The sequence below is a fragment of the Corynebacterium sp. CCUG 71335 genome, assembly GCF_024454075.1.
GTDB classification, from domain to species: Bacteria; Actinomycetota; Actinomycetes; order Mycobacteriales; family Mycobacteriaceae; genus Corynebacterium; species Corynebacterium genitalium.
On record NZ_JAGPYY010000004.1, the window covers coordinates 57,672 to 172,139 of the forward strand.

Genomic DNA, 114,468 nt, shown 5'->3' on the forward strand with positions numbered 1-114,468 from the left:
CCGGCGAAGTTTCCACCGACGAGACCTATGTCATCCCAGCGGAGGGGGAGAAGCGCTTCACAGTTGTCGCCTATGACATGGGAATTAAGACCGCCACGCCGCGGCATTTCGCGCAGCGCGGGATCGAGACTGTCGTCGTGCCGGCCAACACGCCGGTCGACGAGGTACTTGGCCACAACCCCGACGGCGTGTTCATCTCCAACGGCCCGGGCGACCCGGCAACTGCCGACACGATGGTCGACGTCACGCGCGGCGTCATCGAGAAAGGCATTCCACTGTTCGGCATCTGCTTCGGCAACCAGATCCTCGGCCGCGCGCTGGGACTGGAGACCTACAAGCTCAAATTCGGCCACCGGGGTGTGAACATCCCGGTGAAAAACCACGTCACCGGCAAGATCGACATCACCTCGCAGAACCACGGCTTTGCCTTGCAGATGCCGGACGGATTCACAGCAGACGATGTCAAGGACGGCCGCACCTTCGACACTGACTTCGGCCCTGCCGTGGTCACCCACACCTGCTTGAACGACGACGTCGTCGAAGGCGTCGCCCTGGAAACCGGCATGGCCTACTCCGTGCAGTACCACCCCGAGTCCGCAGCCGGGCCGCACGACGCAAACCCGCTTTTTGACCAGTTCATCGGCCTGATGGAGAACCACTCGGCCAATGGGAAGGATGCTTAAATGAAACGCGAAGACATCAACCACGTCCTGGTCATCGGCTCCGGTCCGATCGTCATCGGCCAGGCCTGCGAATTCGATTACTCCGGCACCCAGGCTTGCCGCGTGCTCAAAGAAGAAGGCCTGCGCGTCACCCTGATCAACTCCAACCCGGCGACGATCATGACCGACCCGGAGTTCGCCGACCACACCTACGTCGAGCCGATCACGCCGGAGTACATCGACATGATCCTCGCCCGTGAGGCGGAGCAGGGCAACCCCGTCGACGCGATTCTCGCGACTCTCGGTGGACAAACGGCGCTCAACGCCGCGATTCAACTGGACCGCCAGGGCATCCTGGACAAGCACGGCGTGGAGCTCATCGGTGCCAACATCGATGCGATCGAACGCGGCGAAGACCGCCAGATGTTCAAGGACATCGTGGAGAAGATCGGCGGCGAGTCCGCCCGCTCCCGTGTCTGCTTCAACATGGACGAGGTCCGCGACACTGTCGCTGAGCTGGGTCTACCCGTCGTCGTCCGCCCGTCGTTCACCATGGGCGGCCTCGGCTCTGGCCTGGCGTTCACCATGGAGGACCTCGAGCGCATCGCCGGCGACGGGTTGGAAGCATCCCCGGAAGCGAACGTCTTGATCGAGGAGTCCATCCTTGGCTGGAAAGAATTCGAGCTGGAGCTCATGCGCGACGGCGATGACAACGTTGTGGTCATCGCGTCGATCGAGAACGTCGACGCGCTCGGCGTGCACACGGGCGACTCTGTCACCGTCGCTCCAGCGCTGACGTTGACGGACCGCGAGTACCAGACGATGCGCGACCAAGGCATCGCGATCATCCGCGAAGTCGGCGTGGATACCGGCGGCTGCAACATCCAGTTCGCGGTCAACCCGGTCGACGGGCGCATCATCACCATCGAGATGAACCCGCGTGTGTCCCGTTCTTCGGCATTGGCGTCAAAGGCGACCGGTTTCCCGATTGCGAAGATCGCCTCCAAGCTCGCCATCGGCTACACGCTCGACGAGATCACCAATGACATCACCGGCGTCACCCCGGCCGCGTTCGAGCCCGCGCTCGACTACGTGATCGTGAAGATGCCGCGTTTCGCCTTCGAGAAATTCCCCGGCGCCGATGACACGCTGGGCACCTCCATGAAGGCGGTCGGCGAGGCCATGGGCATCGGCCGCAACTACATCCAGGGCCTGAACAAAGTCATGCGCTCCATGGAGGACAAGCCGAACGGTTTCTGGACGCGCCCGGATGCTTACTTCGCCGAAGGCCGCGAAAACGACCTCGCTGCGGTGCTCGATGACCTGCGCGTGCCCACCGATAAGCGCCTTTATGACGCAGAACTCGCGCTGCGGCTTGGCGCCTCCATCGACCAGGTCTACGAAGCATCCAGCATCGACCCGTGGTTCCTCGCCGAGCTCAAGGCGCTCGTCGACTTCCGGCAGACGCTTATCGACGCCCCCGTGCTCGACGCTGAGCTGCTGCGCGAGGCCAAGGTCTACGGGCTGTCCGACGCTCAGATCGCAGCCCTGCGCCCGGAGCTCGCCGGCGAAGACGGCGTGCGCTCCCTGCGCTGGTCCCTGGGCGTCCACCCCGTGTACAAGACCGTGGACACCTGCGCCGGCGAGTTCGAGGCGCAGACGCCGTACCTCTACTCCGCGTACGAGTACGACCCGAACGCCGAGTCCGAAGTCTCGTCTTCTGGCGCGGGCGCTGGCGACAATTCCCGCGAGAAGGTCATCATCTTGGGCTCCGGCCCGAACCGCATTGGCCAGGGCATCGAGTTCGACTATTCCTGCGTTCACGCAGCACTAGAGCTCTCGCGCGTCGGCTACGAAACGGTCATGGTCAACTGCAACCCGGAGACCGTGTCCACGGACTATGACACCGCCGACCGCCTCTACTTCGAACCGTTGACGTTCGAGGACGTCATGGAGATCTACCGCGCGGAGCGGGAAAGCGGCACTGTCGCCGGCGTGATTGTTCAGCTCGGTGGCCAGACCCCGCTCGGCCTTGCGCAGAAGCTTGCCGCCGCCGGCGTCCCGGTCGTGGGCACTACCCCCGAAGCCATCAACCTGGCCGAAGACCGTGGCGAATTCGGCAAGGTGCTCGAGGCCGGCAAGCTGCCCGCCCCGGCGTTCGGCACCGCGACCTCCTTCGAGGAGGCGCGTACGGTGGCTGGGTCGATCGGTTACCCGGTGCTGGTCCGCCCGTCCTACGTGCTCGGCGGCCGCGGCATGGAAATCGTGTACGACGAGGCCAGCCTGGAGGACTACATCAACCGTGCCACTGAGCTGACCCCGGATCACCCGGTGCTGGTGGACCGCTTCCTGGAGGGCGCGATCGAGATCGACGTCGACGTACTGTCCGACGGCACCGACATTTACCTCGGCGGCGTCATGGAGCACATTGAGGAAGCCGGCATTCACTCCGGCGACTCCGCCTGCGCGCTGCCGCCGATGACGATCGGCCCGGAGGACATTGAGAAGGTCCGCCGCTCCGCCGTCGCACTCGCCGAAGGCATCGGTGTCAAGGGTCTGATGAATGTGCAGTTCGCTCTGAAGGACGACATTCTCTACGTGATTGAGGCCAACCCGCGTGCGTCGCGCACGGTCCCGTTCGTCTCCAAGGCGACCGGCGTGCACATGGCGAAGGCTGCCTCGCGCATCATGATGGGCTCCACCATCGCTGAGCTTATCGACGAAGGTCTGCTTCCCCGCACCTACGACGGCGGGTCCTTGCCACTCGAGCACCCGATCGCAGTCAAGGAAGCAGTCTTGCCGTTCACCCGATTCCGCAGCCCAGAGGGCAAGGTCATGGACACCACTCTTGGCCCGGAGATGAAGTCCACCGGTGAGGTCATGGGCCTGGCACCCAGCTTCGGTGTGGCCTACGCCAAGGCCGAGGCGGCTGCTTTCGGCGCGCTGCCGAAGGAGGGCACGGTGTTTGTGTCGGTGGCCAACCGCGACAAGCGTGCGGTGATCTTCCCCATCCAGCGCCTGTTCACGATGGGCTTCCGGATCGTGGCCACCGGCGGTACCGCCCAGATGCTGCGCCGCAACGGGATTGACTGCGAGACCGCGCTGAAGGCCTCCGAGGTGCGTGACGGTGCCGACGGCAAGTCGATCGTCGACCGGATTTACGACGGTGAGATCGACATGATCCTCAACACCCCTGCCGGCTCCGGCAGCGCCCGCCAGGACGGCTACGAGATCCGCGCAGCCGCCGTGACCAGCAACGTGCCGCTGATGACAAACGTGCAGGGCATCGTCGCTGCGGTCCAGGGCATCGAAGCTCTGCGCGCCAACGAGATTACCGTGACCAGCCTGCAAGAACTCGAGCACACCCCCGCAACTACGGAGGCGAAGTAGTGGCGCGCGCACCTTTTGGTGAGCGGCTCGCCGCGGCAGGCGACGACTTCGGTCGGCTCTGCGTCGGCATCGACCCGCACGAGTCGCTCCTGCGTGACTGGGGCTTGAGCTGCGACGTCGACGGCCTGCGAGAGTTCTCGCGCCGGTGCGTGGACGCCTTCGTCGGCCACGTCGCGTTGATCAAGCCGCAAGTCGCCTTTTTCGAGCGCTTCGGCGCCGCGGGGTTCGCGGTGCTCGAGGAGACGTTGGAGCAGATCCGCGAAAGCGAGAGCTTGAGCTGCGCCGACGCGAAACGCGGCGACATTGGCTCGACGATGGAGGGCTACGCCTACGCCTGGCTCGACGACCGCTCGCCGCTGCGGGCCGACGCGGTGACACTCACCCCGTACCTCGGCGCCGGATCGCTCACACCAGCGATTGAGATGGCGGGGCGTGAGGGCCGGGGCGTGTTCATCATGGCGGCGAACTCGAATCCGGAAGCTGAAGCTCTGCAATCGCAAACGCTGTCCGGCACCGGCACGACGCTCGCGCAGACCATGGTCGATGAGTGCGCCGACTACAACCGCGGTATGCGCATCGGGCACGTCGGGGTGGTGGTCGGTGCGACCGTCGCAAAGCCTCCCGTGCTTGACGGACTCAATGCTCCCGTGCTCATGCCCGGCGTCGGCGCGCAGGGCGCAACGCTTGACGACGTCACCCGCATCGCCGGCGATAACCTGGCCTTTCCCAACGTTTCCCGCTCGGTTCTCAGCGCCGGACCCGACACCTCTGAACTGCGGAAACGTGCGAAAGCGCTGGTGGGGCGCGCGTAGTGGCGACCCTAGTTAACAGCTCAACTAAAACTGCTGGTAGGTTATAGGCGTTGACGCGGCCACATGCGCTGACATGGCAAAATGCAGTCGTGTCGATCGCGTCAGAAAATTCCCAGTGATACACTTGCCCGAAGTCGGCAGATTGCAGCGATGTAATTCGCGGCGTCGGCGCCGGACAGGTTCATCCCTGGTCCGTTTTCACCAGACCCAACAGACCCCAATAGACATGGAGGAACCCAGTGGCCCTTCCCGAACTGACCCCGGAACAGCGCCAGGAAGCACTCGCTAAGGCTGCCGAGGCACGCAAGCAGCGCGCCGAGCTCAAGGCATCCCTCAAGCGTGGAGACACCGACCTCAAGCAAGTCCTGGACAAGGCTGAGTCCGACGAGATCATCGGCAAGACCAAGGTCTCCGCACTCCTCGAGGCAATGCCGAAGGTGGGCAAGGTCAAGGCTCGCGAGATCATGGAGGAACTCGAGATCGCCCAGACCCGCCGTCTGCGCGGCCTCGGCGACCGTCAGCGCCGCGCTCTGCTCAAGCGCTTCGGCTTCGACGCTTAAGGCACAATCCGTGACAAACGTGAACGGGAAGGGCCGGCTGGTAGTTTTGGCTGGCCCTTCCGCCGTTGGTAAGTCAACCATCGTGCGGCGGCTGCGCGAGGCGGTCGAGGACCTATATTTCTCCGTTTCTATGACCACCCGCGACCCGCGCCCTGGGGAAGTGGACGGCAAGGACTACTTCTTTGTCACTCGGGAGGCATTCCAGAACCGCATCGACTCCGGCGAGATGCTCGAGTGGGCTGAGATTCACGGCGGCCTGCAACGTTCCGGCACTCCGGCGCAGCCCGTGCGCGAGGCGCTGGCGGCTGGCCGGCCGGTTCTCGTCGAAGTCGACCTGGAAGGTGCCCGCAACATCAAGGCGATCATGCCTGAGGCAGTGACCGTCTTCCTGGCGCCCCCGTCCTGGGAGGTGCTCGTCGAGCGTCTTACCGGCCGCGCCACCGAGTCCGATGACGTTATTGCGCGCCGACTTGAAACGGCTCGCGCTGAGCTCGCCGCCCAAGACGAATTCGACGACGTCATTATCAACAATGACCTGGATGACGCGGTCCAAGAGATCAATGATATTCTCTTGAGCGTCCGCCGTCCGAACAACGAATAGGTGTGAGCATGACCAACGACCTAGCTAATGCAGAAGCCAACGAGCACGTGTACGACGCGCCCGAAGGCATTACCGCCCCGCCTATCGACGAACTGCTGACCAAAGTCTCCTCCAAGTACGCCCTGGTGATCTTCGCCGCTAAGCGCGCCCGCCAGATCAACAGCTACTACCAGGAGCAGGACGAGGGCGTGTTCGAGTTCATCGGCCCCCTGGTCACCCCGCAGCAGGGCGAGAAGCCGCTGTCCATCGCTCTCCGCGAGATCGAAGCAGGCTTGCTGGAGCACGAAGAGGGCCAGTAAGCACCCACGCTTCAAGGCGCGAGCTTATCGACGTTTATGTCGGAGCTCGCGCCTTTTAATATTCGTCCGATTCCGGGCGCGCCAAACTGCCCGGCGACCGCCCTGCGGACCGGGTCATGTTGAGTGGCGCTTATCTGGCCATTGCGTGGCTGGATCGTTGCTTCGGTGTGGGGATCTCACCGAAAAGGGTTGTCATTGCGCCGTACGGGTGGCGTGTATTCGCCCGCGGGTGGCCAGTCGGGGAGACCCAGGTGGGGCGCCCGTTATTGATGGCGATGCGGCCGCGTTTGTGGATGTGGTCGTCATCGTCGTTCATGCGATTGTGGTAGCTGCACAAAACGGTGAGGTTGTTCATGTTAGTGGGCCCGCCGTTCTTCCACGGGTCGACATGGTGGATCTCGCAGTGCTCGGCCGGCATGCGGCAGTCCGGGCTCGCGCAGATCGGTTGCGTCGCCTTGGCCAACGTGCGTTGCTTCGGGCTGGCGAAACGACGGCTGCGGTAGAGGTTGACTGGACCCTCCGTAGGGTGGAACAACGCGACTTCGAGGCCGTGCACGCCGTTGGCGAAGTAGGAGGCCAGGAAATCGGCGCCGGTGATCGTGGTGCCGTCGGTCAGCCCAAGCACGACCTCATCCCCTTCACCTGCGATGATGCGTGACAGCTCAGGGGCTGGCACGAGAATCAACGGTCGGGGCGCTGCGTGAGGAACACCCGCACCGCTGCGCATGAGCTCCTCGAAGGCGGCGGCCATCTGGGGCCCGGCGGGGTGATCGGCGTCGATATCTGCTCTCAGCGCGGCTTCGAGGTCGGCCATGACGTGCTCGCATGCGGTGATGACCGCGGTGCGTAGTCCGTTGCACGACGTGCTGACGCGGACGGACTTGTTCGGGCTCGGCTTTCTGGCTGGGACGATGCTTTTGGCGAGGCTGCGCAGCGCTTGGCACGTCGTCACGCTTGTCGACGCTTTAAGCAACCGCCCCCTGAACTCCCCGCGCTGCGCGTCCGACTCCAGATGGCTGATGCTGCGTTCAATCACGGCGAGCATGTCAAGGCTAATCGCAGCCTCGCGGGCCGCCGAAGCGGCGTCACGTTGATCCCGGGCCGCTTGAGTCGAGCGCGTGGGCCCGAAGTACGCACTGTGGACGAGTTGCCATTCGCCAACGCGCGCGGGGGACAAGCCCGCAGCGAGCGCGGCAGACCGGTCGAAGCCCGACAAGGCGTCTAACGGTGCCTCTGCCACAGCTTGTATTAGCGAAGTGAAGTTCATGTTTCTCAGGCTAACGACGCCTCAAGACCCGGTAAAGCGTGCGTTGCGCACTACAGTGTGCAACGCAAACGGTGTTAGGGATCGCAGGTTGCAGCTTCCTTCCACGCCCGGAAAGTGCATCTAGCCAGCGTAAATGTCGAATCAAGACGCTGGTTACCCTAATTTGGGGGTGCCGCCGATTTTGTTTGTTTTGATGAGTTTTCCGTTATGCGACACGCGTTCCCACCTGCCATTAGCTGATGGTTGCCTGAGCAATCAAATTCGTATGCAGAGCGCTTCCGGTCGCGCATCCTGCGGCACCGGATAAGATCATTTTCACCACCAAGGTTAGGTCTAGGGGTCTGAACACCGAGGTGGTAGCTAGCCAGAGTCAGCACTAACCGACGATGATCCGCCGCGCTGGGAAAGGACGGGGGAAATGAGAGATCGGGGGTTCTCCATCGTCATTGGGGTTATGTTGGCGCTAACTCTAGCTGGCTGCGGTTTGGAAGTTCAGAACTTGGGCATACCAGCCCAGGGAGACAACCAGACCGAGGGCGGTTTACCGGCCACAGGGGAACCGGAAGTGGAACGCCCAGCGTTCCACTTCCGGAGCGGAACTCTTGAGCTAGGGGACTTCGTTTACGAAGACATCAAAGATAACCTCTTTGACCCCTGCCAAGAGATTTCCGCTGAAGAGTTTGCAAAAATCGGATTCAAATCAACGGGGCAAACTCAGAATCTGCGTGACGTTGAAGGCCTAAGTTGCCCAATGACAAGCTCGGATTCAATGAACGGTTATGCACTGGGAACAATTCCAGTTTCTTTGAAGGAGTTGGAAGCAAGCGGGGTGGATTCCGCAGTTGGTGTCTCGGATGTCGTACCTGGTCTATTCACCTACCGGGGCCGGGAACGCGCAGGTCTGAGTTGCGTGGCCGCGGTGGACACTGAGCGCGGGCAACTTGGAGCAATCGTCGGGGTAGGTCTCGAGGAAACGGATTACGATGCTCTGTGTGCGAAAGCCGTAGACATCATGGAAAGCCTTTACAAGATCGTTTGACAGCTTTTGGGGGAGCTTTATGGGTTTGAACTGGGATGCGGGGTCCATAGACCAGGCGTCTGGCGTACTGCGGGATGCTAGTAGCGGTTTAGTTAGTAGCAAAATCGGGTTCGGCTTCGGCGGTGCGGGGGCTTACTCGCAGGTCTCAGGGCTTGACAGTGCGGGCTCTATGCACATGGATATCAGTTCCGTCAGTGAACCGGAGGCTACTAAGGCTTTGGCTGAGCTCCTTAAAAACGCTGCGGACATATTGCGGTTCAACTCGGCTGCGTTTCGAAACATGGACTTAATGAACGCCACTGCGTTCGACCAGGTCGATGGCGGTGCAGCGCGTGCGCGCACGGAGGAGAAGATCGATTCGCTCACCGTTGCTAAGCCGACTACGAGCCTGTTCGCGGCTTTGAACCCTTTTGCTGGACGTCCCTTCAGTCTGGAGACCCTATTTGGCCAGCTCATCGCGACGGATGTTGGTTCGATGACGGGTATCTCGGAGAACTGGCTCGGTACAGCCACATCCGTCGGGGACGCTGTGAGCGCTATTCCGCAGGCGCTCAGTCTGCTGGCATCGTCGTCGGAGACTCCCGCAATCCAGCGCGCCATGTCTCATCTCAGTTCTGTGGAAATCGCCGGCACCGCGTATTCGGCCAAGGCGGGGATATTGGCTGCGCATACTGCAGACCTTGTTCTTGTGACGGAATCCAATTCACTTCAAACGGCGTCGGCGTTAGCGGTGATGAGGGCGTCAGGGAGTCCAGGCCTGGCAAAGGCGTTCGAAGAGACGTTTCTTGAAACATTCTCCCCGAAACTGACGGCCGAATTGGTGCCGGTAACCCCCAGCTTTACGCAACTGCTCTTGCCTTTGGATTCTCCAAGCGGTGGCGGTTCCGGGGTGACGGCGCCGGACGTTCAGGCCGGTCGTGCTTTCGAGTCGATTCCGCTGCCCAAGGTGATGCAGGACGCGTTTGCGGACGCCGGCTACGGTGAACTTGCCCGTGCTACAACGCCAGCCGAGGTCATCTCTCAAGTCGGCCGCCCCAACCCCGACATGTTGCAATCTATCGCTGCCGGTGCGACTCCGACCCAGGCGGCGAGTGCGGCAGCGCCTTCACTTCCGCCTCTGCCGGCGGGCGCTGGGGCTTCTTTGCCGGGTAGCTTGTCGGCACCAGTCGGTGGCGCAATGACTGGTGGCGGGCCTGGCTTGGCAGTGGCACCGATGGGGAATCCGGGCCGTGCCGGCGGCGGGTCGGCAGCTGCTGCGTCAGGCTTTGGTGGCGCGCCGTTCGCTGGCGCGGGGGCCGGCACAGGAGCAGGCACTGGCGGAGCCCGGGGGACAGGTGGACTCGGCCGCATGGGTGCTGGCGGCTTCGGCACTGGCGGCTTTGGAGCCGGAGCAGGCGCAGGCGGGCTTGGTGCCGGATCGGGCTCCGGTGCGGGAGGCCTGGGAGCAGGTGCGGGTGCCGGAGCGGGAGGTCTTGGCCCCGGTGTGGGCGCTGGACCGGGCGCAGGAGCAGGTGCGGGTGCTGGCGGCGCGGGGTCGAACACCTTCATTGGCGGTCAGGGCAACCAAGCAGCACGTGGTGGTGCTGCGGGTGTGCCGGGGGCCTACGGCGGTGGAGCCAACCGCGGCCGGAAGGGCAAGAAGGGCCGGGTGCAGGCGGTCACGTCTGCTGTCGAGCGCGAAGGCAACCTTAAGGCGCTGCTCGGCGAGGCACCCGAAGTGGTGCCGGGTGTGATCGGCGCGTGGGTGCGCGAACCGCGCAGATAGCCGCGACCGGGCTGTGGCCAGGCGGATAGTTGCGGCCGGGCAGTGCGGGAGGAGCGACCAGATTATGGCCGCTACTGCAGGTAAGCTCGGACCACATGAGCGACCAGTCTGCAGATATGACCTTTGAGCACACGCCCCTCAATGTCGTCGTTGGTGTTGCCGGAGGCATTGCGGCCTATAAGGCGTGCCACCTCGTCCGCGAGTTCACCGAAGCGGGGCATAGCGTGCGCGTCGTGCCTACCCCGGCCGCACTGAACTTCGTCGGCGCCGCTACGTTCGAGGCTCTTTCGGGCAACCCGGTGGATACGGGCGTGTTCGCGAAGGTGGATGAGGTCCAGCACGTCCGCGTGGGCAAGGAGGCCGACCTCATTGTCATCGCCCCGGCGACAGCGGACACCATCGCGCGCATCGCGGCAGGCAGGGCGGATGATCTGTTGACGGCAACTGTGCTCGTCGCCACGTGTCCGGTGGTGCTCGCCCCGGCAATGCACACGGAGATGTGGGAGAACCCGGCTACGCGCGACAACGTTGCAACGCTGCGCCGCCGCGGCGTGATCGTGCTCGAACCTGCCCACGGCCGGCTGACGGGCACGGACACTGGTGCGGGTCGCATGTTGGAGGCGGAGCAGATTGCGGAGATGGCGCGCACCGTCGTCAAGCGGGGGCGGTTTGAGCGCTCGCTGGAGGGCAAGAAGGTCGTCATCAGCGCCGGCGGAACGCAGGAGAATATTGATCCCGTGCGCTTCATCGGTAACCGGTCCTCGGGGCGCCAGGGGTTTGCGCTCGCGGACATCGCTGTACACCGTGGGGCGGACGTCACGATCGTCGCCGGTGCCACGGATGAGCTGTTCACCCCACCGGGCGCGAACATCGTCAGGGTGCGCTCCACCCGTGACATGGAACAGGCGGTCAATGACGCGGCGGAAGGCGCAGACATCGTCATCATGGCCGCCGCCGTTGCCGATTACCGCCCAGAGGAAGAGGCGACCAGCAAGCTGAAGAAGGGCCAGGCGGACGACTCGCTCAGCACCGTGAAGTTGGTGGAGAACCCGGACATTTTGAAGGGGCTCGTCGACAAGCACGTGCCTGCGACGATCGTGGGATTCGCGGCGGAGACAGACACCCCGCTCGAGCACGGCAAGGCGAAACTCGCGCGCAAGGGCGCGGACATGCTCATGGTCAATGACGTCAGTGGCGGCAAAGTGTTCGGTGAGAAGCGCAACAGCGGCTGGCTGCTGTCGAAGGACGGCGGCGTTGAGGAGGTCGCCGACGGCACAAAGCACGAGGTGGCGGCCGGTATTTGGGACGCGATAGAGAAGCTGTTGCCCAATTAGACCGCTTGGTCTATTCTTGGGCACCATGACCTTCCACCGCCTTTTCACCAGCGAGTCCGTGACCGAGGGCCACCCGGACAAGATTTGTGACGCCATTTCTGACACCATTCTCGACGACATGCTCGCCCAGGACCCGCATTCGCGTGTGGCGGTGGAAACGCTCGTGACCACCGGCCAGGTGCACGTGGTGGGCGAGGTGACCACCCAGGCCTACTCGAACATTGCGAAGCTGGTGCGCGACAAACTCGTCGAGATCGGATTCACCTCTTCGGAGGTCGGATTCGACGGTCGCACCTGCGGCGTGAACATCGCGATCGGTGACCAATCCGCGGAGATTTCCGACGGCGTGACGGATTCACTCGAGGTTCGCTCCAACGAGTCGACCGAAGCGGAGGACAAGGCCGGTGCCGGCGACCAGGGCCTCATGTTCGGCTACGCCACCGACGAGACGCCCGAGTTCATGCCGCTGCCGATCTCCACGGCCCACCGCCTGTCGCGCCGCCTGACGCAGGTGCGCAAGGACGGCATTGTGCGCGGCTTGCGCCCGGACGGCAAGACGCAGGCCACCTACGCCTACGACGGTGACACACCCGTCTACCTGGACACTGTGGTCATCTCTACGCAACACGATCCGGACTTCACGGGCCAGGAGCTTGTCGACGCACTGCGCACCCACGTCCTCGAGCACGTCCTCCGGGAAGCGGGCCTGGAAGACTTCTTAACCGACGAGACGAAGCTGCTGGTCAACCCGTCGGGATCCTTCGTGCTCGGCGGACCGATGGGGGATGCGGGGCTGACCGGCCGAAAGATCATCGTGGACACCTACGGTGGCATGGCCCGCCACGGCGGCGGCGCGTTCTCCGGCAAAGATCCGTCGAAGGTGGATCGTTCTGCGGCGTACGCGATGCGTTGGGTGGCCAAGAACATTGTCGCCGCAGGCCTGGCCAAACGCGTCGAGGTCCAGGTCGCCTACGCGATTGGCCGGGCGACGCCGGTGGGTCTCTACGTGGAGACCTTCGGCACCGCAGCTGAAGGACAGACCAGTGAGTCTATTCAGCAGGCTGTGGAAAAGGTCTTCGACCTGCGCCCCGCGGCGATCATCCGCGAGCTCGACCTGCTGCGCCCGATCTACGCGCCGACGGCGGCGTATGGCCACTTCGGCCGCACCGACGTGGACTTCCCGTGGGAGGCGCTGGACAAGGTCGACGACCTGAAGGCCGCCGCCGGAATCTAGTCGCGCGGTTCGCGCTCGTCGCGGGTTTCGCCCCATTGCCGCTTCTGCGCCTCCGATTTCCGGTGGTTGCGCAACGCGACAATGCCCACCACGATGCCGACGACGATCGGCAGCCAAATATTGCTGTGCTCGATGACCACTTTCACCCATTCGGGCAGCTCCGGCAGGTCCGGGATATCCAGCGAGAGGTCGAAGGTCGGCAGGTTCATCTGCGGCAGGTTCGGCACCGGTAGATCCATATGCGGCGGCGAAGGCAGGGTGATGTCTGGTATCTCCCAGTCCGGAAGCAGCCGCGCCAGCAGGGGCCCGAGCAGCAGGATCAGCAGAGCCCAGCCACCTTTGCCCAGCCCCTCGAGGATAGGGATTGCGGTGCGCTTCAGGTCGCTCGACTCCATCGCTTGACGACGTTTCTCACCCCGGCTCCCCGGTGGCGGATCGAACTCCACAACTGTGTCGCCCTCGCGGAAGTCGATTTGCAGGATCTCCCTGAAGGGGCTCACAACGACCTTCAGGTTGGGTTTGCTGCGGTCGACACCGAGGGTCGCCATGGGGCGCAGTTCGTCTGGCGCGCCTTGGGAGGGAGCGCGGACGAATAGGTGAAAGCGGTCGGATTCGAGTTGCTCGAAGCGGTGTTGGGGGCGGCCGTCGACAAGCACTTCGACGCGGGTGCGCGGATTGCGGAACCTCGATTGGGCGCGCTCAACGAGCGACGAGTCTGCGGTGAGCTGCGTGCCGCCGCTCTTTTCGTCGTCACTGCTGCTGGGCCAATCGGAGTGGATGTCCCGGAACTCCTGGTCGAAACCGGCGCGGACCTCAATGAGGCCGTATTCGGGGTGGCGCAAACTCCACGTTTCCATGGGTTAAGCCTCCTCGGGGCGCGCAGGCGCCTTTGGTGACAGCGTCGCGCCAATCGCCGCAGCCGCCGCGGTGAGGAGGAAACACCCGAACGCGTATATGAAGGTCCCGTCGTTGAAGTAGAGGATCTTGGCGATGGCGAAGCCCGCGCCGGTGAAGAAGGGCAGCGACCACGTGAACCGGTGGGTGTAGCCGTCGATAAGCCCGGCGATGGCGGCGGTGGCGAAGATGAACGCAATGACGAGCGCGACGCTGCCGAGGGGAATGAGCACGAGCGGCCCCACCACGTAGGCGGCCATCACGATGTAGGGGGTCGCTTTAGTCCAGCCAGTTCTCTCTTCGTCCATGGCCTCACACTCTAGGCGCTGCCGGGGGCCGGGCGTGAAGGTGCCTAAGACGCGGGGGTGAATTTGTTGGTGTAGGTCCTGCCGGCTTCCGGCTCGGGAATCATCTCGTCGAGGCTGACAGGGCGCAGGCCTTTCGCGCGCAGCCCGTCAATGATGCACGGGACGGCGTCGACGCTTTCTGTGTGGATGTCGTGCAGCAGAATGATCGAGCCAGGCTGGGATTGACCGACGGCGATATCGCACGACGTTGCTGCGTTGTGGTGCTGCCAGTCGTTGGTGTCCACATCCCACATTGCCAGCGAGAGACCGCGGCTGCCGGCGATGGAGGCCACACGGGCGTCCATGTCGCCATAGGGCGGGCGCAGCCAGCGCGGACCCCAGAACACGGCATCCTTGATGTCGGCGTTGGTCACGTCGAGCTCGTTCATAATGCCAGCGTCGGCGAGCGTGGACAGCGGCGGGTGGTTGCGCGAGTGGTTGGCGATGGTGTGCTTGTCGTTGAGCATGCGGCGCAATATGCCGGGTCGTAGTTCGGCACCCGTCCCGATGACAAAGAAGCTGGCCTTGGCGTCCATGTCGCGCAGAATGTTGAGCAGGCGGACGGTCTCGTCGGAAGGGCCGTCATCAAACGTGACCGCCACGCAGTCGGAGCAGTCCTCCGACGGGACATCGAGCTTCGGCATGGCCTCGCCGGATGGCTCTGGCACGACGCTCATCGACGGTGTTTGCAGCGTCTCGGTGTCGAGCGTGAGCGCGGGGTCAGCAGAGCTCGGGTCAGCCGCTGCGGGGGCGGCAGGCGCCGCTAGGGGAACTACACAGACGGCAGCCGCAAGCACGGAGAATAGAGAGCGTTTCATCATGTTCCGGGGCACAACAGGGTAGAGACAGTCAGCGCGCAACTGAATGCGCACTGCACACAGCTGCATTGAGTATGCGTCGGTGGTGTCCAGGGGTCAAGCTACGATGTGGGGCATGCCTAAGACGCTCGCCACGGACAACCCTGTTGCGCGTGTCTTGCCGCTTCTGGGTTTGCCGCATTTGGACCGGCCGTTTGATTACCTGGTGGCCGAATCAGACTCGGAAGCCGCGCAGCCGGGCGTGCGTGTGCGCATTCGTTTTGCGGGGCGGCTCGTGGATGCGCTGGTGCTCGAGCGCGCCGCCACCAGCGATCACGAGGGGAAACTGCGGTTCATTGGGCGTGTCGTCTCCCCGGAGGTGGTTTATCCAGAGCGCATGCGCTTGCTTATCGACGCATTAGCCGACCGATACGCCGCCACCCGGTCCGACCTCATCCGCACCGCTATCCCGCCGCGCCACACCAAAGCCGAGGAAACGGACACCACCACAGCGTGGGAAGAGCTGGGCGAGGCAGCCGAGCCGGACTTGAGCGCCTGGAGCGCCTACGAGCACGGGGAATCCTTTGTTGATGCCGTCATCGGCGGAACACTCGCGCGGGCGGCCTGGCAGATTGCGCCTGGCGACGATTGGGCTGCCGCGCTGGCGGCGCTGGCCACGAAGGTGGCGAAGGACGGCGGGGGAGTCCTCATTGTCGTGCCCGACCAGACGGACGTGGACACGGTCGATGCAGCCCTGCGCGAGCTGGTGGGGCCGCGGCAGATCACCACGCTCACGGCTTCGCTCGGCCCCCAGGCCCGGTACAGCCGGTTCCTGTCGGTGCTGCATGGGCAGGGCCGGATTGTGGTGGGGACGCGGTCGGCGGGGTTCGCGCCCGTCGAAAAGCTGCAACTAGCCGTCGTGATGTTCGACGGCGACGATTCTCTCGTCGACCCGCGCGCCCCGTACACCCACGCGCGAGAGGTGCTGACTACGCGCTCAGCGATCGAGAAGGCCTCGCTCATCATCGGTGGCCACGCACGCACGGCGGAGACGCAGTTGCTTGTGGAATCCGGGTGGGCGCACGACTTGGTGGCGCCGCGTGCGACGGTGCGGGCTCGGTCGCCGTTCATTCACGCTGCTGGCGACAGCGACTTCGCGTTGGAGAAAGACCCGCGCGCGGCCGCTGCCCGCATCCCGTCTGTCGCGTTCGAGGCCGCACGCAAGGCGCTGGCCGCCGACAAGCCGGTGTTGTTCCAAGTACCGCGCACCGGGTATGTGCAGTCCTTGGCGTGCGGAAATTGCCGCGAACCAGCTCGCTGCCGCGCGTGCAACGGACCGCTGGGCCTGCCCAGTGGCGGGGAAGCCGCCGCACCGACATGCCGCTGGTGTGGGCGGATGGACTCGTCGTACGTGTGCCCCGTGTGCGGCTCGCACCGCCTGAGGGCCGTCGTGCTGGGAACGCAGCGCACCGCGGAAGAACTCGGCCGCGCCTTCGCACCGGCCAAGGTGATCATGTCCTGGGGAGAGAAGATTCTCAAGGAGGTGCCGGGCGGGCCCGCCATCGTCGTCGCCACGCCGGGGGCAGAACCACGCGCCAGCGGAGGTTATGGTGCCGCTGTCCTGTTAGATACGTGGGCGTTGCTCGGCCGCCCGGACATGCGGGCGAGTGAGGAGGCGTTGGCGAAGTGGATGGGGGCGGCGGGGCTCGTCGATAAGCAAGGCGACGTTGTCGTTGTCGCAGACCCCGCGCTGCCCGTCGTCCAGCACCTCATCCGCTGGGATGCGCCCGGATATGCGGCCCACGAGCTGGAAGCGCGGCGTGAGGTGCGGTTCCCGCCCGCGGTGCACATGGCGGCGGTGGATTCGCCTAGGGAGTCGCTGACGGATTTCCTGGCGCACATCGATTTGCCGCCGCACGCGGAGGTGCTCGGCCCGGTTGACCTTGGTGACGAGACCTATCAACAGCGCGTGCTCATCCGCGCCCCGCTGTCGACGCGCACTGCGCTGGGCAAGGCGCTGCGGGCGGCGAACGTGAACCGCGCCACCCGCAAACAGGAGGCGCCGCTGCGCATCACCATCAATCCGATGGACATTGGTTAGACTCGCGCCCATGACAGTTCGCCCCATCAGGATCTTCGGGGATCCGGTGCTCAATTCCGAAGCCACCCGCATCGACACGTTCGACGAAGCGCTACGCACGCTGGTCAGTGACATGCTGGAGACGATGGATGCCGCCGGCGGCGTGGGCTTGGCTGCCAACCAGATCGGGCTGACCAAGCGCATTTTTGTCTACGACTGCAACGGCATGCGCGGCGCCCTGATCAATCCGGTGTGGGAGCCGATCGACGACTACGTGCAGATCGGCCCAGAGGGCTGTTTGTCCATCCCGGGCATTCAGGCTGAGGTGGAGCGGCACGAGAACGTCATCGCTCGCGGCCAAGATGAGTTCGGCCGTCCGGTGGCAATCCGCGGCAACGGCTTGCTGGCGCGCTGCATCCAGCACGAAACAGACCACCTGGACGGGGTGCTGTTCCTGCGGCGTTTGGAGCCGGAGGTGCGCAAGGAAGCCATGGCGGTTATCCGCGGTGCGGATTGGTACCAGGCACAGGGGGAGCTGGTTGAGGAAGGAGACAGGGCATGAGATTGATTTTCGCAGGCACACCCGAACCGGCCGTCGTCGCACTGCAGAAGCTCATCGCCTCCGATCACGAGGTCGTCGCAGTGCTCACCCGCCCGGACGCGAAGAAGGGCCGCGGCCGCACCCTGCATCCGTCGCCGGTCAAGGCGCTGGCTATGGAGCACGGCATCGAGGTGCTCACCCCAGAGACGCTTCGCGATAACGAGGAGGCGCATGCCCGACTGACGGAGCTGGCCCCTGACGCTATCCCCGTTGTCGCCTACGGCAATCTCATCCCAGAGGACTTTCTGACCATTCCCCGCCACGGCTGGATCAACCTGCACTTTTCGCTGCTGCCGCAGTGGCGCGGGGCCGCCCCCGTGCAGGCGGGGATTCTCCACGGCGACGAATTCAGCGGCGCCACGACGTTCCGGATCGACCAGGGCTTGGACACCGGCGACATCATCGGTCAACAGCGAGAAGAAATCCGCGCCACCGACACGGCGGATGACCTGCTGACGCGCCTGGCCTATGACGGTGCTGACCTGCTTGTCCGCACCATGGATGACCTGGAATCCGGCACCGCGATATTCACCCCGCAGGAGGGGGAGGCGACCTACGCGCCGAAGATCACGAAAGATGATGCCCGCATTGACTGGCAGTCCTCCGCGGCGGAGATTGACCGCGCCGTTCGCGCCCACACACCGGGCCCCGGAGCGTGGACAACGCTTGGCGACGCCCGCTACAAAGTCGGCCCCATCACCCCCTCCCACGAGCAACTCGCGCCGGGGCATGTGGCCATTTCCAAGGACGAAGTGCGTGTTGGCACCGGCGACGGGTCCGTTGTGCTGGGCATGATCCAGCCCCCGGGAAAGAAGATGATGCGGGCCACCGACTGGGCCCGCGGCCTCCACACCTCCGGCTCTGAAGACAGGTCTGGAGCTGGTGCGGAGGTGGTCTTCGAGTGAGCGGCGGATTCCGGTCGCGCACGAAGAGCGCGCAGCAGGGCAAGCCAGGGCAGTCCCAGTCCAGGCAGGGAAAGCCGAAGCAAAGGCACAACACGCAGAAGCGGCCGCAGGCGCACTCGCGCATTGGCGACGCTGCACGCGAGGCCGCGTTCGACGCGGTGCTGCGCGTGGAGACGGAGGACGCGTTCGGCAACCTGGTCCTGCCGCAAATCCTCCGTGAACGCAAAGTCAAAGGCCGCGATGCTGCTTTTGCCACCGAGCTGGCCTACGGCACGTTGCGGACGCTGGGGGTCCTCGACGCGGTCATCGCGGAATGCTCGTCGCGTCCCCTGACTGAGCTCGACCCAGCCGTGTTGACGGCGTTGCGATTGGGCACCTACCAGCTGCTGATGACGCGGGTGGATGACCACGCTGCCGTCGACACCTCAGTGCGCCTCGCGGAGGCCGCAGGCCAAGGCAAGGCGAAGGGCTTTGTCAACGGCATCTTGCGCACTGTCGCGCGCACGTCGGCGCATGAATGGATGGATAAGCTCGCGCCGTCCGACGAGCCGGCGGCGACCGCGTTTCGCACCGCGCACCCGGAATGGATCGCGCGCTCGTTCGCGCGGGTGTTACCCGCAGAAGAATTGGAAGCGGTGCTCAAAGCTGATTCGGAGCGGCCGAAAGTGCATCTCGTTGCGCGGCCGGGGGAGATGAGCGCGGAGGAGCTCGCACTGGTCACCGGTGGCGAGGAGGGGCGCTACAGCCCCTACGCTGTCTACCTCGACGGCGGTGACCCAGGATCACTCGAACCGGTGCGCGACCGCATGGCGGCGGTGCAAGACGAGGGTTCGCAGCTCATCGCCCGCGCGGTGACCGAAGTGCCCGTCGAGGCTGACGGCGGCGACCACGGCCGTTGGCTGGATCTGTGCGCAGGCCCAGGCGGCAAGGCCGCGCTCATGGGCTCCATCGCCGCGATCGACGGCGCAACGGTCGATGCGGTGGAGATCGGGGAGACCCGCGCTGAGTTGATCCGCAAGAGCACCGAAGGCTTGCCGGTGACGGTCCACGTCGCCGACGGGCGCAATCCCGGTCTCGAGGCGGGCTTTGACCGCGTGCTTGTGGACGCCCCGTGCTCCGGCCTAGGTGCCCTGCGCCGCCGCCCTGAAGCCCGGTGGCGCAAGAGCGAAGACGACATTGCTGAGTTGAACACGCTGCAGGAAGAGCTGCTCGCCTCCGCCGTGAATCTGGCCAAGCCCGGTGGTGTGGTGGTGTATTCCACGTGTTCGCCGGATGCGCGGGAGACGCGGGGGATCGTCGAGAAGCAACTGGCGAAGGGGGACGTTGAAGAGCTGGACGCACGCGAGTTCCTTCCGGAGATGGGCGAGCTTGGTGAGCACCTCAGCGCACAAATGTGGCCGCACCGGCACGGCACGGACGCTATGTTTCTGTCCGTTCTCCGTAAGATGAAGTCATGATCTACATCGCCCCGTCGATCCTGGCCGCCGATTACGCCGCGCTCGGCGCGGACGTGGAAAAGGTACCCACCGCCGACTTGATCCACGTGGACATCATGGACGGCCACTTCGTGCCTAACCTGTCATTCGGGCCGGACGTGACCAAGGCCGTCAACCGCGTCACCGACCAGTTCCTGGACATCCACATGATGATCGAGGAGCCGGAGCGCTGGTTCGAGACCTACATCGATGCTGGCGGCGACCGTCTCGTCTTCCACATCGAGGCAACGAACGACCACATCAACGCAGCAAAGAAGCTGCATGACTTGGGCGTCGAGGCTGGATTCGCGATCAAGCCCGGCACGCCGATCGAGCCGTATCTCGGCGACCTCGAGCACTTCGAGGAAGTCATGATTATGAGCGTCGAGCCCGGTTTCGGCGGCCAAAAATTCATGCCGGAGGTCTTAAACAAGGTGGTCACGTTACGCGAGCACATCGCAAACGCTGGCTTATCGACGATCATTGGCATCGACGGCGGCATCGGCGAATCCACCATCAAGCAAGCCGCTGAGGCTGGCGTGGAGTCTTTCGTCGCGGGATCGGCGGTGTTCGGCGCGCACGACCCGGCAGAGGCAGTGGAGAAGCTGCGCGGGTTGGCGACCGAGGCCCGCCCGGCGGATGCTGTATGAGGCACTACACCCACACATTCACCGAACAGGAAGAAACAGCGCTGTGGGAAGCGCTCGACGCCGGTGCTGAAGTGCGGGGCACGACGAGCCCCAACCCGCCTGTCGGGTGCGTCATCTACCGCGAGGTTGAGCCGGTGATCGTGGACGACTGGGACCAGGCCGAGCCGGAGATCATCGCCACCGGGGGAACCGAACCTGTCGGCGGACGGCACGCGGAGATCGTCGCCCTCGACGCGGCGCGTGAAAAGGTCGGGGATGACGGGCTGAGGGGCGCGTGCATGCTGGTCACCCTTGAACCGTGCAACCACACCGGGCGGACAGGGCCGTGTGCGGAAGCGATCGTGGCGGCCGGTATCGCCAAAGTCGTCTACATCGAGCCGGATCCGCATTCGGAGGCATCCGGCGGTGCCGAGTACCTGCGCCGGCACGGGGTGGAAGTGCACCACAAGACCTACGACGTGACCGGACTTGCGCCATGGTTGACGGCGGTGCGCCACGGCCGGGTGTCGGTCACCGCCAAGTTCGCCGCTACCCTTGACGGGTTCGTGGCTGCGCCGGATGGGTCGAGCCAGTGGATCACCGGTCCGATCACCCGCGAGTGGGTCCATGAGGATCGCTCGCGGGTGGACGCGATCATCATCGGCACCGGAACGGCCCTGGCTGATAACCCGTCGTTGACTGCCCGGAAAGCTGACGGAACGTTAGCGGAGAGGCAGCCGCGCAGGGTGGTCGTCGGCACGCGTGAGGTACCGGAGGGCAACCTGACCCGGCTTGGGTTCGAGCAGTACGCCACCCCGCAGGAGGCGCTCGACGCGTTGTGGGAGACCGGGGCGCGGCACGTCATCGTAGAAGGCGGGCCGACGCTTATGCGCAGCGTGTTCGAGCTCGGCGTCGTCGACGCGATTCACGCATACGTCGCCCCGATGCTTTTCGGGGCTGGACGCAGCATGATCGATGGACCATTGGTGGGCACGCTTGCGCAGGCGCAACGCTATGAGATCGACTACGTCGACTACACCAGCAACGACGACGTGCTCATTGCGCTTCGCCGTTGCGAAGAGTGCGAGGAAGAGGAGACTTGATGTTCACGGGCCTGGTGGAGGAAGTGGGAAGCGTCGAGAAGCTGGAGCGGCTCGATGAGGCCGTGCGACTCACGGTGCGCGGACCGAAAGTCACTGCTGATGCCCAGCCGGGCGACTCGATCGCCGTCGACGGCGTGTGTCTAACGGTCGTGGAGGCTGCAGGTGGCGTGTTCACCGCCGACGTCATGCAGGAAACGCTGAACCGCTCCCGCTTGGGCAGCTACGAGGTCGGCTCGAACGTCAACCTCGAGCGAGCCCTGGCGGCGGGGGCGCGAATGGGTGGCCACATCGTGCAGGGGCATGTCGACGGTGTCGGCGAGCTCATCTCCCGTGAAAGTTCAGAGCACTGGGACGTGCTGCGTTTCTCGCTGCCGGAGCAGCTCGCGCGCTACGTCGTGGAGAAGGGCTCGATCGCGCTCAACGGCACCTCGCTGACAGTCTCTGCGGTAAGCGCGGACTACGTGGAGGTCTCGCTCATCCCGACGACGTTGGCTGAAACGACATTCGGTGAGTTGGCCGTCGGCGAGCCGGTGAATATGGAAGTTGACGTGGTGGCCAAATACGTCGAAAAAATGGTGGCGGGCTACCATTAGTCCCCATGAGCGACACCCTGCGACTGGATTCTATTGATCACGCCGTGGCAGCCATCGCCCGCGGTGGGGCGGTCGTGGTTGTCGACGATGAAGACCGTGAGAACGAGGGTGACCTCATCTTCGCAGCAGATCACGCGACGCCTGAGCTCGTTGCGTTCATGGTGCGCTATTCCTCCGGCTACATCTGCGTGTCCATGGAGGACTCCCGCGCCAGTGAACTGAACCTGCCGCCGATGGTGGCGCAGAACGAAGACGCACGCGGCACGGCCTATGCCGTGACCGTGGATGCGGCGACGGGAACGACGGGGATTTCAGCCCGCTCGCGTGCGGAGACGATCCGCCGGCTCGCCGACCCGAGCTTTGGCCCGGAGGCGTTCACCCGACCCGGTCACATTGTTCCGTTGCGTGCCCGCGCTGGCGGGGTGCTCGCCCGCGACGGGCACACCGAGGCCGCTGTCGATCTTTCCCGCATGGCCGGCTGTGCGCCGGTGGGCGTGCTGTGCGAGATCGTGTCCGAAGACGACCCGACCGACATGGCGCGCGGGCCTGAACTCCGCCGCTTCGCCGACGAGCACGGCCTACCAATGATCTCGATCGCGCAGCTCATCCAGCACCGTCGCCGCACCGAGCCAATGGTCGAGCGAGCAGCTACGACAACATTGCCCACCGATTACGGCGTGTTCACGGCGTACGGTTACCGCGCGCTTGTCGACGGCACCGAGCACGTCGCCCTCGTCGTCGGCGACGTCACCGAGGCGGGCGGGGACGACGATGTGTTGGTCCGTGTCCACTCGGAGTGCCTGACGGGGGATGTGTTCTCCTCGACACGTTGCGACTGCGGCCCGCAGCTGCACGAGTCCATGCGCCGGATCCAAGCCGCCGGGCGCGGTGTGATCGTGTACGTGCGCGGGCATGAGGGCCGCGGCATCGGACTGGTGGCTAAACTGCAGGCCTACCGTCTGCAGGACGACGGGCTCGATACCGTCGATGCGAACTTGGAGCAGGGTTTGCCGATCGACGCGCGGGAATACTCCGTTGCCGGCCACATCCTCGCCGATCTCGGCGTAGCCTCGGCGGAGGTGCTGTCCAACAACCCGGACAAGGTGGAGGCCTTGAGCGGTTTTGGACCTGTCATTGCCGGGCGCACCCGCATTGAAATCGCCCCCTCCCACGACAACATCTATTACCTGCGCACAAAGCGCGACCGGATGGGCCATGACCTGCCGCTGGTCACCGAATGGGAACGCACGCACGGTGTGTGAAGCTCTGCTTCACACGGGTAAAAGAAGGGAAAGAAACCGTATGGCTACGACCGGAGCGCCCCAGCTCGCACAGTTGAATGCCGAGGGAATGTCGGTGGCGGTGGTGGTGACGAAGTGGAACGCAGGCATCGTCGATAAGCTGCGTGACCGCGCCGTGACCGCCGCACGCGACGCTGGTGCGAAGGTCGAAGTCTTTTCTGTCGCTGGCGCGCTGGAGCTGCCGGTTGTCGTGCAGGCGTGCGCGAAGCGTTTCGACGCCGTCGTCGCCCTCGGCTGCGTCATCCGCGGTGAAACGGCCCACTTCGATTATGTCTGCGATTCCGTGACGGAGGGCCTCACCCGGGTGGCGCTCGATGAGGAAGTGCCTGTGGGCAGCGGCGTGCTCACCGTCGACAATGAGCAGCAAGCACTTGACCGCGCCGGCGGCAAAGGCGCGAAGGAAGACAAGGGCGCAGAAGCTGTTGCTGCGGCGCTCGGTGCAGCTAAGACGCTGGCGCAGGTGCGCACATTCCCGCTTTTGGCCCGCGACTAGCGCGAACACTAGGATGGCCAGTGAGATGAGCCCTGACACCAGTTCCGACAGCCCCGAGATGACCAGCCCTGACAAGCGGGCGCCGTTGAGCGATGAGGAACTCGCATACTTCAACGCCCTCGACCCCCATGCCGTGACCTCGACGAAGCCGTGGAAGTTCGAGGCAACGTCTCCGGCACTCAAGCGCATTGCGGTGATCGCCATCGTGGTGATCATGGCTGTGCACATCTTCATGGGGGCAGTCGTCGACATCGAGTTCACAGGCGCCGCTATCACGACACTGGACAAGCTCGCTTTCCCGGGCATCGGCCTGATTCTGTCCGCATTCACCTGGTGGGGCTTGTCGCGGCCACGTGTGCGGGCGAACGAGGACGGCGTGGAGGTGCGCAACATCATCGGCACACGCTTCTACCCGTGGGTGGTCATCTACGGTTTGGCATTCCCGCGCGGGTCGCGCATGGCGCGGTTGGAGTTGCCGGAGTTCGAATACGTGCCGCTGTGGGCGATCCAGTCCGCCGACAAAGAACGCGCTGTGGCTGCGGTGAAGGACTTCCGCGAGCTCGAAGCCCAGTACATGCCCGAGGACTAGATGGCTAACCCAGAGTCCTACCGCCCGGCACCGGGAACAATCCCCACTGATCCGGGCGTCTACAAATTCCGTGACGGCGCCGGCCGCGTCGTCTACGTGGGCAAGGCGAAGAACCTGCGCTCCCGGCTGAACAACTACTTCCAGCCGCCGCAAACGCTCCACCCGCGCACGCGTCAGATGGTCTTCACGGCTGCCAAGGTCGAGTGGACGGTCGTAGCCAGCGAGGTCGAGGCGCTGCAGCTCGAATACACGTGGATCAAACGGTACGACCCGTGGTTCAACGTCATGTACCGCGACGACAAGACCTACCCAATGCTCGCGGTGAGCGTAGGGGAGAAGTACCCGCGGGCGTTCTTCTACCGCGGTCCGCGGCGCAAAGGCGTGCGTTACTTCGGCCCCTTCTCGCATGCGTGGGCGGTGCGCGAAACCTTGGACCTGCTCACGCGCGTGTTCCCGATTCGCACGTGCTCCAACGGCGTGTTCAACCGGCACGAACAGCTAAGGCGGCCGTGCCTACTGGGGTACATCGACAAGTGCTCGGCGCCGTGCGTGTCGCGCGTGAGCGAGCCGGAGTACGACGACATTGTGAACGGCTTCATGGGCTTCATGTCCGGCCGCACCGATGCCGTAGTGAAGGGTCTCACCTCCCAGATGATGGAGGCGAGCGAGAACCTCGAGTTCGAAAAAGCCGCCCGGCTGCGCGACGATCTGGGCGCCGTGAACAAGGTGATGGAGAAGCAGACGGTCGTGCTGTCCATCGACACTGATGCGGATGTCATCGCCTTCGACACCGACGAGCTCGAGGCCGCCGTGCAGATCTTCACTGTCCGCGACGGCCGCATCCGTTCCCAACGGGGGTGGGTCGTGGAGAAGACCGGTGATGAGCCGGGCTCCATGGAGCGTCTCGACGAAGGCCAGGACGACCCCGCCCTGCCCGTCCTCATGCAGAACTTCCTCGTGCAGTACTACTCCGATGCCGTTGAGCGGATGGAGCAGGAGCAAGCTGAAGACGAGCGTTTGGCTGCGAAGAAGGTCCGCCGCCGCGGCGTGGACCAAGAGTCGCGCGCACAGGTGAAGCAGCCGATGCCGGTGCCGCGCGAGATCCTCGTGGAGGTCATGCCGGCGGAGGCGGAGGAGACCCAGGCTCTGCTGGAGAAGTTGCGCGGCGGGCCAGTGTCATTCCGCGTGCCGCAGCGCGGCGACAAGAAGTCTCTCATGGAGACCGTGCACCGCAACGCGAAGGAGTCACTGCGCCAGCACAAGCTCAAGCGCGTCGGCGACCTCACTGCGCGCTCCCAGGCGTTGCAGGACATTCAAGACGCGTTGATGATGGACGAGGCCCCGTTGCGCATTGAGTGCACCGATATCTCCCACATCCAGGGCACTGATGTCGTGGCGTCTCTCGTCGTCTTCGAAGACGGACTGCCCAAAAAGGCGGACTACCGCCGCTACCGCATCAAGGAAGCCGCGGGCGACGGGCGTTCGGATGACGTCGGCTCCATTGCGGAAGTCACCCGCCGCCGCTTCAAGCGCCACAACGAAGATAAGCTGGCCAACCCGGAAGAAAGCGACCAGGTCTTCGACGACGAAGAAGACTCAGCAGTGGAATCCACAGGCAACAAGCGCTTCGCCTACCCGCCGCAGCTGTTCATCGTCGACGGCGGCAAGCCGCAGGTCAACGCCGCCCAAGCGGTGTTCGATGAGTTGGGCATTGTAGACGTCACTCTCATCGGCCTGGCCAAGCGCCTCGAGGAAGTGTGGGTGCCCGACGACGACGAACCGCTCATCCTCCCGCGCAACTCCGAGGGCATGTACCTGCTGCAGCAGATCCGCGACGAAGCCCACCGCTTCGCCATTACCTACCACCGGCAGCAGCGGTCGAAGCGAATGCGGGCGTCTGCCCTCGACGGCATCCCCGGCCTCGGCCCAGCCCGCCGCAGCGACTTGGTGAAGCACTTCGGCAGTGTGAAGAACCTCAAAGCAGCCAGCGCCGAAGAGATTGAGGAAGTGCCGGGAATCGGCCCGAAACTGGCGGAGACGGTGTGGCAGCATTTGCGCAAGGATCCGTCGTCAAGCGAATAGCTTAAAATGGTGTCCATGGCATCTGAACTGCGACCAGTGATCATCACCGGCATGTCCGGCGGAGGGCTGTCCTCGGCGGCGCGCGTCTTCGAGGACAAGGGGTACTTCGTCTCCCAGAACCTGCCGCCGCAGCTGATCATCGAGCTGATGGACCTCGCGGCGGAGAAAAGCTCGCCCGTGGACAGGCTCGCCGTGGTGACAGATGTGCGCGCCCGCATCTTCAAGGGTTCGCTCATGGACGTCATCGACAAGGCGCACGAGCGCGGTTACAACCCCTTCGTGCTCTTCCTCGAGGCCCGCGATGATGTGCTGATCAGGCGGTTCGACAGTGTGCGCCGCACCCACCCGCTGCAGGACGACAATCCGCTGCATGTCGGGATCACCCGCGAGCGGGCAGAGTTGGCGCGCGTGCGTCAGGCAGCAGACGTGATCATTGACTCGTCCAACCTGTCCATCCACGATCTGCGGCGCGCCATCGAAGCGTCTGTCGGTGACCTGGATTCAACGAAGCAGCACGTGACCATTGAATCCTTCGGTTTCAAGCATGGCTCGCCGCGCGACGCGGACCTTGTGCTCGATGTGCGCTTTCTGCCGAACCCGTACTGGATCGAGGAGCTGCGTGATTTCCGCGGCATTGATGCCCCTGTCAGCGATTATGTGCTGTCGCGGCCAGGCGCTGATGAGTTCGTCGACGGTGTGGTGAACCTGCTCAGCTCCATGATGGCTGGTTACAAGCACGAGGGCAAAGACTTCGTCACCGTCGGTATTGGTTGCACCGGTGGGCATCACCGATCTGTCGCGGTGTCGGAAGAGATCGGTCGGCGGTTGAATGAGCGTGGCGATGTCGGTGTGTCCGTCATGCACCGCGACCTCAACCGGAACTAAACGCCACGCTAGGAAAGAGGAGATCACTCCCATGACCGAACATCGCGATGTTCTCAGCGTGGCCAGCCTAGGCGGCGGTCACGGCCTGCACCAGACTTTGCTCGCCGCGCGCGAGATTGCGGGGGCACAGCTTGGCGACGGCTGCAGCCCCGAGACCTGCCGCGTCAACGCGATCGTCACCGTCGCCGACGACGGCGGCTCCTCGGGTCGCCTGCGCCGCGAATTGTCCATTGTGCCGCCGGGCGACCTGCGCATGGCGATGGCCGCGCTGACACCGCCCACCGAAGAAGGCGCAGTGTGGAAGAAGGTGCTGCAGCATCGTTTCGGCGGAAACGGCGCCATGGCGGGGCACGCCGTGGGCAACCTGATGATCGCCGGCATGACCGAAGCCTCCGACGACATTCAGCTCGCCTTGGACACCGTGGGGTCATGGACAGACAGCACTGGGCGCGTTCTGCCGGTTGCGCTGCAGCCGCTCGACATCGAGGCTGAGGTCGCCGGGCTTGACGACGACTTCCGTGTCCTCCGCGCCGTGCGCGGGCAGGTGGCTGTGGCGACGACACCGGGCTCCGTCAGGCGTGTGCGCTTGATCCCAGAGGAGCCTGCGGCGAACCCTGCCGCGATCGACGCCATCATGAGCGCCGACGTGGTCACCATTGGTCCAGGCTCGTGGTTCTCGTCGGTGATCCCGCACCTGCTGGTTCCGGAGATCGTCGAGGCGCTACGCAATACTCCAGCCAAGGTCGTCGTCATCCTCAACCTGTCGCCGGAGCAGGGGGAGACCCCTGGCTTCACCACCGAACGCCACATCCATGTGTTCAACCAGCACGCCCCGGAGTTAAAGGTGGACTACTTCCTCGCCGACTCCAATATTCAGCTCTCGCCAGGAGAGCGTTCCTACCTTGAACGGGCGGCAGAAGGCGCCGGTGCTGCGATCACTTTCGCCGACATGTGTGAGCGCGACGAGGATAACCAGTGCACGAACAGGCACGATCCGGAGAAACTTGCAGCTGCCATCACTTCGCTGCTGCGCGGAAACTAAGCTTTTGGGGAGATTGTCCCCATCCGACACGAAGAGAGGCGACACGGTGGCATTGACAGCACAGGTCAAAGATGAGCTGTTGGGTGTGAACCCCTCCAGCACTGACGCGCGCATTGCCGAAGCAACCGCGATGCTGCGCGTCGCCGGAGAATTCGACCAGGGGCTGCGCGGCATTGAGTTGCGCGCCGATTTCGCGGAACGCTCCGTCGCCGACCACTTGGCCGCCACCATCCGCGACGTGTGTGACGTGAAAGTCGACGTGACGTCCTCTTCGCCGGGGAGCCAATCCCGCGACGTGCGCTACGAGGTCAAGGTCACCGACGGTGCCCGCGATGTCATCCGCCGCTTCCGATTGGTCACCGCATCCGGACACCCCGTGGTGGGCTTACCGCGCCACATCATCTCCGGCACCATCGCAGAGGTGGAAGCAGCGTGGCGCGGGGCCTTCCTGGCGCGCGGCTCGCTCACCGAACCCGGCCGCACCTCAGCGCTGGAGGTCGTCTGCCCGCGCCAGGAGACAGCACTGGCGCTGGTGGGGCTCGCCCGCCGCCTGTCCGTCGCTGCGAAGACGAAGGAGACGCGCGGCACCGAGCGCGTCTATCTGCGCGACGGCGACGCGATCGGGATTCTGCTCTCCCGCATGGGCGCACCCCGCGTGCGCCTCGAGTGGGACGAGAAGCGCAAGAAGCGCCAAGCGAAGCAGTCCGCTAGCCACCACGCCAATTTCGACGACGCGAACCAGCGCCGTTCGGCCCAAGCTGCTGCAGCCGCGGCTGCCCGCGTCGACCGAGCGATGTCGATCCTCGGCGACGACGTGCCGGAACACCTTGCCGACGCTGGCTACCTCCGCGTCAAACACCGTCACGCGTCGCTGGAGGAACTCGGCCGTCTCGCTGATCCGCAAATGACCAAAGATGCTGTCGCTGGCCGCATCCGCCGCCTGCTGTCGTTGGCCGACAAGCGGGCGAAAGAGCTGGGGATTCCCGACACAAATGCCGCCGTCGCTGAGGACAGTTAGAGCCGCGGAAAAGCACCTGCAGGGGTGCCTGCAATTCTCTACACTTGGGTGGTGAGGGCACGACGTGCCACGACACCAATCCGATAAAAGGAGAAATTCAGTGACCACCCGCATCGGCATTAACGGTTTCGGCCGCATCGGCCGCTCCGCATTCCGCATCATCCTGGAAAACTACGCGGACGAGCTCGAGGTTGTGAAGATCAACGATCTGACCGACAACGAGACCCTGGCTCACCTGATCAAGTACGACACCGCTTACGGCCAGCTGGGCCACGAGGTCGAGTACGACGACAACTCCCTGACCATCGACGGCAAGCGCATTGAGGTCACCGCTGAGAAGGACCCGGCGAACCTGGCATGGGGCGACGCTAACGTCGACATCGTCCTGGAATCCACCGGTATCTTCACCGACGGCGAGAAGGCGCAGGCACACATCGATGCTGGCGCCAAGAAGGTCATCATCTCCGCACCGGGCAAGAACGTCGACGGCACCTACGTGTGGGGTGTGAACCACACCGACTACAACGCTGACTCCAAGATCATCTCCGCCGCATCCTGCACCACCAACTCCCTGGCTCCGGTTGCCAAAGTGCTCAACGATGCATTCGGCATCCAGAACGGCCTGATGACCACCATCCACGCCTACACCGGCGACCAGCGCCTGCAGGACGCTCCGCACAAGGACCTGCGCCGCGCCCGCGCTGCTGCCCAGAACATCGTTCCGACCACCACCGGCGCTGCTAAGGCTGTCGCCCTGGTTCTGCCGGAGCTGGAAGGCAAGCTTGACGGCTTCGCGATGCGTGTGCCGACCATCACTGGTTCCGCCACGGACCTGACCGTCAACGTTGGCCGCGACGTCACGGTCGACGAGGTCAATGAGGCTGTCAAGAACGCTGTCCAGGACCCGGAGTTCGGCCGTGCGCTGGAGTACACCGAGGACCCGATCGTCTCCTCCGACATCATCGGCAACTCCCACGGCGCCATCTTCGACGCTGGCATGACCCGCGTGATCGACGGCAACCTGGTGAAGATCATCTCGTGGTACGACAACGAGTACTCCTACACCTCCCAGTACATCCGCATGACCAAGCACGTCGCTGACAACCTCTAAGCAGGGGCGCGCACCCCGTGCGTCCCTAGCTTGAAGCCCGGGGGAGTGCTCACTCCTTCCCGGGCTTTCACTTACGCTGACACACTTCAAGGAGATAGACAATCATGGCTGTACGTTCCATCGACGAGCTGCTCAAGGAGGGCGTCGACGGCCGCCACGTGCTCGTGCGCTCCGATTTCAACGTCCCGCTCGACGACGACGGCAACATCACCGACGCAGGGCGTATCGACGCATCTCTGCCCACCATCCAGGCGCTTATCGACGGTGGCGCCAAGGTCATCCTCACCGCCCACCTGGGCCGCCCGAAGGGTGAGGTGAACCCGAAGTACTCCCTCAAGCCGGTTGCTGAGGCTTTGTCCGAGCGCCTGGGCCAGTACGTCGCACTCGCATCTGATGTGACGGGCGAGGACGCGCATGAGCGTGCCAACGGCCTGTCCGAGGGCTATATGCTGCTCGTCGAGAACGTGCGCTTCGATGCCCGCGAAACCTCCAAGGATGAGTCTGAGCGTGAGAGCTTCGCCGACGAGCTCGCAGCTCTCGCAGCTGATGACGGTGCGTTTGTTTCCGACGGTTTCGGTGTGGTGCACCGCGCGCAGGCCTCGGTGTACGACGTGGCCAAGCGTTTGCCTGCATACGCCGGCTACCTCGTCCAGGACGAAGTGGACAAGCTCGCCGCGATCAAGGACAATCCGACCGCCCCGTACATCGTCGTGCTCGGCGGCTCGAAGGTCTCTGACAAGCTCGGTGTGATCGAGGCACTCGCGGAGAAGGCCGATCACGTCATCATCGGTGGCGGCATGTGCTACACCTTCCTCACTGCTCAGGGGCACAACACCCAGGAGTCTCTGCTCCAGGAGGAGATGGTGGACACTTGCAAGGAGCTCATTGAGAAGTACGGCGACAAGATCGTCCTCCCGGTCGACCTGGTGGCCGCTTCCGAGTTCGACAACGACGCTGAGCGCAAGACCGTCGACCTCGACGGCATCCCGGAGGGCTGGCTCTCCCTCGACATCGGCCCCGAGACCGCTAAGAAGTACGCGGAGATCATCGCCGACTCTAAGACCGTGTTTTGGAACGGCCCGATGGGTGTCTTCGAGAAGCCGAACTTCGCCGACGGCACCCGCGCTGTCGCACAGGCGATGATTGACGCTACCGCCAACAACGGCTCTTTCACGGTCGTCGGCGGCGGCGACTCCGCAGCGTCGGTACGCGTGCTCGGGCTCGACGAGGACGGCTTCTCTCACATTTCCACCGGCGGCGGCGCTTCTCTCGAGCTCGTCGAGGGCAAGGAACTGCCCGGCGTCTCCGTCCTCGAGCAAAACTAAGCGGACCAACGGATAAGCCGAAAGGAAGATTTTCATGGCACGTAAGCCCCTTATCGCTGGCAACTGGAAAATGAACCACGACCACCTCGAGGCGATCTCCCAGGCGCAGCGTCTCGCCTTCGCACTGCCGAAGGACTACTACGAGGACGTTGATGTCGCACTGACCGTCCCGTTCACCGACCTGCGTTCCCTGCAGACGCTCGTCCAGGGCGACAACCTGCAGATCACTTACGGTGCGCAGGATGTATCCGCACACGAGTCCGGCGCCTACACCGGTGAGATCTCCGCGCCGATGCTGGCCAAGCTGGACTGCACGTGGGTTGTCGTCGGTCACTCCGAGCGCCGCGAATACCACGCCGAGTCCAATGAGCTCGTCTCCCAGAAGGCGAAGGCCGCACTGTCCCAGGGCGTCACGCCGATCATTTGCGTCGGTGAGCAGCTCGATGTGCGCGAGGCAGGGGACCACGTGAACTTCGTGGTCGAGCAGACCCGCGAGTCCCTGGCCGAGCTGGAGACCTCCCAGCTGTCTGAGATCGTCATTGCGTACGAGCCGGTCTGGGCTATCGGAACCGGGAAGAGCGCATCCGCTGAAGATGCTCAGGAGATCTGCAAAGCTATCCGCGGTCTGATCGCCGAACTCGCAGGGGATGAGGTCGCAGCCGGCATCCGTATCCTGTACGGCGGCTCGGTCAAGACCGACACGATTGCCGACATCATCGGCCAGCCGGATGTTGACGGCGGTCTGGTCGGCGGCGCATCGCTCGACGGCGAGGACTTTGCCAAGCTCGTTGCAGCCGCTGGCGACGCAGTCCGCGCCCAGGCATAAACGGGTACCGAACACCAGCACCGTGCGCGCCGATTCAGAGCGTGGCACCGTGCTGGTGTAACATGTGAACGGTTAACCGCACCCAACTTCGGAGGCACACACCCCATGACGCTGGCTCTTCAGATCATCCTGGTCATCACCTCGCTTTTGATGACTATTTTGGTCCTGCTCCACAGGGGCAAAGGCGGCGGCTTGTCCTCCCTGTTCGGTGGCGGCGTTCAGGCGAACTTGTCCGGTTCGACTGTGGTGGAGAAGAACCTCAACCGCTACACCGTGGCAGTCGCGATCATCTGGATCGTCTGCATCATTGCGCTCCTTCTGATTCAGGCGTACGGGCTGTAAGCAGTCAGACAAGCACACGAACAAAGGCCGGGAATGATCCCGGCCTTTTCTGCTGTCTGCGCCTAGTTCGTGGATTCGCCGTAGGCGTCGTCGGTGACGAAGAGCGTGGTGTTGGCCAGCTCCGGGACGCGGCTGACGGGCCACTGCGGAGTCGGGGAGTCCTTCAGCAGGGCAGCGGTGGCCTCGGCTTTCTCGGAGCCAGAAACGAGGAGCCAGACCTCCTCGGCGCGTGAAATGCCCGGGTAAGTGAGGGTCAGGCGCTCGGCCGGCGGCTTCGGGGACTCGGTGACGGCGACGACGAGTTTTTCGGTCTCATCCAGCTGCTCCGAGTTGGGGAACAGCGAGTTGACGTGTCCGTCGGGTCCCATGCCCATCAGGTGCAGGTCGAAGCCGTCGGGGGCGTGCCTGCGGATGGCATCCTCGTAGTTCGAGGCCGCTTCATCGAGCTGCCCGCTGCCCGGGCGGTACCCGTGAATGTGCGCCTCCGGAATATTGACGTGGTTGAGCAGCGCGTACCGCGCCTGGCCCTCGTTAGAGTCCGGATCGTACACGGGCACGTTGCGCTCATCGCCGAAGAACACGTGGACGCGGGTCCAATCGATCTTCGCACGGACGAGGCGGGACAGGAGCTTGATGCCGGCGCCACCGCCGGTGAACACTACGCGCGCGATCCCGTCCCCGTGCACCCCACCGGTGGGGGTAGACACGATGGTTTCGATGGTCTCGACGAACTGGGTGGATGCTTCGTCGATAAGCACATCGAGGTTGGGGACGTTCCTGACGGTAGTCATTGTGATCGCTCCTTGAAAGCCTTGAAAAACAGCTCGTCTTCGACTCTAGACAACTTTAACGTTGGGCAGAGACTTGAGTGCTTGAGAGTACGCCCAGTCGGGGTCAAGGTGGCGCAGTTCCTCCGCGAGACAGTCGGCGTCGCTGCGCACGCTCATGGCCACGAAGGCTTCTGCAACGCCCGGGATCTTCACGCTCAGCGTCTTGTCGTCCTTGATTTCGACTTTCACAGGCCCGGAGTCACGGTGCAGGGTCAGACGGCGGATAGGGAACAAGCGTGACGGCTCTGACGCCGACTGCTCGCTCGCGATACGCCGCACCTCAACGCCGAGAGAGGCGGAGAGCCAGCCGGCGGCGATATCGACACTCGGGTTGTCGTCCGGGCCATCAATGTCGACGGAGGTGACCGGGTCACGCGGGTACGCGTCGAAAGCGGAGGCCACCACACCGCGCCAGTGGGTGATGCGCGACCACAGCATGTCCGAATCCCCGGGCGCGTAGCCGTTCTTCAGACGCAGCAGGGCGTTGCCGCTGACGTTCTCACGGGCGTTGGTAATGCGGCGGTGCGCGATGCGGCCGAGCGGGTGCTCACTCGGGCGCGCCGGCGCCGTCGACGGCCACCACGCGACAATCGGGGTGTCCGGCAAGAGCAAAGGCGTGACGACGGAATCGAGGTTCCGCGCGAGCTCGCCGTGCAGGTCCATCACGACGATCTCGGAGGCCCCGGCGTCCGCAGCCAGGATGGCCTGCGCATCGAGCGAGGATGGGCCGTCAACATTGCCGGTGATGAGCATGAGCACACGCGAGGGGTGCTCATGGGAAGCCACGCGCACCTGGTCGAGGATGGACTCGACATCATCGTTGATGTCGGCAACGACGATGAGGGTGAGCACGCGGCCAGTAGCCAACGAGTGGTTCTCTTGCGTGTCCAGGAGAAGCTTGGCGATGTCCCGGGTGGACGTATCGGAGAGGGTGACGTACATGGTGTTCCTTCTCTGGTTCTTTCCTGCTAGGGGCGGCGCCAGGTGCGGCCGGCAGCGTGCATCATCTCATCGGCGGATGACGGACCCCACGTGCCGGCGGGGTACTCGTCCGGGCGGCCGTTTTCAGCCCAGTAGTCCAGGATCGGGTCGAGGATCTCCCAGGAGCGCTCGACCTCGGCGGAGGTGGGGAAGAGGCCGGTTTCGTCGAGAAGCGCGTCGAGAATGAGGCGTTCGTAGGCTTCCGGCGACTCCTCGGTGAACGCTTCGGCGTAGGAGAAGTCCATGTTGACGTCGCGGACCTCCATCGTGGAGCCGGGCACTTTGGAGCCGAAGCGCAGCAGAATGCCCTCGTCCGGTTGGACACGGATGACTAGGGTGTTGGCACCGAGCTGGCTGGTCAGCCCAGGATCGAACGGCTGGTGCGGGGCTTTCTTGAACACGAGGGCGATCTCCGTGACGCGGCGGCCCAAGCGCTTGCCTGTCCGGAGGTAGAACGGCACGCCCGCCCAGCGCCGCGAATTGATGCCCAGGGTGCAGGCAGCATATGTCTCGGTGGTGGATTCCGGGTCGAAGCCCTCTTCCTCGCGCAAGCCGACGACCTGCTCCGAGCCCTGCCAGCCGGCGGTGTACTGGCCGCGGGCCGTCGTCTCTTCAAACGGGCCAATGGGCTTGGTGGCACGCAGGATCTTCAGCTTCTCGTAGCGCAGCTGGCGCGGCGAGAAACTGACCGGCTCGTCCATAGCCACAAGCGCCAAAAGCTGCAGCAGGTGATTCTGGATCACGTCGCGGGCAGCGCCAATGCCGTCGTAGTAGCCGGCACGGCCGCCCAAACCGATGTCCTCGGCCATGGTGATCTGCACGTGGTCGACGTAGCGCGAGGACCAGATCGGCTCGAACAGCTGGTTGGCGAAGCGGAAGGCGAGGATGTTCTGAACGGTTTCCTTGCCCAGGTAGTGATCGATGCGGAACACCGCGCGTTCCGGGAAGACAGAGTTGATCGTCTCGTTGAGCTCCTTGGCCGATTCCAGGTTATGGCCGAACGGTTTCTCAATGATGACGCGGCGCCACTGCTGGTCCGTTCCGTGGGCCATGCCGGTGCGGTCAAGCTGACTAACCACGTTGGCGAAGTACTCGGGCGGCACAGAGAGGTAGAACGCCCAGTTGCCGGCGGTGCCACGCGTGGCGTCCATCTCTTTGAGGAGCTCGGCCATGTTGTCGAAGGCCTGATCGTCATCGAACGCGCCCTGGACAAAGTGCATGCCCTCAGCGAGCCGGTCCCAGACGTGCTCGTCGAAATCGGTGCGGGCACCTTCTTCGACCTGCTCGCGCACGTAAGACTCGAACTCTTCGTTCGACCACGGCCTGCGGCCAAAACCGACGAGAGTGAAGCCGGCGGGCAGAAGACCGCGGTAGGCCAGGTCGTAGATGGCGGGCAGAAGTTTGCGCTTAGCTAGGTCGCCGGTCACGCCGAAGATGACCATGCCGGACGGTCCCGCGATGCGGGGCAGGCGCCGGTCGGCGCGGTTACGAAGAGGATTGGACCATTCGGGTGCCGGTTCCGTCATGGCTGGCGGACCTTTCGTGAGATAAGCGGAAAGGTTGCTCACCAGTAGAAGGGGAGCAACCGTTGAGCCGTGGTGCCGGCCCAGGCAATGTTCATTCATTAAACCTTAGTCGCCAGGGCCGGATGAAGGTTCTGATTATTTTAGATTCTCCAACATGGAGTCGAGGAGCTCCTGCCAGGCATCGACGAACTTGTCCACGCCTTCCTTCTCCAGCACGCGGACCACATCAGCGATATCGATGCCGACGGCTTCGAGCCGGTCGAAGACCTTCTGCGCGTCCTCAGCTGTGCCGGTAAGCGTGTCGCCGGAGACGTTGTCGCCCTCAATCGCAGCGTCGATGGTCGGCTCTGGCATGGTGTTGACGGTGTCGGGGCCGGCAAGCTGCGTGACGTACCTGTCTGCCGGGTAGGCAGGGTTCTTCACGCCTGTCGACGCCCACAGCGGGCGCTGCTTGTTCGCACCGTCCGGCAATTCAGCCATGGCGGCGTCATCGAAGGAGTCGAGGAATAGCTGGTAGGCCAAGCGAGCGTTAGCGACGCCGGCTTTGCCCTTGAGCTCCTGCGCTGCGTCGGCGTGCTCGTCGCTGATGGCGTCGAGGCGGTTGTCCACCTCGGTGTCCATGCGGGAGACGAAGAAGGACGCTACGGAGTGGATCGTGGACACGTCGTGGCCGTTCGCCGCAGCCTGCTTGATGCCCTCCTTGTAGGCGTCGATGACCTGCTTGTAGCGCTCGACAGAGAAGATGAGCGTGACGTTGACGGAGATGCCCGCCGCCAGGGAAGCGGTGATGGCCGGCAGGGATGCGTCCGTTGCGGGAATCTTGATCATCACGTTCGGGCGGGCCACCATCTCCCACAGCTCGGCAGCATGGGAGACAGTTCGCGCCTCATCGTCGGCGTGGCGCGGGTCCACCTCGATGGACACGCGGCCGTCACGCCCGCCGGTGGACTCGTAGATGTCAAGGAAGAGGTCGCAGGCGTCCTGCACATCCTTGATGGACATGGCGTAGACGGCCTCATCTACGCCGGCTTTGCCTTCCTTGAGCTGCTGGATGTGCTCGTCGTAAGCGTTGCCCTTGGACATCGCGTTGGCGAAGATCGCAGGGTTGGTGGTCACGCCGACGATGGACTTCTCAGCCTTGATCTGCTCCAGGTTGCCGGAGGTGATGCGGTCGCGGGACAGGTCGTCCAACCACGTGGAGGTGCCCAGCTCGAAGAGACGGTCGATTGCGGTCATGGTTGTTCTCCTTAGTGGTGGTGGCTTAGATGTTGTCGCCGCGGACGCGGGTGCGCTGCGGGTCAGCGGCAGAGTCTGCGGGGCCTGCGGATTCGGAGCTGGCGGATGCAATGGATTCACGCGCTGCTTCGAAGACGGCGTCAGCGGTGATGCCGAAGCGTTTGAACAGCTCGTCACCGGGGGCGGACGCGCCGAAGTGCTCGAGCGAGACGTTGCGTCCGTGGTCACCGGTGAAGCGGAACCACGGCATGGACACACCAGCTTCGACGGAGACGCGGGCGCGCACCTGAGGCGGGATCACGGAGTCGATGTACTCGCGGTCCTGCTGCAGGAACCACTCCATCGACGGCATGGACACGACACGGGTGGCGACACCGTCCTGTTCAAGCTTGCTGGCAGCTTGAACAGCGAGTTGGACCTCGGAACCTGTCGCGATGAGCAGGACGTCCGGGGTCTCGTTGGAGCCTTCAACGAGCACATAAGCGCCGCGGGCCACGCCCTCGAAAGCCTTCTCCTTGGTGCCCTCCAGAACGGGGAGGTTCTGACGGGACAGGGCGAATGCCTTCGGCTGCTCGTCAGCCTCGATGGCGGCCTTCCACGCAGCGGACGTCTCGTTCGCGTCGGCCGGGCGGATGACTGCCAGGTCCGGGATGGCGCGCAGGGCGGTCAGTGTTTCCACGGGCTGGTGGGTCGGTCCGTCCTCGCCAAGGCCGATGGAGTCGTGGGTGAACACGTAGTAGCCGTCGATGCCTGACAGAGCCGCGACGCGGATGGAGGGGTAGAGGTACTCGGAGAAGATCAGGAAGGTGCCGCCGTAGACGCGGGTGCCACCGTGCAGGGCAATACCGTTCATGATCGCGCCCATGGCGTGCTCACGGATACCGAAGTGCAGGTTACGGCCGTAGGGCTCGGCGGTGAACATGTCGGTGGAGATGGATTCCGGGCCGAAGGACGGCTCTCCCTTGATCAGGGTGTTGTTGGAGCCAGCCAGGTCGGCCGAACCGCCCCACAGTTCCGGAAGCGTCGCGGCGACAGCCTGGATGGAGGCCTCGGATGCCTTGCGGGTAGCCAGGCCCTTCGCGTCGGGTTCCCAGGTAGGCATGTCGTCGGCCCAGCCCTCAGGCAGGCGGCGTTCGGTCACGCGGTCGTAGAGGGCCTTGTTGTCAGGGTTGGCGGAGGCCCATTCGTCGAAACGCTTTTGCCACTGCGCGTGCGCCTGTGCACCGCGCTGGGCCAGGCCGCGGGTGTGGTTGATCACCTTCTCCTCGACGCCGAACATGACCTCCGGGTCGAAGCCGAGCACCTTCTTGGTGGCCGCGACTTCCTCAGCACCGAGGGCGGCACCGTGCGCGGCACCAGTGTTCATCATGGTCGGGGCGGGGTAGCCAATGACCGTCTTGACGCGGATCATCGTCGGGCGAGAGGTGTCGGCCTTCGCCTCCTCGACGGCGGACAAGATGGCAGCGACGTCCTCGCCGGACTCAACGGTCAGGGTCTGCCAGCCGTAAGCCTCGTAGCGGGCCATGACATCCTCAGTGAAGGCGATCTGGGTGTCGTCCTCGATGGAGATGCGGTTGTCGTCCCAGAAGGCAATGAGGTTACCCAGCTTTTGCGTGCCCGCCAGAGAGGAAGCCTCAGAGGTCACGCCCTCCTGCAGGTCACCGTCGCCGGCGATGACGTAGATGAAGTGGTCAAAGGGGGACTCGCCCGGCGCGGCGGACGGGTCGAAGAGACCGCGCTCGCGGCGCGAGGCCATCGCCATACCCACTGCGGAGGCCAAACCCTGGCCCAGCGGGCCGGTGGTGATCTCCACACCGGCGGTGTGGTTGTACTCGGGGTGGCCCGGGGTCTTGGAACCCCAAGTACGCAGGGAAACCAAGTCCTCGATCTCAAGGCCGAAGCCGCCCAGGTACAGCTGGATGTACTGGGTCAGGGAAGAGTGACCGTTGGACAGCACGAAGCGGTCGCGGCCGACCCAGTGCGGGTCAGCTGGGTCGTGCACCATGACGCGCTGGTAGAGAGTGTATGCCAACGGCGCCAGCGACATGGCCGTTCCCGGGTGGCCGGAGCCGCAGTTCTCCACTGCGTCTGCGGCCAGCACGCGCACCGTGTCCACGGCGCGGGTGTCGGTGTCGGTCCAGTCCTCCGGGTAGCGGGCCACAGTCATGGCCTGCAGCTCCTCGGGCAGGTGTGCGGCGTTGTCAGAGTTCTCGGAAGTCACTATGTCCTCGCTTACCGGGGGTTCGGGGTGATTACTCCACACCACACTAGTGGCAATCATTGCGCCGGTCGCAGGTGGGACCGGGGTTCGCGCGCGGTTAGTCCAAGTAGCCGACCACCTCGACGTCGGTGTAGTGGTTCATCATCCGCTCGATCACGGCTTTGGAGGCGGCGGGGTCGACGTGGGGCAGCGAGTCAGCGTCGGCAAGCGGAATCACTTTGAACTCAGGCGTGTGCGGCATACCCATGTTGTATGTCGGCATGAACCGGATTGAATCCAGCGTCAAGGTGCCATCTTTGCGGCGGGTGATGGTGTATTCACCGATGCCGCCATACTTCGTCTCCTCCGCGAATTGTCCGTGCAGGATGTTTCCGTGACCCCACCAGACACCTAGGCCCGGCTCGTTGTCGGGGTAGCGCTGGAACGGTTCAATCACATGCGGGTGCCCGCCGAGCACAAAATCCGCTCCAGCATGGCGCGCGGTGTCGGCGGTGTCGATTTGGTACTGCACGGGGAAGGACTCGTATCCCTCGCCGGCGTGCATGATCACGATGAGCACGTCGACGTCTGGCCGCAACGCAGCAATGTCCGCACGCATGAGTTCGGGGCCAATGAGATTGACCGACCACTCAGCCCCTTCCGGCACCGGGATGCCGTTTGTACCGTAGGTGTAGGACAAGAACCCCACCTTCAAACCGTTGCGGTCGATCACGCGCGGCGTGGCACGGTCCTCAGGTGAGCTGTAACTGCCCACATACAGCATTCAGCGTTCACGGAGATTGCTTGTCGACGTTTGCAGCCCCTCCAACCCACGATCCAGCGAGTGGTTCGAAGCGTTGTTGACTATGTCCACGCCTGCCCCTGAGAGTGCGTCGACGACTTCCGGGGGTGAGTTGAAGGCTGGGTACCCGGAAAGCAAGAGTTCTTCTCCGGCGACGGGGACCTCCATGTTCGCCGTGGTGATGTCGGCGTTTTGCAGGTACGGGCGCACGGGGTCGAGCATTGGCGCAAAGTTGTAGCCGGTCCCGCCCGCACGGTTCGCCGCGTCGGCGTAAACCTCTTCATGGGGGAGGATGTCGCCAATGGAGCGGATCGTGATCGACGCCTCGATGTCGTCTTGCTCTGGAAGCGCCGCAGCGGTGTCCTCACCAGAGTCTGCCGGTATAGAAGGGGAGGACTGCACGGCTTGATCAACGAGGCTGCAGGAGCTCATTGTTGCGGCGGAAACCATGGTGATAGCGGAAACCACGGTGAATGTGACGCGGCGGGACATGCATTTCAATTTATCAGTATGTGATTTCCGCCCGCATGCTTTCCAGCGGTACGATATCCGGGTGTTTGCGGGGATCCCGGGAACTTCTGCGCTGACATTGCCGACTAGTTCTCTACTGGTTCGGCCCCGGGAGGAACCATCCCAGAGCGAATCCCCGCTGTGTGAAACGTGTGTTGTTGAGGAGTATTTGTTGGAGACCATCAAGGCGTATTTCGCGTTGACGAAGCCGAGGGTCATTGAGCTCTTGCTGGTCGCCGCCATCCCGGCAATGCTGCAGGCGGACCGTGGTGAAGTCCACGTTCTGCTCATCCTGGCCACCCTCTTCGGTGGCTGGATGGGGGCCGGTGCGGCAAACACGTTCAACATGGTCGCCGACTACGACATTGACCAGAAGATGGGGCGCACCCGTGCCCGCCCGCTGGTCCGCCACACGGTGACGAAGGAACGCGCCCGAGTTTTCGCATGGGCGCTGCTGATCCTGTCGGTTCTGTGGCTGGGGCTGGTGTGCAAGTCCTGGTTGGCCGCGTTCTTCATCATCCTGACCAACTGGTTCTACATCTTCGTCTACACCAAGTGGCTCAAGCGCAAGACCTGGCAGAACGTCATCTGGGGCGGCGCGGCCGGCTGCATGCCGGTCATGGTCGGCTGGGCTGTCATCCGCAGTAATGTTTCCGACGGTAGCCCGGACCGATGGTGGCAGGCGGTCGTGCTGTTTCTCATCATCTTCTTCTGGACACCGCCGCACACGTGGGCCCTGGCCATGAAGTACAAGGACGACTACGCCCGTGCGAACGTACCGATGCTACCTGTCGTCGCCAGCCCGGAAGAAACCACGAAACAGATCCTCATCTACTCGTGGCTGACCGTGCTCATCTCGCTGGCACTCGTCCCGGCGACATCCTGGATTTACCTCGCAGTCGCTGCACTGTCCGGGGCGGCCTTCCTGCTCATGGCCACGCGCCTGCACAACGCCATCAAGCGTGGCGAAGACGTCAAGCCGCTCAAGCTGTTCATTTTGTCGAACAACTACTTGGCAGTGCTCTTCCTCGGACTGTCCGTCGACGCCATCCTCGGTTTACCGACGATCGCGGAACTCTTCCCCGCCTAAGCGCCGCTAATCGGCCACTTTCAACACGACGGAGCCGGTCGTGCTGCGGGATTGAAGGTCGTGGTGGGCGCGGGAAGCGTCGTCAAGCGCGTAGGGCTCGTGGACGCGGATGTTGAGCGCTCCCTCCTCAACCGCGCGCACGACGGCTTGCGCGCGCATCCGGAACTCGTCGTCGGTCGCGGTGTACGCGCCAAGCGACGGACGGGTGAGGAAGATCGAGCCGTGCTTGTTCAATAGCTGCGGGTCAAACGGCTCCACCGGGCCTGACGCGGCGCCGAAAAGGCAGACCAAGCCGCGTGGGCGGACCGCCTCGAGCGATTCCTGGAAGGTGTCTTTGCCCACGCCGTCATACACCACGTCGACCCCACGGCCAGCGTTTCGCCGCCGCACGGTTTCCGCCAAGCCCTCGCTGTAACGGAACACCTCGGTCGCCCCGGCGGCGTAGGCGAGTTCTTCTTTCTCATCGGTAGACACCACGGAATAGACCGTCGCGCCCTGGGCGTGGGCGAGCTGGGTGAGCAACAGACCCACGCCGCCCGCCCCAGCAGTGACCAGCATGGAATCGCCTTGCTGAGTGTCCCGCACCCCGTAGAGCAGGTAGTGGGCGGTCATGCCCTGCAGCAGCATCGAAGCGGCAACCTCGGGTGAAATCGAGTCCGGTACGGCGACGAGGCGGGCGCGGTCCACGCAGACCTTTTCCGCGTAGGACCCTTCGGCGGAGGCCCAGGCGACAACAGTGCCGTCGGCGATCTCACCGCGCGGGTCGTGGATGACGCGGCCGCAGCCTTCCTTGCCCGGAATGAAGGGCAGCTCGCTGTGGTAGATGCCCTCGCGGAAATAGGTGTCAATGTAGTTGACACCCGCGTAGAGCACCTCCACGAGAACCTGATGGTCCTGTGGTGTGGGGTCCGCTGTCTCGACGACGGTGAGGACGTCGGGGCCGCCGTGCTGGGTGATCTGGATAGCCTTCATGGCTCCAGGCTACGTGCCGCCCGGCGCTGCGGGGCCGGTTCACCCCGTTTTAGACGGCGGCAGCGGTGCTTGGGTCGCTGGGGTCGCTAGGGTCGCTGGGGTTGCTGCTGGAGTCGAGGGCATCCCGGTTCGCGAGCGTGTTGTGCTGGTGCGGCTCAAGGAGGGGAAGCCGGCGGCTGCCGTGGCTGTACAGGAACGCGCTGTAGGCCACCACCACAGAGGACATGATGATGTGCATGGGCACCGTCCAGCGCGGCACACCCAGGTAGAACTGGCCCACACCGATGGCCCACTGCACGACGATCATGGCCACGAGCACCAACGCGGTGTTGAACGCGTCCTTCGGGGCGTTCTGACGGCGCAGCATGTAGACAGCGATGAGGGTGAACACAAGGTAGATGTACATGCACGCCGCGTGCGCGTACGCGAGCAGCTGCGTGTCGATAGCCAGGCGACCTTCCATTCCCACACCGGAATCGCCGGAGTGCGGGCCGGAACCGGTGACCATCGTGCCGGTCACCAAAACGAGGCACAGCGCGACCGCTGCGACGACGACCAGAGAACGGGTAGCGGGGGAGAAGCGCTCGGTGGGTGCGACATCGTCAGGCTCTTTAATGCGCATGTAGAGAACAGCAGCGATCCAGACGAGCAGCATCGACGGCAGGAAGTGAATGGCTACAGACCACCACTGCAGGTCCAGCAATACCGAGATGCCGCCGATGACGGCCTGCAGGACAACGCCAAGACCGGAAAGCACTGACAGCACAATGATCGAGTTGCGTCGACCAGCCTTCATGACAGCCCAGAACACGAGGATCGTCGTCGCGACCACCACGAATGTCAGGGTGCGGTTGCCGAACTCGATGACCTGCTGCACCCACGGCGCCGCGCCCGGCACCGGGAACAGTGATCCCTCGTGGCACAGCGGCCATGTGTTGCAGCCCAGCCCGGAACCGGTGACGCGCACGAGTGAGCCGGTGAAGGTGATCCCGCCCTGCGCGATGAGCATGATGAGCGCGAAGATGCGCTGAGTCTTGACCGACGGCACGTCGCGGATCTTCTCACGGAATGTCCGATTGTCGTCCTGGGTTGTCGTGCTCACGTCGGGCCCTTCTCCTTTGCGGTACCAGTGCTGCTTTGATCATCTACTTTTCGCGGCGCCAATGTCTAATCTGGCCCGCTCTTTATCCGTCGAAACGGAACCACCGGATAGTTCCCAAAACCGCCAAAATTGTCCAAGCGGACAGCGACATCCACGCGGTGAGGTAGATAGTGCCGTTCAACGCGCCGGTCATCGCGCTCGCGAGCGCCACGGTGGGCACCACGTCCCACACCCCAGGCGAGCCGAGGAGACCGGCGTAGACGACCCACCCCAGTACGGCGAGCAGTAGCAACCAGATCAGGTTCGCGCTGGCAAGCACGCTTTCCGACGACTGCGTGCCCCCCAACAGCAACCCCAACGCCGTGAACGCAGTGACACCGATGAGCAGAGTAAGCAACCCCAGCAACGCTCCGCCGACGGAAACCCGCCATCCTAAGAACAGCGCGATTGCGCCGAGCACGAGAATCTGCACCACCACGGTAGACAGCACGCCGATGACCTTCCCGGCGATGATTGTCCACGCTGGCACGCCTGATGCGCCTGTGCGTTTGAGTGCCCCGTAGCGGCGGTCAAACGCCAACGCGATGGCTTGTCCGGTGAACCCGGCACCGGCCGCGGCGATGGAGAAGACCATGGGGACAAGCTCATTGAGGGTGACATTGTCGCCTAAGACGGGCACGAACACGGCACCGATGAGGATGGCTGCCGGCACGATGAGGTTGAGCAGCAGTTGCTCTCCGTGGCGGAGCATGAGCTTCGACTCGATGCGGCCTTGCGCTGCCGCCATCGCCGCGGCGCTCGCCCGCTGCGGAGCCGGGGTGAAGGTGCCGGGTGGGAAATCGGTAGTGGTCATGGTGTCAGGCCCTCAACTCTCTTCCCGTGAGATCCAGGAAGACGTCCTCCAAACTGCGGCGGCGTGTGCCCATGGAGCTGATCAGTACTCCCTGCCGTGCGGCTTCACTCGCTACGGCGGCGATGATCTTTGGCGTGGGTGCGGCAATGAGCTGGTACAACCCTGGCTCCACCTCTTGCAGGTCGGGGAGAGCAGCCACGTCGAGGCTGCCAACAGTGCGCACTTCGAGCGTTTCAGAAGCGCCTTCGGCAATGAGTTCGGTAGGGCTGCCTTCTGCGATGACCGCGCCTTGGTCGACGATCACCACGTTGTCGGCCAACTCTTCTGCCTCGTCCATGAGGTGTGTGGTGAGGATGATGGTCACGCCGTCGCGGCGCAAAGCGCTGATGAGCTGCCACACGGTGCGCCGTGACTGGGCATCCATGCCGGCGGTCGGCTCGTCGAGAAAAACGAGCTCAGGGCGCCCGATGAGCGCCAGCGCAAGCGATAGGCGTTGCTGCTGGCCGCCCGAGAGCCGCCGGTACGTCGTCGATGCCACTGACCGCAGGCCGAGGACGTCCATGAGCCATTCGGGATCGAGTGGATCTGCGTTGTAGGAGGCGGTGAGATTGAGCATCTCCTTGACGCGAATGCCGGAGTAGGAACCGCCGCCTTGGAGCATGATGCCGATGCGCTCGCGCACCTTTTCTGGCTCTGTTTGCGGGTCCATCCCCAATACGTCGATCGAGCCGGAAGTAGGGGTGGTGAATCCTTCACACATCTCAATCGTGGTGGTCTTGCCAGCGCCGTTCGGGCCGAGCAAGGCGAGCACTTCGCCGCGGCGAGCAGCAAAGGACATTCCATTGACAGCAGTGGTGCTGCCGAAAGTCTTCACCACGTTGCTCACACGCAGGGCAACCTCATCTGTACTCATTGCCGTCAGTGTAAGACTTTGCTGCCCCGGGCCTTTAACCACCCACACGCCATCAGCGCGAGAATCAGCGCCGAAACGATGAGCAATGAGTAGATAGTCACTACGGTCCCCGCTGGGAGGGCGAGCCCCCGCGGCAGTACGAGGAAACTGAAAACCGCCGAATACCCAGCTACAGCCACCCGGAAGAACCTGCGGTTGGCCCAGGCGGCAAGCGGCATGATGCCCCACAGCGGGTACCAGGGATGAACAACAGGGAAAAGAAGCACGAGGACGAGCGTGGCCACGCCTAACCCCCCAACGGGGTGAATCGTGCCCTTGAACGTCGCCCACAGCATGCGCACGCAGAACGCGACTGCGACCACCAACCCCACGGTGCGAGCAATGGCGAGTGTCGCTTCAGAATGGTCGCCCAAGCCCAGTAGCTGGGCGAAGAATGCGGAGATCACGCCGATGTCGGTGGTCAGTGAGAGCCAGCTGCGTATTGACGCGGCACCGCCCTGGCCCGTCACCCAACCCAGCCCGATGCGAGTGGCCACGGTGACAGCGGCGATCGTGGTCACCATGATGAGCGTCTGCACTGCAGCGGCTTTGGCGATGCCGGTCCAGCCACCCCACCGGCGCGCGAGCGACATGCCGACGAAGCCGAGCGCGAGGAAGCCGGGCACTTTCACCATGCCGGCGCACGTGATCAACGCACCCGAAACGACCAGCAACACGACGCCCCGACGTTTCACCAGGCCAGCATTGAGCGCGTCAATGCCGCGCAGACCTAGTTCCAGACCGATGAGCAGGATGCCCATCATCACGGCCTCATTATGGATCCCGCCGACCAAGTGGAGAATCACCAAAGGGTTGAGCACGCCCATCCACACCGCCACCGCACCGGAAACGTTGCAGCGGCGAGCAAGCGCCACGACGCCCCACGCTGCGGCCGCAACACCCGCTAGTGACACCAGCCGGTGACACACGACACCCCAGAACACCGAGTCGCCCGTGAGGATGGAGATTCCCGCCGAGATCCCCAGCGCCACCGGTCCGTAGGGGCTGGGCGATTCGGCCCAAATGAACGGCACGGAACGCGCCAGCGGGTTCTCTCGCCCGAGCAGCTCCACAGGCCCTGCGGAATAGGGGTCCATGCCCTGTGCGACGATCGACCCCTGCGCGAGATAGGAATAGATGTCCTGCGTGAACAGGGGAGCGGTGAACACCAGGGGCGCCACCCAGACCGCGAATGTGCGCAGCAGCACCGGCACCCCGACACGCGACGGTCCGCCGGCAGCGCCGACGAAGGTGCCCATGAGCAACCACGCCAGAACAACGAGGGCGACGCCCAGCAGCACAATGCTTGATGATGCCACCATCATCCGCCCCATCAACGCGCCGAAAGGGAAAGAACCGTAGGCGTTGTTGACCACGGGTAGCGCTCCGCCGCCTAAGCCTCCGAGGCCCATGAGTAAAGTGCCGATGACGCCGAGCACGCGCAGGACTTCGAAGCGGTTACGCTCCCACACGCTAGGCTGGACGGAGGGAGTGCCTTCGATCATTCCCGCGTGTAGTTCGGCCGCGTGTAGTTCGGCAGAGCGCGAACCCGGCCGGCCCAAGCGGGGTAGCTCGCCCGTGAAACGGGCAAGCGGTTGCTTGGCAGGAGCGGGACGGATTTTCACACCGGTCAGTGTACAAAACGGCTCCGACACCCGACCCCCGTTGCCGAGCGTGATCGATTTAAGGCACACTAGTGATGTCTAAAGGTGTTGTGAGTTCACGGAAAGGAGACGGCAATGGCAGTCACCCGTTCCACTGACGGCGAGACGCGCCGCCTGATCATGTCCGCGATGCTCACGTCGCGGCCTGTGACCGTCGCCGAACTGGCTGAGAAGGTGGGCATCACGCCCGCCGGCGTGCGCAGGCACCTAGACAAACTGCTTGCAGAAGGTCTGGCGGAACTCGCCGAGGCTGACACAACTGGCCCTGCCACCCGCGGCCGTCCGGCGAAGTATTACCAGCTCACCCGGGACGGTCGTGAACGCAACGGACACGGTTACGATGAGCTCGCACTGGCGGCGTTCGCTGAAGTGGAAGCCCTCGGCGGGCGTGACGCGGTGAAGAATCTCGCCCGGAAACGCGCGGAGAAGGTGCTGGGTGATGTCGCTGGTGAAGGGGACGTCGATAAGCGAACGCGTGATGTTGCAGCCGCTTTCGCAGCCCATGGCTACGCCGCGAACGCGGACAACGTAGGCTCGTCTCTGCAACTGTGCCAGCGTCACTGTCCCATTCATGCGGTCGCCGCCGAATACCCGGAGATATGTGAAGCCGAGCACGAGCTGATCGCGGAGCTCGTTGGAGCCGCTGTGTCCCCGCTGGCGCTCATCGCTAACGGGGACGGTGTCTGCACAGCCCACATCAGCCGCGCTGACGGCACTGCAAGCAATGCCCAAGCTGGAGGAACCCACAAGGAAAGGAGCGGAGACGATGACTAGTACGACTCCCGCACCCGGCCTGGAAAAGCCGATGAATGACGATGAGATTATTGAGTCGATGGGCCCGTACAACTACGGGTGGCACGACTCTGACGAGGCTGGTGCGGCTGCCCGCCGCGGCCTCGACGAGCAGGTCGTGCGCGACATCTCCGCAGCCAAGAATGAGCCGGAGTGGATGCTCGAGCAGCGCTTGAAGGCACTGGACATCTACAACAAGAAGCCGCTGCCGTCGTGGGGCCCGGATCTGTCCGGCATTGATTTCGACCAGATCAAGTACTTCGTCCGCTCCACCGAGAAGCAGGCCACCAGCTGGGAGGACCTGCCGGAGGACATCAAGAACACCTACGACAAGCTGGGCATCCCGGAGGCTGAGAAGCAGCGCCTCGTCGCAGGTGTCGCTGCGCAGTACGAGTCCGAGGTCGTCTACCACAAGATCCGCGAGGACTTGGAGGAGCAGGGCGTCATCTTCGTTGACACCGACACCGGTCTGCGCGAATACCCGGAGCTGTTCAAGGAGTACTTTGGCTCCGTCGTCCCGGCTGGCGACAACAAGTTCTCCGCGCTGAACGCTGCTGTGTGGTCCGGCGGTTCCTTCATCTACGTGCCCAAGGGTGTGCACGTGGAGATCCCGCTGCAGGCATACTTCCGCATCAACACCGAGAACATGGGTCAGTTTGAGCGCACGCTCATCGTCGTCGACGAGGACGCGTACGTCCACTACGTCGAGGGCTGCACCGCTCCGATCTACCAGTCCGACTCGCTGCACGCGGCCGTGGTGGAGATCATCGTGAAGAAGAACGCGCGCTGCCGCTACACCACGATCCAGAACTGGTCCACCAACGTCTACAACCTGGTCACCCAGCGTGCCCGCGCCGAAGAAGGTGCCACGATGGAGTGGGTCGACGGCAACATCGGCTCCAAGGTGAACATGAAGTACCCGGCTGTCTGGATGACCGGCCCGAACGCCCGCGGCGAAGTCCTCTCCGCGCAGTTCTGTGGCGAAGGCCAGACCCAGGACACCGGTGCCAAGGTCGTCCACATGGCGCCGAATACGTCCTCCAACATCGTGTCCAAGTCCGTCTCCCGCAACGGCGGCCGCGCGGCCTACCGCGGCCTGGTGCAGATCAACGCCAACGCGAAGAACTCCACCTCCAACATCGAGTGCGACGCACTGCTGGTGGACAACATCTCGCGCACCGACACCTACCCGTACAACGACATCCGCAACGACCACGTCACCCTGGGCCACGAGGCCAAGGTGTCCAAGGTCAGCGAAGAGCAGCTGTTCTACCTAATGTCGCGCGGCATCTCCGAGGAAGACGCGATGGCGATGATCGTCCGCGGCTTCATCGAGCCGATCGCCAAGGAGCTCCCGATGGAGTACGCGCTCGAGCTCAACCGCCTCATTGAACTGCAGATGGAAGGATCGGTGGGTTAATTGACCGAGACCGTTACCAAGAAGGAACGCGTCGGCAACGCCACGTTCCACGACAACAAGGGTGACCTGTTCGCCTCCTACGAGGTCAACGACTTCGAGGTTCCGCAGGGCCGCGACGAAATCTGGCGTTTCGTGTCCCTGCGCCGCCTGCGTGGGCTGCACAACGGCACCTTCCCGGACCAGGGTGAGGCGCAGGTCAACGTGTCCGGCCCGGCCGAGGTCACCGTGGAGCAGGTGTCGCCTGACGACGAGCGACTCAAGACCACGTCCGCCCCGGTCGACCGCATCGCTGCTCAGGCATGGACCTCCATGCCGCACGCGACGATTGTTTCCGTCCCGGCGAACGCCGAGCTGACCGAGCCAGTGGTCATCACCACCACCGGTGCAGGTCTGGGCGTGACCACCTTCTCCGGCCTCCACATCGAGGTGGGCCAGAGCGCGACCGCTACCATCCTGGTGCAGTACGAAGGCTCCGGCACCCACGCCGACAACGTCAACTTCGTCATCGGTGACAACGCGCAGGTCAACGTCGTGGTCGACGAGCAGTGGAACAACGACGCCGTTCACGTCGGTGCGCAAAGCATCGTCTGCGGCCGCGACGCCGTGCTGCGCCACACCGTAGCCACCTTCGGCGGTGAGCTGGTCCGCAACACCCCGCGCGTGAAGTACGCAGGCTCCGGCGGTGACGTCGAGCTGACCGGTGTCTACTACGCCGACGATGGGCAGTACATCGAAAACCGGCTGCTGGTGGACCACAACCACCCGTACTGCCGCTCCAACGTGCTGTACAAGGGTGCACTGCAGGGCGACAAGGACTCCAAGCTTCCCGATGCCCGCACCTGTTGGGTCGGCGACGTGCTCATCCGCTCCAACGCTTCCGGCACGGAGACCTACGAGGCCAACCGCAACATCGTTTTGACTGACGGCGCACGCGCTGACGCGATCCCGAACCTCGAGATCGAGACCGGTGACATCCCGGGCGCAGGCCACGCCGCCACCGTTGGCCGATTCGACGAGGAGCAGTTGTTCTACCTCAAGTCCCGCGGTATCCCCGACGGCGAGGCACGCCGCCTCATTGTCCGCGGCTTCTTCAACGAGGTTCTCAACCGCATCCCGGTTGAGAATGTGCGCGAAGAGCTGATTAACCGCGTCTCCGGCGAGCTCGAGAACGTCGAACTGTAAACCCTGACCCTTCCAATCTAGAAAGAGCACTATGTCCACGCTTGAAATCAAGAACCTTCACGCTTCGGTCCTCCCGCTCGAGGAGGGGCAGGAGCCGACCCCGATCCTCAAGGGCGTCAACCTGACCATCAACTCCGGTGAGACCCACGCCATCATGGGCCCGAACGGCTCCGGCAAGTCCACCCTGGCCTACACCTTGTCCGGCCACCCGTCCTACGAGGTGACTGACGGTGAGGTGCTTCTCGATGGCGAGAATATCCTCGACATGGAAGTCGACGAGCGCGCACGCGCCGGCCTCTTCCTGGCCATGCAGTACCCGGTCGAGGTTCCGGGCGTGTCCTCCTCGAACTTCATGCGCTCCGCCGTCACCGCCGTGCGCGGCGAGGCACCGAAGCTGCGCGAGTGGGTTCAGGAGCTCAACCAGGCCCGCGACGACCTGAAGATCGACCCGTCGTTCTCCGAGCGTGCCGTGAACGAAGGCTTCTCCGGTGGTGAGAAGAAGCGCCACGAGGTCATGCAGCTCGCCCTGATGAAGCCGAAGTTCGCCGTGATGGACGAGACCGACTCCGGCCTCGACGTCGACGCGCTACGCATTGTCTCTGAGGGCATCAACCGCTACCAGCAGGAGACCGACGGCGGCATCCTGATGATCACCCACTACCAGCGCATCCTCAACTACGTGCGCCCGGACCACGTCCACATCTTCGCGGACGGCGTGATCAAGCACTCCGGCGGCTTTGAGCTGGCTGAGAAGCTCGAGTCCGAGGGATACGAGGCGTTCGTCTAAATGACGTTTCTTAACCCCGACGGCACGCTCGACGTGGCTGCGGTGCGCGCCGAGTTTCCGATTCTGCACCGCACGGTTCGCGACGACGTGCCGTTGGTCTATTTGGACTCCGGTGCGACCTCCCAGCGGCCTGGGCGCGTCTGGCGCGCAGAGGAAGAGTTCGTACTGAACACCTTCGCCCCGGTGCACCGCGGTGCCTACCAGCTCGCAGAGGAGGCCACCGACGCTTACGAGTCCGCGCGCGAGAAGATCGCCGCGTTCGTTGGTGCGGAAGGCCACGAGATCGCGTTCACGAAGAACGCGACGGAAGCGCTCAACCTTGTCGCCTTCACGCTTGGCGACAATCGAGCCGGTGACCTTCAAATCACCTCCGACGACACGATCGTCATCACGGAGCTGGAGCACCACGCCAATCTGGTGCCGTGGCAGGAGCTTGCGCGCCGCACTGGTGCGACGTTGAAGTGGTACACGCTGACCGACGACGGCCGCATCGACCTCGATTCTCTCGAGCTCGACGAGACCGTCAAGGTTGTGGCGTTCACCCACCAGTCCAACGTGACTGGCGCAATTCCGGATGTCGCCGAAATTGTGCGCCGCGCAAAGGACGTGGGAGCGCTCACCGTGCTCGACGCGTGCCAGTCCGTGCCGCACCAGCCGGTGGATTTCCACGCCCTCGATGTCGACTTCGCGGCCTTTTCCGGCCACAAGATGTGCGGCCCGTCCGGCATCGGTGTCGTCTACGGCAAGGGGGAGCTGCTGAATCAGCTTCCGCCGTTCCTCACCGGTGGCTCGATGATCGAGGTCGTGCGCATGGAGGGATCGACCTTTGCGCCTGCTCCGCAGCGCTTCGAGGCTGGCACGCAGATGACCAGTCAGGTTGTTGGGCTTGGCGCAGCTGTCGATTTTCTGAACGAAGTCGGCATGGAGAACATCCAGGCTCACGAGCACATGCTCACCGCCTACGCACTCGAGCGCATGCAGGAGATCGACGGGCTGCGTCTCGCCGGCCCGGCAACGCCGGAGATGCGCGGGGGAGCGGTGTCCTTCACTGTTGACGGGATTCACCCGCACGACATGGGCCAAGTCCTTGATTCCCGTGGCGTGTGCATCCGTGTGGGGCACCACTGTGCGTGGCCCGCTCACCGCGGCCTGAACGCCCAGTCCACGGCACGCGCGAGCTTCTACCTGTACAACACCACCGACGAGATCGACGCGCTTGTCAGCGCCATCGGTCACGCCAAGGAATTCTTCGGCTAGCCACGGCGTTCTAGGGAGCACTATGAACTTAGAAGCGATGTATCAAGAGGTCATCCTCGACCACTACAAGAACCCGCAGAACGCCGGCTTGCGCGACCCCTTCGACGCTGAGGTGCACCACGTCAACCCTTCCTGCGGCGATGAGCTGACCCTGCGCGTGCAGCTGTCTGAGGACGGGAACACCGTTGAGGACATCTCCTATGATGCGGTCGGGTGCTCGATCTCGCAGGCGTCGACAAGCGTGCTCACGGAGGAGGTCATCGGTCTTCCCGTGGCGGAGGCGATGAAGAAGCTCGACGCCTTCGAGCTGATGATCACCTCCAAGGGCGAGGAAGAAGGCGACCCAGGAATGATCGGCGACGGCATTGCCTTTGCCGGTGTAGCAAAGTTCCCCGCACGCGTGAAGTGCGCCCTGCTCGGCTGGAAGGCTTTCCAGGCCGCCACGAGCGATGCGCTGAACGAGAAGGAGTAGACATGACCAACCCCACCGACAACACGTTCAACAACGCTGTCGACGAGAACGGCGAGCTCGCCCCGACCGACATGGAGACCGCTCAGGCGGCGCAAGAGGCCCAGGAGGATCAGGAGAAGGACGGATCCTCCAGCTTCGACGGGCCCGGTGAGCGACCCGAGCAGACCGAAGAGCAGATTCAGATTGCCGCTGACGTCGCTGAGTACATGCACGACGTGATTGACCCCGAGCTGGGCATCAACGTCGTCGACTTGGGTCTCGTCTACGACCTGTGGATCGAGGAAGAGGGCGGAAAGAAGACAGCTGTGATCAGCATGACGCTGACCTCGCCGGCGTGCCCTCTCACTGATGTGATTGAAGAGCAGGTCGAAGCTGCCGCTGTCGGCTCTGGCACCGTCGATGCCATCGCTCTGCACTGGGTATGGATGCCGCCGTGGGGCCCGCACATGATCACCGAGGACGGCCGCGAGCAGCTGCGTGCCCTCGGGTTCGCCGTCTAGGTGATTTGACCGCGGGGGTAGAGTGACCCCTTGTGATTGTCACCAACGACCTTGAAGTCCGCGTCGGCGCGCGTACCCTGCTGAACGCCCCTGGCCAGCACCTGCGTGTGCAAGCCGGCGACCGGATCGGCTTGGTCGGGCGCAACGGCGCGGGTAAAACCACGACGATGCGCATCCTGTCGGGGGAGACCGAGCCCTACGGCGGCACGGTGACGCGCTCCGGGGAGATCGGGTACCTCCCGCAGGACTCCCGCGAGGGCAACATTGAACAGACTGCGCGTGATCGCGTGCTCTCGGCCCGCGGGCTCGACCGGATCCGCGCCTCCATGGAGCGCCAGCAGGAAATCATGGAGGTCGAGGACGGCGCCAAGCGCGACACTGCGATTTCGAAGTACTCGCGCCTCGAGGAGCGCTATCAGGCCCTTGGCGGATACGAAGCCGACGCGGAGGCGGCGCAGATCTGCGACAACCTCGGCCTCCCGTCGCGCATTCTCGACCAGCCGCTCAAGACGCTTTCGGGCGGTCAGCGCCGCCGCGTCGAGCTCGCACAAATCCTCTTTGCCGCTAACGACGGCGCAGGCAAGTCCACGACGACGTTGCTTCTCGACGAGCCGACCAACCACCTCGACGCCGATTCCATCACCTGGCTACGTGACTTTCTGTCCAAGCACGAGGGCGGGTTGATCATGATCTCCCACGATGTCGAGCTGCTCGACCAAGTGTGCAACAAGGTGTGGTTCCTCGACGCTGTCCGCGGTGAGGCCGACGTGTACAACATGGGCTTCTCCAAGTACAAAGACGCCCGCGCCGAGGACGAGGCCCGCCGCCGCCGGGAGCGCGCCAACGCGGAGAAAAAGGCATCTGCGCTGCAGAAGCAAGCCGCCAAGCTGGGTGCGAAGGCGACGAAGGCCGCAGCTGCGAAGCAGATGCTCGCGCGTGCCGACCGCATGATGAACGAGCTTGACGACGTCCGAGTCGCCGACAAGGTCGCCTCCATCAGCTTCCCGGAGCCTGCCCCCTGCGGTAAGACTCCGCTGTTTGGCAGAGGCCTGACGAAGATGTACGGCTCGCTCGAAGTCTTCGCGGGCGTGGACCTGGCCATTGACAAGGGGTCGCGCGTGGTCGTGCTGGGCACCAACGGTGCCGGCAAGACGACGCTGCTCAAACTGCTCGCCGGTGTGGAGCGCACCGACGGCGGGGGCGGCCTTGTGACAGGCAACGGCCTGAAGATCGGTTATTTCGCTCAGGAGCACGACACGATCGACGGCGACAAGTCCGTCTGGGAAAACACCATCGCGGCCTGCCCCGACGCCGGCCAGCAGGATCTGCGCGGCCTCCTCGGTGCGTTCATGTTCTCCGGCGACAAGCTCGACCAGCCGGCCGGCACGCTCTCTGGCGGCGAGAAGACGCGCCTGTCGCTCGCCACGCTCGTCTCCTCCCGTGCCAACGTATTGCTTCTCGACGAACCCACCAACAACCTCGACCCCCAATCCCGCGAACAGGTTCTCGACGCCTTGAAGACTTACACCGGTGCCGTCGTGCTGGTCACGCACGATCCCGGTGCCGTTAAAGCCCTCGAACCAGAGCGTGTCATCATCATGCCCGAAGGTGACGAGGACTTGTGGAGCGACGAGTACATGGAGATCGTGGAGCTGGCCTAATGGAGAATATCTTTTACAACGACTGGTCCACCATTGGTGTCACCGCAGCCAAGGGTGTGCTGATTTACATTGCATTGATCGCGATGCTGCGCATCAGTGGGAAGCGGTCACTGTCGAAGTTCAACATCTTCGATTTCGTGATCACCATCGCCATCGGATCTATTTTCGCGTCGACCCTGACCAGCAACGACGTGAAGTTGGCTCAGGCCGTCACCGCGATTGTCGTGCTTCTGGGCGGGCAATACCTCATTTCTAAACTGGCCTTGGGCTCTGAGTCCTTCGAGAAGTTGGTGAAGTCCGATCCAGCGTTGCTCTTCTACTCCGGCGAATTCAACGAAAAGACAATGAAGAACGAGCGGGTGACTAGGCGCGAAGTGCTGCAAGCAGTGCGCGGCAGCGGTTCGTCGAGCATGGACGATGTGGCGGCGGTCATCTTGGAAACTGACGGCACGATCTCTGTGATCGGAGCCGCGGAGGGCACCGCCACGCCGAAACGGAACGAACTTTTCGATTCCGTGAAGCGAAACCCAGAAGCCTAACTCGCTAACGCCAGTAACGCCGAGCGAAATTGGCCAGAATCTGGTTGTTGGCGGAGTAGTCGTAGTCGTAGGAGCGGGCGATCTGGGTCTCGAATGTCTCAAGCGATGTGTAGCCCAGGTGCGCGTACAGGCGCAGGCGGAATTCCAGCGCCTCGGCCGTGAGCTCTGGGTGGAATTGCGTGGCGTAGACATTCTGGCCGACCCGGAACATTTGGGTTGGGCATGCTTCACCAGTGACGAGGACGGTCACGCGTGGATCCTCGGGGAGTGCGGCGAGCGCCTCTTTGTGCCCGACAAGCGTGTCGAATGTCGCGGGGGTGGCCCCCAAAACGACGTCGTCGGATTCGACGCGGCGCACCGTCACAGGGCCCGCCTCCTCGGCGTGCTCGTCCGACAGCGTCGCTCCGATGACCGTCCCGATCGCCCCGATACCGTAGCACGCTCCCAGAACAGGGAAGTCCCGTTCGATGCATTCGGCGATGAGAGTGCCGATCTCGCGCTCGACACGCAGCTGCAAGGGGGACTTACGTAGTTCCAGGTTATTGAACGGGCTGCCGCCCAGCAGCACGCCCGAATACTCCTCGAGGTCGACGCGGCCTAGTTCGGAGCGCTCGAGGCGCCGTTGTTCGATCGCGCTTTTATCTACTTGCATTGCGTTGGAGAAGCTTTCCAGCTCCTCGGCCGCGGCCTCATCTTCGGGGCGGGTGCTCAACAACAGGAACGGGCGGAAAGTGCTCACCGTGATAAATCTAGCCCCCGGCAAGTTTCGGCGGGAAATCGGCCTGCGCGTGTAAGATCGCTGCCATGAACCCGATTCAATCACTCCGTGAAGCGTGGAACGCCCTGAGCAAAGAGGAGAAGACAGCCGCCGGCGTGATCGGCGCGATCGACACCGCCGCGAAGGGCATCGCTCTGTGGGACCTCGCCCGCACTGACTCGAAGAAGCTCCGCGGCCCGAAGTGGCTGTGGACGTCTGTCATTGGCGCTGTCAACACCATTGGTTGGCTGAGCTACTTCATCGTGGGCAAGAAGTACTAGAACTCACCACCTGCATAGAAACGGACGCGGCGCACTGGCTGCGTCCGTTTTTTCTGCCATGGGTAGGTGTCCTCGGCGGCGGGCACCGTTTCAAGCAGAATGATCTGGGTGTCCGTGCCGGCTGACCCGCCGATGGTGAGCTGCCCATCGTGGGCGGTGACGTCTGTTTCGTAGCTTCGGCTCGCGTTCCACTTGCTTACAAGCGCTAGGGGGACCGTAGCGAACACCTTCCGCCCTCGCCGCAGTACAAGCTGTTGGTCGTCGATGTAAGAGGGGCGCACGCGTTCGCTTGCGACGAGACCCCACACGAACACAATGCCCCACAACGACAGCAGCAAAGCTATAAGCCGCACAGTGCCGCTGGGAAGAAGTAGGTGCACGGCAACGAGCTCGATAAGCAGCACAGCAGTGAGGAAGCCCAGCATTTGCAGTCGGCCGGGCGGATGCGGCAGGGCCCTCGCCCCCTCGGACACGTCCGTGCGACCGCGCGCCCACCGGATCAGGTCGCAGTAAAGCCCTAGCTCGTAGCGGCCCGCCCGCACCGCGGGGTGCTTTGCGGCGAGTGTCCGGAGCTTATGCGCCGTAGTCATCGGCCAGCTCCTTCAAGGTAGCGCGTTGCCGTGCGTCGAGGCCGGTGTCGCGCAGATCGATAGGCAAGTCCCCGGGGATGAGGGTTTCGGCGATCCCGCGCATGACGGTGCGCGGCAGAAGAGCTTTGAGCTTATCGACGTCGCCGTCGCCCCACGCCGCCGCAAACTTCAGCGTCGCGCTTCTGCACTGGTCGTCGGCGAGATTGGCGCGCAGCTGCTCCCACGTGTCAGGGGTCGCCACACCTGTCATCGCCATGAGGTCGAAAGTCTCGATCTCTCCGCGCGCATAATCGGTGTCGCCGAGCAAGGAGACGATCCCGTGCCTCAGGTCGTCCGGCAGCCCGAGCGGGGCCTCCTGCAGCGCGGCTAGGCGCTGGCGCTGCAGGGTCAGCCCTTCAATACGGGCGTCGATGAGCTCCAAGGAACGGTCGACGGCGTCGGGGTGGTTGATGTGGGAGGTAGGGACGCCAGCGTCGATAAGCGCGCGGGCGCGGATGACCGCCGCGAGATCGCGCAGTGAGTAGTCGCGGTAGTTGCCTGCGGTGCGCGGTGGCTCGGGCACCGCTCCAGTTTCGTGCAGGTGGCGCACCGCCCGCACAGAGCAGCCGGCGGCGCGGGCGACATCAGAGATCCTCATGGCACCAGTCTGAACTATGACGCCGCGTGAGGGTCAAGCGTTAGTTCCGGAATGCGTGCACCGGCGCAGGAATGAAACCGCCCCGTTCCACAAATGCTGAGCAACTCACCTGGTTGACGGGGATGACGGGGGCGTAGCCCAACAGCCCGCCGAAGTTGACCTCGTCGCCAGGCTGAGTGCCGGGGACGGGGATCAGGCGGGCCGCGGTCGTCTTGTGGTTCATCACGCCGATGGCGGCCTCGTCAGCGATCATGCCGGCAATGCTTGCGGCAGACGTGTCGCCCGGGATCGCGATCATGTCGAAACCGACGGAGCAGATCGACGTCATTGCCTCCAGCTTGTCCATCGTGATTGAGCCCGAGCGCACAGCGTCGATCATCCCTTGATCTTCGGAAACGGGGATGAAGGAACCGGAAAGCCCACCGACGCGCGAGCACGCCATCATGCCGCCCTTCTTCACCGCATCGTTGAGTAGCGCCAGAGCGGCGGTCGTACCGTGCGTGCCCACTTGCGACAGGCCCATGTGCTCGAGGATGTGCGCGACGGAATCGCCAACCTCCGCGGTGGGGGCGAGCGACAGGTCAACGATGCCGAACGGCACACCGAGCCGTTCTGCGGCGAGCGAGCCCACGAGCTGGCCCGCGCGGGTGATCTTGAAGGCAGCCTTCTTGATCTCCTCGGCGACCTCGTTCAGGCTGGCGCCCGCGAGCGGGGTAATGGCGTAGTCGACAACACCCGGGCCGGACACCCCGATGGAGACGACCGTGTCGGGCTCCTCGATGCCGTGGAAGGCGCCGGCCATGAACGGGTTGTCGCCGACAGCGTTGGCGAAGACGACGAGCTTCGCGCAGGCGATGGAGGATTCCTCCGCAGTGCGGGCGGCGGCGTCCTTGACCACCTCACCCATGGTCTTCACGGCATCCATGTTGATGCCGGCGCGGGAGGATGCGACGTTGACCGATCCGCACACGAAGCTGGTCTCCGACAATGCCTCCGGGATGGAGCGGATGAGGCGCTCGTCGGCCTTGGTCGCGCCTTTCTCCACGAGAGCGGAGTACCCGCCGATGAAGTTCACCCCGAGTTCGTTCGCGGCGCGGTCGAGAGCACGGGCAATGTCAGCGGGGTTGCCGTCGACACCCGCGGCAACGAGCGCAATGGGGGAGACGGACACGCGCTTGTTCACGATCGGGATGCCCAACTCGCGCTCGATGCCCTCGCAGACCTCGACGAGGCGGGAGGCGCGTTGAGTGACGCGGTCATAGACTGCGTCTGCAGTTGCTTCCATCGTGCCGCAGGTGCATCCGATAAGCGAGATGCCCATGGTCACGGTGCGGATGTCGAGGCGGTAGTCCTCGATCATCGAGATCACGTCGACGATGCTCGAGGCTTTGAAATTGAGCTGGTTCGCCATGCCCGCTTAGACCTCGTTCATGACGGTGAACAGTGCCTCGGACTGGACGCGGATGTCCACGCCGAGACTCTTGCCCAGTTCACCCATCGTGTCTTGGAGTCCGGCGAGGTCGAACCCCTCGCCGGGTAGTTCCGCGCGCATGATCATAGTGAAAAAGTCGTCCATGATGGTCTGGGAGACGTCGACGATGTTGAGGTCGTGCTCCGCGGCTACCTGCGCAACGCCGGCAATGATGCCGACGCGGTCTGGTCCAGTGGTGGTGATGATTGCGTACATGCGCCCCATCCTACGACTCGCGGGTAAATCGGCAGGAGCCAGCATTCACGGTTACGGTGGGGTGCATGAGCACTGAAGAAAGCGCAGACAAAGCAAGCAAGTTCGTCCTCGTTCTCGGCGCGGGCGGCAACGTGTCCAAGCACACCGTTCCGCTGCTGACCGAGTCGGGGCACAAGGTCGCAGCACTCGTGCGCAATCCAGAGCACGCACCGTCACTTATCGACGCTGGCGCCACCGTCATCATTCAAGACCTCACCACGCTGGACGAGGAAGGATGGGCGCGCCTGATCACTCCATTCGACACCGTTGTGTGGTCCGCGGGTGCCGGCGGCGGTAGCGCTGAGCGCACGTACGCGGTGGACCGCGATGCAGCGATGAAAGCAATTGACGCCCTGGAGGAACTGGGCGAATACACACCGCACTTCATCATGGTGTCCTACGCCGGTGCCGCCGAGGCCACCACTGAGGACGACGGCGGCTCGTGGTACGCGTACGTGGAATCGAAGAAGGCCGTGGATCAGCGACTGCTCGCGTCCGATCTCACGTACACGATCCTGGGGCCGACTCTTCTCACGGATGAGCCGTCGAAGGGCGTGACGGTGTTGACCGATGCGCGCAACGCGGATTCCAAGACGTCGCGTGAGCTCGTCGCCCAGGTCATCGTGGAGGCCGTCGACCGTGGTGAGATGTCGCCGAACCCCTTCGAATTCGAAGACGGCACCGAGCCGGTCAGTTCCGTCTAATCCGTCTAACTCGCTGCCTGCCCGGCGAGGCAGAACTGCGCGAAGCGCTTCACGATCTCGTTCGCCGTTTCCGTATCCACGCTGGGTAGTCCCGCGATGATGTCGTCGTAGGCCTCTTGCGGGAAGTAGCCGTAGTCGTAGTAGAAGTCCATGCGGGTCTTCATCGCCGCAGCGTCCATTTCAGCGTGGAACTGGGTGGCCCACACGCGGTCGCGGTAGCGGACGATTTGAACGGGGCACGAGGGGCCGTCGGCAAGCAGAGTGAGTTCTGGGTGCGTGCTGTGCGGCTCGGCGTTCTCGGTGTGGCCAGTCAGAGCAGTGAACAACTTCGGTAGGTCGCGCAGCAGAGGGTCCTCGTCGGCGGAGGAAAGCAGGTTCACGATCGTCGGGCCCGAGGCCTCTGGGTGCGAGTGGGTCACGTTCCCGCCGAGGTGGTGGGTGAGCCAGCTCAGGCCGTAGCAGACGAAGAAGACAGGGATGTCGCCTTCGACGACCTCTCCGAGCAGGGTGTGCACGTGTTGCTGCCAGGCGTCGTAGGTGCCGTTCGTGATGTTGAGCGAACTGCCACCCACAAAAATCCCCTGAATGCCGTTCAAGCTGCCTAGCTCGGCGTGCTCGTCGCTAATTGTACGCAGCTCTACGTCGTCGGTGGTGAGTCCAGTGGCACGGAGCGTGTCGTGGTATTCCGCGTGGGACACCGCCGGGCCGACAGGGCCGTTGCGCAGGGAAAGGAAGAGAAGCATAGCGGGTAAGTCTAAACCGCATGCGTGAAGGCTCGCACATCCGGGGGAAGGAATCCCAAGGCGCCGATAAGCAGAAATGCGAAAGGGGCCGGGGAAACCCCGGCCCCAATCAGCTACAGACGGTTAGCTCTTGACCATCTGGCGCAGCACGTACTGCAGAATGCCGCCGTGGCGGTAGTACTCAGCCTCACCCGGGGTGTCAACGCGGACCTTCGCGTCGAACTCGACGGTCTCGCCGCCGTCCTTGGTGGCGGTGACGTGGACAGTCTCCGGGATGGTGTCGCCCTCGTTGAAGGCGGTGATACCGGTGATGTCGAAGGTCTCCGTGCCGTCCAGGCCGAGGGACTCGTGGGACTCGCCCTCCGGGAACTGCAGCGGCAGCACGCCCATACCGATCAGGTTGGAGCGGTGGATGCGCTCGAAGGACTCGGTGATGACAGCCTTCACGCCCAGCAGGTTGGTGCCCTTGGCAGCCCAGTCACGGGAGGAACCGGTGCCGTACTCCTTACCGGCCAGAACAACCAGCGGGATGTCCTGCTCGGCGTAGTTCTGAGCAGCGTCGTAGATGAACGCCTGCGGGTTGCCTTCCTGGGTGAAGTCCAGGGTGTAGCCGCCGGCGTCCTCAACGAGCTGGTTGCGCAGGCGGATGTTGGCGAAGGTGCCGCGAACCATGACCTCGTGGTTACCACGGCGGGAACCGAAGGAGTTGTAGTCGTGGCGCTCCACACCGTTGTCGTCCAGGTAGTTCGCAGCCGGGGTGCCCGGCTTGATCGACGAGGCGGGGGAGATGTGGTCGGTGGTCACGGAGTCGCCCAGCTTGGCCAGGACTCGTGCGCCGGTGATGTCGCCAACATCGTTGGGCTCCTCCGGCATGCCGTCGAAGTACGGTGCCTTGCGGATGTAGGTGGAGTCCTCGTCCCAAGCGAAGGTCTTGCCCTCCGGAACGTCGAGGTTCTGCCACTGCTCGTCGCCCTTGAAGACGTCGGCGTAGTCAGCCTCGTACATTTCGCGGGAGATGGTCTCGGCGATGACGCCCTCGATCTCCTCCGGGGACGGCCAGACGTCCTTGAGGAAGATGTCGTTGCCGTCAGCGTCCTGGCCGAGCGGCTGGGACTCGAAGTCGAAGTCCATGGTGCCGGCGATCGCGTAGGCGATGACGAGCAGAGGGGACGCGAGGTAGTTCATCTTCACGTCCGGGGAGATGCGGCCTTCGAAGTTACGGTTACCGGACAGCACGGCAGTGGCGGTCAGGTCGTACTCGTTGATGGCCTCGGAGATCTCGTTCGGCAGCGGGCCGGAGTTACCGATGCAGGAAGCGCAGCCGAAGCCGGAGAGGTAGAAGCCGACAGCCTCGAGGTCCTTCCACAGGTCGGCGCGCTCGTAGTAGCCGTTGACCACCTGGGAGCCCGGAGCCATGATGGTCTTGACCCACGGCTTAGCCTTCAGGCCCTTCTCGGCGGCCTTGCGGGCGAGCATGGCAGCACCGACCATGACGGACGGGTTGGAGGTGTTGGTGCAGGAGGTGATCGCAGCAATAGCGACCATGCCGTGGTCGAGGGTGTACTCGCCGCCCTGCGGGGACTCGACGATGACCGGCTTGGAAGCGCGGCCCTCTGCACCCTCAGCGGCGGACTCGCCGTTGGCCGGCCAGGACTGGTTGTACTCGACAGTGTCGACCTTCTCTGCACGCACCGGCTCTGCCTGGCCCTCGCCTGCCGTGTTGTAGTCCGGCAGCTGGGTGCGGAAGGTGGTCTTGGACTCTTCCAGGAGGATGCGGTCCTGCGGGCGCTTCGGGCCAGCGATGGACGGCTTGACGGTGGACAGGTCCAGCTCGAGGTACTCGGAGTACTCTGCTTCCGGAGCGTCCTGCTCGAGCCACATGCCCTGTGCCTTGGCGTACGCCTCGACGCGGTCGATGGTCTCCTTGTCGCGGCCGGTGAGCTCGAGGTAGTTGATGGTCTCCTCGTCGATCGGGAAGATCGCACAGGTGGAGCCGAACTCCGGCGACATGTTACCGATGGTCGCGCGGTTAGCCAGCGGGATCTCCTTGACACCGTTGCCGTAGAACTCAACGAACTTCTGGACCACGCCGTGCTCGCGGAGCATCTCGGTAACGGTCAGAACGACATCGGTTGCGGTCACGCCAACCGGGATCTCACCGGTGAGCTTGAAGCCGACAACGCGCGGGATGAGCATGGACACCGGCTGGCCCAGCATGGCTGCCTCAGCCTCGATGCCGCCAACGCCCCAGCCGAGGATGCCCAGTCCGTTTTCCATGGTGGTGTGGGAGTCGGTACCGATGCAGGTGTCCGGGTAGGCAACGCCGTCGTTGTCGAAGACGACGCGGGAGAGGTACTCGATGTTGACCTGGTGGACAATACCGGTCCCCGGGGGAACGACGCGGAAGTTGGAGAAGTTCTCTGCACCCCAGCGCAGGAACTGGTAGCGCTCTTCGTTGCGCTCGTACTCGATCTCGACGTTCTTGTCGATGGCGTTCTCGGAACCGAAGGCCTCGATGATCACGGAGTGGTCGATGACCATTTCCGCCGGGTTGAGCGGGTTGACCTGGTCCGGGTTGCCGCCGAGAGAAGAAACGGCCTCACGCATGGTGGCGAGGTCGACGACACAAGGGACACCGGTGAAGTCCTGCATGAGGACGCGGGCCGGGGTGAACTGGATCTCGATGGACGGCTCTGCCGACGGGTCCCAGTTGGCGATGGCGTTGATGTGCTCCTCGGTGACGTTCTTGCCGTCTTCGGTGCGCAGCAGGTTCTCACCCAGCACCTTCAGGGAGTAGGGGAGTTTCTCCATGCCTTCGACTGCGTCGAGGGCGTAGTAGTCATAGGACTTGCCGCCTACCTCGAGAGTCTTCTTGGCGTTGAAAGAGTTCTTGCTTTCAGACACGTGAGCTCCGTTTCTCGTTGTCGAACTGTGAAATTCTGGGTGTTGTGACCCATTCGGGTCCCTACCCGACAATGGTAAGGCACACACCAGATATAAGGGGTAATTCTAGGCACACTTGAAAGTTCTGTAAGCCTTTTAGTTACCCCGTTTGGGTATTTGCGCGTCGTCACGCTTATCGACGTTTCCCACCGCTACCCTTGACAACCATGCCGCACCCCGAAGCTGACCTCGATGCGCTGTCCGCCCAACTGCGTGACGGACGGGTCGCTTTCGGCACGGACAATCCGGTGAACGAGTCCCTGGCCGCGGATCTCACCCGAGCAATGGGCAATATCGATGCGGCGGGTGCGGCGGATGTGGGCGACATCGGCGTCGTGGTGCTGGAGACGACACCAGAGCGACCGGGGGACCTGCGGGACATCGCGCAGGATCTCCAGAATGTCACTGGATTGGACACGGTCGTGGTGCGCACGCCCAATTCGGCGGCTGCAGTGAGTAATTCTCTTTCACGCGCCGAGATTGAAAGCGGGCAATTGGCCATGGTGGGCGAGCCCGACTACGCCGTTGGTCTGGAGGCATTCGCCGCTGAAGCCGACGGGTTCGCGCCTCCGTGGGTTGTTGTCTTTCTCGTTCTGGCGGCCATCGTGGCGGTAGTTGTGCTCATGACGTTCTTCTCGGTGGTGCGACAGCGACGATAGTGGGCACCGTTAGTCAAGTTATCTGGCTTGTCTAGCAAAGCGTCCCGGCGTGTCTAATTCTTTCTTTTGAGGCGTGTGTTAACGGTTGTGGCGCGAACGTGACCGACGTCACATAAATAGTTTCCGCGGCTAAAACCGCAGGGTGTGCAGAAGTAACAGTCATGAGATTCGCCTTGATCAGTGTGAAAATTGGTAAAGGTTGTGCAACAGACTAATTAAGTGACCTATGGTTTCCATGTCAGCTCGTGGGCTGATCGCAGTTACATCAAACGCATACGTAACAGATCCGGAAACGGAAACTCGATTCGGGCATGTGGGGAAGCACGCCAAGGATTGGAGTTGACGGAAGCGCCAGGAAGAAGTCCCGGCGCTCCCGTGAGCTCTCTCTTGTTACGCCATGCAGCGCCGATGGGCCGCGCTCATTCCCGCGGGTTCGCATCCGTGACCATTCAATCGTCCGCACGTCAGACTTGACTGTCTGGCCCAGTGTGCCGCGCGTGGCTATCCGACTAAGTTCGGCGCGACCGCCCGCTGCACGGTGGGTTGTGCGGTGAGAGGAATACCTCCGTGGGATTCACCGTTCGTTCCGCGCAGGCGTCGTGGACTCGTTTCCGTTTCCGGAGCGTCGTCCCGGCCGCAGCATGCGCAGTTACCCTGTCCATCGCCAGCTCGTCGACGACCGCTGTCGCTCAGGACACGCCCGTGCCCTCGATTATCTCTGAGATCTCTCAAGGCGAGGCCGAGATCGATCGACTCAATCTGGAGATCGGCGGTCTCGCTGAGTCAGTCAACCAAGCGCTGGTTGATCTCCACGATGCTCAATCGCTTGCTGAGCAGGCCCGCCGCGGTGCTTCTGCGGCACGCGACCGTCTCAACGAGACCCAGGTCGATGTTGAGCGCGCACAGTCGGAGCTGGACGAAATCTCCCGTTCCGCCTACCGGTCTAGTAATGGCGGCGGCGCACGTGTTCAGGCCAACGGTGATGCACGTAAGGACTCCCTTGACCGTCAGACGTATCTGCGGAAGGAATCTGAGGGCAAGCGAGCGACGCTCGAGGAGCTGCAGCGGACGCGTACCCAAGCGGCGAACGAGGAATCGACGCTGCGTCAAGCCAGCAAGCTTGCCGAAGAGCGTGAGCGCGCAGCAACCACTGCGGAGTCCGAGGCTCGACAAACTTTGCAGAACTCGCTGTCTTCTCTGAACGAGCAGCTTGGGCTTCGCGATGACGCGCACGAGAATCTCTCGACTGCGCGGGAAGCGTTGGGCGAGCTGCGTCCGGAAGCTGCGTCTGAGACCGCGGCCCCTCAGGGAGCGAACGAGAGTGAAATTCCGTCCGGCTCTGCTACACCCGTTGAGGAAACGGAACAAGCCGCGGAGACTCTCGAGTCGGCAGAGGCGTCCGAGACCGCTGACGGCGAAACTTCAGTGACCCCGGATGCGGAGAATACAGAAACGCCGGAGCCGGCTGCTGCGGAAACCCCGGTGGAGGAAACCCCGGTGGAGGAAACCCCGGTGGAGGAGAGCTCCGAAACTGGGGAGAGTGACGCTAACGTATCCGAGACTGCTGAAATTGAAGTGCCTGCTGAGGCTTCCGTGACTGTGGAGGAAGCGCCTGCCGGCCCGAGTCGCCCGGTCCTGGGTGACTTGTCCAACCCGGATTCGGTAGCAGCGGCTGTCGACGCTTTCGCTCAGGCTGTTGGGGAAGCACAGCCTGACCACGGTGTGTTCGACGATCCTTACTCGGAGGGTGACCGCGAGATCGCGTCGACGTCGTCAAGCGAAGAGGCGGACAACGCTGTCGCTGCAGCAGATGAAGAGAACGGAACCTCGGTCGCCGAGGTGCTGCCTGAGGTCATGGACGCTGCGCAGGCGACTGAGGAGATCCGTGGCGCAGAGCAGCCGGCGGCTGCGACGGCCCGTGAGGACCAGATCGAGGCTGTGATTGCGCGCGGTGAATCGCAGATTGGCACTCCGTATGTGTGGGGCGGCGGCGACGCCAACGGCCCGACCACCGGTATCCCCGACGGTGTGAGCGCGCACACGGGGCAGGCGGGTTATGACTGCTCCGGTCTGGTGCTCTACGCCTACTCGGGTGCTGGGGTCGATCTGCCGCACTACACCGGCTACCAGTACCAGCGCGGCGAGAAGATCCCTGCCGCCGAAGCTGAGCGCGGTGACCTGCTGTTCTGGGGCGACGGCGGCAACCAGCACGTGGCCATCTACCTCGGTGACGGCATGATGCTCGAGGCACCGCAGAACGGCTCGAACGTGCAGAAGTCCCCGGTTCGCCACAGCGGTATGGCTCCTTACGCGGTCCGTCTGATCTAGCCCGGGCCCACCCCCACGTGATCTAGACTGGGGTCTATGTCCCTGAGTGATTTTGATGCCCTCCTCGTCCTTTCCTTCGGTGGCCCCGAAGGGGAGGACGAGGTTATTCCTTTTCTCGAGAATGTCACCAAAGGCCGCGGCATTCCCCGCGAGCGCCTCGCTGAGGTCGGTGAGCACTACTTCAACTTCGGTGGTGTGAGCCCGATCAACGAGCAGAACCGCACGATCATCTCCAATATTGAGGCGGAGATTGAGCGGCGAGGCGAAACCCTTCCTGTCTACTTCGGCAACCGCAACTGGCGCCCGTTCGCATTGGAAGCGGCCGATGAGATCAAGGCGGACGGCCACCGTAATGTCGCTGTCTTCGCCACCTCGGCCTGGGGTGGGTACTCGGCGTGCCGCCAGTATGACGAAGACATCGTGAAGCTGCGCGAGTCCCACGGCGACATTGAGTTCACGAAGTTGTGGCAGTTCTACGGTCACCCGACCTTCGTCTCGCTCATGGCCGACCATGTCCGCCAGGCGTGGGAGGCCGCAGACCAGGCCACCACGCGCGTGCTGTTCACTGCGCACTCTGTTCCCAACGCGGCTGATGACGCTTCCGGTGGCCCGACCGACGCCAACCTGTACTCGCGCCAGGTCGAGGAGGCGTCCCGGCTGATCGCTGAGGCTGCCGGCCTGCCGTCTTACGAGGTCGTGTGGCAGTCCCGCTCCGGTAACCCGGCTACGCCGTGGCTGGAGCCGGACGTGGTCGACCGCACCGAAGAGCTGCATGATGAAGACAGCTCGATCAAGCACATCATTTGCGTGCCGGTGGGCTTCATCACCGACCACATGGAGGTCATCTGGGACCTCGACACTGAGCTCAAAGAAGCTTGCGATGAGCGCGGCATCACCTTGACTCGTACGCCGACGGTCGGACTCGAGCCGGAATTCGCCAACCTCGTCCTCAATCTCGTGGAAAACACCGCCGCCGGGACCGAACCGAAGACGCTGTCCACGATCACGGTTCAGGGCTGCACGCTCAATGGCGCGCCGTGTAAGGAAGGCTGCTGCACCCCGCAGCGTCACCAGCCGCAGAGCTAAGCCTGCTTTAGTCGCCGCGCTGGTAGTCGAGCACAGCGTCGGCGACACCGGCCATGCGCGCCGTGCGGATGTGGCGCCACAGGGCGAACAGGTGCGGGTCAAATGAATGGTCGCCTAGCGTATCGACGACCGTCTCCACCACCGCCGCAACCGCATCCGCCCGGGCGAACAGTTTGGCCGCACGCGGCGGGGTTCGCATGGGCAACCCCGGGGTGTCGTAGAAGTCTGCCAGTGTCCCCACCGTCAAACGCGGGTTGGGCAGATCTGACCGGATACCCCCGGCCGCCTCGATGAGGACCGCAGCTTCGTTCGTGGCGCGGGAGAGAAGCGCATCCGCCTCGCCGGGGGAGAGCCAGGCCGGTTCAGGCAGGCGCTCGTGCTCCTCGAACCAGCGCCACTGCGTGCCGTTATCGCCATATTCGGGAATCAGGATGTGGTTCGCCCCTGCGTGGCCGCGGATGACCACCGCACCGGCTTCACCAAGGGCCGCTGCCGCTGGCGAACCGGCGGGCAACTCCGGCGGTTGGCCAGGTCCGGATAGGATGAGGCGGACTGCTGGCCCTTCTGTATCCAGGTCGGCTTCGGAACGGACCTCCCGCAGCAGGTGGGCCAGCGGTTGGCCGGCATAGTGGTGGTCCCCGCCGAGGTCCGTCAGCGCCGACACGAGCGCGTCAGTGGACTCGTGCCCATAGAGCCACGCAGCCAACCAGACAGCTGCGTTCTGGAGTGGAGAATAGACTTCGGTGCGGGCATTCACGCCGGAGAAGTATAGCGTGGGGCCCCGATCAGACAGAATGGATCGGCTACACTCTTGGCCACTATGAGCCCATCCCATGATCCTTATGGCGGCGATATTTTCGCTGGCCACGACCGTAAAAAACCGCGAACGTTCCGCACCGTGGAGGCAACTCCGGACGTTATCGCGGAGGTCTTCGGCGACCCGGACGAGTTCGTCGGGGCCGTCGTTGGACTCGAGCGGACCTACGACGGGGATTTCGTCCGCCTCGAAGACCGCCGGGGCACCCAGCGGTTGTTCAAAATGCTGCCCGGAGCGTTTCTGGTGGAGGGGGAGAGGGTGACGTTGGGCAGGCCCGTCGTCAAGCAGGAGCCGCGCAAGTCGAATTCTGGCTCGCGCCGCGTGGACAACGTGCAAGCGAAGGTGGCTATGCCGTCGCGCATTTGGGTCGAGGGCGTGCACGATGCCGCGATTGTGGAAAAGGTGTGGGGGCACGACCTGCGGGTTGAAGGTGTCGTGGTCGAGTTCCTGGAGGGACTGGATAATCTCCCGCAGCGGCTCGAGGAATTCCAGCCCGGCCCCGGCCGGCGCATCGGTGTGTTGGCGGATCACCTCATCGAGGGGTCGAAGGAGTCCCGGCTCGTCGCGAATGTCGGGCCGCACGTGCTGGTCACCGGTCATCCCTACGTGGATATCTGGGCTGCGGTGAAACCGGAGAAGCTCGGCATGCGCGCATGGCCGGACGTGCCTAAAAGCGAAGACTGGAAGACCGGCATTTGCCGGCGGTTGGGATGGTCCGACCCGCGCGAAGGGTGGAATCGCGTGTACAACGCGGTGGAGACCTTCCGCGACATTGACCACACCTTGATCGGTGCGGTGGAGAGACTCGTCGACTTTGTAACTAACCCGGAGCTGAGCAAAGAAGACCTGTAGTCTTTTGAGCGTGGGAACAGTTATTTGGCTTATCGGCACACTTGTTCTCGCCGGTCTTGAACTTGCGGCCGGTGAGTTCACTTTCCTCATGCTCGCCGGAGGTGCCGCGGTTACCGCGGGGGCGTCGCTGTTTGGATTGCCGGTGTGGGCTGAGATTGTCATCTTCGGGCTGTCGTCGGCCGCGTTGATTCTGTTCCTCAAGCCCTGGCTGCACCGTCGGTATTCGAAGCCGCGCGCGCTCGACACATCCCCGAAAGCGCTCGTTGGATCGAGAGCGCACGTGCTGGAAGACATCACTCCGTCGAGCGGCCAAGTGCGTCTCGACGGTTCCATCTGGTCTGCCCGGGCCATTGACCCCGCCCATGTCATCGCGGCGGGTGAACACGTCATTGTTGCTGATATCGACGGGCCAACGGCCGTCGTCTGGAAGGAATAGCCATGCCGTTGACGATCTTTCTCATCGTCCTTTTCCTTTTCATCATCTTCGTCATCTTCCGCTCTATCGCGTTGATCCCGCAGGGCGAAGCTGCCGTCATCGAAAGGTTGGGAACCTACACCCGCACCGTGTCGGGCGGAATCACGCTCTTGGTCCCGTTTGTGGACCGGGTGCGTGAGCGCGTCGATACTCGTGAGCGCGTTGTGTCCTTCCCTCCGCAGGCCGTGATCACCCAGGACAACCTGACCGTGGCGATTGACACGGTAGTGACGTTCCAGATCAACGACCCCGCCCGCGCGATCTACGGCGTGGACAACTACATCGTCGGTGTGGAGCAGATTTCCACCGCAACCCTGCGCGACGTTGTCGGCGGTATGACGCTGGAAGAGACCCTGACCTCGCGCGAGACGATTAACCGCCGCCTGCGTGGTGAGCTCGACGCAGCGACTGCGAAGTGGGGCCTGCGCATTAGCCGAGTGGAGCTCAAGGCGATTGATCCGCCGCCGTCCATCCAGCAGTCCATGGAGATGCAGATGAAGGCGGACCGTGAAAAGCGCGCGATGATCCTCACCTCCGAGGGTCGCCGCGAGTCCGACATTAAGACTGCAGAAGGTGAGAAGCAGGCACGCATCCTCGCCGCGGAGGGTGAGAAGCACGCCGCGATTCTCGCAGCCGAGGCCGAGCGCCAGGCCACCATCCTGCGTGCTGAGGGTGAGCGCGCCGCGAAGTACCTCAATGCGCAGGGTGAAGCCCGCGCAATTCAGAAGGTCAACGCCGCGATCAAGACCTCTGGCGTTACTCCCGAGCTGCTCGCGTTCCAGTACCTGGACAAGCTGCCGCAGATTGCCGAGGGCAAGGGCTCGTCGATGTGGATGATTCCGTCGCAGTTCGGCGACGCGCTGGAGCAGTTTGCGAAGGCCTATGCGAAGAAGGACGACGACGGAGTCTTCCGCTACGAGGCGGCGCTTGTCGACGAAGAGACCAAGGACCTCGCCGGCCGCGAAGACACCGACCAATGGTTCGAGACCGCCCAGGACCCGGAGATCGCCCGTGCCGTGGCAGAAGCCCGCGCTGTGGCCAATAAGCCGGTGGACTCTCCGCTCGACGAGCAGGAAGAGCGCGAAAAGCCGGCGATCAGCTCGCGAGTGAAGCGTAACGGCGACGCGGTTGGCCCGTCTGGTGACGGTGCTTCCCGCCCGGTGGCGATGCCAGGGGAGCCCCATCAGCAAGAGTTCCCGCAGGTAGCCTACGAGCAGCCGCCGACCGGTCAGCCCGGTCAGCCTGGTCAACCCGGTTTTCCGGGCCACCAGTAGTTAGCTGCAACTAGCTGGCGGCCCGGTTGATCAGGTTCACGGCGAGCTGCCACCCAGCCTGCTCGGCCTGCCAGCCGGCGGCCTGAAGCCGCTGGCTCATCGCCTGTTTAGAGATGCCGAGCTCCTCGGCTGCCTCGTTCTGATTCAGTCCTGAGCGCACTAGGGAGGTTGCTTCGCGGCCCTCAAGGGTGCGCTTCGCAAGGACGTGGCTCAAGAGCGCAAAAGCGGCTGCGATGTCGTCAGCACCGGTTGCGTCGGCGGATCCGGCTTCCACTACTACGCTGACAGTTCCCGGACGGTTGCCCACCGCGTCCGTTGCGGCGTAGACAGCGGGGCTTACTGCGGATGATTCCGCGGTGATCCCCAGTCCGATCGCCCAGTCGCCGTCGGATAGAAGTGCCATAATCAGCATGCAAGCGGCTTCGGCGCCATCCACGTGTGCGCGGATGTCCTCCACACCGACGACATCGAAGCTGCCGACACCATCGAGGGTGGACAGTGCCTCGGCGGAGCGCTTGACCAATTGGGCGCGGCGGGTGTCGCGGCCGCGGTAGCGGGCGTGGACAGCAATCATGCGGTCTATTCTACCCGCTAAAGCTAGTGGTCTAGGGTAGGGGATTGACGGGTGGGGAGTCGGGCGTCGATAAGCAAACCGGCGAGGCCGGCAACCGCAAGCACCGCCATGATCGCGATGAAAACAGGGTTCGCCTCACCGGTAAGTGTGTCGCCGAAGATGGTGACCAGGATCGTGCCCGGTGCGGAGCCGATGAGCGTGGCCACTGTGAACGGAACCACGCGCACACGGGTGAGTGCGGCGGTGTAGTTGAGGATGGAGAACGGGATTCCTGCGATCATCCGGAGGCTGAGGATAGCTAGCCATCCTCGTTCCTCTAACCGTTGATTGATGGCCAGAACCGACGGGTGCGTCAGCCGGGGTTCAATCCAGTCGCGGAGCAGAAAGCGCACAATGAGCAGCGAGATCGTGCCGGCCACTGTGGTCGCTGTGAGCGCGAGAAGGGTGCCTTGCACGGTTCCGAAGAGGATGCCAGCTGAAATCGTCATCACGGTGCGGGGGATTGGAAATTGCGTGATCAGGATGTACAAAAGCCAGAAAACGACGGGGAACCAGGGGCCGGTTTGATCGGCCCAGGCGCGAAGAGTGGCCAGGTCCGGGACGTCAAGAAGCATCCACAGCGCAACGAAGGCGACAACCGCCACGAGGAGGGCTGCGATGCGGCGAGGGTCGCGCATGTAAAGCCTCCTGAAACGTGAAAACCGGCTCCTCGGGGGAGCCGGTCAATGGTGCCCGAGGGGGGACTTGAACCCCCACGTCCGTTAATAGGACACTAGCACCTCAAGCTAGCGCGTCTGCCATTCCGCCACCCGGGCTTTGGGTGTTATCGGCCACCAGGATAACCGGGTGGCCGGGCACTCGTAAGACTATAAGGCGTGCGTCGCACGGGGAGCAAATCGCATGGTAGATGTGCGTTTGCATAGAGCGGTGCCGAGATAGTCTCGGCCGAGATCGTGGGCAGGATAGGAAGTTTCCGGTACAAAGGAGCTATGACTGCTTCTTATGACCAAGACCGTTTCCCCGGCCCCGATCCGTACGCACCGCTGGCTGACGTGCCGGCCTTCGAGCTCACGTCGACCGACATAGTCGATGGTGAGCGCCTGGACGACAAGCTGGCCGGCGATGACGCGACCAGCCCGCAGCTGGCGTGGTCCGGTTTCCCGGAAGGCACGAAGACGTTCGCGGTGACCTGCTTTGACCCGGATGCCCCAACCGCATCGGGCTTCTGGCACTGGTCGGCATTCAACATCCCGGCTGATGTCACAGAACTGCCGTCGGGCGCTGGCTCCAAGGAGGACCTCGGTGTCGGTGCGACGACCTGACCGGCTCGTCCGGCATCAAGGGCTACTACGGCGCCAACCCGCCGGAGGGCCACGGCCCGCACCGCTACCTCTACGCTGTCCACGCTGTGGACACTGAGCTGCCTGTCGACGAGATCGCCAACCCAACGCAACTCGGCTTCAACCTGAACTTCCATGCGCTTGGCCGCGCCATCGTGTGGGGCTGGTACGAGAACTAAGCATTGCGCGCGAAGGTTCTTCCAGCGCTGTGTCTGCTTCCGGCGCTTCTTGCCGGGTGCAGCATGAGCGAGGTGCTGGTGCCATCTCTGTCTGCGCCTTCTGAGTCGTCTACGGCTCTTTCGCCGGCTGAAACTCCGACTATTCAGGAGGCCAAGGAGAAGTCGGTGGCCATCCATCGTGAGCTGCAAGCACTAATTGCACAAGGACACTGAGCGCCGGATCGGCCATCATTTCGTCTCTTGACCGTCCGGACGATTTGTCGATGCTCACCATTGATGTGTGGAGTCCCTGTGCAACGCTTCCAGAGGGCGTGAACCCATACTCGTTCAAGATCTAGCCAACACACCGCACGCGGCTGGGCAGCATACCCCCGTGAGGTAAGGTCGCCGGCATGGTCCCCGTTCAGCTCCGTGTCGGCGGTGCCTTCATGGCTCTGGCCGTCGTCCTGATCATCCTCGCCATTATGGCGTTCATCTCCGGAGACAGCGTTTTCACGTTCACGCCGTCTGACCTGATGCTGTGTGTTGCTGCTTTGCTCTTCGGCAGTTTCGGCGCATTCACACGCGAAGAACGGGGCTCCCTCACACGCGTTATCGCACTGGCTCTGACTTCAGTGCTCATCCTTGCGTCGGTGGTCACGCCGAAGACGACCACCGTTTTCACCACCGAGACCTACTGGCTTCTCCTGTGGGCCGGCATGGCGATAATCTGTGCGCTCACTCTGCGCCGTTCAGCCGCCGCTTAGGCCTTCCACTCGAGACCGCTGCCGACGGCTTCGCTGATGTTGCTTAGCCCGTGCGCTCTCACCTGCGCGGCAAGTCCTTTGTGAATGCCGCGGATCCATCCCAGCCCGCCATAAATGAACGGGGTGTAGCCCTGCAGCAGGTGAGCACCAGCCGCGATGCGCTCCCACGCCTGTTCAGGGGTAGAGATGCCGCCCACGCTCACGAGCACGAGCTTCCCGCCGACACGCGCGTGCAGCCGCTTGAGCACTTCGAGCGAGCGCTTTGCGACGGGCGCGCCAGACACCCCGCCAGCCCCCAACGCCGCGACCTCGTCCGCGTCGGTTTTCAACCCCTCGCGGCTGATCGTGGTGTTGGTGGCCACAATGCCTGCCAGACCCAGATCAAGGGCGAGGTCGGCGACGGCATCGACATCCTGGTCGGAAAGATCCGGGGCGATCTTCACCAGGACCGGGGTGTCGGTCGATTCCTGCACTGCGGTGAGGATGGGGCGCAGCTCCTCGATGGCTTGCAGGTCACGCAGGCCGGGTGTGTTGGGGGAGGAGACGTTGACCACCAGGTAGTCGGCAAGCGGACCGAGCAAGGAGGCACCAGTGCGGTAGTCGGCGACAGCATTCTTGGAGGTCTTGTTTTTGCCGATATTGATTCCAACAACGTCGTTGGAGTGCTTGCGCTCCAACCTGCGGGCCACATCGAGCGCGCCCTCATTATTGAAGCCCATGCGGTTCAAGATCGCTTTATCGGCTGGCAAACGGAACAGGCGCGGGGCCGGGTTGCCTGGCTGCGGGCGCGGGGTAACGGTGCCGAGCTCGGCGTATCCAAAGCCGATTGCCCCCCACGAGTCGATGGCCGTGGCGTTCTTATCAAAGCCCGCGGCGAGGCCGAGTGGGGCGGGGAAGGAGACGTCGAAAAGCGTCTGCTTGAGCACGGGGTCATGAACGCGGACGAGTTTTTCCATGCCGCGGTTGGCTGGGGTGACCGCATTCAACAGCGTGAGCGAGCCACCGATGATGCCGTGGATACGCTCCGGGGGGAGTAGGAACATGACCTTGAGAAGACGGTCGTAGGCGCTCACAGCGGTCTCCTTTTAGTTGGTGGCACTATCGACAGTAGCCGGATCGATGACTTGCAGCCCGTCGCCTGAGGCGGAGCCGAGCACGAGTGAGCCGTCTTCCAGCACTATGAGGCTTTGAGCATCAGCAACAGTGTTCAGCTTCCCCTTTTCCAGGGGTACACCCTGGGAAAGGTCATAGGCGGTGACCGTGTTGGTCTCGGTGGAGCTCACCCAGGCAAGACGGCGCTTCGAGTCCCACGCGACATCCCAGGGGCTGCCGTCGGTAGGCACCATTTGGTGCAGTCGGACGACTTCATCCGTGGTGTAGACCAGCATGCGGTTGCCGGTGGCATCGGCAGCCAGCACCATGCCGTTTTCGCCGAAGGCGACTTTGCCCACGCCCAATCCAACACGCAGTGTTCCGCCCTGGCGCCCTTCGACGTGAAGGTCTTGGATCGTGGTGTCAAAGCGGTTGATGCGCACGACTCGGTCATCGTCGTCCGTCTGCTCCTGCGCAAGGAGGTAGTCGGACGGACGGGCCACTGTGAAGGTATCTAGCTCGGTGCCGTCCTCGGCGTAGATCCAGACGCGTTCTTCCGTGTCGGAACCAGCGATGATGCCGCCGCCGAAGAGGGGAGCAGCAACAGTCACGTCGTCGCCGACGGGAACGATTGTGTTCGGGTTACTCGGGGCAGAAGGGTCGACCAGTTCGACCTCGTTGTGGTCCGCGCGCGCAACCGCGAACTTGCCGGCGTTCGCCGAGATGTCCGCGGCGTCGGGATCGATTGCGGTTTCCCGCGCATTGCCGGAGGTGAGCATGTCGATGTCGCCGACGAGCAGTTTGTCGCCAGCCCGCACACCAAGGCCGCCGTCTTTGATCTCGGTATCGGTGCGCGTTGCCGGCACGAGATCGATGTCTTGGATCGGGTCGAAGTCGATGACCTCACCCGCTGGGTCAGTTGCGTCTGGTGAGGCCACGGGCTCGGCGTTGCCCATGGTGTCCATCTGCTCCTCGCCCTGCTCGATCATGCCTTGGGTGCAGCCGGTCAAAACCAGGCTGGCAGAGACAACAACAGGCAAGAACACACGCTTTTTCACGGTTGTCAGCCTATCAACTGGCCAACCGCCACCAATTTGCTGGCCGTGCGCCATGATTGCCGGTATTCAGCCGCGGAGGGTATATCGTTGTGCTCCGTGATTGAAGCAGCTGAAAACATGTCGTGGATTCAGGTCATCGTTCTGTCGATCGTCCAGGGGTTGACCGAGTTCTTGCCCGTGTCCTCCTCTGGGCACCTGAGGATTGTCTCCGAACTGTTCTGGGGCCAAGACGCTGGCGCCAGCTTCACCGCCGTCATCCAGCTGGGCACAGAGCTGGCCGTTCTCGTGTTCTTCGCGAAGGACATTTGGCGGATTCTGACGGCCTGGTTCGCTGGGCTCGTCGACAAGAGCAAGCGCGGTTTCGACTACCGGATGGGTTGGATGGTCATTGTCGGCACCATTCCTGTCGGCCTAGCAGGCGTGCTGCTCAAAGACCTGATCCGTGAGAACTTCCGCAACCTGTGGATCACCGCGACGGTACTGATCGTCTTTTCCTTCGTGTTCATTCTCGCCGAGCGCAAGGGCCGCAAAACGCGCGGCTTCGACGAGCTGACCATGAAAGACGCCATCATCATGGGCCTGTGGCAGTGCCTCGCGCTCATTCCGGGCGTGTCGCGCTCCGGCGGCACGATCTCCGGTGGTCTGTTCTTGAACCTCGACCGCGAGGTGGCCACGCGCTTCAGCTTCCTGCTTGCGATTCCGGCAGTGCTCGCCTCCGGGCTCTTTTCGCTTCCCGACGCCTTCGACCCCCAGGCCGGTCAAGCCGCCTCCGGTATTCAGCTCTTCGTCGGGGCGGGTATCGGCTTTGTGCTCGGCTACATCTCGATTGCGTGGCTGCTGCGGTTTGTCTCGCACCACTCGTTCGCGTGGTTCGCGGCCTATCGCATCCCGCTCGGCGTGATCGTGATGATCCTGCTGGCCACCGGCGTGATGCAGCCGGTGTAGCGGGCTTGCGATTCGTTGTCGCACCCTAGGGGCCGGCCTGCGAACAAGTTCGAGTTTCGTAATATCTCAGATCGAAGCCACGTTGTATCGGTGACATCTCGCAACTAGCGTTGGGCTCGATAGGAAGAGGAAACTTGGCACATGACTTTGCGTAACTTGAGATTCTTCGCGATGTTGTCTTTGCTTTCAATCTTCGGATTGTTTGTGGCCCGGCAGTATTTCGGGCTCAGTGAGCCCTTAGCTTCTCGCCTAATGCTGGTTGCGGTGGTGGCGGCAATTTGTTCCTTCACCGCCTTGGGGATTGAAGGCTTCAAAAGCATGAGAAGGGACTCCAGGTAGAACGCAAAAGTGTTCGACCGCCGGTATCCGTGCATATCCGGGATATCGTGCAATGCCAGGTGCGGTGAGCTTTCACTCGGCTGAGCTCGATTAATGTGCTTGGCTGCTGCGCTTCGTGTCGCACCACTCGTTCGCGTGGTTCGCGGCGTATCGCATCCCGCTCGGAGTGATCGTGATGATCCTGCTGGCCACCGGCGTGATGCAGCCGGTGTAGCGCCGGTGCACATAGCAGTTCTGTAGGCTGACCACATGCACTCTTGGCCCGCGCCCTCCGTCCCCGCAGTCGCCGGAACTCCTGTCCCGCTGACCCTTTTTGACACCGCTGACCAGCAGGCCAAGGAGGTTGACACCACGGCCACGACCAGTGGCGGTGAAATCGGGATGTACGTCTGCGGCATCACGCCGTATGACTCCACTCACCTGGGCCACGCAGCGACGTACCTCACGTTTGATCTGGTCCACCGCCAGCTCAACGCCAACGGCCACAGTGTCCATTACGTCCAGAACATCACTGATGTCGACGACCCGCTGTTCGAGCGCGCCGAGCGCGACGGGGTGGACTGGCGCGAACTTGGTCAGAGCCAGACCGACCTGTTCCGCACCGACATGGAAATCCTCTCCGTCATCCCCCCGCGCGACTACATCGGCGCGATGGAATCCGTCGATGAGGTCATTGCAATGGTGCAGACGCTGCTGGACAACGGCAGTGCGTATGAGCTTGTCGACGACTCCGGTGACCACCCCGTCACCGACATCTACGCGCCCATCACAGCAACCGAGCAGTTCGGCTACGAGTCCAACCTCGACCGCGCCACGATGGAGGAGTACTTCGCCGAGCGCGGCGGCGACCCGGAGCGTACAGGCAAGCGCGACCCGCTGGACGCGCTGCTGTGGCGCGGCCACCGTGAGGGCGAACCGTCGTGGGAGGCCCGCTTCGGTGCAGGCCGGCCGGGATGGCACATCGAATGCTCCGCAATTGCGACGAATCGTTTGGGAACGCAGTTCGCCATTCAAGGCGGCGGCTCTGACTTAGCTTTTCCGCACCATGAGTTCTCCGCCGCCCACGCTGAGGCCGCGTACGACGTCCCGCGCATGGCCGGCCACTACGTCCACGCCGGCATGATCGCGCTCGACGGGGTGAAGATGTCTAAGTCTCTGGGCAACCTCGTCTTCGTGCACAAGCTGCGCGAAGAAGGGCACGACGCGTCCGCGATCCGTCTCGCAGTGTTCGGCGGCCACTACCGTGACGACCGCGACTTCTCCTACGCCGTCTTGGACCAGGCCGAGCAGCGTTTGGCCAATTGGCGCGAAGCTCTCGCGAATGAGGTCAGCGAAGACGAGGCGGTAGGTACCGTCGATAAGCTGCGTGCTGCTCTCGCGGACGACCTGAACACTCCAGAGGCGCTGCGCATTGTGGACGCAGCACACGGTGACCACAACGGGATCGTTGCAGCTGCACTGGACGGCTTGCTTGGCGTGCGGGTGTAGCGAAACTGCGCCACAATAGCGGGTATGACAATCCGCGATCAGTTCCAGAGCGACGTCGACGAGTTCATCGACGACCTGACCACGTTTGCAACCGGTTCGTACCTGCAGGACAGCGATAAGGAACTGTGGGAGGAGCCGTTTGACCCGGCAGTCCTGCCGGACCTGAAAGAGCTCATCGAGAAGTACCTCGACGCCCTGGAGATCATCGGCGACGACCCGGACGGGGAGAAGCTGAACTCGGTCGTGGAACCGTTCTTTGCCAAGCTCGACGAGTTCAACGCCAAGCACGCTGAAGCTGTCCTGGAGCCGGAGGAGAAGTCGGACTTGCAGGACCTTGCGTACCGCGCGGCTGCGGCCACCGGCGCTGACGACGAAGCACTCAACTCCCTTCCCGAGCTTGACTAGCCGCACACCAAGCACGGCGCCGAAGGCCGTGTTCTGGGACATGGACGGCACGATGGTTGACACTGAGCCGCTGTGGGGCATTGCCACCTACGAGCTCTCAGAGCTGCTTGGCCGCAGGTTAAGCGCAGAAAAGCGCGAAGAGACAGTCGGCGGTGCCTTTGCGAACACGTTGCGCGTGTGCGCGGAGTGGGCGGGAGTCGAGCTTGTCGACGGTGATTATGACCGTTACCGGTCCTGGATGTACCAGCGGATGGGCGAATTGCTCGCCGGCGATGTGGAGCCGAATCCCGGCGTGCGCGACTTTCTCGCCTCTCTCAAGGGCGCGGGGATGCGGATGCTGGTGACCACGAACACGGAACGCGAACTGGCGGACTACTGCATTGACATCGTCGGCCGTGAGTTCTTCGTCGACTCTGTCACCGGTGATGAGGTGGCCCAGCCGAAACCGGCGCCGGACATGTATCTGCGTGCTGCCGAGATCGTGGGGGAGGATCCCGTCGATTGCCTCGTTTTCGAGGATTCTTGGGCCGGTATGTCCGCAGCCGCCACGGCCGGGTGCGTTGTGCTTGGGCTTGCCGAAGAAGTACCGGAAGGTGTGGTGCGGTTTGATCCAGCCGAGTTCGTCGGCGCTGATGCACACGATGTGTCCGCATGGTTCAGCGCTGCCCGGGATCGGATAAAGTAACTCGCGTGAAAAACTTCGAGGATCTTTTCGCGGAACTGACCACCAAAGCAGCCGAGCGTCCGGCCGGTTCGGGCACGGTGGATGCTCTGGACAAGGGTGCGCATTTCATCGGCAAGAAGATCCTCGAAGAAGCCGGTGAGGTGTGGACCGCCTCCGAGTACCAGTCCGACGAGGAACTCGCCGAGGAGATGAGCCAGCTGATCTACTGGACGCAGGTGATGATGGTCCACCGCGGCCTGATCCCGGACGACATCTACAAATACCTCTAATAGGAGCCCTGACACCCCCCATGATCAAGATCGCCGTGCCCAACAAGGGCTCCCTGTCTGAGGCTGCGACCGGCATCCTCAAAGAAGCTGGCTACAAGGGCCGCGGATACACCAAGGCTCTCAACATTGTCGACGAAGCCAACGGAGTCGAGTTCTTCTTCCTGCGCCCGAAAGACATTGCCATTTATGTCGCCGGAGGCCATCTTGATCTGGGCATCACCGGCCGCGACCTGATGCTCGATTCGCGTGCGGATGTTGAGGAAATCCTCGATCTCGGTTTCGGTGGCTCCACCTTCCGCTTCGCTGCGCCCGCCGATGTGGCCGAGAGCATGACCATTGCAGATCTTGAGGGCAAGCGCCTGGCGACCTCCTACCCGCACTTGGCGGCCGACTACCTCGCCGACCGCGGCATTAACGCTGAAGTGATCCGTCTCGACGGTGCAGTAGAGATCGCCATCAAGCTCGGTGTGGCCGATGCTATTGCCGACGTGGTCTCCACCGGTGCCACGCTGCACCAACAGGGGCTTGCCCCGTTCGGGGAGCCGATTGTGGCAAGCGAGGCAATCGTGGTCAAGCGCACCGGGCGCGAGCTGACCGTAGAAGATGAGATCGTGCTCTCGCGCATCCGCGGTATTCTCACCGCGCACAACTTCGTCATGCTCGACTACAACGTCTCGCGCGACAACCTGCAGTCCGCGGTGGACATCACCCCGGGGCTGACCGGGCCGACGGTCTCCCCGCTGCAGCGTGAGAACTGGGTCGCCGTGCGCGCAATGGTTCCGCGCAAGGAAGCGAACCTACTCATGGACCGTCTCGCCGCAGCTGGCGCTGAAGCTATCCTCGCCTCGGAGCTCAAGATCGCGCGAATCTAAATCTGGCTACACTGGGCACGTATGGGCTACAGAACAGAAGAAGATTTGCTCGGTACCGTCGACGTTCCCGACGACAAGTACTACGGCGTGCACACGATGCGCGCGATCGACAACTTCCAGATCTCGTCCGCCAAGATCCAGGACTACCCGGATTTTGTCCGCGGCATGGTCATGGTCAAGAAGGCCGCCGCGATGGCCAACCGCCGTCTGCACACCCTGCCGAAGGACAAGGCTGACGCGATCATCGCCGCATGCGACCAGATTCTTCACGACGGCCGGTGCATGGACCAGTTTCCTATCGACGCCTACCAAGGCGGCGCGGGCACCTCGGTGAACATGAACACCAACGAGGTCGTGGCCAACCTTGCGCTCGAGCTCCTGGGTCACCCGAAGGGTTCCTACGACGTCATCAACCCGAACGACGATGTCAACATGTCGCAGTCCACGAACGACGCGTACCCGACTGGTTTCCGCCTGGGCCTGCACCAGTCATTCCAGGGCCTCATCGAGGAACTGGATGAACTGCAGAAGGCGTTCCGTTCCAAGGGCGATGAGTTCCACGACATCCTCAAAATGGGCCGCACCCAGCTGCAGGACGCTGTCCCCATGACTCTGGGCCAAGAGTTCACCGCCTTCGGTGCCAATCTCGCGGAGGAGCAGGACCGACTGCGCCAGGCAGCGGACTCGCTTTTGGAGATCAACCTGGGCGCCACCGCAATCGGCACCGGCGTGAACACTCCGGGCGGCTACCGCGACCAAGTCACCGCCGCTTTGCGCGAGGTCACTGGCCTGCCAATCTCCACCTCCCCGGACCTTATCGAGGCAACGAGTGACACCGGCGGTTACGTCATGGCTCACTCCGCCCTGAAGCGCGCAGCCATGAAGCTGTCAAAGATCTGCAACGACCTGCGCCTTTTGTCCTCTGGCCCGCGCGCCGGCCTGAATGAGATCAACCTGCCGGAGCGCCAGGCTGGTTCCTCGATCATGCCCGCGAAGGTCAACCCGGTCATCCCCGAAGTGGTCAACCAGGTGTGCTTCAAGGTGTTCGGCAACGACGTCACCGTCTCTATGGCCGCCGAGGCCGGCCAGCTCCAGCTCAACGTGATGGAGCCGGTCATCGCTCGCAGCTTGTTCGGGTCCATCTCACTGCTGCGCAACGCCGCGAAGACGCTGCGTGAGAAGTGCGTCACTGGCATTACCGCCAACAAGGACGTCTGCCAGGGTTATGTGGAGAACTCCATCGGCATCATCACCTACCTCAACCCGTTCATCGGCCACCACAATGGTGACCTGATCGGCAAGGAGGCCGCTGAGACGGGCCGCGGTGTGCGCGAGCTCGTGCTGGAGAAGGAGCTTCTCGACGAAGAAACCCTCGACAAGATTCTCTCCAAGGAAAACCTCATGCACCCGGAGTTCCGCGGCAAGCTCTACCTGGAGTGAGACGCAAACGGGGGTTAGCCTCGCCACAATCCGCCTCTGACCGCTCTACCAGCCTGGTAGGGCGGTCTTTTGCGTCGCATACTGGGGGTATCGCAACTCAACAGAGCTCTCACTGTGCTCGAGAAAGGACCCCGTTGTGCTGTTAGTGCTTCAGCTCATCATCCTCTTCGGCGCCATCATTTTGGGCGCCCGCCTGGGTTCCATCGCTATCGGTTTCGCCGGAGGTTTGGGCGTTATCGCGCTCGGCTTGACCGGCATGCAGGTCACTGCCGAAGACATTCCCTTTGATGTCATCGGCATCATCATGTGCGTCATCGCTGCGATTTCAGCGATGCAGCTCGCCGGCGGAATGGACTACCTGGTGTATCTGGCGGAGAAGTTCCTCCGCCGCGACCCGAAGCGCGTGACGTTGTACGCGCCGATTGTCACCTGGCTCATGACCGTCCTAGCCGGAACCGGCCACACCGCGTTCTCCACGCTGCCCGTCATTGTGGAGGTGGCGAAGGAGGGCAAGGTCCGGCCGTCGCGCCCCCTGACGGTGGCGGTCATCGCTTCCCAGATGGCCATTGTCGCTTCACCGATCTCGGCCGCTGTGGTCTTCATGGCAGACCTGCTTGAGCCTCACGGCGTGGGTTACCTGCAGCTGCTCGGTGTGATGATTCCTGCGACATTCCTGGCCATCTTTCCCACGGCATGGTTGGCCAACCGAATGGGCAAGGACCTTGTAGACGACCCTGTTTACCGCCAGCGACTCGAGGAAGGCTTGGTCAAGCCTCCCGCATCGCAGACCGGTTACGCACCGACAAAGGGCGCGAAAACATCTGTGATCATTTTCCTCGTCGCCATTGTCGTAGTCATGGTGTACGCAACGATCATTTCCGATCAAGTCGGTCTCATCGCAGAACCCACGATCCCGCGCAATGAGGCGATCATGACCATCATGCTGGCGGCCGCGGCCATCATTCTCATGGTGACAAAGCAGCACGCCGCGCAGGTCTTGAACACTCAGGTGTTCCGCTCCGGAATGTCGGCCGCGGTCTGTGTGCTCGGTGTCGCATGGCTGGGCACCACCTTCATTAACCACTACATCGACGAGATTCAGGACATCTCCGGTAACGTGCTGCAATCTCAGCCGTGGCTGTTGGCGGTCGTGCTTTTCTTTGCGGCATCTCTGCTGTACTCCCAGGCAGCCACCGCGAAGGCGCTCATGCCAGCGGCTATTGCCATTGGAGTTAGCCCGCTGACTGCAGTCGCCGCGTTCCCGGCAGTGTCCGCGCTGTTCGTCTTGCCTACATACCCGACTCTGCTCGCGGCAGTGGAGATGGACGACACCGGTTCCACGCGGATCGGAAAATACGTCTTTGACCACCCGTTCATCATTCCGGGCACAGTGTGCATCATTCTCTCCGTCCTGTTGGGTTACGGTTTCGGTGCGGTGCTGATATAGGGCGCCTACGCTGGGAGGTATGAACGCTCCTACCACTGACGTCGCTATTGCCCAAGCCCACACACTCGAACCGATCGGGGACATCGCCGCGAAGGCCGGTGTGCCCGACGGTGCACTCATCCCGTACGGCAGAAACATGGCGAAGGTGGATGTCAGTGCGCTTCAATCGGCGGGCCGCGACCACAAGAATGGAAAGCTCATCCTCGTCACCGGTGTGTCGCCGACCCCGGCTGGCGAAGGCAAGTCGACCGTCCTGATTGGTCTGACCGACGCATTGGCGCAGCAGGGCCACAACGCCATGGTCGCTCTGCGTGAACCGTCGCTGGGCCCAGTCATGGGCATCAAGGGCGGTGCCGCCGGTGGTGGTTACTCGCAGGTGGTGCCGATGGAAAACATCAACCTTCACTTCACCGGTGACTTCCATGCGATCACGTCGGCCAACAACACGCTTGCCGCGATGATCGACAACCACATCCAGCAGGGCAACGAGCTGGGAATCGATGCCCGGCGCGTGACATGGCAGCGCTGCTTGGACGTCAACGACCGCTCCCTGCGCAACGTGGTCACCGGGCTCGGTGGCCCAGCCTCTGGTGTCCCAGCCCAGACCGGCTTCACCATTACCGCGGCCAGCGAGATCATGGCTGTACTCGGCCTCGCCACCGACCTCGAAGACCTGAAAGCGCGGCTGGCGCGGATCACCATTGGCCTGACTTTCGACGGGAATCCTGTCACCGCCGGTGATCTCCACGCCGAAGGTGCCATGGCAGCGCTGCTCAAGGAAGCTCTCAACCCGAACCTTGTGCAGACTCTCGGGGGTACACCAGCGTTCATTCACGGCGGCCCGTTTGCGAACATTGCGCACGGCTGCAACACCCTCATCGCCACCCGCACCGCGCAGCAGTGCGCCGACATCGTACTCACCGAGGCGGGCTTCGGGTCTGACCTGGGTGCAGAGAAGTTCTTCGATATCAAGGCCGCATACGGGAACTTGGATGTCGCCGGCGCAGTGATTGTGGCGACGATTCGTTCGCTGAAGTACAACGGCGGCATCGACAAGCAGAAGCTCACGGACGAGAACCTTGAGGCGCTCAAGGCGGGCGTGGTCAATCTCGAGCGCCACGTGGAGAACGTGCGGAAGTTCGGTGTCACGCCAGTTGTCGCGCTCAACCTGTTCGCGTCCGATACGCAGGCAGAACGCGACTTCATGCGTGAATGGGCCGACACATTCGGCGTCGCCCTGGAGGAAGCCGAGGTGTGGGCGAAAGGCGGCGAAGGAGCCCAGAAACTGGCCACAACGCTGTTGGACAACCTCACCGAAGGCACGTCGAAGACACTGTATGACCCTGCCGATGGGATTGAGAATGCTATCGAAACCCTCGTCCGGGAGATTTACCGCGCCGACAAGGTGCAGTACTCGGTCAATGCACAGCGCGACTTGAAGACGATCAAGGACAACGGCTGGGACACCCTTCCGGTGTGCGTCTCAAAGACCCAGTACAGCTTCTCGGATGACCCAGCTGCGCTTGGTGCACCGGAGGGACACACATTGCACGTGCGCAAGCTCATCCCACGCACCGGAGCTGGCTTCATCGTCGCTCTGACCGGCGACGTGATGACCATGCCGGGGTTACCCAAGGTGCCCGCCGCCAACAATATCGACGTCGACGCCAACGGGACGATCAGCGGGTTGTTCTAAACCTCCGGAACAGTCTCCGCTGCGGACCCCGGCCATCCGGGGTACTCCGGCGGTGTCCCACCGTAGATCGGGCACAGGGCTTGGAACGAGCACCAGTTGCACAGCTTCGACGGCTTTGGGCGGAAGTTGCCGGACTGCCCGTCGGATTGAATCTTGTGCCACAGGTCGCCCAGATCGCGCTCGAAGAATTCGAGTTCTTCCCGCGATGGGGCAAGGAAGAGCGAATCGATCACTTTGAGGTACATCAGCCTCAGCTGGTGCGGAATCGTGCCGAACATGCGCCAATACACCAGCGCATAGAAACGCATCTGGAACTTTGCTTCGTCAGAGAAGCGGGGCGAGGGCTTCTTGCCCGTCTTGTAGTCGACAACACGGATTTCACCCGTGGGCGCAATGTCCACGCGGTCGATGAACCCGCGCACGGGAACACCATTCGGCAGCACGGCATCGACGTACATTTCTTGGGCGTGTGAGTCGAAACCGTGCGGGTTCTCCATCTCGAAGTACCCGCGCAGCAGGGAACGCGCCGCGACGAACAGGGCGTACTCGTCAGCAATAGGGTCGGCGCAGGAAGAATCGTCGATAAGCATCTTCTGCCATGCCGGCTTGATGCGCTTCACCGCGGCGGGGTAAGTCCGCTCCTCGCGGGGCCAGGCGTGCATCTCCTCGAGAACAGCATGCACAAGCGTGCCGGTGACCTGCGCTTCCGTCTTCGGTTCCGGGATCCGGTCGATTGCGCGGAGGCGATACTTCAACGGGCACTGCAGGTAGTCGTTGGCGCGCGAAGGGGAGAGGGCAAGCGGTTTCATCGTGCCCACCATTCTAAGGTGGAGCCATGAACCTCTCCGAATTTATCGCAGCAAGCCCAAGCGCGTTCCATGCCGCCGCGAACGTCCGCGACGAGCTGGTGGCCGCAGGCTTTCCCGACGACCAGATCCTCGTCCACGGCGGCGCCGTGATCGCATGGTGGATCCCGGAGAACCCGAACCCGCGTTTCCGCATCATCGGCTCGCACACCGACTCGCCGGGGCTGATGCTCAAGCCCGACCCCGACTTCGTCCGTGAGGGGTTCCGCCAGCTCGCCGTTGAAGTCTACGGCGGGCCGATTCTGTCCTCGTGGTTCGACCGCGAGCTCACCTTCGCCGGGCGTGTGTCGCTTATCGACGGCTCCACCCACCTCGTATCCACCGGCCCCATCGCGCGAGTACCCAACCTAGCGATCCACCTCTACCGCGGTGACGCGCCGGAAATGGACAGGCAAGTGCACATGCAGCCGGTGATGGCTGTGGACCGGCCGTTCATGGACGTCGTGGCTGAGCAGCTCGGTGTGAAGCCGGAGGAGATCATCGCGCACGAACTCAGCTCCGCTGATGCTCAGCCCCCGGTCGTGATGGGCGATGTCATGGCTGCGGGCCGCTTGGATAACCTGTCGAGTGTGCACGCGTCGCTGCAGGCCATGGTGCGCGCGAAGGATGAGGTGAAGGACGTGCTCGTCCTCGCCGCATTCAACCACGAGGAGGTCGGCTCAGCCTCGGCCACCGGGGCGGGCGGGCCGTTGCTCGAGCGGGTGCTCACACGCGTTGCCCGCGATCTGGGTGACCCGCTGGATATCTTCGCCGAGTCGACGATGATCTCGGCTGATGCCGCCCACGCTGTGCACCCGAACTACCCGGGCAAGCATGACCCGACCCACCGTCCGCTGATGAACCGCGGGCCGGTGCTGAAGATCAACGCGAACCAGCGCTACTCCTCGGACGCGGAAACGGAAGCGACCTGGATCCGTGCCTGCCGCAACGCGAACGTGCCGGTGCAGACGTTCGTCGGGCACAACGGGGTGCCATGCGGGTCGACGATCGGCCCGATTGCCTCGACGCGCCTAGGCATCCCCACTGTTGACGTAGGCGTGCCGCTGCTATCGATGCACTCTGCCCGCGAGTTGGTCGGCGTGCAGGACCAGGCCTGGTTCGAGGATGCGCTGTCCGCCTTCCTGCGTGGCGACTGCTAGAAAGGACTCCCATGTATTCAGGCCCATTCCGCCCCGGCGACAAGGTGCAGCTGACCGACGCGAAGCGCCGCCACTTCACCATTGAGCTCGTCCCCGGCGCGACGTACCACACGCACAAGGGCGGCATCTCCCACGACGACATCATCGGCGCCGACGAAGGCTCCGTGGTGAAGTCCTCCAACGGTGCCGACTATCTGTGCTTCCGCCACCTGCTCGTGGACCATGTCCTGTCGATGCCCCGCGGCGCGGCGGTTATCTACCCGAAGGACGCCGGCCAGATCCTCGTCGAGGGCGACATTTTCATGGGTGCCCGCGTGCTGGAGGCTGGTGCTGGCTCCGGTGCGCTGACGATGTCCCTGCTGCGCGCAGTCGGCCCGGAAGGTCACGTGTTCTCTTACGAGATTCGTGACGATCACTTGGCTTTTGCCGAGGATAACGTCGACGACTACTTCGGGCAGCGCCCGTCCTGGTGGACCCCGCGCCTGGGCGACTTCGGCGAGGTGACCCAAGAAGACCTCGGCGGTCCCGTCGACCGCGTCATTTTGGACATGGTGGAGCCGTGGCACTTCATCGATACGGTGAAGGACATCCTCATCCCGGGCGGGGTGTTCATGACGTACGTGGCCACAGTGCCGCAGTTGATGAACATCGTCGAAGGTATCCGCGAAGCGAAGTGCTTCACCGAACCGCGCTCCTGGGAGACCCTCCTGCGCGAATGGAAAGTCGAGGGCCTGGCCACCCGCCCGGAGCACCGCATGAACGCGCACACAGCGTTTTTGGTGTGGACCCGCAGGCTTGCCGACGGTGTCACGCCCCCTCGTCCGCAGCGTCGAGCCCGCAGATAAGCTGGAGTCATGAACGATGCCGACCTCCGCGAGCTGAAACAGCAGAACCAGGCTCTCTCCGCGCGCAACAAGCAGCTCGCGGAGATGTTGAAGGTCTCCCGCGACAAGCTCAAGGACCTTTCCGCGCAGGTCGACGCATTGTCCGAGCCGGCGTCGACGTACGGCATCTACCTCGCCCCAGCGCGCCGCGGACAAGAAGCTGAAGTGTTCACGTCCGGCCGACGGATGCGTTTGAAGGTCTCGCCGCATATTGAGCCGGGCACGCTCACTCCGGGTGGACTTGTGCGCCTCGGCGAAGGGTCGATTGTCGTGGAGGCGGCCGGTTTCCCTAAGGCCGGGCAGCTGGCAACCCTGTCGGAGAAAATCGGGTTTGACCGCGCCATCGTCGCTGACATGCAGGGCGCGGAACAGGTCGTCCAGCTTGCCGAGAATGTTCGCGCCAAGGCCCGCGCAGGCGACACCGTGCTTATCGACGCAAAAGCGGGCTACGCCTTCGAACGCATCCCCAAAACTGAGGTCAACCAGCTATCCCTCGAAGAGATTCCCGACGTCACCTACGCCGACATCGGCGGCCTGCGGAACCAGATCGAGACGATCCGGGATTCTGTCGAGCTGCCGTTCACGCACCCGGAGCTGTACAAGGCCTATAACTTGAAACCGCCGAAGGGGCTGCTGCTCTACGGCCCGCCCGGTTGTGGAAAGACACTGATCGCCAAAGCGGTCGCGAACTCGCTGTCCACTCGCATCGGTGACGGGGGAGCGGCGCACTTCCTCAACGTCAAGGGCCCCGAGCTGCTGAATAAGTACGTCGGCGAAACAGAGCGCCGCATCCGCCTCATCTTCGAGCGCGCCCGCGAACTCGCCGGCGAAGGACGGCCCGTCATCGTCTTCTTCGACGAGATGGAGTCGATCTTCCGGACCCGCGGCTCCGGTGTGTCCTCCGACATGGAAACGACCGTCGTCCCCCAGTTGCTTACGGAGATCGACGGTGTGGAAGACATCGCCAACGTCATCGTCATCGGCGCCACCAACCGGGAAGAGCTCATCGACCCGGCGATTTTGCGGCCCGGCCGCCTAGACATCAAAATCCGTGTCGACCGTCCCTCACGCGAGGAGGCCCGCGAGATCTTCGCCCGCTACATCACTGACGATGTTCCGCACGCGGAGGAGGTGGAAGATCTGGTGAACGCGGGCGTCGATAAGCTCTTTGCCCCGCGTCCTTTCGTCCAGCTCACGCTTGTCGACGGCACCACCGAAACCCTCCACTACTCCGACTTCGTCTCCGGCGCGATGATCGCCAACGTCGTCGACCGTGCGAAGAAGCTGGCTATTAAGGATGAAATTTCGGGCGCGGGTTCGGGAGTTTCCGTCGAGCACGTGCGCGCCGCAGTTCGTGCAGAGCAGGACGAGAGCGAGGACATGCCAAACGTGTCCAACCCGGACGAATGGGCGCGCATTTCGGGCCGCACCGGCAAACGAGTCGTGGCTGCTGAGGTGCTGTAGGTGTCCGGGGTCGTGCTTCAAAGAGCCGAACTGCTAGCAAGGGTCCGTAGGACAATGTCGAAGTCGTGGTCGCTGAGGTGCGCGAAGCTCATGATTAATCCTTCCGTGCGCCCATCTCGGCTCGACCACAGCGACTCGAGGCGGCCGCACTCGATCCCATGTGACCGAAGCTTGTCAGCGAATTGGTTCCGGTGGGCAGGTGAGTCGAAGTTCAGTGTGAGATCCACTCCGTTCGACTCGGCCATTTCGTTGACGTGTGCGCCGCTGGCCTCGAGCACCGGAACGAGATCAGTGTGGATGATCGCCCGCCGACGTGCCAAACGGTTACGGACGGCTTTCGTGTTCCGGCGAACATGCCCGTTCTGAAGCAGACGCGCGACGGCCAGCTGCGTGACCGCGGATACGGGCATACCGAGGACCTTCCGCGTCTGCTGCACGCCTTCAGCGAATGCTGGGGGAGTGACTACGTACCCGGCAGAAAGGTTGCGGCTCAGCAACGTCGAGAAGGTACCCAGCGTGAACACGTCGGCCTGGTGATTGAGGGCGGCCAGCGGAGGTTGCGGGGCAAGGCGGTAGCGCAGCTCAGCATTGAAGTCATCCTCGATGAGAGCTGTGCCCCTCTCATGCGCCCACGCGAGCAGTTCGGACCGGCGGGCAGCCGGCATCGATGCACCGAGCGGGTACTGGAAAGCGGGAGTGACCAGAAGAGCATCCAATTTGTCGGGCAAGAGTTGGACGTTCACGCCGTACTCATCGACGGCGCATGGGACCGCGTTGTGCCCGGTGGTTGGAATGACGCGGCGGAGGCCTGGGTGGCCAGGGTCCTCGACCCCCACCCGGAGATGATGCTGCCGCCTGGCGAGAGTGAGCAGAATCAGCATGAGGCCTTCGCGTGACCCGCCGGTGACTACGATTCGGTCCTCAGTCACCGCCAGTCCGCGGGCCAGACGGAGGTGCTCTGCGATCGCCCTGCGGAGCTCGGGTTGTCCTGCAGAATCGACCACGATGGACGGTTCAGCTGCTGCCTCCCGCCACGCTTGGCGCCATGCGGCGGGACGTACTGCTCCGGCGTGCCCGGACGACGGCTTCAAAGAAATGAACTTTCGCGGTTGCTCAACTTTTGGCCGAAAAGTTGGTGCATCGATGCCACTAGGTGCACCCGCCGGCAGATCGGGATGCACGCGCGTCGGTGAACCCTGCGAGGCCAGCAAGTACCCTTCGCTGATGAGCTGGTCGTACGCCGTGACGACGCTACCGCGTGAGATCCCGGCCAGTCGCGCAAGCTCGCGTGTCGACGGCACCTCATCCCCGGGCTGCAGTTCTCCTTCGGTGATAGCCGTCCTGATGGCGGTTGCTACTTGCGCGGGGAGTGGAGTGGGGAGGTCGCGGGAGACGTCGATAAGCATTGCTCGAAGGTGACTGGTCCAAAGAATCTAAATCAAACTGGCACTAGGAATCTACCAGTGGGAGGGCAAGACTAGTGCTATGACGTTTTCCACGAACCTCTCTAAAGCTGAGTTGACCGAGTCCTTCAAGGGCGGAGTGATCATGGATGTGGTCACGCCCGAGCAGGCGAAGATCGCCGAGAACGCCGGTGCTATCGCCGTGATGGCGCTCGAGCGCGTGCCCGCCGACATTCGCGCCCAGGGCGGTGTTGCCCGCATGTCCGACCCGGACCTTATCGAAGGCATTCTCGGTGCCGTCGACATTCCCGTGATGGCCAAAGCTCGTATTGGCCACTCGGTGGAGGCGAAGATTCTCGAGCACCTCGGTGTTCACTACGTCGACGAGTCTGAGGTGCTCAGCCCGGCCGACTACGTCAACCACATCGATAAGCGCGGTTTCGACGTGCCGTTTGTCTGCGGTGCGACCAACCTGGGCGAGGCACTGCGCCGCGTGAACGAGGGTGCAGCAATGATTCGTTCGAAGGGCGAGGCCGGCACCGGTGATGTATCCGAGGCCACCAAGCACCTGCGCACTATCAAGAGTGAGATCGCTGGCCTGCAAGCACTGTGGAACGGCAACCGCGATGAGCTCTACGTTGCCGCCAAGGAACTGCAGGCGCCGTACGAACTGGTTGCCTACGTGGCCGAGCACGGCGCACTGCCGGTACCACTCTTCGTCGCCGGTGGCGTATCCACGCCGGCCGATGCGGCCCTGATGATGGAACTGGGTGCCGACGGTGTCTTCGTCGGCTCCGGCATCTTCAAGTCCGGCAACCCGGAGGCCCGTGCAGCTGCTGTGGTGAAAGCTACCCAGAACTGGAACGACATCGCTGCTGTCACCGAGGCGTCCCGCGGTCTCGGTGAAGCAATGGTCGGCATCAATGTTTCTGATCTACCGGCTCCGCACCGTCTTGCCGAGCGCGGTTGGTAGCCAGCAATAGATCTTTAGTATCGCCTTTCAGGCGTTTAGCCAACTGGCGAACTGCGGAAACGCAGCTGCGGGGCCGCGAAAGGCGATACTGAAAATGTAGGACCGGGGCTCTCACCCGCGACGTACGCCCCTTTAGACTGGTGCACCATGACGCGTTTCATGGGAACCGAAACTGAGTACGGCATTCTCACGCCGGATAGCCCGAGCTTGAGCCCGATTGTGAGCTCGACGCACGCGGTGGTGGCGTATGCGGCGATGCACACCGCCGCCCGTGCGCGCTGGGATTATCAGGACGAGCACCCGCTGAAGGATTCCCGCGGGTTCGATCTGAAGCGCTACCAAACAGTTCCCATCGTCGACCCTAACGCGATCGGTGTGGCCAATGTGGTCACGGAGAACGGTGCGCGCTTCTACGTCGACCACGCGCACCCCGAGTACTCATCGCCCGAGGTGCCGGACGCCTTCAGCGCCATGCTTTACGACGCTGCCGGTGACCACGTTCTCAACGACGCCGCCGCCCGGATCGCAGAGCTGTGGGAAGATGGCGTCTCAGTGCTGGGCGGCCACGACCCCTGCCCGCCGCTGAAGCTGTACAAGAACAATGTCGACGGCAAAGGCGCATCGTTCGGTGCCCACGAAAACTACCAATACTCGCGGCAGACCCCATTCGAGGCGATCACTGAGGGTTTGATCCCGTTCTTTGTGACCCGCCAAGTCTTCGCGGGCGCGGGCCGAATGGGACTGGGGGAAGCGGGGGAGCAGGACGGATTCCAGATCTCCCAGCGGGCCGACTACTTCTTCCAAGAGGTCTCGCTGGAGACGACACTCAACCGCGGCATCATCAACACCCGCGACGAGCCGCATGCTGACGCGACCCAGTTCGGCCGGCTCCATGTCATCATCGGCGATGCCAACATGTCGCAGTACGCCAACCTGCTCAAATTGGGCACGACGAAGCTCGTCCTCGACGCCATCGAAGAAGGCGTCGACTTCTCGGACCTCCAGCTCAAGGAACCGGTTGAGGAACTCAAGCGGGTGTCCCGTGATCTGAGCCTGACGCACCAGCTCGGGCTCAAGGATGGCCGTGCGCTCACAGCATTGGCGATTCAGCGCGACTACCTTGCACGCGTCACGCCCGCGACGGATGTGGATAAACAGGTCGTGGCTCTATGGGGAGAGATCCTGGACGATCTTGATCGCGATCCACTGTCTACCGCGGACCGTCTCGACTGGACAGCGAAGTGGGCGTTGATCAAGGGCTACCTCGACCGCGGAATCGACATCGGCAACGCCAAGCTCAAGGCCGTGGACCTTCAATACGCCGACATCGATCCGGACAAGTCGCTCTACCACGCACTCGTCGGGGCTGGACGGATGAAAACGTTGGTCAACAACGAGGACATCGCCCGGGCCGCTACTACACCACCGGAGAGTTCCCGGGCGTACTTCCGCGGCAGGATCGCGAAGGAATTCGGCGAAGACGTCCTCTCCTCGAGTTGGCAGACCATCCAGTTCAACACCAACGCTGGCCCGCGGACTGTCTCCATCCACGCAGTGGACGGATTCACGCGCGATGATGTCGGTGAGTTGCTGGACCGTGCGGCATCCGTGGAGGAGATTGTCGCCGCTTTCAACGAGAACCCATAAGCGCTAAGTAGGGTAGAGCTATGGCTCAAGAACAGATGAACACCCACTCCGGCGGCGGGTCCGACGAGGAGGGCACCGGCCAGGAGGCCGGCCAGGTCAATGTCAACACCGCAGGCACCGACGACCTGCTCGACGAAATCGACTCTTTGCTGGATAACAACGCCGAGGAGTTCGTCCGTTCCTACGTGCAAAAGGGCGGCCAGTAATGACGGTGTATCCGCGCCGCATCATGGGCGTGGAGACTGAATTCGGGCTGACCGCCATCCGTGACGGCAAGGCGGTTTTAGGGCCGGAGGAGATCGCGCGGTACTTGTTCAAGCCAGTCGTGGCCCAGTACAAGAGCACGAACATCTTCACAGAGAACGCGGCCCGTCTGTATCTCGATGTCGGTGCGCACCCGGAGTACGCGACAGCGGAGTGCGATTCGCTCACCCAGTTGCTCAACCACGACAAAGCGGGTGAAGTACTGTTCAACGATCTCGCCGCCCAGACGGAACAGACCCTCGCGGCTGAAGGCATCGGCGGCGACGTGTACCTGTTCAAGAACAACGTTGATTCTGCAGGTAACTCCTACGGTACGCACGAGAACTACCTGATCAGCCGAGAGCTGTCGCTGAAGAACTTCGGCAAGCGGTTGCTGCCGTTCCTGATCACCCGGCAGCTGCTGTGCGGTGCGGGCATGATCAAGAACGGCCGTTTCGTCATCTCGCAGCGCGCCGATCAGGTGTGGGAGGGAGTCTCGTCAGCAACGACGAGGACACGCCCGATCATCAACACCCGCGACGAACCCCATGGGGATTCGAGCCGGTTCCGCCGCATGCATGTCATCGTTGGTGACTCCAACATGGCGGAGCCCTCCTTTGCTCTCAAGATCGGCTCGACGCAGTTGGTCATCGAGATGCTCGAAGCGGATTGGGACATACCGGCTTTCGACGTGGCCGAGCCGATTAAGCACATCAAACAGATCGCGCTCGACCCGACCGGCCAGACAGAACTCGCGCTCAAAGACGACACCACAGTGACCGCGCTCGAGGTCCAGCAGGCCGTCCTCGAGGCCGCGAAGGGCTGGCTCGCCCAGCGCCAGGACGAGGGCACGCCGAATGCTGAGTTGGAGAAGGTCGTGGAGCTGTGGGGCAGGACACTCACGGCCATCGAGACGCAGAACTTCGAGCCAGTCTCTGGCGAGATCGATTGGGTGATCAAACGCAACTTGCTTGAGCGCTACCGCGACCGCTTGGGCGGGGACTGGAATGACCCGAAGCTCGCTCAGATCGACTTGGCGTACCACGACATTAGCCCGCGCCGCGGGCTGTTCTACCACCTGCAAAATAAAGGATTAGTCCAGCGGTGGACCACCGACGAGGCAATCGCCGCGGCTGCGGCTACCGCGCCGGAAACAACGCGCGCCACTCTGCGCGCACAGTTCCTCGATACGGCCCGTGAGCTGGGCGCCCACTACACCGTCGACTGGGTGCACATGAAGGTAGACCGCCCAGAGCCGCAGACGGTGGATGTTCAGGATCCGTTCGCGACGGAGGACGTAGGCGTCGATAAGCTCGTGGCGTACATGCGCGAGAACCGCGAGGTGCTTGGCAACGCACAAGGGGGAATCCGTGGCTAATGACGCGCGTGTGATCCAGCGGCTGACCAACCTCACGTTCGCATTGCTGGGGTCGAATAAGCCGCGTGATATCGAGTGGATCCGCACGCATGTTGACGGCTACGAAGACAAGACGGATACCGCCATGGCGCGCATCCTCAAGCGCGATGTCCAATCACTGCGCCGGGCTGGCGTTCCCGCGCGCAGTGAGAACGGGCTGGTATGGGTGAACAAAGACTCCTACGAACTTCCGCCGATCAGCTTCACCGAGGAAGAAGCGTACGTGCTGGGGCTGGCGGGGGACTTGGGGACGTCGGGAAGCTTGGGTGCGTTCGCGCGCTCCGGGTGGACCAAGATCGCAGCGGGCGGTGCAATGCGGGCATTTGACGATGCTCCGATTAGCGCGCTGGACAATGACATTTCCCGGCTCGACACTGATGTCGTCGCGGCCGTGACCGCGTGCGTGCGTTCCCGCACCCGGATGCGCTTCACCTACCAGCCCTCTCCGACAGCGCCGCCGCAAACGCGCACGATGGACCCGTGGGGGCTCATCGCGCTGAACAACCGCGCCTATGTCGTCGGCTACGACGTGGAACGCGAAGCTGAACGCAGTTTCCGGGCGGTGCGCGTCAGCGAGGTCCGGAAAGTGCGTGACGTGCCCGCAGGGGATTTCCACCTGCCAGACCGCCCGGTCCAGCAGATCGTTGAGGATTCCCTACGCGGCCCCACGGTGAAAGAAGCGGTGGTGCGCGTTGACCCGGGAACGGCGGGGGAGCTCGTCGCGAAAGCTACAGATCTCGGTGATAACCGTTTCCGTCTCGTCGACGTGGAGCGTGACTGGCTGGTGCGCACTACCGCCAGCTTCGCTCCGCATGCGGTGGTGGAGTTGCCGGGAGATGTGCGCGAGGACGTCGTCAAGCTATTGAGTGCGACTCAGGAGGCGCAGAATGAAAGATAGCCCGGAAAAGCTCGGCCAACTCGTCCGCGCTCTGAACTTGATCCCGTACCTGCACCAACACCCGGATGCGACGCCAATGGAGATCGCCCGCAACCTGGGGTATCCGCACACCGAGGTCATGGAGGACCTGAAGCGGCTGCAGATGTCGGGCGTGGGTAAAGGACCGGGCGAGATGATCGACCTTTCCGCAGATTGGACTGGCATCACGCTCATCGAAGATCAAGGGTTGAACGCGCCGCTGCGTCTCACGCCTACGGAAGCGAATGCCCTCTTGCTCACCCTGGAATCGTTGGAAACCATGCCGGGTCTCGTGGATCAAACCGCGGTGGCGTCCGCCGCGCAGAAACTCCGGGACGTCATGCACGATGCCGGTGTTCCCGACTCCGACCATGCGGAGACTCCCGGACCGGCACGCATGGTGTCCCAGGCGCTGACGCAGCGCTGCATGCTGGAGATCACCTACTACTCGGCCACCTCGGACACGACGCGTACGCGCACGGTCTCCCCGGTGGGCATGTTTCACCGTGACGGTGCGACCTACCTGTCGGCGTTCGAGGACGGCTCACCGAAAACCTTCCGCTTGGACCGTATCCAGGACGCATCGCTTCTCGACGTCCCCGCCGCCCCGTCTGCCCACCGCGACTACGACGCGGCAGACCCCTTCGGGTTCGGGCAGGAGAACGTCGCCACACTGCGCATCCGCAGTGACGCGACGTGGCTGGCAGACTACTGGCAGATCGAGTTGCACGAGACTGAGCCCACGGCGCTCACCGAAGGTGAGTGGGTCGAGGCCTCCATGCCCTACGGCAGCGACGACTGGATGGTTCGTTTCTGCCTCAGCCAGGCCGACCGAGTGAGCGTTGTGGAGCCGACTCATATTGCCGAAGAGGTCGCCGGTCGCAGTTCTGCGGCCCTTGAGCGTTATGCTTAGAGCCACACGCGCTTTAAGCCCTTGAATGAAAGGAACTCCCATGCCAAACCTTGGCCTGATGGAAATCCTCCTGATCGTCTTCATCATCCTCCTGCTTTTCGGAGCTGGAAAGCTTCCGGACTTGGCTCGCTCTGTGGGCCGTTCTGCGCGCATCTTCAAGTCCGAGGTCAACGAGATGAACAACGACAAGGCTGCAAAGGAGTCTGTCGCGAACCCTCAGCGTGAGCTGACCTCGGGCGCCGAGTCGACTCAGCCCCCCAACTCGCAGCAGGGCTTCTGGGACCAGCCGGAGAACCAGCAGCGCCCCGCTAACTAGCCGTGTCCCGCAAGAACTCCGCGGGCACGATGACCCTCACGGAGCACCTGCAGGAACTGCGCCGACGCGTAGTCGTGTCGCTCATCGCCATCGTCGTCGGAACCATCGTCGGATTCATCTGGTACCAGTGGGCGCCTGGGCCGACGATGCCGCTGGGCGAGATCATTCGCCGTCCCTATTGCTCTCTGCCGGAGCACTTGCGGGCGGATCTGACCTCTGACGGTTCGTGCCGTCTCATCGCTACTTCGCCGTTCGAGATGTTCATGTTGCGTCTCAAGGTGGGTTTCCTCGCGGGTCTGGTGCTGTCGTCTCCGGTGTGGCTGCAGCAGATCTGGGCGTTCATCACTCCGGGCCTGCATAAGAATGAGCGGCGCTGGACGATGTCGTTTGTCACCTTCGCTGTGACGCTCTTTGTCGCCGGCGCAGTTCTCGCGTACTTCATCGTCGACCAGGGCCTCTACGTGCTCATGTCGATCGGTAGTGAGTACCAGGTCAGCGCCCTGTCCGGTGGCGAGTACTACAACTTCGTCCTCGCACTGATCATCATCTTCGGCGTGAGCTTCGAGGTGCCCCTGATCATCATCATGCTCAACCTTGCCGGGCTGCTCGAGTACGAGCAGGTGAAAGACAAGCGCAGGATCATCATCGTGGCCCTGTTCATTTTCGCGGCGTTCATGACGCCCGGCCAGGATCCGTTCTCCATGATCGTGCTCGCCCTGTCGCTGTGCTTCCTCGTGGAAATGGCGTTCCAGTTCTGCCGCATCAACGACAAGCGCCGCAAGAAGAAGACCGGGGACTGGGGCGATATGCGTGACGACGAAGCTTCCGGCCCCATCGCTCCTGCCGAGCCCATTAGCGCTGCCGCTCCCGTAAGTACTCCGACTCCGGTGGCATCACCTGCCCCTCGACCCGTAGACGACTTCAACAAACCGGGCTATTTCGACGACGTGCTCTAGGGTGGTAGCCATGTCTTCGACGCTCCACACGCACCTGGATGAATTCCGCGCCACTAAGTCGTTTCCCCTCGATGACTTTCAGGTGGAGGCGTGCCAGGCGGTGGAGGAGGATCGCGGGGTGCTGGTGTGCGCCCCAACGGGCTCCGGAAAGACCGTGGTGGGGGAGTTCGCGGTCTCGCTGGCGTTGTCGCGCGGGACGAAGTGCTTTTACACCACTCCGATCAAAGCGCTCAGCAACCAGAAGTACCACGACCTCGTCGGGGAGCACGGCGAGGATGCCGTCGGCCTGCTCACGGGTGATGTGAGCATCAACGGCAACGCGGAGATCGTCGTCATGACTACCGAGGTCTTGCGCAACATGATCTACGCCGGGTCGAGCGCGCTCGACCGCCTGTCGCACGTGGTCATGGACGAGATCCACTACCTCGCTGACCGCGACCGTGGTGCGGTGTGGGAAGAGATCATCCTCAACCTCGACGAGTCTGCTCGCATCATTGGTCTGTCTGCCACGGTCTCAAACTCGGAAGAGTTCGGCGAGTGGCTACACGAGGTCCGCGGCGACACGGCCGTGATCGTTTCGGAGAAACGCCCAGTCCCGCTTAACCAGTACATGATGGTGCAGCGCAAGATCATGCCTTTGTTCGAGCCGGGCGCGGTCGAAGCACCCGGCAACGTGAACAAGGATCTGGAGCGCGCTATTGAGCGGCTCGAGTCCGGCGCCGCCAATGAAGGCCGCGACGACTTCCGCCAGGGCAAAGGCTTCCGCTCGCGTGCTGGCGGCGGCCGCAGTGGCGCACCGCGGGGCCAGGACCGGATCCGTCCAGTCGGACGTCCCGAGGTCGTGGAGGCGCTGCGTGGCCGGGACATGCTGCCCGCCATCGTGTTCATTTTCTCCCGCGCGGGTTGCGACGGCGCGCTGTTTCAATGCCTGCGCTCCCGCAAGGAACTGACCACGCAGGAGGAAGCCGAGCGGATCAAGCAGATCGCCGACGAAGGTGTGGAGGGCATCCCCGAAGAAGACCTCGAGGTACTGAACTATCGCCAACTGCGTACAGCCTGGTCGCGCGGATTTGCGGCCCACCACGCGGGCCTGCTGCCAGCGTTCAAACACATCGTGGAGCAGCTCTTCGTCGAAGGTCTCGTCCGTGTTGTCTTCGCCACGGAGACGCTCGCGCTGGGCATCAATATGCCGGCCCGCACCGTGGTCTTAGAGAAACTGGTCAAGTTCAACGGCGATGCCCACGTGGATCTCACTCCGGGGCAGTACACCCAGTTGACGGGACGTGCAGGCCGCCGCGGGATCGACACGATCGGTAACGCCGTCGTGCAATGGGCGCCAGCGATGGATCCCCGGGAAGTCGCCGGTCTCGCCTCCACCCGCACCTACCCGCTCATCTCGCTGTTCACACCCGGCTACAACATGGCCATCAACATGCTGCAGATGAACGGCTTTGAAGATTCAATCCGACTTATCGAGAAGTCCTTCGCTCAGTTCCAAACCGACCGCTCCGTCGTCGGCGAGGTGCGCACCATCGAGCGCCAGCGCGCCAAGGTAGACACGCTGCGCGCTGAGCTTATCGACGCCGCAGGCGCCGACGTCAGCGACGACCTCATGGAGTACATGAACCTGCGCCGGGACCTCACAGAGGAAGAGAAGCGCAACAAGAAGGACTCCATTACTGAGCGCCGTCAAGAAGTTCAGGCCGTGTTAGGCCGGCTGCAGATCGGTGATGTCATCGCTTTGCCGTCGAAACGCCGTCCGGAACTCGCCGCTGTCGTTGCGCCCGCAGGGAAGAAGGATGACCCGCGGCCGTGGATCACCACCGAACGCGGCTGGTCGGGACGCATCGACGCCTCCGCCTTCGCCAACGCCCCTGTCGTGGTCGGCAGCATCAAGGTGCCGCGAGACATCGCGCACAAACCGCGCAAGCACACCCGGAAGGTGGTCAGCGAGCTCTCCCGCAGCCGCTTCAACGCGCCAAAGAAGTTGAAGCAGGAGGCGCGCAACCGGCCGTCGAAACGCATGCTCGAACTGCGCGATGCGATCCGGTCCCACCCGGTGCACTCCTGGCCGGCTGCGCAGCGGGAGCAGCTCGCTCGGCTCGGAGATGAGTTGGTGCGTGAGGAAAGGTCGCTGGAGCGGGCGCAGAAAAGCGTCGATAAGCAAACGGACACGTTGGGGCGCATGTTTGAACGCATCATCGGCCTGCTCACGGAGATGGACTACGTGGAGCTTGTCGACGGCGAACCGACTGTCACCGACGAAGGCGAGCGTCTCGCACGCATCCATAATCCTTCCGACCTGCTGGTCGCCCAATGCCTGAAGCGGGGGATCTGGGATGACCTCGATCCTGCCGAGTTGGCTGGAGTTGTTTCGATGTGCGTGTTCGAGAACCGCAAGTCGACCGGCGGGTACCCGGAGGCCGCGACAGACCGGATGGCAGATGCGATGAACGACACCATGCGCATTCACGGCGAGCTCGCTAGCGACGAGCAGCGCCACCGCCTGCCGCCGACGGGCATCCCGGACCCTGGCTTTGCTTTGTCGATGCACCAGTGGACTGCCGGCGCACCGTTGGGTTACGCGCTTGCCGCGGCCGCCGAGTCTGGTGCGGAGCTGACACCGGGCGACTTCGTACGCTGGTCGCGCCAGGTCATCGACCTCCTGGAACAAATTGTGCAGACCGGGTACTCCGCCGACATCAAGCACAGCGCCCGCAGGGCAGTCGACGCGATCCGGCGCGGTGTGGTGGCGATCGGCAACTAGCGCACCGTCCCTTCTGGGAGCAGGTTCACCGTGGCCACGCGGAGATTCTTCCCGAACGGGTCGAGGATCAGCGACTGCACTCCAACGATCCTCCCGCCGACCATGACCGGGCCGCCGGAATCGCCCTTGACTGCGGGCTTCGTGTTGAAGACCAGCCCAGCCGGCCGCACGCGCGTGGCCCGAGACCGCGACATCGCCATAGGAATCGTGCCCAACCACAGGCCTGGACGCGCCTGCATCCTCCGCGCGCGTCCGCCAAACCCGAACGTGACGGCTGGGGTGCCGATCCGTGGCGCAGCGCCCTCAACGATCCGCGGGAAGGTCTCAGCCGACAACTTCCGAAAAGGACGAACGGTCACGATGGCAATATCTGTGCCCGGCACGGCTCTGACCTGCCTAATGGTTCGGATAGCGCCGTGCGCCTTCACCGTGGCTCCTGTGGGATGCTCCCGGAAGAAGTGCGCACACGTCAGCACCGTCTCAGGATCGAGCAGCGTGCCCGAGCAATAAGCAGACCCAGATGAGATGCGGACAAGCGAAGCGGGAAACATTGCCGCCCATCCTATCCACCTACAATGGCGGGCATGAATGCTCTTCCCACGCATTTCTCGCCCGCCGTGTACGTGCATCGCATCAAGCGCGCAGAAACCCTGTGCACGCAGCGGGGACTCGGCGGGGTAGTGGTGGGAACTGGTCCGGAACTCGCATTTCTGACTGGTTCGTGGACGGAGTCGCATGAGCGTCTCACCGCGCTTGTCGTCTCTCCGCTGGGCGCCCCCACGCTCATCGCCCCGGCCACGGATGCTGCCGACCTGGCCTTCGTGGAGCAGCTGGGCATCACCCTGCACACGTGGCGTGACGGGCACGATCCCTACCGTATCGTTGCGGCGCACCTCGGTGGCGGCACGGTGGCGCTGGGCAAATCGTTGACTGCCGACCACGTGCTTCGCCTCATGGAGGTCGTCGAAGACACCGTGCTTATCGACGATGCGGTGCCGGACCTGTTCATGGTGAAAGACACCGATGAGATCGCGCAGCTGGAGTTCGCAGCTGCCGCCATTGACCGCGTTCACGAGCAGGTCCCGGACCTGCTCCGTCCCAGCCGCACCGAGAACGAGGTAGCAGCGGACCTCGCCGAATTGATCAAGCGTGAACACGCATCGGTGGACTTCGTCATTGTCGGCTCGGGCCCGAATGGCGCCAACCCTCACCGCGACCACTCAGACCGCGTACTGGAGGACGGCGACCCAGTCGTGGTGGATATCGGCGGCTCCGTCGGCGCCGGCTACCACTCCGACTGCACCCGCACCTACGTGGCGGGAACCGTTCAAGACCCCTCGTTCCAGCGTGCCTATGACGTGCTCCGCACCGCGCAGGACACAGCCGTTCATACTGCACGACCCGGTATGACGGCGGGGGAGCTCGATGCCGTGGCACGCTCCATCATCAACCACGCCGGATACGGAGTGAACTTCTCCCACCGGCTCGGTCACGGGATTGGATTGGCCCTGCACGAGGCACCGTTCATCATCGAGGGCAGCGACACGGTTCTCGAAGAAGGCATGGTGTTCTCGATCGAGCCGGGGATCTACCTGCCCGGGCAGTGGGGGATGAGGATCGAAGACATTGTCGTGCTGGAAGCCGGCGGCGCCCGGCGCCTCAACAACGCTGCCCGCCAACTCCGCTATGGTTTGCAGTCATGACACAGGCCACACCGGGCGCCGGCACCATCCTGCTCCTCGGCGCGACCAGCGACATCGGCGGGGAGATTGCTGTGCGCATCTGTTCCGGTCGCGATGTGGTTCTGGCAGCCCGGAGACCACAGACGCTGGAAGACGTCGAAAAGCGACTGCGCAATGCGGGAGCCACGAGTGTACGTAGCGTCCCCTTCGAAGCGACGGACCTCTCTTCGCACCGAGCGCTCGTAGACGCAGCTGGCCCGGTGACAACGGCGATTGTGGCCTTCGGCATTCTCGGTGACCAACAGCGCGCGGAGCACGACGAAGCACATGCAGCCGAAATCGCCATGATCGACTACACCGCGCAGGTGAACATGCTCACTGTGCTGGCAGATGCCATGCACCGCGGGGAAATCTTCGCGTTCTCGTCGATTGCAGGATGGCGGGCGCGGCGCGCGAACTACGTGTATGGGTCGACCAAGGCCGGGCTCGACGCGTTCTGCCAGGGCTTAGCGGACAAACTGCATGGCGGACCGCTGAAGCTGATCACGGCGCGGCCGGGTTTTGTCATCGGTTCCATGACCGAGGGCATGAAGCCTGCACCCCTGTCTGTGATACCGGAGGATGTCGCCGAGGCGGTCATTGCCGCAGCGCAAAAGAAGGGCAGCCGCACTGTCTGGATTCCCCGTCAGCTGCAGGTGTTGGCCTGGATCATGCGCTTTGTTCCGCGCCCGATCTGGAGGCATATGCCACGGTAGAATTCGGCAAAACTGGTGCGACAAGGGAGGAAACGTGGGCAAGAAGAGCAACATTGTCGGTGTGGTAGCCGGTCTCGGGGCCGCTGCTGCCGCTGGTCATCTGTGGAAGAACTCTCGGGAATCAGGCACCCGAGGACTGGTCACGCGGGCATGGCTGCCGCTGTTTGTGGATCTAGCGAAAGACATCATCAACCGCCCCGTCACCGATCCCGAGTTCGAGCCGCCGCAGTGGTTGTCCGGTGCCACCGGGGGAGAGCTGTTGCGCACCGGGAAGATTCGCGCACTCGGGCTGAACTCGGACATGAATAAGGGCACGATGTGGCGGATCGAGTACGCGACGACGGATGCGCACGGGCGCCCACTGTCCGCCACGGCCGCCGTGATCCGCTCGGAGAATCCGTGGCAGGGAACAGGCCCGCGTCCCGTTATCGGGTTCGCGCCCGGAACGCAGGGCACGGCGCGCCACTGTGATCCGTCGTACTCCTTCAGCATGTTCCTCGACGCGCGGTGGCCCTTCGACATCGTTTCCGCGTACGAGCAGCCCGCAGTGAACATGTACGTCGCCGCCGGCTGCCATGTGGTGGTCACCGACTACCCGCGGGATCCGGAAACAGGCAAGCAGCTCTACTGCGACCACGTAGCAGGGGCGCATTCGCTTTACGACGCCCTCCGTGCCGCCAAGCACCTCGACGTCACCAGCGACCGCGTAGGCCTGTCCGGGTTCTCCCAGGGTGGCGGGTGCGTCGCTGCAGCGCTCGAGGAGCCCGAGTACGCCCCCGACATTCCGGTTGTCGCCGCGGTGTGCGGCGCGCCGCCGTCAGACCTCGAGGACATTCTCAACCACGTCGACGGCGAAACCGCGACGTTCGTGCTGCCGTACGCGCTCGACGGAATGATGGCCTCGTACCCCGAGATTGCAGGGGAGCTTCTTCCACACCTCACGGAGAGCGCTGGCGAACTGCTGGGGCTGGCACGTACCCGGTGCGTGCTCGGCGCGATGCCCCATAGCGCCCGCCAAGACACCACGACGTGGACCACCGATGGCCGCAAGCTCGTCGACGTGATCAAGGAGCTGCCGATCACCAACTCGCTCATCGGCGACAAACTCCTTGGCCACACCTCTCCGCAGGTTCCGACGCGCCTGTGGGCAAGCGTTCACGACGACATCATTGCGTACCACTCAACCGAGAAACTGGCACGCGATTGGGGTATTGAGCTGACCACGCGGCGCCTGTTCCCGCTGCTGCGTTTCGACGTAGCCAAGCACCTCGTGCCGTTCTTCATCTGGATGCACGACGATGCAACATGGTTGATCCGGCAGATTGAGAGTTCTGGGGCCTCAGGCAGGTAGTCTGGCCGCATGCCCTATGCCGCTTATTTCCTGATCTACCTGATCCTCGAGGCGCTCGCGTTCTGGGGTGTGAGCCAGCTCATCGGAGTCGGATGGGCCTTAGCCGGCATCTTCATTCTCATGATTGTCGGCGCCGTGGGTGCTTCCGGAGCCATGCGCGCTGAGGTCGCCCGCGCCTCCCACGGGCGCGCCAGCATTGGCCAGTTTGCGGGAGGCACCGCCCTTGCCATGGCTGGGGGAGCGTTGACTGTCATTCCGGGGTACATCACCTCAGCGGTCGGTGTCCTGCTGCTGTTCCGCCCTACCCGTGACCTCATCCGTCAGTCCATGGCGGCGTCCCTGCGCAAGCGCGTAGAGACGTTTGGTGCCCAGGTATACGACGTGTCCAATATGCAGCGACACGCAACCTCCTACGGCACCTTCGGTGATGGTTCGGCTTCGGAAGAAGTGATCGACTCTGAAGAGATTGAAAAGTGGTCGCGTGATGCTCGACCGGAAGACTTCGGAGGACCGAGTGAGCGCTAACTCGAATGCGGTGGTCACTGGTGGCCGCCTGCTGCTGGCTGGCGCAGGGGGAGTGCTGGTGTACTTCTCCCATGAACCGCACGGGCACTTCTGGGCGGCGATTTTCGGCGTGGCGCTGTTCTACTTCGCGCTGATGCCGTGGCCGTTCGTTACCGCCACCGATAAAGCTGCCGCACCGACCGCCGGCCGTGGCGCGTTGCTTGGGTACGTTCACGCAGTTTGCCTCTACCTGCCGTTGTTGCCGTGGGTGGGTGAGTTTGTGGGCGCATTGCCGTGGATCGCGCTGTCTTTGGCGTGCGCTCTCTACTCGCTCATCACAGGCGCGTTCGGCGCTCTTGTTGCCCGGTGGCGTTTCGGTTTTCTCGCGTTCCCTCTGGTCTACGTCGCCGTCGAGTACGCGCTGTCCTCGTTCCCCTTCGGCGGATTCTCCTGGGTCCGTCTGGCCTGGGGGCAAATCAATGGCCCGCTGGCCAACTTGGCGCCGTGGGGTGGCCCCGCACTGATCACGTTCGCGACTGTGCTGCTCAGTGCGTCTATAGCCGCTTGCGTGCATGGGCTTCTCTCTCGCGTCGAGTGGTCGCCGAAGGGGAGTGTGGTCGCCTGGTCGATGGTTGTGGCGGGGTTGATGATCTCCACGAGCATGATCGCGGGCCTGGCCGTCAACCGCGACGCCCCGACAACAGGGGAGGTCACTGTCGCCGCAATTCAGGGCAATGTTCCCCGCATGGGCCTGGACTTCAACGCGCAGCGCCGCGCGGTGTTGGCCAACCACGTGAACGTGACCAAAGAGATGGCCACCGACGTGCACGGGAAAGGGGAGAGCGTCGACATGGTCTTCTGGCCCGAGAACGCCTCTGATGTGAACCCCTTCGCGGACGATGAAGCTTTCGAGCGCATCTCCGGCGCCGTGGCAGAGGCGGATGCGCCCACTCTGGTGGGCACCTTGACAAAGGACGAGGTCGGCGATCGCAACACTGCCGTCATCTTCGACCCAGACAACGGGCCAGGGGACTACCACCACAAGAAGTATCTGCAGCCGTTCGGCGAATGGATGCCCTACCGTGATTTTTTCCGGAACTTCTCCGAGTATGTCGACATGGCTGGCAACTTCAAGCCCGGTGACGGCAACGGCACCGTGCGGATGGGCGACCACGTTGTCGGCGTGGCCACCTGCTACGAGGTCGCATTCGACATGGCCTACCGCGATGCGGTGAAGGCTGGTGCACAGATCCTGACTACCCCGACGAACAACGCTACGTTCGGGTTCACGGACATGACTTACCAGCAGCTAGCCATGAGCCGCATTCGCGCGATGGAGACCGACCGGGCCGTCGTCGTGTCTGCCACGTCCGGCGCCTCTGCGATTGTCCACCCGGATGGTTCGGTGTCGCAGCATACGGAGATCTTCCAGCCGGGGTATCTCGTCGAAAAGCTTCCGCTGCGTGATTCCGTGACATTTGCCGTGCGCTATGGGCAGTGGGTGCAGTGGCTGCTCGTTGCAGGGGGAGTCGCGGTGATGGCCGCATCCATGATCGGCGCGCGACGCGGGTACACTGCCTAGAGAAACACGAGAGAAACGACATCCCTGGTAATAAGGAGAAACCGTGCCTGTGGCTGACAAACCCAGTGACTCCACGTTGGTGATCATCCCGACGTACAACGAGCTGGAGAACCTTCCGCGCATCGTTGAGCGTGTCCGTGCCGCCACGCCGGAGGTGGACATCCTCGTTGTCGACGACAACTCCCCGGACGGAACCGGTGACAAGGCGGACACCCTCGCTGCGGCGGACGAGCACGTTCACGTTGCCCACCGCGAGGAAAAGTCGGGCCTGCTGGGCGCATACCGTGAAGGCTTCGAGTGGGCGCTTGAGCGCGAGTACAAAGTCATTTGCCAGATGGACGCGGATGGTTCCCACGCGCCGGAGCAGCTGCAGGATCTGCTGGATGCGGTGGATAAGGGTGCAGATCTGGTCATTGGTTCGCGCTACGTCCCTGGTGGGGAAGCGGTGAACTGGCCGAAGGAGCGTTTCTACCTGTCGAAGCTGGGCAATCTTTATATTTCCATCGCTCTCGGCGACGAGATTGCGGACATGACTGCTGGCTACCGCGCGTTCCGTCGCGAGGTGCTCGAAGCCATTGACTTCGATGACCTGTCCCGCAAGGGCTATATCTTCCAGGTGCAGATCGCCGATGTCGTCGTCCAGGAAGGCTTCGATGTGCGCGAGGTGCCCATCACCTTCGTCGACCGCGAGCTCGGCGAATCCAAGCTGGACGCCAGCTTTGCCAAAGACTCCCTGACCGAAGTGACCAAGTGGGGTTGGACGCGCCGCTCAAGTCAGGCGAAGGAGATGGCTTATGAGCTGAAACGCCTGGGTAAATACGAGCTTGAACAACTGGGAGTGCAGCGGATCCCGGGCAAGATCACCGGTGCGTTTTCTGTCGCCGGCGACATGGTCGAAGAAGGCTCGAAGCTGCTGGCATACGAGCTCAAGCGGAACTCTGACGAAGTAGACACGCGCCCCCTGGCTTCCTTGGGCCGCAGTCTTGTCGGCTTCGTGGAAGAGGGGGCGCGTCTGGCGAAGTATGAGGTGCAGCGGCTGGTGAACAACCGCCACTAAGCCTGGTTCTCTTGAGCTTCTTTCTGCTCCTTAGCAATGCGTGCCGCGTTGCGGCGGCGCTTGCGCAGCTGCTCTAGGCGTTCTTCAAGCAGCTCATCGAGCTCATCGATGGTGCGGCGCTCCAGCAGCATGTCCCAGTGGGTGCGCGGTGGCTTGACCGGTTTGGACTCTACACCTTCGCCCTCAATGAGGGTGCCGGTCTGGCCGTTTTTGCACGGCCACTCCTCGGGGATCTCGGCGTCGTCTGCGAACGGGATCTCGAAGACTTCACCGGAAGGGGTGCGGTACTTCGCCATCCTGCGGGGGGCGAGATCGTGGTCACGATCCGTCTCGTAGCTCACTGCACCCATCCGGCTACCACGCAGTACCCGATCAGCCATGCTGCATCTGTCCCTTCATCTATTGGTCTGTAGAAGCTTGCGGGGCGGTCGTGCAGCCCCATGCAATCTTCAAAGTATAACGGCCACCCATAGCAACGGCTCACCCACACCGTTTGTTCCAGCAGTTACGATCACAAGTGATCCGATCATGAACCAGCCACTTCACACTAAGGACGAACCGGGCGCCTGCCTGTGGTGCGGTGCTCCCGTTGAACAACTGCAGGGGCGCGGCCGCCGCCGCAAGTACTGCAGCGATTCGTGCAAGCAGCGCGCCTACGAGCGGCGGCACAATGTCCCAGGCAACCTTGGGCGTTCGGGCCGCGCGCGTCCGCACAACGACGACACTCTGCGCGATCGGTTATTCGCGCTGCGCTGCGCGGCAGAGGACATCGCCACGGCTGTCTCTGAGGGTGCAGACATCAACGAGATTGAGTCCTTGTGCGATGAGCTGGTTACCATGGCTAAGAGAATCGAAAAGCTTCACTAGAAGTTTTGAGAAGTTTTGCAAGCAGAAAGAGGGGAAGTCATGCAGACACGCACCCAGAAGATCGTGTTCTTTGGTGGTCTGGCGGTGATCATTCCTCTCACTCTGGTAGCGATCGTTCCGCTCGTCTTTGCGCTGTTCAACTCGCCTGGCATCAAGACCGAGCCCATTGACGACAGTGGTGCCAAAGCCGCGACAACCGATGTGGACGGGCACTGGGTGGTCAGCAACCAGATGGGAAAGAATGCGACGTCCGCTGGGTTCACATTTAGTGAGCTGTTACCGGGCGATGAGCGCGTCACATCCGGCTCTACGCCAGCTGTCACGGGTGAAATGACCATCGAGGCCGGCACGCTGACCGCCGGTGAGGTGACTGTGGATATGACTAATATCGTCACGGATCGCGAGGTCCGTGACGTTAATGTGCGGAGGAGCATCCTCCACACGGAGGAGTACCCGGAAGCGACATTTGTCCTGACGGAGCCCGTTGATGTTTCGCAGCTTCCGGACGATGGCAGTATCGGCACCGTCACGCTCACGGGTGACATGACCATTCACGGGGAGACAAACACGATCACGCAGGAGTTCAACGCGCTGCGCACGGAAGACAACGTGATCGTGCACGCCGACATTCCGTTCAACCGTCTCGACTATGGCGTGGAAACGCCGGAGTTCGTGGCTGCGAAGATTGCGGAAGAAGGCGAGATCAATATCCGCCTCAAGATGGATAAGCAGTAAAACATCCCCTTTTGTCCGATAATGTACATTATGTCAAGTAGGACGCGCGCCTAGCTCCGCTCGCTTTTCGACGTTGCCCCTACCGCACTCCCCGGCGATGCTTGTGCGCAAGCGTGTACTGAACCGCATCGAGCATCCCCAACCGCGCAAGCGCTTCACGGAGGGCAAGCTGCCACGTCCACAGGCGCCGGTACACCGCATCGAATCCGTCGGCCGCCGCCTCGCGTAGCTGCCCTTGAAATGTCGTGCGTTGGTGTCCCAAGGACAATGCGAGGTGCTCCGGCGCGTGCGTCTCACCGATGACGCGCAAGCCGCTGTGCTTATCGACGAGCCTGCGCAGCGACTCCTTCGTGCCGTACTCCAACGCGGGCCAGACATAGGCGCGGAGCGATTCCAGAGATGACGCAGCGACCGGGGTGAGCTTCTCTGTCGCCACGACAGTTTGGATGACGGCACGGCCTCCCCGTGTGAGCAACTCGTCCATGACTGCGGTGTATGTGGGGCGCAGACGCATCGGGAGGGTTTCGAGAGTCTCGACGGAAACAACTGCGTCATAACGCCCCTCTCGTCGTGCGAGTGCTTGCTGGACGCTCTGTACGACGTTGATATGCACGCTGTCGTCGACTCCCGCCAGAGTCAGGCGCTCGCGCAGCCCCGGTACGGTACCGGGATCTGTTACGAGCGAATCCACCGTGGCTTGCCTTCCGGCCGCCGCTATAGCCACTGCCCCGCCGGAACTGGGAAGTTCCGCTATGTGGGAGCCGGCGTGGACACCGGCGGCGTCGAGAAGCATGCCGACGCTTCTGCGCTGTGCGTCGGCAAGATCCAGCTTTTCCGTGCTCAACGGTTCGCTGAAATTCGTCACAGAGACGAAATAGTTGGCCGGCTCCCCGCGCTTGCCCGCGCTCGGCGAGAACGACTTGACGCTGCGGCGCTCCGTCGTGGGCACCCCTGTTGAGAAATGGCCGGCGAAAGAGCTCATCCCGTCCCCGGCGTAACGGGCGACGAGCTCTGGCGGCACATCCCCACCGATAAAACGTGTATCCGCTTTCGCGCTCGAGGTTCGGGGGTTGTACCCCGATTCAATCAGGCCGGAGAGCACTTTGATGAGCGCTACCGGGGTCTGCGTGCGCCACTCTCCTGCCATGTAGGCCTCCGCCAGCCCAATCCAACCGTGAGCGGCGATGCGGGCAAACATGGCCTCGTGATCGACAACAAGGTCTGGCTGACCGTTCGGATCAAGATCGAGGCCGGCCTGCATGCACGCTTTCGCGAACTTCGCCTCCGCCCGCCGCGACCGAAGTCCCATCGCACGCCCAGACGGAACGTGCGCGATGCTCGGCCATTGCGCGGGATCCACAGTTGCCAAGTGGTCTAACTGGGGACGATAGGAAGCATTGTCGGGCACGCCGTTTAGAATAGACCGCCGTGGCAGCGGTGTAGCGGTGCCACGGCGCGCACTTGCTGCAAACCCGCGTATGATTTCATGGCGGATCCGCACAACGTTGTTCTAGAAGGCTAAAAGGAGTTCATACATGTCCGACAAACCGTACCGCCCCGCAGGTAACCGCCACCATGTCGTGATCATTGGTTCCGGCTTCGGTGGCCTTTTTGCCGCACGCGAACTCGACGGCGCTGACGTTGACGTCACGCTGATTAGCCGCACCAACTTCCACCTCTTCCCGCCGCTGCTCTACCAGGTGGCCACGGGCATTCTCGGCTCGGGCGAGATTGCTACCTCCACCCGCCAGATCCTGGGCAAGCAGAAGAACACCGACATCATGCGCGGCGATGTCACCGACATCGACCTCGACGCTAAGACGGTCACCTGCAAAGAGGGTCCGTACACCTACACCTACGAATACGACTCTCTCATCGTCGCCGCCGGTGCCGGCCAGTCCTACTTTGGCAACGACCACTTCGCCGAGTTCGCCCCCGGACTCAAGACGCTCGACCACGCGCTGGAGATCCGCTCCCGCCTCGTCACCGCGTTCGAGCGCGCCGAAGTCACCGAGGACCCGGCCGAGCGCGAGCGCCTGCTCACCTTCGTCATCGTCGGTGCGGGCCCGACCGGTGTCGAGCTCGCCGGCCAGATCGCCGAGATGGCGCACCGCAGCTTCCGCAACGAGTACTCGCACTTCCGCCCCTCCTCCGCCAAGATCATTCTTCTCGACGGCGCACCCCAGGTCCTCCCGCCCTTCGGCAAGCGCCTCGGCCGCAAGGCGCAGCGCGAGCTCGAACGCATCGGCGTGACGGTCCACCTCAACTCGATGGTGACCAACATCGACGAGACCTCGGTGACCTACAAGGACATGGAGACCGAGGAAGAGACGACGATCGAGTCCTACACCAAGATCTGGTCCGCGGGTGTGGCCGCTTCCCCGCTGGGCAAGCTCGTCGCCGACCAGGCCGGCCTCGAGGTCGACCGTGCCGGCAAGGTCCCGGTGAACAAGGACCTTTCCGTGGGCGACCACCGCAATGTCTTCGTCGTCGGCGACATGATGAATTTGGACAAGCTGCCGGGCCTGGCTCAGGTGGCGATCCAGACCGGTGAGTACGCGGCTAAGGCGATCAAGGATGGCGTGGAGAATGACCAGGAGCCGGACCAGCGCGAGCCGTTTGAGTACTTCGACAAGGGCTCCATGGCCATCGTTTCGCGCTTCCACGCCGTGGTGAAGATGGGCAAGGTAGAAATCGCCGGCTTCCTGGGCTGGATCATGTGGCTGCTCGTCCACGTCTCCTTCCTCGTGTCCAAGCGCAACCGCATCGTGTCTATGTTCACCTGGACGCTCAACGCCCTGTCCCCCAAGCGCTACAACCTCGCCGCGACCCAGCAGCAAATGCACGGCCGCACT

Annotated in this window: 108 protein-coding genes, 1 tRNA gene and 3 pseudogenes (2 of these 112 running past the window's edge); 79 read left to right on the forward strand and 33 right to left on the reverse strand. The window is 63.2% G+C overall.

Annotation, left to right across the window (positions count from 1 at the left end):
- The 6 genes from carA to rpoZ all read left to right on the forward strand — a co-directional run.
- Window positions 1-683 carry the 3' portion of a glutamine-hydrolyzing carbamoyl-phosphate synthase small subunit gene (gene carA / locus KBX19_RS04210; protein WP_255997594.1) on the forward strand. It extends 505 nt beyond the left edge of the window, so 683 of the gene's 1,188 nt are visible here — the last part of the coding sequence; the start codon falls outside the window, past its left edge; it ends in the stop codon at window positions 681-683.
- Window positions 684-4,052 (forward strand): carbamoyl-phosphate synthase large subunit, encoded by a 3,369-nt coding sequence (carB, locus tag KBX19_RS04215; RefSeq protein ID WP_255997596.1) that lies wholly within the window; start codon window positions 684-686, stop codon window positions 4,050-4,052. It begins immediately after the preceding gene.
- Window positions 4,052-4,864 (forward strand): orotidine-5'-phosphate decarboxylase, encoded by an 813-nt coding sequence (pyrF, locus tag KBX19_RS04220; RefSeq protein ID WP_255997597.1) that lies wholly within the window; start codon window positions 4,052-4,054, stop codon window positions 4,862-4,864. The genes carB and pyrF overlap by 1 nt, the downstream gene beginning before the upstream one ends.
- Before the next feature lie 239 nt (window positions 4,865-5,103).
- Entirely contained in the window at window positions 5,104-5,424 is a 321-nt protein-coding gene (gene mihF, locus KBX19_RS04225) for an integration host factor, actinobacterial type (protein WP_255997598.1), read from the forward strand.
- Window positions 5,425-5,434: 10 nt separating this feature from the next.
- Window positions 5,435-6,025 (forward strand): guanylate kinase, encoded by a 591-nt coding sequence (gmk, locus tag KBX19_RS04230; protein WP_040423680.1) that lies wholly within the window; start codon window positions 5,435-5,437, stop codon window positions 6,023-6,025.
- A gap of 8 nt (window positions 6,026-6,033) precedes the next feature.
- Entirely contained in the window at window positions 6,034-6,324 is a 291-nt protein-coding gene (gene rpoZ / locus KBX19_RS04235; protein ID WP_255997600.1) for a DNA-directed RNA polymerase subunit omega, read from the forward strand.
- Between the two features lie 130 nt (window positions 6,325-6,454).
- Here the strand turns inward: rpoZ and KBX19_RS04240 are convergent, their stop codons facing one another.
- A complete protein-coding gene (locus KBX19_RS04240; protein WP_255997601.1) occupies window positions 6,455-7,591 on the reverse strand; it encodes an HNH endonuclease signature motif containing protein in 1,137 nt (378 codons plus the stop codon).
- A gap of 418 nt (window positions 7,592-8,009) precedes the next feature.
- Between KBX19_RS04240 and KBX19_RS04245 the strand changes: the two genes are divergently transcribed.
- From KBX19_RS04245 to metK, 4 genes are all read left to right on the forward strand, one after another.
- Window positions 8,010-8,630, forward strand: coding sequence for a DUF3558 family protein (locus KBX19_RS04245; RefSeq protein WP_255997603.1), 621 nt, complete (start codon window positions 8,010-8,012; stop codon window positions 8,628-8,630).
- Window positions 8,631-8,919: 289 nt separating this feature from the next.
- A complete protein-coding gene (locus tag KBX19_RS04250; protein WP_255997709.1) occupies window positions 8,920-10,395 on the forward strand; it encodes a hypothetical protein in 1,476 nt (491 codons plus the stop codon).
- A 95-nt stretch (window positions 10,396-10,490) separates the two neighbouring features.
- Window positions 10,491-11,729 (forward strand): bifunctional phosphopantothenoylcysteine decarboxylase/phosphopantothenate--cysteine ligase CoaBC, encoded by a 1,239-nt coding sequence (gene coaBC, locus KBX19_RS04255; RefSeq protein ID WP_255997604.1) that lies wholly within the window; start codon window positions 10,491-10,493, stop codon window positions 11,727-11,729.
- Between the two features lie 25 nt (window positions 11,730-11,754).
- Window positions 11,755-12,963 (forward strand): methionine adenosyltransferase, encoded by a 1,209-nt coding sequence (gene metK / locus KBX19_RS04260; RefSeq protein ID WP_255997605.1) that lies wholly within the window; start codon window positions 11,755-11,757, stop codon window positions 12,961-12,963.
- Here metK and KBX19_RS04265 read toward each other — a convergent pair.
- Genes KBX19_RS04265 through KBX19_RS04275 form a run of 3 tightly spaced genes read right to left on the reverse strand, consistent with a single transcriptional unit; the run spans window position 12,960 to window position 15,025 of the window.
- Window positions 12,960-13,820, reverse strand: a complete 861-nt coding sequence (locus KBX19_RS04265) for a hypothetical protein (RefSeq protein WP_255997606.1) — start codon at window positions 13,818-13,820, stop codon at window positions 12,960-12,962. The two genes, metK and KBX19_RS04265, sit on opposite strands and share 4 nt — an antisense overlap.
- Before the next feature lie 3 nt (window positions 13,821-13,823).
- Complete coding sequence (locus tag KBX19_RS04270; protein ID WP_255997607.1) at window positions 13,824-14,165, reverse strand: hypothetical protein; 342 nt, start codon at window positions 14,163-14,165, stop codon at window positions 13,824-13,826.
- A 44-nt stretch (window positions 14,166-14,209) separates the two neighbouring features.
- Complete coding sequence (locus KBX19_RS04275) at window positions 14,210-15,025, reverse strand: polysaccharide deacetylase family protein (RefSeq protein ID WP_255997609.1); 816 nt, start codon at window positions 15,023-15,025, stop codon at window positions 14,210-14,212.
- A gap of 112 nt (window positions 15,026-15,137) precedes the next feature.
- On the opposite strand from KBX19_RS04275, the gene KBX19_RS04280 reads away from it, so the two are divergent.
- The 18 genes from KBX19_RS04280 to secG all read left to right on the forward strand — a co-directional run bounded on the left by KBX19_RS04280 (window position 15,138) and on the right by secG (window position 33,401).
- Window positions 15,138-17,102, forward strand: a complete 1,965-nt coding sequence (locus KBX19_RS04280; protein ID WP_255997611.1) for a primosomal protein N' — start codon at window positions 15,138-15,140, stop codon at window positions 17,100-17,102.
- A gap of 10 nt (window positions 17,103-17,112) precedes the next feature.
- Entirely contained in the window at window positions 17,113-17,643 is a 531-nt protein-coding gene (def, locus tag KBX19_RS04285) for a peptide deformylase (protein ID WP_255995348.1), read from the forward strand.
- Window positions 17,640-18,587, forward strand: a complete 948-nt coding sequence (gene fmt / locus KBX19_RS04290; protein ID WP_255997613.1) for a methionyl-tRNA formyltransferase — start codon at window positions 17,640-17,642, stop codon at window positions 18,585-18,587. Before def ends, fmt begins: the two co-directional genes overlap by 4 nt.
- Window positions 18,584-20,044, forward strand: coding sequence for a transcription antitermination factor NusB (locus KBX19_RS04295; RefSeq protein ID WP_255995350.1), 1,461 nt, complete (start codon window positions 18,584-18,586; stop codon window positions 20,042-20,044). The genes fmt and KBX19_RS04295 overlap by 4 nt, the downstream gene beginning before the upstream one ends.
- The gene (gene rpe / locus KBX19_RS04300; RefSeq protein ID WP_255995351.1) at window positions 20,041-20,712 is read left to right on the forward strand and encodes a ribulose-phosphate 3-epimerase; all 672 of its coding nucleotides are present in this window, start codon (window positions 20,041-20,043) and stop codon (window positions 20,710-20,712) included. The genes KBX19_RS04295 and rpe overlap by 4 nt, the downstream gene beginning before the upstream one ends.
- A complete protein-coding gene (ribD, locus tag KBX19_RS04305) occupies window positions 20,709-21,794 on the forward strand; it encodes a bifunctional diaminohydroxyphosphoribosylaminopyrimidine deaminase/5-amino-6-(5-phosphoribosylamino)uracil reductase RibD (RefSeq protein ID WP_255997614.1) in 1,086 nt (361 codons plus the stop codon). Before rpe ends, ribD begins: the two co-directional genes overlap by 4 nt.
- Entirely contained in the window at window positions 21,794-22,387 is a 594-nt protein-coding gene (locus KBX19_RS04310) for a riboflavin synthase (RefSeq protein ID WP_255997615.1), read from the forward strand. Before ribD ends, KBX19_RS04310 begins: the two co-directional genes overlap by 1 nt.
- 5 nt (window positions 22,388-22,392) lie before the next feature.
- The gene (locus KBX19_RS04315) at window positions 22,393-23,649 is read left to right on the forward strand and encodes a bifunctional 3,4-dihydroxy-2-butanone-4-phosphate synthase/GTP cyclohydrolase II (protein ID WP_255995354.1); all 1,257 of its coding nucleotides are present in this window, start codon (window positions 22,393-22,395) and stop codon (window positions 23,647-23,649) included.
- Window positions 23,650-23,689: 40 nt separating this feature from the next.
- The gene (gene ribH, locus KBX19_RS04320; RefSeq protein WP_255997617.1) at window positions 23,690-24,181 is read left to right on the forward strand and encodes a 6,7-dimethyl-8-ribityllumazine synthase; all 492 of its coding nucleotides are present in this window, start codon (window positions 23,690-23,692) and stop codon (window positions 24,179-24,181) included.
- Window positions 24,182-24,206: 25 nt separating this feature from the next.
- Window positions 24,207-24,770 (forward strand): PH domain-containing protein, encoded by a 564-nt coding sequence (locus tag KBX19_RS04325; protein WP_255995356.1) that lies wholly within the window; start codon window positions 24,207-24,209, stop codon window positions 24,768-24,770.
- On the forward strand, window positions 24,771-26,852 hold the full coding sequence (gene uvrC, locus KBX19_RS04330; protein WP_255997619.1) for an excinuclease ABC subunit UvrC: 2,082 nt from the start codon (window positions 24,771-24,773) through the stop codon (window positions 26,850-26,852). It begins immediately after the preceding gene.
- 6 nt (window positions 26,853-26,858) lie between these two features.
- Window positions 26,859-27,737, forward strand: coding sequence for an RNase adapter RapZ (rapZ, locus tag KBX19_RS04335; RefSeq protein WP_255997620.1), 879 nt, complete (start codon window positions 26,859-26,861; stop codon window positions 27,735-27,737).
- A gap of 31 nt (window positions 27,738-27,768) precedes the next feature.
- A complete protein-coding gene (gene yvcK / locus KBX19_RS04340) occupies window positions 27,769-28,779 on the forward strand; it encodes a uridine diphosphate-N-acetylglucosamine-binding protein YvcK (protein ID WP_255997621.1) in 1,011 nt (336 codons plus the stop codon).
- A gap of 46 nt (window positions 28,780-28,825) precedes the next feature.
- Window positions 28,826-29,797, forward strand: coding sequence for a DNA-binding protein WhiA (gene whiA, locus KBX19_RS04345; RefSeq protein WP_040423690.1), 972 nt, complete (start codon window positions 28,826-28,828; stop codon window positions 29,795-29,797).
- Window positions 29,798-29,897: 100 nt separating this feature from the next.
- Complete coding sequence (gene gap, locus KBX19_RS04350; RefSeq protein ID WP_255997622.1) at window positions 29,898-30,908, forward strand: type I glyceraldehyde-3-phosphate dehydrogenase; 1,011 nt, start codon at window positions 29,898-29,900, stop codon at window positions 30,906-30,908.
- Between the two features lie 104 nt (window positions 30,909-31,012).
- The gene (gene pgk / locus KBX19_RS04355) at window positions 31,013-32,233 is read left to right on the forward strand and encodes a phosphoglycerate kinase (RefSeq protein WP_255997629.1); all 1,221 of its coding nucleotides are present in this window, start codon (window positions 31,013-31,015) and stop codon (window positions 32,231-32,233) included.
- A gap of 34 nt (window positions 32,234-32,267) precedes the next feature.
- Window positions 32,268-33,059, forward strand: coding sequence for a triose-phosphate isomerase (tpiA, locus tag KBX19_RS04360; protein ID WP_005290051.1), 792 nt, complete (start codon window positions 32,268-32,270; stop codon window positions 33,057-33,059).
- Window positions 33,060-33,164: 105 nt separating this feature from the next.
- Window positions 33,165-33,401: a preprotein translocase subunit SecG gene (secG, locus tag KBX19_RS04365; protein ID WP_005290052.1), complete on the forward strand. Its 237-nt coding sequence runs from the start codon at window positions 33,165-33,167 to the stop codon at window positions 33,399-33,401.
- A 62-nt stretch (window positions 33,402-33,463) separates the two neighbouring features.
- Here secG and pgl read toward each other — a convergent pair whose 3' ends face one another.
- The 6 genes and pseudogenes from pgl to KBX19_RS04395 all read right to left on the reverse strand — a co-directional run bounded on the left by pgl (window position 33,464) and on the right by KBX19_RS04395 (window position 41,729).
- Window positions 33,464-34,192 carry a 6-phosphogluconolactonase gene (gene pgl, locus KBX19_RS04370; RefSeq protein WP_255997630.1) on the reverse strand — a complete coding sequence of 243 codons (729 nt, stop codon included), beginning with the start codon at window positions 34,190-34,192 and terminating at the stop codon, window positions 33,464-33,466.
- Window positions 34,193-34,237: 45 nt separating this feature from the next.
- Window positions 34,238-35,173, reverse strand: a complete 936-nt coding sequence (locus tag KBX19_RS04375; RefSeq protein ID WP_005290056.1) for a glucose-6-phosphate dehydrogenase assembly protein OpcA — start codon at window positions 35,171-35,173, stop codon at window positions 34,238-34,240.
- Between the two features lie 26 nt (window positions 35,174-35,199).
- Window positions 35,200-36,738 (reverse strand): glucose-6-phosphate dehydrogenase, encoded by a 1,539-nt coding sequence (zwf, locus tag KBX19_RS04380; protein ID WP_255997631.1) that lies wholly within the window; start codon window positions 36,736-36,738, stop codon window positions 35,200-35,202.
- Between the two features lie 135 nt (window positions 36,739-36,873).
- Window positions 36,874-37,974, reverse strand: a complete 1,101-nt coding sequence (gene tal / locus KBX19_RS04385; protein WP_255997632.1) for a transaldolase — start codon at window positions 37,972-37,974, stop codon at window positions 36,874-36,876.
- Window positions 37,975-37,999: 25 nt separating this feature from the next.
- Window positions 38,000-40,141 carry a transketolase gene (gene tkt, locus KBX19_RS04390; RefSeq protein ID WP_255997705.1) on the reverse strand — a complete coding sequence of 714 codons (2,142 nt, stop codon included), beginning with the start codon at window positions 40,139-40,141 and terminating at the stop codon, window positions 38,000-38,002.
- A gap of 151 nt (window positions 40,142-40,292) precedes the next feature.
- Window positions 40,293-41,729: pseudogene (locus KBX19_RS04395) on the reverse strand (CapA family protein).
- Here KBX19_RS04395 and KBX19_RS04400 point away from each other — a divergent pair.
- The gene (locus KBX19_RS04400; protein WP_255997706.1) at window positions 41,626-42,576 is read left to right on the forward strand and encodes a heme o synthase; all 951 of its coding nucleotides are present in this window, start codon (window positions 41,626-41,628) and stop codon (window positions 42,574-42,576) included. The pseudogene KBX19_RS04395 and the gene KBX19_RS04400 overlap by 104 nt on opposite strands.
- A gap of 6 nt (window positions 42,577-42,582) precedes the next feature.
- On the opposite strand, the gene KBX19_RS04405 is transcribed toward KBX19_RS04400, so the two are convergent.
- From KBX19_RS04405 to mptB, 5 genes are all read right to left on the reverse strand, one after another.
- Entirely contained in the window at window positions 42,583-43,548 is a 966-nt protein-coding gene (locus KBX19_RS04405) for a quinone oxidoreductase (RefSeq protein ID WP_255997633.1), read from the reverse strand.
- A gap of 49 nt (window positions 43,549-43,597) precedes the next feature.
- Complete coding sequence (locus tag KBX19_RS04410; protein ID WP_005290065.1) at window positions 43,598-44,650, reverse strand: heme A synthase; 1,053 nt, start codon at window positions 44,648-44,650, stop codon at window positions 43,598-43,600.
- Between the two features lie 82 nt (window positions 44,651-44,732).
- Complete coding sequence (locus KBX19_RS04415; RefSeq protein WP_005290067.1) at window positions 44,733-45,503, reverse strand: ABC transporter permease; 771 nt, start codon at window positions 45,501-45,503, stop codon at window positions 44,733-44,735.
- A 4-nt stretch (window positions 45,504-45,507) separates the two neighbouring features.
- The gene (locus KBX19_RS04420; protein WP_255994951.1) at window positions 45,508-46,416 is read right to left on the reverse strand and encodes an ABC transporter ATP-binding protein; all 909 of its coding nucleotides are present in this window, start codon (window positions 46,414-46,416) and stop codon (window positions 45,508-45,510) included.
- 5 nt (window positions 46,417-46,421) lie between these two features.
- Window positions 46,422-48,080 carry a polyprenol phosphomannose-dependent alpha 1,6 mannosyltransferase MptB gene (gene mptB, locus KBX19_RS04425; RefSeq protein ID WP_255994950.1) on the reverse strand — a complete coding sequence of 553 codons (1,659 nt, stop codon included), beginning with the start codon at window positions 48,078-48,080 and terminating at the stop codon, window positions 46,422-46,424.
- A 114-nt stretch (window positions 48,081-48,194) separates the two neighbouring features.
- Here mptB and KBX19_RS04430 point away from each other — a divergent pair, with 114 nt between their 5' ends.
- The 9 genes from KBX19_RS04430 (at window position 48,195) to KBX19_RS04470 (ending at window position 56,729) form a co-directional block, all read left to right on the forward strand.
- Window positions 48,195-48,893 (forward strand): metalloregulator ArsR/SmtB family transcription factor, encoded by a 699-nt coding sequence (locus tag KBX19_RS04430; RefSeq protein ID WP_255994949.1) that lies wholly within the window; start codon window positions 48,195-48,197, stop codon window positions 48,891-48,893.
- Window positions 48,886-50,331 (forward strand): Fe-S cluster assembly protein SufB, encoded by a 1,446-nt coding sequence (gene sufB, locus KBX19_RS04435; RefSeq protein ID WP_255997634.1) that lies wholly within the window; start codon window positions 48,886-48,888, stop codon window positions 50,329-50,331. Before KBX19_RS04430 ends, sufB begins: the two co-directional genes overlap by 8 nt.
- Window positions 50,332-51,513 carry a Fe-S cluster assembly protein SufD gene (sufD, locus tag KBX19_RS04440; RefSeq protein WP_255997635.1) on the forward strand — a complete coding sequence of 394 codons (1,182 nt, stop codon included), beginning with the start codon at window positions 50,332-50,334 and terminating at the stop codon, window positions 51,511-51,513.
- A 31-nt stretch (window positions 51,514-51,544) separates the two neighbouring features.
- Complete coding sequence (sufC, locus tag KBX19_RS04445) at window positions 51,545-52,300, forward strand: Fe-S cluster assembly ATPase SufC (RefSeq protein ID WP_005290079.1); 756 nt, start codon at window positions 51,545-51,547, stop codon at window positions 52,298-52,300.
- Complete coding sequence (locus KBX19_RS04450; protein WP_255997636.1) at window positions 52,301-53,557, forward strand: cysteine desulfurase; 1,257 nt, start codon at window positions 52,301-52,303, stop codon at window positions 53,555-53,557.
- A 22-nt stretch (window positions 53,558-53,579) separates the two neighbouring features.
- On the forward strand, window positions 53,580-54,029 hold the full coding sequence (sufU, locus tag KBX19_RS04455) for a Fe-S cluster assembly sulfur transfer protein SufU (RefSeq protein WP_005290083.1): 450 nt from the start codon (window positions 53,580-53,582) through the stop codon (window positions 54,027-54,029).
- A gap of 71 nt (window positions 54,030-54,100) precedes the next feature.
- Complete coding sequence (locus KBX19_RS04460; RefSeq protein WP_040424440.1) at window positions 54,101-54,529, forward strand: metal-sulfur cluster assembly factor; 429 nt, start codon at window positions 54,101-54,103, stop codon at window positions 54,527-54,529.
- Window positions 54,530-54,561: 32 nt separating this feature from the next.
- Window positions 54,562-56,190 carry an ABC-F family ATP-binding cassette domain-containing protein gene (locus tag KBX19_RS04465; protein WP_255997637.1) on the forward strand — a complete coding sequence of 543 codons (1,629 nt, stop codon included), beginning with the start codon at window positions 54,562-54,564 and terminating at the stop codon, window positions 56,188-56,190.
- Window positions 56,190-56,729, forward strand: coding sequence for a DUF421 domain-containing protein (locus tag KBX19_RS04470; RefSeq protein ID WP_255997638.1), 540 nt, complete (start codon window positions 56,190-56,192; stop codon window positions 56,727-56,729). The genes KBX19_RS04465 and KBX19_RS04470 overlap by 1 nt, the downstream gene beginning before the upstream one ends.
- 4 nt (window positions 56,730-56,733) lie before the next feature.
- On the opposite strand, the gene KBX19_RS04475 is transcribed toward KBX19_RS04470, so the two are convergent.
- Complete coding sequence (locus KBX19_RS04475; RefSeq protein WP_255997639.1) at window positions 56,734-57,468, reverse strand: glutamine amidotransferase; 735 nt, start codon at window positions 57,466-57,468, stop codon at window positions 56,734-56,736.
- Window positions 57,469-57,533: 65 nt separating this feature from the next.
- Between KBX19_RS04475 and KBX19_RS04480 the strand changes: the two genes are divergently transcribed.
- Window positions 57,534-57,767 carry a PLDc N-terminal domain-containing protein gene (locus KBX19_RS04480; protein WP_255997641.1) on the forward strand — a complete coding sequence of 78 codons (234 nt, stop codon included), beginning with the start codon at window positions 57,534-57,536 and terminating at the stop codon, window positions 57,765-57,767.
- On the opposite strand, the gene KBX19_RS04485 is transcribed toward KBX19_RS04480, so the two are convergent.
- The 4 genes from KBX19_RS04485 to KBX19_RS04500 are packed head-to-tail and all read right to left on the reverse strand — an operon-like array spanning window position 57,764 to window position 60,681.
- Complete coding sequence (locus KBX19_RS04485; protein ID WP_255997643.1) at window positions 57,764-58,357, reverse strand: hypothetical protein; 594 nt, start codon at window positions 58,355-58,357, stop codon at window positions 57,764-57,766. The two genes, KBX19_RS04480 and KBX19_RS04485, sit on opposite strands and share 4 nt — an antisense overlap.
- Entirely contained in the window at window positions 58,341-58,994 is a 654-nt protein-coding gene (locus tag KBX19_RS04490) for a MerR family transcriptional regulator (protein WP_255997645.1), read from the reverse strand. The genes KBX19_RS04485 and KBX19_RS04490 overlap by 17 nt, the downstream gene beginning before the upstream one ends.
- A gap of 40 nt (window positions 58,995-59,034) precedes the next feature.
- Entirely contained in the window at window positions 59,035-60,405 is a 1,371-nt protein-coding gene (locus tag KBX19_RS04495) for a PFL family protein (protein ID WP_255997647.1), read from the reverse strand.
- 6 nt (window positions 60,406-60,411) lie between these two features.
- On the reverse strand, window positions 60,412-60,681 hold the full coding sequence (locus KBX19_RS04500; protein WP_040423699.1) for an ACT domain-containing protein: 270 nt from the start codon (window positions 60,679-60,681) through the stop codon (window positions 60,412-60,414).
- A gap of 65 nt (window positions 60,682-60,746) precedes the next feature.
- Here KBX19_RS04500 and KBX19_RS04505 point away from each other — a divergent pair, with 65 nt between their 5' ends.
- Window positions 60,747-61,424: an SDR family oxidoreductase gene (locus KBX19_RS04505; protein ID WP_255994943.1), complete on the forward strand. Its 678-nt coding sequence runs from the start codon at window positions 60,747-60,749 to the stop codon at window positions 61,422-61,424.
- A gap of 5 nt (window positions 61,425-61,429) precedes the next feature.
- Here the strand turns inward: KBX19_RS04505 and KBX19_RS04510 are convergent, their stop codons facing one another.
- Entirely contained in the window at window positions 61,430-62,167 is a 738-nt protein-coding gene (locus KBX19_RS04510; RefSeq protein ID WP_005290101.1) for a glutamine amidotransferase, read from the reverse strand.
- A gap of 123 nt (window positions 62,168-62,290) precedes the next feature.
- A complete protein-coding gene (acnA, locus tag KBX19_RS04515; protein ID WP_255994942.1) occupies window positions 62,291-65,071 on the reverse strand; it encodes an aconitate hydratase AcnA in 2,781 nt (926 codons plus the stop codon).
- A gap of 206 nt (window positions 65,072-65,277) precedes the next feature.
- On the opposite strand from acnA, the gene KBX19_RS04520 reads away from it, so the two are divergent.
- The 3 genes from KBX19_RS04520 (at window position 65,278) to KBX19_RS04530 (ending at window position 69,183) form a co-directional block, all read left to right on the forward strand.
- Window positions 65,278-65,769, forward strand: coding sequence for a DUF6676 family protein (locus tag KBX19_RS04520; RefSeq protein WP_255994941.1), 492 nt, complete (start codon window positions 65,278-65,280; stop codon window positions 65,767-65,769).
- Between the two features lie 567 nt (window positions 65,770-66,336).
- Window positions 66,337-68,097 (forward strand): DIP1281 family NlpC/P60 protein, encoded by a 1,761-nt coding sequence (locus KBX19_RS11365; protein ID WP_255997648.1) that lies wholly within the window; start codon window positions 66,337-66,339, stop codon window positions 68,095-68,097.
- Window positions 68,098-68,133: 36 nt separating this feature from the next.
- Window positions 68,134-69,183: a ferrochelatase gene (locus KBX19_RS04530; protein ID WP_255997650.1), complete on the forward strand. Its 1,050-nt coding sequence runs from the start codon at window positions 68,134-68,136 to the stop codon at window positions 69,181-69,183.
- 7 nt (window positions 69,184-69,190) lie between these two features.
- Here KBX19_RS04530 and KBX19_RS04535 read toward each other — a convergent pair whose 3' ends face one another.
- The gene (locus KBX19_RS04535; RefSeq protein WP_040423701.1) at window positions 69,191-69,940 is read right to left on the reverse strand and encodes a hypothetical protein; all 750 of its coding nucleotides are present in this window, start codon (window positions 69,938-69,940) and stop codon (window positions 69,191-69,193) included.
- Between the two features lie 63 nt (window positions 69,941-70,003).
- Here KBX19_RS04535 and KBX19_RS04540 point away from each other — a divergent pair, with 63 nt between their 5' ends.
- The 3 genes from KBX19_RS04540 to KBX19_RS04550 are packed head-to-tail and all read left to right on the forward strand — an operon-like array spanning window position 70,004 to window position 72,601.
- Window positions 70,004-70,852 carry a DUF3097 domain-containing protein gene (locus tag KBX19_RS04540; protein ID WP_255994937.1) on the forward strand — a complete coding sequence of 283 codons (849 nt, stop codon included), beginning with the start codon at window positions 70,004-70,006 and terminating at the stop codon, window positions 70,850-70,852.
- 10 nt (window positions 70,853-70,862) lie between these two features.
- Window positions 70,863-71,288, forward strand: a complete 426-nt coding sequence (locus KBX19_RS04545) for an NfeD family protein (protein WP_255994936.1) — start codon at window positions 70,863-70,865, stop codon at window positions 71,286-71,288.
- Between the two features lie 2 nt (window positions 71,289-71,290).
- Window positions 71,291-72,601 (forward strand): SPFH domain-containing protein, encoded by a 1,311-nt coding sequence (locus KBX19_RS04550; protein WP_005290116.1) that lies wholly within the window; start codon window positions 71,291-71,293, stop codon window positions 72,599-72,601.
- A 10-nt stretch (window positions 72,602-72,611) separates the two neighbouring features.
- On the opposite strand, the gene KBX19_RS04555 is transcribed toward KBX19_RS04550, so the two are convergent.
- The 3 genes from KBX19_RS04555 to KBX19_RS04565 form a co-directional block, all read right to left on the reverse strand.
- Entirely contained in the window at window positions 72,612-73,175 is a 564-nt protein-coding gene (locus tag KBX19_RS04555) for a hypothetical protein (RefSeq protein ID WP_005290118.1), read from the reverse strand.
- Between the two features lie 23 nt (window positions 73,176-73,198).
- Window positions 73,199-73,852 (reverse strand): TVP38/TMEM64 family protein, encoded by a 654-nt coding sequence (locus tag KBX19_RS04560; RefSeq protein ID WP_255997653.1) that lies wholly within the window; start codon window positions 73,850-73,852, stop codon window positions 73,199-73,201.
- Between the two features lie 49 nt (window positions 73,853-73,901).
- A tRNA-Leu gene (locus KBX19_RS04565) sits at window positions 73,902-73,990 on the reverse strand.
- Between the two features lie 174 nt (window positions 73,991-74,164).
- Between KBX19_RS04565 and KBX19_RS04570 the strand changes: the two are divergent.
- Both KBX19_RS04570 and KBX19_RS04575 read left to right on the forward strand, forming a co-directional pair.
- Window positions 74,165-74,694: pseudogene (locus tag KBX19_RS04570) on the forward strand (YbhB/YbcL family Raf kinase inhibitor-like protein).
- A 392-nt stretch (window positions 74,695-75,086) separates the two neighbouring features.
- Window positions 75,087-75,440, forward strand: coding sequence for a hypothetical protein (locus KBX19_RS04575; protein WP_005290122.1), 354 nt, complete (start codon window positions 75,087-75,089; stop codon window positions 75,438-75,440).
- Here KBX19_RS04575 and KBX19_RS04580 read toward each other — a convergent pair.
- On the reverse strand, window positions 75,437-76,513 hold the full coding sequence (locus KBX19_RS04580) for a quinone-dependent dihydroorotate dehydrogenase (protein ID WP_005290123.1): 1,077 nt from the start codon (window positions 76,511-76,513) through the stop codon (window positions 75,437-75,439). The genes KBX19_RS04575 and KBX19_RS04580 overlap by 4 nt on opposite strands.
- 12 nt (window positions 76,514-76,525) lie before the next feature.
- Window positions 76,526-77,590, reverse strand: coding sequence for a WD40 repeat domain-containing protein (locus tag KBX19_RS04585; RefSeq protein ID WP_040423707.1), 1,065 nt, complete (start codon window positions 77,588-77,590; stop codon window positions 76,526-76,528).
- A gap of 117 nt (window positions 77,591-77,707) precedes the next feature.
- On the opposite strand from KBX19_RS04585, the gene KBX19_RS04590 reads away from it, so the two are divergent.
- The 10 genes and pseudogenes from KBX19_RS04590 to KBX19_RS04635 all read left to right on the forward strand — a co-directional run bounded on the left by KBX19_RS04590 (window position 77,708) and on the right by KBX19_RS04635 (window position 87,176).
- A complete protein-coding gene (locus KBX19_RS04590; protein ID WP_083770291.1) occupies window positions 77,708-78,535 on the forward strand; it encodes an undecaprenyl-diphosphate phosphatase in 828 nt (275 codons plus the stop codon).
- 436 nt (window positions 78,536-78,971) lie between these two features.
- Window positions 78,972-79,088: pseudogene (locus tag KBX19_RS04595) on the forward strand (undecaprenyl-diphosphatase); the annotation flags it as partial.
- A gap of 35 nt (window positions 79,089-79,123) precedes the next feature.
- Window positions 79,124-80,362, forward strand: a complete 1,239-nt coding sequence (gene mshC / locus KBX19_RS04600; RefSeq protein ID WP_005290128.1) for a cysteine--1-D-myo-inosityl 2-amino-2-deoxy-alpha-D-glucopyranoside ligase — start codon at window positions 79,124-79,126, stop codon at window positions 80,360-80,362.
- A 24-nt stretch (window positions 80,363-80,386) separates the two neighbouring features.
- A complete protein-coding gene (locus KBX19_RS04605) occupies window positions 80,387-80,767 on the forward strand; it encodes a hypothetical protein (RefSeq protein ID WP_005290130.1) in 381 nt (126 codons plus the stop codon).
- Complete coding sequence (locus KBX19_RS04610) at window positions 80,760-81,452, forward strand: HAD family phosphatase (RefSeq protein ID WP_255997654.1); 693 nt, start codon at window positions 80,760-80,762, stop codon at window positions 81,450-81,452. Before KBX19_RS04605 ends, KBX19_RS04610 begins: the two co-directional genes overlap by 8 nt.
- Window positions 81,453-81,457: 5 nt before the next feature.
- The gene (locus KBX19_RS04615; protein ID WP_005290134.1) at window positions 81,458-81,721 is read left to right on the forward strand and encodes a phosphoribosyl-ATP diphosphatase; all 264 of its coding nucleotides are present in this window, start codon (window positions 81,458-81,460) and stop codon (window positions 81,719-81,721) included.
- Between the two features lie 20 nt (window positions 81,722-81,741).
- Window positions 81,742-82,593: an ATP phosphoribosyltransferase gene (hisG, locus tag KBX19_RS04620; RefSeq protein WP_005290136.1), complete on the forward strand. Its 852-nt coding sequence runs from the start codon at window positions 81,742-81,744 to the stop codon at window positions 82,591-82,593.
- A 21-nt stretch (window positions 82,594-82,614) separates the two neighbouring features.
- Window positions 82,615-84,033 carry an aspartate ammonia-lyase gene (gene aspA / locus KBX19_RS04625; protein WP_005290137.1) on the forward strand — a complete coding sequence of 473 codons (1,419 nt, stop codon included), beginning with the start codon at window positions 82,615-82,617 and terminating at the stop codon, window positions 84,031-84,033.
- A 136-nt stretch (window positions 84,034-84,169) separates the two neighbouring features.
- Window positions 84,170-85,480: an anaerobic C4-dicarboxylate transporter gene (locus KBX19_RS04630; RefSeq protein WP_370686997.1), complete on the forward strand. Its 1,311-nt coding sequence runs from the start codon at window positions 84,170-84,172 to the stop codon at window positions 85,478-85,480.
- Window positions 85,481-85,499: 19 nt separating this feature from the next.
- Window positions 85,500-87,176: a formate--tetrahydrofolate ligase gene (locus KBX19_RS04635; RefSeq protein WP_005290141.1), complete on the forward strand. Its 1,677-nt coding sequence runs from the start codon at window positions 85,500-85,502 to the stop codon at window positions 87,174-87,176.
- Here KBX19_RS04635 and KBX19_RS04640 read toward each other — a convergent pair.
- Window positions 87,173-87,985 (reverse strand): RecB family exonuclease, encoded by an 813-nt coding sequence (locus KBX19_RS04640; protein WP_232210293.1) that lies wholly within the window; start codon window positions 87,983-87,985, stop codon window positions 87,173-87,175. The genes KBX19_RS04635 and KBX19_RS04640 overlap by 4 nt on opposite strands.
- 26 nt (window positions 87,986-88,011) lie before the next feature.
- Between KBX19_RS04640 and KBX19_RS04645 the strand changes: the two genes are divergently transcribed.
- From KBX19_RS04645 to arc, 3 genes are read left to right on the forward strand one after another with little or no spacing between them, the layout of a single operon-like run.
- Complete coding sequence (locus tag KBX19_RS04645; protein ID WP_005290145.1) at window positions 88,012-89,181, forward strand: M18 family aminopeptidase; 1,170 nt, start codon at window positions 88,012-88,014, stop codon at window positions 89,179-89,181.
- 11 nt (window positions 89,182-89,192) lie between these two features.
- Window positions 89,193-90,026, forward strand: a complete 834-nt coding sequence (locus tag KBX19_RS04650; protein ID WP_005290147.1) for a tRNA (adenine-N1)-methyltransferase — start codon at window positions 89,193-89,195, stop codon at window positions 90,024-90,026.
- A gap of 9 nt (window positions 90,027-90,035) precedes the next feature.
- Entirely contained in the window at window positions 90,036-91,529 is a 1,494-nt protein-coding gene (gene arc / locus KBX19_RS04655; RefSeq protein WP_005290149.1) for a proteasome ATPase, read from the forward strand.
- Between the two features lie 17 nt (window positions 91,530-91,546).
- Here the strand turns inward: arc and KBX19_RS04660 are convergent, their stop codons facing one another.
- A complete protein-coding gene (locus KBX19_RS04660; RefSeq protein WP_255997667.1) occupies window positions 91,547-92,935 on the reverse strand; it encodes a PLP-dependent aminotransferase family protein in 1,389 nt (462 codons plus the stop codon).
- Window positions 92,936-93,014: 79 nt separating this feature from the next.
- Here KBX19_RS04660 and pdxS point away from each other — a divergent pair, with 79 nt between their 5' ends.
- The 9 genes from pdxS to KBX19_RS04705 all read left to right on the forward strand — a co-directional run bounded on the left by pdxS (window position 93,015) and on the right by KBX19_RS04705 (window position 103,080).
- The gene (gene pdxS, locus KBX19_RS04665; RefSeq protein ID WP_005290152.1) at window positions 93,015-93,905 is read left to right on the forward strand and encodes a pyridoxal 5'-phosphate synthase lyase subunit PdxS; all 891 of its coding nucleotides are present in this window, start codon (window positions 93,015-93,017) and stop codon (window positions 93,903-93,905) included.
- 147 nt (window positions 93,906-94,052) lie between these two features.
- Complete coding sequence (dop, locus tag KBX19_RS04670; protein WP_255997669.1) at window positions 94,053-95,552, forward strand: depupylase/deamidase Dop; 1,500 nt, start codon at window positions 94,053-94,055, stop codon at window positions 95,550-95,552.
- 20 nt (window positions 95,553-95,572) lie between these two features.
- Window positions 95,573-95,758, forward strand: coding sequence for a ubiquitin-like protein Pup (locus KBX19_RS04675; protein ID WP_255997671.1), 186 nt, complete (start codon window positions 95,573-95,575; stop codon window positions 95,756-95,758).
- On the forward strand, window positions 95,758-97,173 hold the full coding sequence (gene pafA, locus KBX19_RS04680; protein ID WP_255997673.1) for a Pup--protein ligase: 1,416 nt from the start codon (window positions 95,758-95,760) through the stop codon (window positions 97,171-97,173). Before KBX19_RS04675 ends, pafA begins: the two co-directional genes overlap by 1 nt.
- On the forward strand, window positions 97,166-98,110 hold the full coding sequence (locus KBX19_RS04685) for a WYL domain-containing protein (RefSeq protein WP_255997674.1): 945 nt from the start codon (window positions 97,166-97,168) through the stop codon (window positions 98,108-98,110). Before pafA ends, KBX19_RS04685 begins: the two co-directional genes overlap by 8 nt.
- Entirely contained in the window at window positions 98,100-99,041 is a 942-nt protein-coding gene (locus KBX19_RS04690) for a YafY family protein (RefSeq protein WP_005290160.1), read from the forward strand. Before KBX19_RS04685 ends, KBX19_RS04690 begins: the two co-directional genes overlap by 11 nt.
- A 40-nt stretch (window positions 99,042-99,081) precedes the next feature.
- The gene (gene tatA, locus KBX19_RS04695; RefSeq protein ID WP_005290161.1) at window positions 99,082-99,357 is read left to right on the forward strand and encodes a Sec-independent protein translocase subunit TatA; all 276 of its coding nucleotides are present in this window, start codon (window positions 99,082-99,084) and stop codon (window positions 99,355-99,357) included.
- A 29-nt stretch (window positions 99,358-99,386) separates the two neighbouring features.
- Window positions 99,387-100,313, forward strand: a complete 927-nt coding sequence (tatC, locus tag KBX19_RS04700) for a twin-arginine translocase subunit TatC (RefSeq protein WP_255994961.1) — start codon at window positions 99,387-99,389, stop codon at window positions 100,311-100,313.
- Between the two features lie 10 nt (window positions 100,314-100,323).
- The gene (locus KBX19_RS04705) at window positions 100,324-103,080 is read left to right on the forward strand and encodes an RNA helicase (protein ID WP_255997676.1); all 2,757 of its coding nucleotides are present in this window, start codon (window positions 100,324-100,326) and stop codon (window positions 103,078-103,080) included.
- Here KBX19_RS04705 and KBX19_RS04710 read toward each other — a convergent pair.
- Window positions 103,077-103,631: a serine protease gene (locus KBX19_RS04710; RefSeq protein ID WP_255997677.1), complete on the reverse strand. Its 555-nt coding sequence runs from the start codon at window positions 103,629-103,631 to the stop codon at window positions 103,077-103,079. The genes KBX19_RS04705 and KBX19_RS04710 overlap by 4 nt on opposite strands.
- 24 nt (window positions 103,632-103,655) lie before the next feature.
- On the opposite strand from KBX19_RS04710, the gene KBX19_RS04715 reads away from it, so the two are divergent.
- The 6 genes from KBX19_RS04715 to KBX19_RS04740 are packed head-to-tail and all read left to right on the forward strand — an operon-like array spanning window position 103,656 to window position 110,011.
- Window positions 103,656-104,783 carry a Xaa-Pro peptidase family protein gene (locus KBX19_RS04715; RefSeq protein WP_255997678.1) on the forward strand — a complete coding sequence of 376 codons (1,128 nt, stop codon included), beginning with the start codon at window positions 103,656-103,658 and terminating at the stop codon, window positions 104,781-104,783.
- Window positions 104,780-105,517 (forward strand): SDR family oxidoreductase, encoded by a 738-nt coding sequence (locus KBX19_RS04720; protein ID WP_255997679.1) that lies wholly within the window; start codon window positions 104,780-104,782, stop codon window positions 105,515-105,517. Before KBX19_RS04715 ends, KBX19_RS04720 begins: the two co-directional genes overlap by 4 nt.
- A 34-nt stretch (window positions 105,518-105,551) precedes the next feature.
- A complete protein-coding gene (locus KBX19_RS04725; RefSeq protein WP_255997681.1) occupies window positions 105,552-106,868 on the forward strand; it encodes a lipase family protein in 1,317 nt (438 codons plus the stop codon).
- 9 nt (window positions 106,869-106,877) lie between these two features.
- Window positions 106,878-107,393, forward strand: a complete 516-nt coding sequence (locus KBX19_RS04730; RefSeq protein ID WP_255997683.1) for an FxsA family protein — start codon at window positions 106,878-106,880, stop codon at window positions 107,391-107,393.
- Complete coding sequence (gene lnt / locus KBX19_RS04735) at window positions 107,353-108,954, forward strand: apolipoprotein N-acyltransferase (protein ID WP_255997685.1); 1,602 nt, start codon at window positions 107,353-107,355, stop codon at window positions 108,952-108,954. The genes KBX19_RS04730 and lnt overlap by 41 nt, the downstream gene beginning before the upstream one ends.
- A gap of 49 nt (window positions 108,955-109,003) precedes the next feature.
- The gene (locus KBX19_RS04740) at window positions 109,004-110,011 is read left to right on the forward strand and encodes a polyprenol monophosphomannose synthase (RefSeq protein WP_005290178.1); all 1,008 of its coding nucleotides are present in this window, start codon (window positions 109,004-109,006) and stop codon (window positions 110,009-110,011) included.
- Here KBX19_RS04740 and KBX19_RS04745 read toward each other — a convergent pair.
- Window positions 110,008-110,391, reverse strand: a complete 384-nt coding sequence (locus KBX19_RS04745; RefSeq protein WP_083770293.1) for an RNA polymerase-binding protein RbpA — start codon at window positions 110,389-110,391, stop codon at window positions 110,008-110,010. The two genes, KBX19_RS04740 and KBX19_RS04745, sit on opposite strands and share 4 nt — an antisense overlap.
- Window positions 110,392-110,539: 148 nt before the next feature.
- Here KBX19_RS04745 and KBX19_RS04750 point away from each other — a divergent pair, with 148 nt between their 5' ends.
- Both KBX19_RS04750 and KBX19_RS04755 read left to right on the forward strand, forming a co-directional pair.
- Window positions 110,540-110,878, forward strand: coding sequence for a hypothetical protein (locus KBX19_RS04750; protein ID WP_005290182.1), 339 nt, complete (start codon window positions 110,540-110,542; stop codon window positions 110,876-110,878).
- A 39-nt stretch (window positions 110,879-110,917) separates the two neighbouring features.
- Window positions 110,918-111,613 (forward strand): YceI family protein, encoded by a 696-nt coding sequence (locus KBX19_RS04755; RefSeq protein WP_255997686.1) that lies wholly within the window; start codon window positions 110,918-110,920, stop codon window positions 111,611-111,613.
- A 79-nt stretch (window positions 111,614-111,692) separates the two neighbouring features.
- On the opposite strand, the gene KBX19_RS04760 is transcribed toward KBX19_RS04755, so the two are convergent.
- Complete coding sequence (locus KBX19_RS04760) at window positions 111,693-112,973, reverse strand: class I SAM-dependent methyltransferase (RefSeq protein WP_370686998.1); 1,281 nt, start codon at window positions 112,971-112,973, stop codon at window positions 111,693-111,695.
- A gap of 175 nt (window positions 112,974-113,148) precedes the next feature.
- Here KBX19_RS04760 and KBX19_RS04765 point away from each other — a divergent pair, with 175 nt between their 5' ends.
- Window positions 113,149-114,468: the 5' portion of an NAD(P)/FAD-dependent oxidoreductase gene (locus KBX19_RS04765; RefSeq protein ID WP_005290188.1), read on the forward strand. It continues 81 nt past the right edge of the window; 1,320 of the gene's 1,401 nt are visible here — the first part of the coding sequence; the start codon lies at window positions 113,149-113,151; its stop codon lies beyond the right edge, outside the window.

Bases quoted from the DNA above. Each gene is read 5' to 3' on its own strand.
- pgk (WP_255997629.1), top strand. From the start codon at position 31,013: ATGGCTGTACGTTCCATCGACGAGCTGCTCAAGGAGGGCGTCGACGGC.
- KBX19_RS04645 (WP_005290145.1), top strand. From the start codon at position 88,012: ATGAACCTCTCCGAATTTATCGCAGCAAGCCCAAGCGCGTTCCATGCC.
- dop (WP_255997669.1), top strand. From the start codon at position 94,053: ATGACGCGTTTCATGGGAACCGAAACTGAGTACGGCATTCTCACGCCG.
- KBX19_RS04690 (WP_005290160.1), top strand. From the start codon at position 98,100: ATGAAAGATAGCCCGGAAAAGCTCGGCCAACTCGTCCGCGCTCTGAAC.
- uvrC (WP_255997619.1), top strand. From the start codon at position 24,771: ATGGCTAACCCAGAGTCCTACCGCCCGGCACCGGGAACAATCCCCACT.
- rpe (WP_255995351.1), top strand. From the start codon at position 20,041: ATGATCTACATCGCCCCGTCGATCCTGGCCGCCGATTACGCCGCGCTC.
- KBX19_RS04405 (WP_255997633.1), bottom strand. From the start codon at position 43,548: ATGAAGGCTATCCAGATCACCCAGCACGGCGGCCCCGACGTCCTCACC.
- KBX19_RS04495 (WP_255997647.1), bottom strand. From the start codon at position 60,405: ATGGCGAACCAGCTCAATTTCAAAGCCTCGAGCATCGTCGACGTGATC.
- KBX19_RS04635 (WP_005290141.1), top strand. From the start codon at position 85,500: ATGAACGCTCCTACCACTGACGTCGCTATTGCCCAAGCCCACACACTC.
- tatA (WP_005290161.1), top strand. From the start codon at position 99,082: ATGCCAAACCTTGGCCTGATGGAAATCCTCCTGATCGTCTTCATCATC.
- KBX19_RS04485 (WP_255997643.1), bottom strand. From the start codon at position 58,357: ATGACTACGGCGCATAAGCTCCGGACACTCGCCGCAAAGCACCCCGCG.
- def (WP_255995348.1), top strand. From the start codon at position 17,113: ATGACAGTTCGCCCCATCAGGATCTTCGGGGATCCGGTGCTCAATTCC.
- KBX19_RS04270 (WP_255997607.1), bottom strand. From the start codon at position 14,165: ATGGACGAAGAGAGAACTGGCTGGACTAAAGCGACCCCCTACATCGTG.
- KBX19_RS04605 (WP_005290130.1), top strand. From the start codon at position 80,387: ATGACAATCCGCGATCAGTTCCAGAGCGACGTCGACGAGTTCATCGAC.
- KBX19_RS04240 (WP_255997601.1), bottom strand. From the start codon at position 7,591: ATGAACTTCACTTCGCTAATACAAGCTGTGGCAGAGGCACCGTTAGAC.
- ribD (WP_255997614.1), top strand. From the start codon at position 20,709: ATGAGGCACTACACCCACACATTCACCGAACAGGAAGAAACAGCGCTG.
- KBX19_RS04530 (WP_255997650.1), top strand. From the start codon at position 68,134: ATGTCCCTGAGTGATTTTGATGCCCTCCTCGTCCTTTCCTTCGGTGGC.
- KBX19_RS04590 (WP_083770291.1), top strand. From the start codon at position 77,708: ATGTCGTGGATTCAGGTCATCGTTCTGTCGATCGTCCAGGGGTTGACC.
- metK (WP_255997605.1), top strand. From the start codon at position 11,755: ATGACCTTCCACCGCCTTTTCACCAGCGAGTCCGTGACCGAGGGCCAC.
- fmt (WP_255997613.1), top strand. From the start codon at position 17,640: ATGAGATTGATTTTCGCAGGCACACCCGAACCGGCCGTCGTCGCACTG.
- coaBC (WP_255997604.1), top strand. From the start codon at position 10,491: ATGAGCGACCAGTCTGCAGATATGACCTTTGAGCACACGCCCCTCAAT.
- yvcK (WP_255997621.1), top strand. From the start codon at position 27,769: ATGACCGAACATCGCGATGTTCTCAGCGTGGCCAGCCTAGGCGGCGGT.
- KBX19_RS04575 (WP_005290122.1), top strand. From the start codon at position 75,087: ATGGTCCCCGTTCAGCTCCGTGTCGGCGGTGCCTTCATGGCTCTGGCC.
- KBX19_RS04310 (WP_255997615.1), top strand. From the start codon at position 21,794: ATGTTCACGGGCCTGGTGGAGGAAGTGGGAAGCGTCGAGAAGCTGGAG.
- KBX19_RS04560 (WP_255997653.1), bottom strand. From the start codon at position 73,852: ATGCGCGACCCTCGCCGCATCGCAGCCCTCCTCGTGGCGGTTGTCGCC.
- KBX19_RS04660 (WP_255997667.1), bottom strand. From the start codon at position 92,935: ATGCTTATCGACGTCTCCCGCGACCTCCCCACTCCACTCCCCGCGCAA.
- KBX19_RS04420 (WP_255994951.1), bottom strand. From the start codon at position 46,416: ATGAGTACAGATGAGGTTGCCCTGCGTGTGAGCAACGTGGTGAAGACT.
- KBX19_RS04490 (WP_255997645.1), bottom strand. From the start codon at position 58,994: ATGAGGATCTCTGATGTCGCCCGCGCCGCCGGCTGCTCTGTGCGGGCG.
- KBX19_RS04510 (WP_005290101.1), bottom strand. From the start codon at position 62,167: ATGCTTCTCTTCCTTTCCCTGCGCAACGGCCCTGTCGGCCCGGCGGTG.
- carB (WP_255997596.1), top strand. From the start codon at position 684: ATGAAACGCGAAGACATCAACCACGTCCTGGTCATCGGCTCCGGTCCG.
- pdxS (WP_005290152.1), top strand. From the start codon at position 93,015: ATGACGTTTTCCACGAACCTCTCTAAAGCTGAGTTGACCGAGTCCTTC.
- KBX19_RS04245 (WP_255997603.1), top strand. From the start codon at position 8,010: ATGAGAGATCGGGGGTTCTCCATCGTCATTGGGGTTATGTTGGCGCTA.
- KBX19_RS04540 (WP_255994937.1), top strand. From the start codon at position 70,004: ATGAGCCCATCCCATGATCCTTATGGCGGCGATATTTTCGCTGGCCAC.
- KBX19_RS04375 (WP_005290056.1), bottom strand. From the start codon at position 35,173: ATGTACGTCACCCTCTCCGATACGTCCACCCGGGACATCGCCAAGCTT.
- KBX19_RS04250 (WP_255997709.1), top strand. From the start codon at position 8,920: ATGAACGCCACTGCGTTCGACCAGGTCGATGGCGGTGCAGCGCGTGCG.
- mshC (WP_005290128.1), top strand. From the start codon at position 79,124: ATGCACTCTTGGCCCGCGCCCTCCGTCCCCGCAGTCGCCGGAACTCCT.
- KBX19_RS04460 (WP_040424440.1), top strand. From the start codon at position 54,101: ATGGAGACCGCTCAGGCGGCGCAAGAGGCCCAGGAGGATCAGGAGAAG.
- KBX19_RS04555 (WP_005290118.1), bottom strand. From the start codon at position 73,175: ATGATTGCTGTCCACGCCCGCTACCGCGGCCGCGACACCCGCCGCGCC.
- KBX19_RS04715 (WP_255997678.1), top strand. From the start codon at position 103,656: ATGGCGGGCATGAATGCTCTTCCCACGCATTTCTCGCCCGCCGTGTAC.
- sufC (WP_005290079.1), top strand. From the start codon at position 51,545: ATGTCCACGCTTGAAATCAAGAACCTTCACGCTTCGGTCCTCCCGCTC.
- aspA (WP_005290137.1), top strand. From the start codon at position 82,615: ATGGGCTACAGAACAGAAGAAGATTTGCTCGGTACCGTCGACGTTCCC.
- arc (WP_005290149.1), top strand. From the start codon at position 90,036: ATGAACGATGCCGACCTCCGCGAGCTGAAACAGCAGAACCAGGCTCTC.
- ribH (WP_255997617.1), top strand. From the start codon at position 23,690: ATGGCTACGACCGGAGCGCCCCAGCTCGCACAGTTGAATGCCGAGGGA.
- KBX19_RS04315 (WP_255995354.1), top strand. From the start codon at position 22,393: ATGAGCGACACCCTGCGACTGGATTCTATTGATCACGCCGTGGCAGCC.
- tal (WP_255997632.1), bottom strand. From the start codon at position 37,974: ATGACCGCAATCGACCGTCTCTTCGAGCTGGGCACCTCCACGTGGTTG.
- KBX19_RS04520 (WP_255994941.1), top strand. From the start codon at position 65,278: ATGCCGCACCCCGAAGCTGACCTCGATGCGCTGTCCGCCCAACTGCGT.
- KBX19_RS04710 (WP_255997677.1), bottom strand. From the start codon at position 103,631: ATGTTTCCCGCTTCGCTTGTCCGCATCTCATCTGGGTCTGCTTATTGC.
- KBX19_RS04650 (WP_005290147.1), top strand. From the start codon at position 89,193: ATGTATTCAGGCCCATTCCGCCCCGGCGACAAGGTGCAGCTGACCGAC.
- pafA (WP_255997673.1), top strand. From the start codon at position 95,758: ATGACGGTGTATCCGCGCCGCATCATGGGCGTGGAGACTGAATTCGGG.
- KBX19_RS04675 (WP_255997671.1), top strand. From the start codon at position 95,573: ATGGCTCAAGAACAGATGAACACCCACTCCGGCGGCGGGTCCGACGAG.
- tatC (WP_255994961.1), top strand. From the start codon at position 99,387: ATGACCCTCACGGAGCACCTGCAGGAACTGCGCCGACGCGTAGTCGTG.
- pgl (WP_255997630.1), bottom strand. From the start codon at position 34,192: ATGACTACCGTCAGGAACGTCCCCAACCTCGATGTGCTTATCGACGAA.
- KBX19_RS04470 (WP_255997638.1), top strand. From the start codon at position 56,190: ATGGAGAATATCTTTTACAACGACTGGTCCACCATTGGTGTCACCGCA.
- KBX19_RS04275 (WP_255997609.1), bottom strand. From the start codon at position 15,025: ATGATGAAACGCTCTCTATTCTCCGTGCTTGCGGCTGCCGTCTGTGTA.
- KBX19_RS04325 (WP_255995356.1), top strand. From the start codon at position 24,207: ATGAGCCCTGACACCAGTTCCGACAGCCCCGAGATGACCAGCCCTGAC.
- tkt (WP_255997705.1), bottom strand. From the start codon at position 40,141: ATGACTGTGGCCCGCTACCCGGAGGACTGGACCGACACCGACACCCGC.
- KBX19_RS04720 (WP_255997679.1), top strand. From the start codon at position 104,780: ATGACACAGGCCACACCGGGCGCCGGCACCATCCTGCTCCTCGGCGCG.
- KBX19_RS04745 (WP_083770293.1), bottom strand. From the start codon at position 110,391: ATGGCTGATCGGGTACTGCGTGGTAGCCGGATGGGTGCAGTGAGCTAC.
- KBX19_RS04550 (WP_005290116.1), top strand. From the start codon at position 71,291: ATGCCGTTGACGATCTTTCTCATCGTCCTTTTCCTTTTCATCATCTTC.
- KBX19_RS04750 (WP_005290182.1), top strand. From the start codon at position 110,540: ATGAACCAGCCACTTCACACTAAGGACGAACCGGGCGCCTGCCTGTGG.
- KBX19_RS04280 (WP_255997611.1), top strand. From the start codon at position 15,138: ATGCCTAAGACGCTCGCCACGGACAACCCTGTTGCGCGTGTCTTGCCG.
- KBX19_RS04450 (WP_255997636.1), top strand. From the start codon at position 52,301: ATGACGTTTCTTAACCCCGACGGCACGCTCGACGTGGCTGCGGTGCGC.
- zwf (WP_255997631.1), bottom strand. From the start codon at position 36,738: ATGACGGAACCGGCACCCGAATGGTCCAATCCTCTTCGTAACCGCGCC.
- rpoZ (WP_255997600.1), top strand. From the start codon at position 6,034: ATGACCAACGACCTAGCTAATGCAGAAGCCAACGAGCACGTGTACGAC.
- KBX19_RS04430 (WP_255994949.1), top strand. From the start codon at position 48,195: ATGGCAGTCACCCGTTCCACTGACGGCGAGACGCGCCGCCTGATCATG.
- KBX19_RS04500 (WP_040423699.1), bottom strand. From the start codon at position 60,681: ATGTACGCAATCATCACCACCACTGGACCAGACCGCGTCGGCATCATT.
- sufU (WP_005290083.1), top strand. From the start codon at position 53,580: ATGAACTTAGAAGCGATGTATCAAGAGGTCATCCTCGACCACTACAAG.
- KBX19_RS04265 (WP_255997606.1), bottom strand. From the start codon at position 13,820: ATGGAAACGTGGAGTTTGCGCCACCCCGAATACGGCCTCATTGAGGTC.
- tpiA (WP_005290051.1), top strand. From the start codon at position 32,268: ATGGCACGTAAGCCCCTTATCGCTGGCAACTGGAAAATGAACCACGAC.
- hisG (WP_005290136.1), top strand. From the start codon at position 81,742: ATGATCAAGATCGCCGTGCCCAACAAGGGCTCCCTGTCTGAGGCTGCG.
- KBX19_RS04755 (WP_255997686.1), top strand. From the start codon at position 110,918: ATGCAGACACGCACCCAGAAGATCGTGTTCTTTGGTGGTCTGGCGGTG.
- sufB (WP_255997634.1), top strand. From the start codon at position 48,886: ATGACTAGTACGACTCCCGCACCCGGCCTGGAAAAGCCGATGAATGAC.
- secG (WP_005290052.1), top strand. From the start codon at position 33,165: ATGACGCTGGCTCTTCAGATCATCCTGGTCATCACCTCGCTTTTGATG.
- KBX19_RS04505 (WP_255994943.1), top strand. From the start codon at position 60,747: ATGAGCACTGAAGAAAGCGCAGACAAAGCAAGCAAGTTCGTCCTCGTT.
- rapZ (WP_255997620.1), top strand. From the start codon at position 26,859: ATGGTGTCCATGGCATCTGAACTGCGACCAGTGATCATCACCGGCATG.
- KBX19_RS04480 (WP_255997641.1), top strand. From the start codon at position 57,534: ATGAACCCGATTCAATCACTCCGTGAAGCGTGGAACGCCCTGAGCAAA.
- KBX19_RS04705 (WP_255997676.1), top strand. From the start codon at position 100,324: ATGTCTTCGACGCTCCACACGCACCTGGATGAATTCCGCGCCACTAAG.
- lnt (WP_255997685.1), top strand. From the start codon at position 107,353: ATGCTCGACCGGAAGACTTCGGAGGACCGAGTGAGCGCTAACTCGAAT.
- KBX19_RS04730 (WP_255997683.1), top strand. From the start codon at position 106,878: ATGCCCTATGCCGCTTATTTCCTGATCTACCTGATCCTCGAGGCGCTC.
- KBX19_RS04640 (WP_232210293.1), bottom strand. From the start codon at position 87,985: ATGAAACCGCTTGCCCTCTCCCCTTCGCGCGCCAACGACTACCTGCAG.
- KBX19_RS04415 (WP_005290067.1), bottom strand. From the start codon at position 45,503: ATGACCACTACCGATTTCCCACCCGGCACCTTCACCCCGGCTCCGCAG.